At 27.0% G+C, this 115,343-nt stretch carries 133 protein-coding genes (2 of these 133 running past the window's edge); 62 read left to right on the top strand and 71 right to left on the bottom strand.

Translation table 11 applies throughout. From position 1 onward, the window contains the following. Positions 1 to 22, bottom strand: partial view of a ferredoxin-thioredoxin reductase catalytic domain-containing protein gene (locus ATR_RS03945; protein WP_115428182.1) — the 5' end (the start) only. It extends 710 nt beyond the left edge of the window; the window shows 22 of its 732 coding nt (coding positions 1–22); the start codon lies at positions 20 to 22; the stop codon falls past the left edge of the window. An 82-nt stretch (positions 23 to 104) separates the two neighbouring features. Then, entirely contained in the window at positions 105 to 470 is a 366-nt protein-coding gene (locus ATR_RS03940; protein ID WP_115428181.1) for a hypothetical protein, read from the bottom strand. 96 nt (positions 471 to 566) lie between these two features. On the opposite strand from ATR_RS03940, the gene ATR_RS03935 reads away from it, so the two are divergent. Beyond that, complete coding sequence (locus ATR_RS03935) at positions 567 to 2,930, top strand: ATP-binding protein (RefSeq protein ID WP_115428180.1); 2,364 nt, start codon at positions 567 to 569, stop codon at positions 2,928 to 2,930. Between the two features lie 13 nt (positions 2,931 to 2,943). Here the strand turns inward: ATR_RS03935 and ATR_RS03930 are convergent, their stop codons facing one another. The 3 genes from ATR_RS03930 to ATR_RS03920 are packed head-to-tail and all read right to left on the bottom strand — an operon-like array spanning position 2,944 to position 5,771. Further along, positions 2,944 to 3,546 (bottom strand): C40 family peptidase, encoded by a 603-nt coding sequence (locus ATR_RS03930; RefSeq protein ID WP_115428179.1) that lies wholly within the window; start codon positions 3,544 to 3,546, stop codon positions 2,944 to 2,946. A 12-nt stretch (positions 3,547 to 3,558) separates the two neighbouring features. After that, positions 3,559 to 4,614: a CNNM domain-containing protein gene (locus ATR_RS03925; RefSeq protein WP_115428178.1), complete on the bottom strand. Its 1,056-nt coding sequence runs from the start codon at positions 4,612 to 4,614 to the stop codon at positions 3,559 to 3,561. Continuing rightward, complete coding sequence (locus ATR_RS03920) at positions 4,611 to 5,771, bottom strand: hypothetical protein (RefSeq protein ID WP_228254250.1); 1,161 nt, start codon at positions 5,769 to 5,771, stop codon at positions 4,611 to 4,613. Before ATR_RS03920 ends, ATR_RS03925 begins: the two co-directional genes overlap by 4 nt. A 64-nt stretch (positions 5,772 to 5,835) precedes the next feature. On the opposite strand from ATR_RS03920, the gene ATR_RS03915 reads away from it, so the two are divergent. The 4 genes from ATR_RS03915 (at position 5,836) to ATR_RS03900 (ending at position 9,032) form a co-directional block, all read left to right on the top strand. Further along, positions 5,836 to 6,159, top strand: a complete 324-nt coding sequence (locus tag ATR_RS03915; protein WP_115428176.1) for a DUF6172 family protein — start codon at positions 5,836 to 5,838, stop codon at positions 6,157 to 6,159. A 75-nt stretch (positions 6,160 to 6,234) separates the two neighbouring features. Beyond that, positions 6,235 to 7,497: a serine hydroxymethyltransferase gene (locus ATR_RS03910; RefSeq protein ID WP_115428175.1), complete on the top strand. Its 1,263-nt coding sequence runs from the start codon at positions 6,235 to 6,237 to the stop codon at positions 7,495 to 7,497. 19 nt (positions 7,498 to 7,516) lie between these two features. After that, positions 7,517 to 8,353, top strand: coding sequence for a bifunctional helix-turn-helix domain-containing protein/methylated-DNA--[protein]-cysteine S-methyltransferase (locus ATR_RS03905; protein ID WP_115428174.1), 837 nt, complete (start codon positions 7,517 to 7,519; stop codon positions 8,351 to 8,353). Next, positions 8,346 to 9,032 (top strand): endonuclease III domain-containing protein, encoded by a 687-nt coding sequence (locus tag ATR_RS03900; RefSeq protein ID WP_115428173.1) that lies wholly within the window; start codon positions 8,346 to 8,348, stop codon positions 9,030 to 9,032. Before ATR_RS03905 ends, ATR_RS03900 begins: the two co-directional genes overlap by 8 nt. A 19-nt stretch (positions 9,033 to 9,051) precedes the next feature. Here ATR_RS03900 and ATR_RS03895 read toward each other — a convergent pair whose 3' ends face one another. Further along, complete coding sequence (locus ATR_RS03895) at positions 9,052 to 9,801, bottom strand: competence/damage-inducible protein A (protein ID WP_115428172.1); 750 nt, start codon at positions 9,799 to 9,801, stop codon at positions 9,052 to 9,054. Position 9,802: 1 nt separating this feature from the next. Next, positions 9,803 to 10,372: an adenylate kinase gene (locus ATR_RS03890; RefSeq protein ID WP_115428171.1), complete on the bottom strand. Its 570-nt coding sequence runs from the start codon at positions 10,370 to 10,372 to the stop codon at positions 9,803 to 9,805. A 131-nt stretch (positions 10,373 to 10,503) separates the two neighbouring features. On the opposite strand from ATR_RS03890, the gene ATR_RS03885 reads away from it, so the two are divergent. Next, positions 10,504 to 11,145: an adenylate kinase gene (locus ATR_RS03885; protein ID WP_115428170.1), complete on the top strand. Its 642-nt coding sequence runs from the start codon at positions 10,504 to 10,506 to the stop codon at positions 11,143 to 11,145. 29 nt (positions 11,146 to 11,174) lie between these two features. On the opposite strand, the gene ATR_RS03880 is transcribed toward ATR_RS03885, so the two are convergent. From ATR_RS03880 to ruvA, 33 genes are all read right to left on the bottom strand, one after another. Next, complete coding sequence (locus ATR_RS03880; protein WP_115428169.1) at positions 11,175 to 12,923, bottom strand: YgiQ family radical SAM protein; 1,749 nt, start codon at positions 12,921 to 12,923, stop codon at positions 11,175 to 11,177. 106 nt (positions 12,924 to 13,029) lie between these two features. Then, positions 13,030 to 14,778 carry an aspartate--tRNA ligase gene (aspS, locus tag ATR_RS03875; protein WP_115428168.1) on the bottom strand — a complete coding sequence of 583 codons (1,749 nt, stop codon included), beginning with the start codon at positions 14,776 to 14,778 and terminating at the stop codon, positions 13,030 to 13,032. A 44-nt stretch (positions 14,779 to 14,822) separates the two neighbouring features. Then, positions 14,823 to 15,998: a hypothetical protein gene (locus ATR_RS03870; protein ID WP_115428167.1), complete on the bottom strand. Its 1,176-nt coding sequence runs from the start codon at positions 15,996 to 15,998 to the stop codon at positions 14,823 to 14,825. Next, positions 15,995 to 16,666: a uracil-DNA glycosylase gene (locus ATR_RS03865; RefSeq protein WP_115428166.1), complete on the bottom strand. Its 672-nt coding sequence runs from the start codon at positions 16,664 to 16,666 to the stop codon at positions 15,995 to 15,997. Before ATR_RS03865 ends, ATR_RS03870 begins: the two co-directional genes overlap by 4 nt. Before the next feature lie 79 nt (positions 16,667 to 16,745). Further along, the gene (gene infA, locus ATR_RS03860; protein ID WP_115428165.1) at positions 16,746 to 16,964 is read right to left on the bottom strand and encodes a translation initiation factor IF-1; all 219 of its coding nucleotides are present in this window, start codon (positions 16,962 to 16,964) and stop codon (positions 16,746 to 16,748) included. A gap of 11 nt (positions 16,965 to 16,975) precedes the next feature. Next, complete coding sequence (gene map / locus ATR_RS03855; protein ID WP_115428164.1) at positions 16,976 to 17,740, bottom strand: type I methionyl aminopeptidase; 765 nt, start codon at positions 17,738 to 17,740, stop codon at positions 16,976 to 16,978. Between the two features lie 2 nt (positions 17,741 to 17,742). Then, positions 17,743 to 19,005, bottom strand: a complete 1,263-nt coding sequence (gene secY / locus ATR_RS03850) for a preprotein translocase subunit SecY (protein ID WP_115428163.1) — start codon at positions 19,003 to 19,005, stop codon at positions 17,743 to 17,745. Positions 19,006 to 19,007: 2 nt separating this feature from the next. Further along, positions 19,008 to 19,406, bottom strand: coding sequence for a 50S ribosomal protein L15 (rplO, locus tag ATR_RS03845; RefSeq protein WP_115428162.1), 399 nt, complete (start codon positions 19,404 to 19,406; stop codon positions 19,008 to 19,010). A 4-nt stretch (positions 19,407 to 19,410) separates the two neighbouring features. Then, positions 19,411 to 19,851, bottom strand: coding sequence for a 30S ribosomal protein S5 (gene rpsE, locus ATR_RS03840; RefSeq protein ID WP_081757166.1), 441 nt, complete (start codon positions 19,849 to 19,851; stop codon positions 19,411 to 19,413). Positions 19,852 to 19,860: 9 nt separating this feature from the next. Next, positions 19,861 to 20,220 (bottom strand): 50S ribosomal protein L18, encoded by a 360-nt coding sequence (gene rplR / locus ATR_RS03835; protein ID WP_115428161.1) that lies wholly within the window; start codon positions 20,218 to 20,220, stop codon positions 19,861 to 19,863. Between the two features lie 9 nt (positions 20,221 to 20,229). After that, complete coding sequence (gene rplF / locus ATR_RS03830) at positions 20,230 to 20,766, bottom strand: 50S ribosomal protein L6 (RefSeq protein WP_115428160.1); 537 nt, start codon at positions 20,764 to 20,766, stop codon at positions 20,230 to 20,232. 9 nt (positions 20,767 to 20,775) lie between these two features. Continuing rightward, positions 20,776 to 21,174: a 30S ribosomal protein S8 gene (gene rpsH, locus ATR_RS03825; protein ID WP_115428159.1), complete on the bottom strand. Its 399-nt coding sequence runs from the start codon at positions 21,172 to 21,174 to the stop codon at positions 20,776 to 20,778. A 12-nt stretch (positions 21,175 to 21,186) separates the two neighbouring features. Next, the gene (locus tag ATR_RS03820; RefSeq protein ID WP_024776091.1) at positions 21,187 to 21,372 is read right to left on the bottom strand and encodes a type Z 30S ribosomal protein S14; all 186 of its coding nucleotides are present in this window, start codon (positions 21,370 to 21,372) and stop codon (positions 21,187 to 21,189) included. After that, positions 21,372 to 21,920 (bottom strand): 50S ribosomal protein L5, encoded by a 549-nt coding sequence (gene rplE, locus ATR_RS03815; RefSeq protein ID WP_115428158.1) that lies wholly within the window; start codon positions 21,918 to 21,920, stop codon positions 21,372 to 21,374. Before rplE ends, ATR_RS03820 begins: the two co-directional genes overlap by 1 nt. Before the next feature lie 3 nt (positions 21,921 to 21,923). Further along, positions 21,924 to 22,160, bottom strand: a complete 237-nt coding sequence (gene rplX, locus ATR_RS03810; protein ID WP_115428157.1) for a 50S ribosomal protein L24 — start codon at positions 22,158 to 22,160, stop codon at positions 21,924 to 21,926. Between the two features lies 1 nt (position 22,161). After that, positions 22,162 to 22,530, bottom strand: coding sequence for a 50S ribosomal protein L14 (gene rplN, locus ATR_RS03805; protein ID WP_024776088.1), 369 nt, complete (start codon positions 22,528 to 22,530; stop codon positions 22,162 to 22,164). Next, positions 22,530 to 22,781, bottom strand: a complete 252-nt coding sequence (gene rpsQ / locus ATR_RS03800; protein WP_066154623.1) for a 30S ribosomal protein S17 — start codon at positions 22,779 to 22,781, stop codon at positions 22,530 to 22,532. Before rpsQ ends, rplN begins: the two co-directional genes overlap by 1 nt. 10 nt (positions 22,782 to 22,791) lie before the next feature. Further along, positions 22,792 to 22,983: a 50S ribosomal protein L29 gene (gene rpmC, locus ATR_RS03795; protein WP_115428156.1), complete on the bottom strand. Its 192-nt coding sequence runs from the start codon at positions 22,981 to 22,983 to the stop codon at positions 22,792 to 22,794. Beyond that, on the bottom strand, positions 22,970 to 23,395 hold the full coding sequence (gene rplP, locus ATR_RS03790; RefSeq protein ID WP_066154618.1) for a 50S ribosomal protein L16: 426 nt from the start codon (positions 23,393 to 23,395) through the stop codon (positions 22,970 to 22,972). Before rplP ends, rpmC begins: the two co-directional genes overlap by 14 nt. A gap of 2 nt (positions 23,396 to 23,397) precedes the next feature. Next, positions 23,398 to 24,102: a 30S ribosomal protein S3 gene (gene rpsC / locus ATR_RS03785; RefSeq protein ID WP_115428155.1), complete on the bottom strand. Its 705-nt coding sequence runs from the start codon at positions 24,100 to 24,102 to the stop codon at positions 23,398 to 23,400. Then, positions 24,102 to 24,434 (bottom strand): 50S ribosomal protein L22, encoded by a 333-nt coding sequence (gene rplV, locus ATR_RS03780; protein WP_115428154.1) that lies wholly within the window; start codon positions 24,432 to 24,434, stop codon positions 24,102 to 24,104. The genes rpsC and rplV overlap by 1 nt, the downstream gene beginning before the upstream one ends. Before the next feature lie 2 nt (positions 24,435 to 24,436). Further along, entirely contained in the window at positions 24,437 to 24,712 is a 276-nt protein-coding gene (rpsS, locus tag ATR_RS03775) for a 30S ribosomal protein S19 (RefSeq protein ID WP_115428153.1), read from the bottom strand. Between the two features lie 9 nt (positions 24,713 to 24,721). Next, positions 24,722 to 25,549, bottom strand: coding sequence for a 50S ribosomal protein L2 (gene rplB / locus ATR_RS03770; RefSeq protein ID WP_115428152.1), 828 nt, complete (start codon positions 25,547 to 25,549; stop codon positions 24,722 to 24,724). 10 nt (positions 25,550 to 25,559) lie between these two features. Then, positions 25,560 to 25,841, bottom strand: coding sequence for a 50S ribosomal protein L23 (locus ATR_RS03765; protein ID WP_066154604.1), 282 nt, complete (start codon positions 25,839 to 25,841; stop codon positions 25,560 to 25,562). Between the two features lies 1 nt (position 25,842). Then, a complete protein-coding gene (gene rplD, locus ATR_RS03760) occupies positions 25,843 to 26,454 on the bottom strand; it encodes a 50S ribosomal protein L4 (protein ID WP_115428151.1) in 612 nt (203 codons plus the stop codon). Further along, on the bottom strand, positions 26,451 to 27,026 hold the full coding sequence (gene rplC / locus ATR_RS03755) for a 50S ribosomal protein L3 (RefSeq protein WP_115428150.1): 576 nt from the start codon (positions 27,024 to 27,026) through the stop codon (positions 26,451 to 26,453). The genes rplD and rplC overlap by 4 nt, the downstream gene beginning before the upstream one ends. 19 nt (positions 27,027 to 27,045) lie before the next feature. Then, positions 27,046 to 27,360, bottom strand: coding sequence for a 30S ribosomal protein S10 (gene rpsJ, locus ATR_RS03750; protein ID WP_066154595.1), 315 nt, complete (start codon positions 27,358 to 27,360; stop codon positions 27,046 to 27,048). 190 nt (positions 27,361 to 27,550) lie between these two features. Beyond that, positions 27,551 to 28,774 (bottom strand): zinc ribbon domain-containing protein, encoded by a 1,224-nt coding sequence (locus ATR_RS03745; protein ID WP_115428149.1) that lies wholly within the window; start codon positions 28,772 to 28,774, stop codon positions 27,551 to 27,553. A gap of 31 nt (positions 28,775 to 28,805) precedes the next feature. Further along, positions 28,806 to 29,294, bottom strand: coding sequence for an HIT family protein (locus tag ATR_RS03740; RefSeq protein ID WP_115428148.1), 489 nt, complete (start codon positions 29,292 to 29,294; stop codon positions 28,806 to 28,808). 8 nt (positions 29,295 to 29,302) lie between these two features. Then, the gene (locus tag ATR_RS03735; RefSeq protein ID WP_115428147.1) at positions 29,303 to 30,739 is read right to left on the bottom strand and encodes a Mur ligase family protein; all 1,437 of its coding nucleotides are present in this window, start codon (positions 30,737 to 30,739) and stop codon (positions 29,303 to 29,305) included. Then, on the bottom strand, positions 30,726 to 31,445 hold the full coding sequence (locus ATR_RS03730) for an alpha/beta fold hydrolase (protein ID WP_115428146.1): 720 nt from the start codon (positions 31,443 to 31,445) through the stop codon (positions 30,726 to 30,728). Before ATR_RS03730 ends, ATR_RS03735 begins: the two co-directional genes overlap by 14 nt. A gap of 2 nt (positions 31,446 to 31,447) precedes the next feature. Then, positions 31,448 to 32,488 (bottom strand): D-alanine--D-alanine ligase, encoded by a 1,041-nt coding sequence (locus ATR_RS03725; protein ID WP_115428145.1) that lies wholly within the window; start codon positions 32,486 to 32,488, stop codon positions 31,448 to 31,450. A 15-nt stretch (positions 32,489 to 32,503) separates the two neighbouring features. Next, positions 32,504 to 33,061: a Holliday junction branch migration protein RuvA gene (gene ruvA / locus ATR_RS03720; RefSeq protein WP_115428144.1), complete on the bottom strand. Its 558-nt coding sequence runs from the start codon at positions 33,059 to 33,061 to the stop codon at positions 32,504 to 32,506. Between the two features lie 129 nt (positions 33,062 to 33,190). Here ruvA and ATR_RS03715 point away from each other — a divergent pair, with 129 nt between their 5' ends. Continuing rightward, positions 33,191 to 35,362, top strand: a complete 2,172-nt coding sequence (locus tag ATR_RS03715; RefSeq protein ID WP_115428143.1) for a methyl-accepting chemotaxis protein — start codon at positions 33,191 to 33,193, stop codon at positions 35,360 to 35,362. 17 nt (positions 35,363 to 35,379) lie between these two features. On the opposite strand, the gene ATR_RS03710 is transcribed toward ATR_RS03715, so the two are convergent. Genes ATR_RS03710 through ATR_RS03690 form a run of 5 tightly spaced genes read right to left on the bottom strand, consistent with a single transcriptional unit; the run spans position 35,380 to position 38,801 of the window. Beyond that, positions 35,380 to 35,730 carry a hypothetical protein gene (locus ATR_RS03710; protein ID WP_115428142.1) on the bottom strand — a complete coding sequence of 117 codons (351 nt, stop codon included), beginning with the start codon at positions 35,728 to 35,730 and terminating at the stop codon, positions 35,380 to 35,382. Positions 35,731 to 35,785: 55 nt separating this feature from the next. Then, a complete protein-coding gene (gene truD, locus ATR_RS03705; protein WP_115428141.1) occupies positions 35,786 to 36,850 on the bottom strand; it encodes a tRNA pseudouridine(13) synthase TruD in 1,065 nt (354 codons plus the stop codon). A 5-nt stretch (positions 36,851 to 36,855) separates the two neighbouring features. Then, a complete protein-coding gene (locus tag ATR_RS03700) occupies positions 36,856 to 37,698 on the bottom strand; it encodes a thiamine-phosphate kinase (protein ID WP_115428140.1) in 843 nt (280 codons plus the stop codon). Positions 37,699 to 37,746: 48 nt separating this feature from the next. Further along, positions 37,747 to 38,394: an endonuclease III gene (gene nth / locus ATR_RS03695; protein ID WP_115428139.1), complete on the bottom strand. Its 648-nt coding sequence runs from the start codon at positions 38,392 to 38,394 to the stop codon at positions 37,747 to 37,749. Beyond that, positions 38,391 to 38,801 (bottom strand): hypothetical protein, encoded by a 411-nt coding sequence (locus tag ATR_RS03690; protein WP_115428138.1) that lies wholly within the window; start codon positions 38,799 to 38,801, stop codon positions 38,391 to 38,393. Before ATR_RS03690 ends, nth begins: the two co-directional genes overlap by 4 nt. 348 nt (positions 38,802 to 39,149) lie before the next feature. Between ATR_RS03690 and ATR_RS03685 the strand changes: the two genes are divergently transcribed. The 29 genes from ATR_RS03685 to ATR_RS03550 all read left to right on the top strand — a co-directional run bounded on the left by ATR_RS03685 (position 39,150) and on the right by ATR_RS03550 (position 63,814). Then, on the top strand, positions 39,150 to 39,443 hold the full coding sequence (locus ATR_RS03685) for a TrbC/VirB2 family protein (protein ID WP_115428137.1): 294 nt from the start codon (positions 39,150 to 39,152) through the stop codon (positions 39,441 to 39,443). 14 nt (positions 39,444 to 39,457) lie between these two features. After that, positions 39,458 to 42,220: a VirB4 family type IV secretion/conjugal transfer ATPase gene (locus tag ATR_RS03680; RefSeq protein ID WP_115428136.1), complete on the top strand. Its 2,763-nt coding sequence runs from the start codon at positions 39,458 to 39,460 to the stop codon at positions 42,218 to 42,220. A gap of 9 nt (positions 42,221 to 42,229) precedes the next feature. Then, complete coding sequence (locus ATR_RS03675) at positions 42,230 to 42,697, top strand: cag pathogenicity island Cag12 family protein (RefSeq protein ID WP_115428135.1); 468 nt, start codon at positions 42,230 to 42,232, stop codon at positions 42,695 to 42,697. Positions 42,698 to 42,723: 26 nt separating this feature from the next. Beyond that, positions 42,724 to 42,918: a hypothetical protein gene (locus ATR_RS03670; RefSeq protein WP_115428134.1), complete on the top strand. Its 195-nt coding sequence runs from the start codon at positions 42,724 to 42,726 to the stop codon at positions 42,916 to 42,918. Between the two features lie 2 nt (positions 42,919 to 42,920). Then, positions 42,921 to 43,637: a type IV secretion system protein gene (locus tag ATR_RS03665; protein WP_115428133.1), complete on the top strand. Its 717-nt coding sequence runs from the start codon at positions 42,921 to 42,923 to the stop codon at positions 43,635 to 43,637. A 99-nt stretch (positions 43,638 to 43,736) separates the two neighbouring features. Continuing rightward, positions 43,737 to 44,018 carry a hypothetical protein gene (locus ATR_RS03660; protein WP_115428132.1) on the top strand — a complete coding sequence of 94 codons (282 nt, stop codon included), beginning with the start codon at positions 43,737 to 43,739 and terminating at the stop codon, positions 44,016 to 44,018. A gap of 56 nt (positions 44,019 to 44,074) precedes the next feature. Then, positions 44,075 to 45,007 carry a type IV secretion system protein gene (locus ATR_RS03655; protein WP_115428131.1) on the top strand — a complete coding sequence of 311 codons (933 nt, stop codon included), beginning with the start codon at positions 44,075 to 44,077 and terminating at the stop codon, positions 45,005 to 45,007. A gap of 138 nt (positions 45,008 to 45,145) precedes the next feature. Beyond that, positions 45,146 to 45,340 (top strand): hypothetical protein, encoded by a 195-nt coding sequence (locus tag ATR_RS03650; protein ID WP_115428130.1) that lies wholly within the window; start codon positions 45,146 to 45,148, stop codon positions 45,338 to 45,340. Beyond that, positions 45,337 to 46,023 (top strand): virB8 family protein, encoded by a 687-nt coding sequence (locus tag ATR_RS03645; protein ID WP_115428129.1) that lies wholly within the window; start codon positions 45,337 to 45,339, stop codon positions 46,021 to 46,023. The genes ATR_RS03650 and ATR_RS03645 overlap by 4 nt, the downstream gene beginning before the upstream one ends. Further along, positions 46,020 to 46,907 carry a P-type conjugative transfer protein VirB9 gene (virB9, locus tag ATR_RS03640; RefSeq protein WP_115428128.1) on the top strand — a complete coding sequence of 296 codons (888 nt, stop codon included), beginning with the start codon at positions 46,020 to 46,022 and terminating at the stop codon, positions 46,905 to 46,907. Before ATR_RS03645 ends, virB9 begins: the two co-directional genes overlap by 4 nt. Continuing rightward, the gene (gene virB10, locus ATR_RS03635) at positions 46,897 to 48,135 is read left to right on the top strand and encodes a type IV secretion system protein VirB10 (RefSeq protein ID WP_115428127.1); all 1,239 of its coding nucleotides are present in this window, start codon (positions 46,897 to 46,899) and stop codon (positions 48,133 to 48,135) included. Before virB9 ends, virB10 begins: the two co-directional genes overlap by 11 nt. A 3-nt stretch (positions 48,136 to 48,138) precedes the next feature. Further along, a complete protein-coding gene (virB11, locus tag ATR_RS03630) occupies positions 48,139 to 49,161 on the top strand; it encodes a P-type DNA transfer ATPase VirB11 (RefSeq protein WP_115428126.1) in 1,023 nt (340 codons plus the stop codon). After that, on the top strand, positions 49,145 to 50,983 hold the full coding sequence (locus ATR_RS03625; protein ID WP_371273116.1) for a type IV secretory system conjugative DNA transfer family protein: 1,839 nt from the start codon (positions 49,145 to 49,147) through the stop codon (positions 50,981 to 50,983). Before virB11 ends, ATR_RS03625 begins: the two co-directional genes overlap by 17 nt. 130 nt (positions 50,984 to 51,113) lie before the next feature. Beyond that, a complete protein-coding gene (locus ATR_RS03620; protein WP_228254248.1) occupies positions 51,114 to 51,791 on the top strand; it encodes a TrbM/KikA/MpfK family conjugal transfer protein in 678 nt (225 codons plus the stop codon). 334 nt (positions 51,792 to 52,125) lie between these two features. Next, positions 52,126 to 52,872, top strand: a complete 747-nt coding sequence (locus ATR_RS03615; RefSeq protein ID WP_115428125.1) for a hypothetical protein — start codon at positions 52,126 to 52,128, stop codon at positions 52,870 to 52,872. Positions 52,873 to 53,003: 131 nt separating this feature from the next. After that, complete coding sequence (locus ATR_RS03610; RefSeq protein WP_115428124.1) at positions 53,004 to 54,056, top strand: toprim domain-containing protein; 1,053 nt, start codon at positions 53,004 to 53,006, stop codon at positions 54,054 to 54,056. Between the two features lie 186 nt (positions 54,057 to 54,242). After that, positions 54,243 to 54,764: a hypothetical protein gene (locus tag ATR_RS03605; protein ID WP_115428123.1), complete on the top strand. Its 522-nt coding sequence runs from the start codon at positions 54,243 to 54,245 to the stop codon at positions 54,762 to 54,764. Beyond that, positions 54,761 to 55,252, top strand: coding sequence for a lytic transglycosylase domain-containing protein (locus ATR_RS03600; protein ID WP_115428122.1), 492 nt, complete (start codon positions 54,761 to 54,763; stop codon positions 55,250 to 55,252). Before ATR_RS03605 ends, ATR_RS03600 begins: the two co-directional genes overlap by 4 nt. Positions 55,253 to 55,260: 8 nt before the next feature. Continuing rightward, on the top strand, positions 55,261 to 55,518 hold the full coding sequence (locus ATR_RS03595; protein ID WP_115428121.1) for a hypothetical protein: 258 nt from the start codon (positions 55,261 to 55,263) through the stop codon (positions 55,516 to 55,518). 21 nt (positions 55,519 to 55,539) lie between these two features. Continuing rightward, entirely contained in the window at positions 55,540 to 55,710 is a 171-nt protein-coding gene (locus tag ATR_RS09850) for a hypothetical protein (RefSeq protein ID WP_164966904.1), read from the top strand. 12 nt (positions 55,711 to 55,722) lie between these two features. Further along, positions 55,723 to 55,977: a hypothetical protein gene (locus ATR_RS03590; RefSeq protein ID WP_115428120.1), complete on the top strand. Its 255-nt coding sequence runs from the start codon at positions 55,723 to 55,725 to the stop codon at positions 55,975 to 55,977. A 9-nt stretch (positions 55,978 to 55,986) separates the two neighbouring features. Then, positions 55,987 to 57,228: an AAA family ATPase gene (locus ATR_RS03585; protein ID WP_115428119.1), complete on the top strand. Its 1,242-nt coding sequence runs from the start codon at positions 55,987 to 55,989 to the stop codon at positions 57,226 to 57,228. Between the two features lie 12 nt (positions 57,229 to 57,240). Beyond that, positions 57,241 to 57,474 (top strand): hypothetical protein, encoded by a 234-nt coding sequence (locus tag ATR_RS03580; RefSeq protein ID WP_115428118.1) that lies wholly within the window; start codon positions 57,241 to 57,243, stop codon positions 57,472 to 57,474. Continuing rightward, the gene (locus ATR_RS03575) at positions 57,471 to 58,313 is read left to right on the top strand and encodes a regulator of G-protein signaling domain-containing protein (protein ID WP_115428117.1); all 843 of its coding nucleotides are present in this window, start codon (positions 57,471 to 57,473) and stop codon (positions 58,311 to 58,313) included. The genes ATR_RS03580 and ATR_RS03575 overlap by 4 nt, the downstream gene beginning before the upstream one ends. A gap of 15 nt (positions 58,314 to 58,328) precedes the next feature. Continuing rightward, complete coding sequence (locus tag ATR_RS03570) at positions 58,329 to 60,491, top strand: DNA topoisomerase 3 (RefSeq protein ID WP_115428116.1); 2,163 nt, start codon at positions 58,329 to 58,331, stop codon at positions 60,489 to 60,491. 174 nt (positions 60,492 to 60,665) lie between these two features. Further along, a complete protein-coding gene (locus ATR_RS03565; RefSeq protein ID WP_115428115.1) occupies positions 60,666 to 61,307 on the top strand; it encodes a hypothetical protein in 642 nt (213 codons plus the stop codon). A gap of 81 nt (positions 61,308 to 61,388) precedes the next feature. Then, the gene (gene fic, locus ATR_RS03560; RefSeq protein ID WP_115428114.1) at positions 61,389 to 61,943 is read left to right on the top strand and encodes a protein adenylyltransferase Fic; all 555 of its coding nucleotides are present in this window, start codon (positions 61,389 to 61,391) and stop codon (positions 61,941 to 61,943) included. 49 nt (positions 61,944 to 61,992) lie between these two features. Then, on the top strand, positions 61,993 to 62,259 hold the full coding sequence (locus ATR_RS03555; RefSeq protein WP_115428113.1) for a hypothetical protein: 267 nt from the start codon (positions 61,993 to 61,995) through the stop codon (positions 62,257 to 62,259). Between the two features lies 1 nt (position 62,260). Then, a complete protein-coding gene (locus ATR_RS03550; protein ID WP_128997254.1) occupies positions 62,261 to 63,814 on the top strand; it encodes a hypothetical protein in 1,554 nt (517 codons plus the stop codon). 6 nt (positions 63,815 to 63,820) lie between these two features. On the opposite strand, the gene mobP1 is transcribed toward ATR_RS03550, so the two are convergent. Both mobP1 and ATR_RS03540 read right to left on the bottom strand, forming a co-directional pair. Beyond that, positions 63,821 to 65,050, bottom strand: coding sequence for a MobP1 family relaxase (gene mobP1 / locus ATR_RS03545; protein ID WP_115428111.1), 1,230 nt, complete (start codon positions 65,048 to 65,050; stop codon positions 63,821 to 63,823). Between the two features lie 3 nt (positions 65,051 to 65,053). Continuing rightward, positions 65,054 to 65,611 (bottom strand): hypothetical protein, encoded by a 558-nt coding sequence (locus ATR_RS03540; RefSeq protein WP_115428110.1) that lies wholly within the window; start codon positions 65,609 to 65,611, stop codon positions 65,054 to 65,056. A 269-nt stretch (positions 65,612 to 65,880) separates the two neighbouring features. On the opposite strand from ATR_RS03540, the gene ATR_RS03535 reads away from it, so the two are divergent. Next, positions 65,881 to 66,150, top strand: a complete 270-nt coding sequence (locus tag ATR_RS03535) for a hypothetical protein (RefSeq protein ID WP_115428109.1) — start codon at positions 65,881 to 65,883, stop codon at positions 66,148 to 66,150. A gap of 15 nt (positions 66,151 to 66,165) precedes the next feature. Here ATR_RS03535 and ATR_RS03530 read toward each other — a convergent pair whose 3' ends face one another. From ATR_RS03530 to ATR_RS03525, 3 genes are all read right to left on the bottom strand, one after another. Then, entirely contained in the window at positions 66,166 to 66,351 is a 186-nt protein-coding gene (locus ATR_RS03530; protein ID WP_115428108.1) for a hypothetical protein, read from the bottom strand. A 61-nt stretch (positions 66,352 to 66,412) separates the two neighbouring features. Further along, positions 66,413 to 66,556: a hypothetical protein gene (locus tag ATR_RS09845; protein WP_164966905.1), complete on the bottom strand. Its 144-nt coding sequence runs from the start codon at positions 66,554 to 66,556 to the stop codon at positions 66,413 to 66,415. A gap of 121 nt (positions 66,557 to 66,677) precedes the next feature. Then, entirely contained in the window at positions 66,678 to 67,295 is a 618-nt protein-coding gene (locus tag ATR_RS03525; protein ID WP_128997255.1) for a hypothetical protein, read from the bottom strand. Between the two features lie 597 nt (positions 67,296 to 67,892). Between ATR_RS03525 and ATR_RS03520 the strand changes: the two genes are divergently transcribed. After that, a complete protein-coding gene (locus ATR_RS03520) occupies positions 67,893 to 69,116 on the top strand; it encodes a cation-translocating P-type ATPase (protein WP_115428106.1) in 1,224 nt (407 codons plus the stop codon). Between the two features lie 294 nt (positions 69,117 to 69,410). Here ATR_RS03520 and ATR_RS03515 read toward each other — a convergent pair whose 3' ends face one another. Next, a complete protein-coding gene (locus ATR_RS03515) occupies positions 69,411 to 70,802 on the bottom strand; it encodes a methyl-accepting chemotaxis protein (protein WP_115428105.1) in 1,392 nt (463 codons plus the stop codon). Between the two features lie 200 nt (positions 70,803 to 71,002). Between ATR_RS03515 and ATR_RS03510 the strand changes: the two genes are divergently transcribed. Continuing rightward, positions 71,003 to 72,094, top strand: a complete 1,092-nt coding sequence (locus ATR_RS03510) for a DNA cytosine methyltransferase (RefSeq protein WP_115428104.1) — start codon at positions 71,003 to 71,005, stop codon at positions 72,092 to 72,094. A 5-nt stretch (positions 72,095 to 72,099) separates the two neighbouring features. On the opposite strand, the gene ATR_RS03505 is transcribed toward ATR_RS03510, so the two are convergent. From ATR_RS03505 to ATR_RS03460, 10 genes are all read right to left on the bottom strand, one after another. Further along, complete coding sequence (locus ATR_RS03505; protein WP_066155495.1) at positions 72,100 to 72,492, bottom strand: hypothetical protein; 393 nt, start codon at positions 72,490 to 72,492, stop codon at positions 72,100 to 72,102. 10 nt (positions 72,493 to 72,502) lie between these two features. Beyond that, positions 72,503 to 73,630, bottom strand: coding sequence for a phospholipase D-like domain-containing protein (locus ATR_RS03500; protein ID WP_115428103.1), 1,128 nt, complete (start codon positions 73,628 to 73,630; stop codon positions 72,503 to 72,505). Between the two features lie 10 nt (positions 73,631 to 73,640). Further along, the gene (locus tag ATR_RS09900; protein ID WP_228254258.1) at positions 73,641 to 76,052 is read right to left on the bottom strand and encodes a P-loop NTPase fold protein; all 2,412 of its coding nucleotides are present in this window, start codon (positions 76,050 to 76,052) and stop codon (positions 73,641 to 73,643) included. 13 nt (positions 76,053 to 76,065) lie between these two features. Further along, entirely contained in the window at positions 76,066 to 77,184 is a 1,119-nt protein-coding gene (locus ATR_RS03490; protein WP_115428101.1) for a DUF4917 family protein, read from the bottom strand. A 185-nt stretch (positions 77,185 to 77,369) separates the two neighbouring features. Continuing rightward, positions 77,370 to 77,867 carry a hypothetical protein gene (locus tag ATR_RS03485; RefSeq protein ID WP_115428100.1) on the bottom strand — a complete coding sequence of 166 codons (498 nt, stop codon included), beginning with the start codon at positions 77,865 to 77,867 and terminating at the stop codon, positions 77,370 to 77,372. Between the two features lie 41 nt (positions 77,868 to 77,908). Further along, positions 77,909 to 78,565, bottom strand: coding sequence for a hypothetical protein (locus ATR_RS03480; protein WP_115428099.1), 657 nt, complete (start codon positions 78,563 to 78,565; stop codon positions 77,909 to 77,911). Between the two features lie 28 nt (positions 78,566 to 78,593). Continuing rightward, positions 78,594 to 80,615, bottom strand: coding sequence for a hypothetical protein (locus ATR_RS03475; RefSeq protein WP_170126879.1), 2,022 nt, complete (start codon positions 80,613 to 80,615; stop codon positions 78,594 to 78,596). A gap of 23 nt (positions 80,616 to 80,638) precedes the next feature. After that, positions 80,639 to 81,145: a restriction endonuclease gene (locus ATR_RS03470; RefSeq protein WP_115428097.1), complete on the bottom strand. Its 507-nt coding sequence runs from the start codon at positions 81,143 to 81,145 to the stop codon at positions 80,639 to 80,641. A 62-nt stretch (positions 81,146 to 81,207) separates the two neighbouring features. Continuing rightward, the gene (locus ATR_RS03465) at positions 81,208 to 84,300 is read right to left on the bottom strand and encodes an NB-ARC domain-containing protein (RefSeq protein WP_115428096.1); all 3,093 of its coding nucleotides are present in this window, start codon (positions 84,298 to 84,300) and stop codon (positions 81,208 to 81,210) included. Positions 84,301 to 84,329: 29 nt separating this feature from the next. Beyond that, positions 84,330 to 84,692, bottom strand: a complete 363-nt coding sequence (locus tag ATR_RS03460) for a helix-turn-helix domain-containing protein (protein WP_115428095.1) — start codon at positions 84,690 to 84,692, stop codon at positions 84,330 to 84,332. Between the two features lie 234 nt (positions 84,693 to 84,926). Here ATR_RS03460 and ATR_RS03455 point away from each other — a divergent pair, with 234 nt between their 5' ends. From ATR_RS03455 to ATR_RS03435, 5 genes are all read left to right on the top strand, one after another. Further along, positions 84,927 to 85,115 (top strand): excisionase family DNA-binding protein, encoded by a 189-nt coding sequence (locus ATR_RS03455; protein WP_066155522.1) that lies wholly within the window; start codon positions 84,927 to 84,929, stop codon positions 85,113 to 85,115. Positions 85,116 to 85,117: 2 nt separating this feature from the next. Then, positions 85,118 to 85,519, top strand: a complete 402-nt coding sequence (locus ATR_RS03450; protein ID WP_115428094.1) for a hypothetical protein — start codon at positions 85,118 to 85,120, stop codon at positions 85,517 to 85,519. 247 nt (positions 85,520 to 85,766) lie between these two features. Continuing rightward, on the top strand, positions 85,767 to 86,066 hold the full coding sequence (locus ATR_RS03445) for a hypothetical protein (RefSeq protein WP_115428093.1): 300 nt from the start codon (positions 85,767 to 85,769) through the stop codon (positions 86,064 to 86,066). 3 nt (positions 86,067 to 86,069) lie between these two features. Further along, positions 86,070 to 87,116 carry a site-specific integrase gene (locus ATR_RS03440; protein ID WP_115428092.1) on the top strand — a complete coding sequence of 349 codons (1,047 nt, stop codon included), beginning with the start codon at positions 86,070 to 86,072 and terminating at the stop codon, positions 87,114 to 87,116. A 103-nt stretch (positions 87,117 to 87,219) separates the two neighbouring features. Beyond that, a complete protein-coding gene (locus tag ATR_RS03435) occupies positions 87,220 to 89,223 on the top strand; it encodes a TonB-dependent receptor (RefSeq protein WP_115428091.1) in 2,004 nt (667 codons plus the stop codon). Positions 89,224 to 89,260: 37 nt separating this feature from the next. On the opposite strand, the gene ATR_RS03430 is transcribed toward ATR_RS03435, so the two are convergent. Then, on the bottom strand, positions 89,261 to 90,169 hold the full coding sequence (locus tag ATR_RS03430) for a chemotaxis protein CheV (RefSeq protein ID WP_115428090.1): 909 nt from the start codon (positions 90,167 to 90,169) through the stop codon (positions 89,261 to 89,263). Positions 90,170 to 90,213: 44 nt separating this feature from the next. Then, entirely contained in the window at positions 90,214 to 90,882 is a 669-nt protein-coding gene (locus ATR_RS03425; protein WP_115428089.1) for a tRNA threonylcarbamoyladenosine dehydratase, read from the bottom strand. Between the two features lie 61 nt (positions 90,883 to 90,943). On the opposite strand from ATR_RS03425, the gene greA reads away from it, so the two are divergent. From greA to uvrB, 3 genes are read left to right on the top strand one after another with little or no spacing between them, the layout of a single operon-like run. Then, positions 90,944 to 91,429 carry a transcription elongation factor GreA gene (gene greA, locus ATR_RS03420; protein ID WP_115428088.1) on the top strand — a complete coding sequence of 162 codons (486 nt, stop codon included), beginning with the start codon at positions 90,944 to 90,946 and terminating at the stop codon, positions 91,427 to 91,429. 2 nt (positions 91,430 to 91,431) lie between these two features. Continuing rightward, the gene (locus ATR_RS03415; protein WP_115428087.1) at positions 91,432 to 92,130 is read left to right on the top strand and encodes a UDP-2,3-diacylglucosamine diphosphatase; all 699 of its coding nucleotides are present in this window, start codon (positions 91,432 to 91,434) and stop codon (positions 92,128 to 92,130) included. A 12-nt stretch (positions 92,131 to 92,142) separates the two neighbouring features. Beyond that, the gene (gene uvrB, locus ATR_RS03410; RefSeq protein ID WP_115428086.1) at positions 92,143 to 94,116 is read left to right on the top strand and encodes an excinuclease ABC subunit UvrB; all 1,974 of its coding nucleotides are present in this window, start codon (positions 92,143 to 92,145) and stop codon (positions 94,114 to 94,116) included. A 45-nt stretch (positions 94,117 to 94,161) separates the two neighbouring features. Here the strand turns inward: uvrB and argH are convergent, their stop codons facing one another. Beyond that, entirely contained in the window at positions 94,162 to 95,550 is a 1,389-nt protein-coding gene (gene argH, locus ATR_RS03405) for an argininosuccinate lyase (RefSeq protein ID WP_115428085.1), read from the bottom strand. A gap of 75 nt (positions 95,551 to 95,625) precedes the next feature. Between argH and ATR_RS03400 the strand changes: the two genes are divergently transcribed. Continuing rightward, positions 95,626 to 96,876 (top strand): GGDEF domain-containing protein, encoded by a 1,251-nt coding sequence (locus ATR_RS03400; RefSeq protein WP_115428084.1) that lies wholly within the window; start codon positions 95,626 to 95,628, stop codon positions 96,874 to 96,876. A 28-nt stretch (positions 96,877 to 96,904) separates the two neighbouring features. Here ATR_RS03400 and ATR_RS03395 read toward each other — a convergent pair whose 3' ends face one another. After that, positions 96,905 to 97,531 carry a CBS domain-containing protein gene (locus ATR_RS03395; RefSeq protein ID WP_115428083.1) on the bottom strand — a complete coding sequence of 209 codons (627 nt, stop codon included), beginning with the start codon at positions 97,529 to 97,531 and terminating at the stop codon, positions 96,905 to 96,907. Between the two features lie 55 nt (positions 97,532 to 97,586). Beyond that, positions 97,587 to 98,516: a NifU family protein gene (locus ATR_RS03390; RefSeq protein WP_115428082.1), complete on the bottom strand. Its 930-nt coding sequence runs from the start codon at positions 98,514 to 98,516 to the stop codon at positions 97,587 to 97,589. Positions 98,517 to 98,755: 239 nt separating this feature from the next. Here ATR_RS03390 and sufB point away from each other — a divergent pair, with 239 nt between their 5' ends. The 8 genes from sufB (at position 98,756) to ATR_RS03350 (ending at position 106,674) form a co-directional block, all read left to right on the top strand. After that, entirely contained in the window at positions 98,756 to 100,192 is a 1,437-nt protein-coding gene (sufB, locus tag ATR_RS03385) for a Fe-S cluster assembly protein SufB (RefSeq protein WP_115428081.1), read from the top strand. Positions 100,193 to 100,194: 2 nt separating this feature from the next. Continuing rightward, positions 100,195 to 100,965 (top strand): Fe-S cluster assembly ATPase SufC, encoded by a 771-nt coding sequence (sufC, locus tag ATR_RS03380; RefSeq protein ID WP_115428080.1) that lies wholly within the window; start codon positions 100,195 to 100,197, stop codon positions 100,963 to 100,965. Continuing rightward, complete coding sequence (locus tag ATR_RS03375; RefSeq protein WP_115428079.1) at positions 100,952 to 101,980, top strand: SufD family Fe-S cluster assembly protein; 1,029 nt, start codon at positions 100,952 to 100,954, stop codon at positions 101,978 to 101,980. The genes sufC and ATR_RS03375 overlap by 14 nt, the downstream gene beginning before the upstream one ends. A gap of 1 nt (position 101,981) precedes the next feature. Next, positions 101,982 to 103,169, top strand: a complete 1,188-nt coding sequence (locus ATR_RS03370) for an aminotransferase class V-fold PLP-dependent enzyme (RefSeq protein ID WP_115428078.1) — start codon at positions 101,982 to 101,984, stop codon at positions 103,167 to 103,169. A 1-nt stretch (position 103,170) separates the two neighbouring features. Further along, the gene (locus ATR_RS03365; protein WP_115428077.1) at positions 103,171 to 103,578 is read left to right on the top strand and encodes a SufE family protein; all 408 of its coding nucleotides are present in this window, start codon (positions 103,171 to 103,173) and stop codon (positions 103,576 to 103,578) included. Positions 103,579 to 103,587: 9 nt separating this feature from the next. Then, positions 103,588 to 103,938, top strand: a complete 351-nt coding sequence (locus tag ATR_RS03360; RefSeq protein ID WP_115428076.1) for a metal-sulfur cluster assembly factor — start codon at positions 103,588 to 103,590, stop codon at positions 103,936 to 103,938. A 291-nt stretch (positions 103,939 to 104,229) separates the two neighbouring features. Beyond that, positions 104,230 to 105,681, top strand: a complete 1,452-nt coding sequence (locus tag ATR_RS03355; protein ID WP_115428075.1) for an acetyl-CoA carboxylase biotin carboxylase subunit — start codon at positions 104,230 to 104,232, stop codon at positions 105,679 to 105,681. 69 nt (positions 105,682 to 105,750) lie between these two features. Continuing rightward, a complete protein-coding gene (locus tag ATR_RS03350; RefSeq protein WP_115428074.1) occupies positions 105,751 to 106,674 on the top strand; it encodes an AEC family transporter in 924 nt (307 codons plus the stop codon). Here ATR_RS03350 and ATR_RS03345 read toward each other — a convergent pair. Beyond that, positions 106,671 to 107,546, bottom strand: a complete 876-nt coding sequence (locus ATR_RS03345; protein WP_115428073.1) for a DMT family transporter — start codon at positions 107,544 to 107,546, stop codon at positions 106,671 to 106,673. The two genes, ATR_RS03350 and ATR_RS03345, sit on opposite strands and share 4 nt — an antisense overlap. A gap of 272 nt (positions 107,547 to 107,818) precedes the next feature. Between ATR_RS03345 and ATR_RS03340 the strand changes: the two genes are divergently transcribed. Further along, positions 107,819 to 108,367, top strand: a complete 549-nt coding sequence (locus ATR_RS03340; protein WP_115428072.1) for a YceI family protein — start codon at positions 107,819 to 107,821, stop codon at positions 108,365 to 108,367. A gap of 28 nt (positions 108,368 to 108,395) precedes the next feature. On the opposite strand, the gene ATR_RS03335 is transcribed toward ATR_RS03340, so the two are convergent. The 3 genes from ATR_RS03335 to ATR_RS03325 are packed head-to-tail and all read right to left on the bottom strand — an operon-like array spanning position 108,396 to position 112,063. Beyond that, positions 108,396 to 108,947: a rhomboid family intramembrane serine protease gene (locus ATR_RS03335; RefSeq protein WP_115428071.1), complete on the bottom strand. Its 552-nt coding sequence runs from the start codon at positions 108,945 to 108,947 to the stop codon at positions 108,396 to 108,398. 1 nt (position 108,948) lies between these two features. Continuing rightward, positions 108,949 to 111,366 carry an endopeptidase La gene (lon, locus tag ATR_RS03330; protein ID WP_115428070.1) on the bottom strand — a complete coding sequence of 806 codons (2,418 nt, stop codon included), beginning with the start codon at positions 111,364 to 111,366 and terminating at the stop codon, positions 108,949 to 108,951. A 43-nt stretch (positions 111,367 to 111,409) separates the two neighbouring features. Next, the gene (locus ATR_RS03325; protein ID WP_115428069.1) at positions 111,410 to 112,063 is read right to left on the bottom strand and encodes an outer membrane protein assembly factor BamD; all 654 of its coding nucleotides are present in this window, start codon (positions 112,061 to 112,063) and stop codon (positions 111,410 to 111,412) included. A 144-nt stretch (positions 112,064 to 112,207) separates the two neighbouring features. On the opposite strand from ATR_RS03325, the gene ATR_RS03320 reads away from it, so the two are divergent. Genes ATR_RS03320 through ATR_RS03305 form a run of 4 tightly spaced genes read left to right on the top strand, consistent with a single transcriptional unit; the run spans position 112,208 to position 113,903 of the window. After that, positions 112,208 to 112,972 (top strand): pyrroline-5-carboxylate reductase, encoded by a 765-nt coding sequence (locus ATR_RS03320; RefSeq protein WP_115428068.1) that lies wholly within the window; start codon positions 112,208 to 112,210, stop codon positions 112,970 to 112,972. After that, positions 112,959 to 113,252 carry a hypothetical protein gene (locus ATR_RS03315; protein ID WP_115428067.1) on the top strand — a complete coding sequence of 98 codons (294 nt, stop codon included), beginning with the start codon at positions 112,959 to 112,961 and terminating at the stop codon, positions 113,250 to 113,252. The genes ATR_RS03320 and ATR_RS03315 overlap by 14 nt, the downstream gene beginning before the upstream one ends. Next, positions 113,242 to 113,583 carry a hypothetical protein gene (locus ATR_RS03310; RefSeq protein WP_128997261.1) on the top strand — a complete coding sequence of 114 codons (342 nt, stop codon included), beginning with the start codon at positions 113,242 to 113,244 and terminating at the stop codon, positions 113,581 to 113,583. Before ATR_RS03315 ends, ATR_RS03310 begins: the two co-directional genes overlap by 11 nt. After that, on the top strand, positions 113,580 to 113,903 hold the full coding sequence (locus ATR_RS03305) for a hypothetical protein (RefSeq protein ID WP_115428065.1): 324 nt from the start codon (positions 113,580 to 113,582) through the stop codon (positions 113,901 to 113,903). The genes ATR_RS03310 and ATR_RS03305 overlap by 4 nt, the downstream gene beginning before the upstream one ends. On the opposite strand, the gene ATR_RS03300 is transcribed toward ATR_RS03305, so the two are convergent. Beyond that, complete coding sequence (locus ATR_RS03300) at positions 113,893 to 114,492, bottom strand: non-canonical purine NTP pyrophosphatase (protein ID WP_115428064.1); 600 nt, start codon at positions 114,490 to 114,492, stop codon at positions 113,893 to 113,895. The genes ATR_RS03305 and ATR_RS03300 overlap by 11 nt on opposite strands. Positions 114,493 to 114,561: 69 nt before the next feature. On the opposite strand from ATR_RS03300, the gene ATR_RS03295 reads away from it, so the two are divergent. After that, positions 114,562 to 115,343 carry the 5' portion of an MFS transporter gene (locus ATR_RS03295; protein WP_115428063.1) on the top strand. The gene runs 541 nt beyond the window's last position, so only the first 782 of its 1,323 coding nucleotides appear in the window; its start codon is at positions 114,562 to 114,564; its stop codon lies beyond the right edge, outside the window.

Below are 115,343 nucleotides of genomic sequence, written 5' to 3'. Positions count from 1 at the left end.
TTATATCAATTTTTTTAATCATTTATAAGCCTTTTAAAATAAGGGGAAATTATAATAAGTTTTGAAGTAGATTTGGCTTAAAAAATATTTTTTAAGCCAAAATTTTAAGATTCTGTATCTGCTTTTTGTAGAGTCATCATTTGAGCTTTTACCCTCATCATATCCTCTGTTGGGTATTGATTCTCAGAATTTCCTCTTTCAACTCTAACAAAGAAATCTTGAGAGCTATTGTTAAATCCAAAATTTGTATTTGAAAGCATAACTTCATATTTACTACTTGAAGTTACATCATTTTGTGCTTTTTGCACATTTTGATTCTCTTTTGCCTTATCAATGCCTTGTTTTTGGATCTCTTTTAACTCTTTTTGCTCACTTGTTTTTGTTGAATCAGAAGTAGATTTTACCTGTTGCATCTCTACTGCTTTGTTATCTCTAAACTGATCAATTTTTGGGATATTGCCAAGTTCCATAAATACTCCTTTTCTTAAATTTAGCTAATTATACTATAATTTTTTAAAAAATCATTTTATTTTGTTATAATATTTGAAATTTATTTGGGGACATTTATGAATAGTACTTTTGATTACGAAAAATTAAAACTTTTTTATATTGGAAAAGAGAAAATTGATGGCCAAATAACACCATTAGTTTATCAGAATAAAGACTTATTAACTCATGCTGCAATTATTGGAATGACAGGAAGTGGTAAAACAGGACTTGGAATTACACTTTTAGAAGAAGCTGCTATTGATGAAATACCTTCAATTATCATTGATCCCAAAGGTGATATGACAAACCTCCTTTTAAACTTTCCAGATTTAAACCCCACTGATTTTGAACCCTGGCTTGATGACAGCGAAGTTTCAAATAGTGGGTTAACTAAAGAAGAGTTAGCAATCAAAGTTGCAAAAAATTATAAAGAGGGAATACAAAGAGATTTTCAAGATTTAAGTAGAATAAAAAAGTTAAAAGATAGTGCTGATTTTACAATATACACACCAGGAAGCAGTGCAGGAATTCAAGTATCAATCCTATCCTCTTTTAAAGCTCCTACCATAGAAATTTTGGAAGATATGGAGCTATTTTCTAATATTATAAACTCTACTGTTCACTCAATTTTATCTTTAATAGATGATAAAAGTGATGAAACATCAAAAGAGTCAATTCTTTTGGCATCAATTTTTACAAATTATTTCAAAGAACAAAAAGATTTAAGCTTAGAAGAGCTAATAACTCTTATAGTAACTCCACCTTTTTCAAAAATTGGAGTTTTTGATTTGGAGACTTTTTTTGCACAAAGTGATAGATTAAAATTTGCATTAAAAATAAATACAATTATTGCAAGCCCATCTTTTAGTACATGGTTGGAAGGTGAAAGTTTAGATATTTCAAAAATGTTATATAGTCAAAGTGGAAAAGCAAAAGTTAATATCTTCTCAATTGCTCATTTAAATGATTCTCAAAGAATGTTTTTTGTAACAATCTTACTAAATCAAATATTAGCTTGGATGAGAAGACAAGAGGGAACAACATCTTTAAAAGCTCTACTTTATATGGATGAGATTTTTGGATATTTTCCACCTCAAGCAAATCCACCTTCAAAACAACCAATGCTAACTCTCTTAAAACAAGCAAGAAGTTTTGGAATAGGAATTATACTTTCAACTCAAAATCCTGTGGATATTGATTACAAAGGTTTATCAAATATTGGAACTTGGTTTATTGGTCGTCTTCAAACAAAACAAGATATTGAAAAGGTAATAGATGGACTTAGTAGTGCTAGTGAAGATGGATTAAATAAACAAGATTTATCTTTAGCTTTAGGGTCTCTTCCTAAAAGAAATTTTATTATGAAAAATATAAATGAAGAGAGTATCAAAACTTTTGAAACAAGATGGGCATTATCGTATCTAAAAGGACCTTTAAGTAAAGATGCTATAAAAAAACTTATGGAAAATAAGAAAAATAAAAATTATGTAAAAATAGAAGAAGATAAAACATCTATAAATGAACCATTTATTGATGTTTCAAAAGGTAAATCAAAACCAATTCTTGTAAGTAATATAAAAGAAAAATATAGTTATAGCTCTCAAAACAATGCTTACTATATGCAAGGTTATCTACTTTTTTCTTGTAGTATTCACTATTTATATACCTTAAAAAATGTAGATTTAAAAGAAAATATAAATTTTAAAATATATTTAGATGAAAAAGCTACAGATATAAATTTTGATGAAAGAGAAGATGTTTTAATTGATAGCTTTGAGGATAAAGAGAAAACAAACTCTTTTTATTATGAACTACCTAGTTTTATTCAAAATGAAAAAGAGCTAAAACTTTTAGAAAGAAATTTTGCCGATTATGTATATAGAAATTTTAAATTAACTCTATTTAAAAATGATATTTTAAAACTCTCATCAAAACAACATGAAAGTTTAAATGATTTTAAAATAAGAATTCAAGATAGATTAAACGAAAAAATAGATTTAGAAATAGAAAAGCTAAAACAAAAATTTGAGAAAGAGAACAATATCTTGGAGCAAAAAATATCAAAACTTTTTGATAGATTAGAAAAAGAGCAACAAGATGCTACAAGTGCAACAACAAATAGTATCATCTCTATTGGAACATCAATTTTAGGAGCTTTTTTTGGGAAATCTAGTAAAACAGCAATTATTTCAAAGGTTGCAACAAGCTCAAAAGGTGTAAGTAGAGCTTTAAAAGAGAGAAGTGATATAAAAAGTGTTGAAAGTGAAATAGATACTCTTAAATCTTTACAAGATAGCTTAGAAGATAAATTAAAAATAGAGATAGAAAAGATAAATGATGAGTTTGATATTTCAAAATATACAATAGATGAATTTTTTATAAAACCTAAAAGAACAGATATTTACGATATAAAAATAGATCTTCTTTGGCAAGAGCAATAAAGTATTAAAAAATCTAAAACTTAAAATCTATTTCAAATTTTTTTTCTAGTTTTGGATTTTTTATAATACTATTTATAGAAATTTCATCTTTTTCATAAAAGTTTGATAAATATGTATATAAATTCTCATCAAAAAGTTTAAAATATATAAAGTTTATAAGCTCAGTAGAGTAGAGTTTCTCGTTGCTTAAATAGAAATCGTAATCAAATTTAGTACTTAATTTTTGTAAATCATTTATAATATCTGATAACTTTTTAATATCTATTTTATCTTTATGTCTATAAACTGCTATTTTAGTTGAGAAATTTACAAAATCATTGAAATCTGATATTTGTAAATCATCACTATTTTCATCAAGCTCTATATGTACTACTTTAAAACCATATTTTGTATCAATAATTAAACCGATATTTGAATAATCAGAAGAGTCAAAAGTTGCTACAAAATCGCTTATTTCATTGCTTTCTCTTTTTACAATAATATCTCCACTTTTAAGCTCTATCTCTTTTTTTATATTTTCAATAGATAAATCTTCTTTACTTTTACTAATAAACTTTTTTGCTTCAAATGAGGCAAAAACAAGTAAAAAAAGTATTGCTACAACTCTAAATATCATAATTTAAAATTCTTATATACTATATAATAAAGATTTACTAAATCTTTTTTTACTTTCATCTTTTGCAAACTCTTGCATATCTGTAACTTCATCCATTTCATCTACTATTTCAACTCCTAGAAGTGTCTCTAAAGCATCTTCAAGAGTTACAACTCCACTTGTTTGTCCATAACTATCTTGTACAATAAAAAGATGCGATTTCCTTCTTAAAAAGGAGTCAATCAAAACTGAAACAGATAGAGTTTCTGAAACTTTATGTACTGGAATTATAATATCTTCAAGTTTTTTATTTTTATTTTTCTTTATTCTCTCTGCTAAAATAGTTTGATTAAATACAATTCCAACTATATTATCAATAGTTGTATCGTAAACTGGAATTCTTGAATGAATATAGGTTTTATCATTTGCAACTGCCTCTTTTATGCTAGTCTTTTTTTCAAGTGCAAAAACTACACTTCTAGGTGTCATAATATCCTCTGTTTTTATACTTTTTAGCTTAAACAAATTTTCAATCAAATCGCTCTCTTTTGCTTGAATAGTTCCCTCTTTTTCACTTAAGTTCACTAGAGCAATAATCTCATCTTTTGAAAAACTTGTTTCAATTAAAGCTCCTTTTTTGATATAGTTTGTAATTTTTGAGCCAAGCCAAATAAATGGATATGTTATTTTTTTCAGAAAAGATATTATATATGCTGTTGGGATTAAAAATCTCTTCCAATAGAGTGCTGCATAAGTTTTTGGATATATCTCTGTTATATATAAAACTAATAGAGTAAGAATAAATGCTACTAAACTTTGCCACTGTTCACCAAATACAATAGCAGCTTGTGCACCAACTCCTGCTGCTCCCATTGTATGAGCAAAAGTATTTAGTGTTAAAATTGCAGATATTGATTCATCAATATCATCTTTCATCTCTTTTACTAAATCTATACTTTTTTGCTCATATATGTTTTTATCCATACTCTCTATATATGTATGAGTTGAAGATAATACAGTAGCTTCTAAAATAGAGCAAAGTGTTGAAAAAAATAGTGCCAAAAATAGATATATAAAAAGAAGTGTCATTTTTTAAACTCAATTATTGAGATATTTTTTAAAATATGGTTTATATCTTTTGCATTTAAAATATGTCTCTCCTCTAAAATTTTTGAAAAGAATCTTACTTCTGCATTTGTAAAACCATCTGGTTCTTTCTCTTTTATAGAAGGGGTTAATCCCTCTTCAATTCTTATTCTATATAGCTTTTTATTTTTTAATTTTGCATAATATACTATATCAATCTGAGTTTGTGTAACCTTTTCTAATGTTACAAAAACCCTATTATTTTCAAGTTCCATATCAAAGTCTTTATAGAATACTTTGAAACACTCTAGGTTCAAGTAACCAATATATAGTTTTGTATAAATATCAAAATATAAATTCATCTTAGAGTTTGAAAAAAAACTTAAATCTACTTTGAATTTTGGGTTCTTTCTAGAACCATTTAAAATCCACTCCAAAGTTGGAAAATATGCAAATTTTTTATATTTTAGACTAAAGGCTTCTAAATATTTCTTATCTTCTGGAGCTTTTAAAGTTTGTAAATCATTTTTAACTTTTTTAGCAAAAATGATTTTTTCTATTAGCTCATCATCATCTAAATCCTTTGTTACCCAAATCGTAGCATAAGATGGAAAGTTATTTAAACCAATAGAACCAGTTGTTACAACAATTAAAGCATTTATCTCTAAATATGGAAATATCATCTTTAAAAGTGCATATTTCTTTGCTAATCTTTTATTTAGACTTGCAGTTTTTTTTGAAGTACTCATCTCAACAAAATAGAGCTTATCCTCTGTAAAAAACATAGCATCAAATTCACTTATATCTTTATATGCTGATTTAAAAACTATTTGTGAAGTTCTATCTATTAAAAGCCCACTTTTAATAAACTTATTCTCCATATCTTGGTATGGACCTTTTAGTACAAAGCCTTTTATTTTCTCATTATTTAAAGCATAATCCATCAAAAGTTCATATATGATATTTTCATAAATCTCCCCTTTAAAACTACTATGAGCCGTAATATAAGAGATGTCATCTTTTGAAATATTATTTTTAAATAAAGATTTCAGAGTCTTACTGTCGTAAGAGTAGTGAAAAAGGTTATCTTTTAACTCACCTATTTCTAAATTTTTTATCTTATTTGTAATTTTAAACTGCAAATCTTCTCTTTTTATCATAATATCAATGATTATATCAAATATTTCTTGATATAATCCAATTTTATAAATGAAGGATTTTAAGATGAAAAAAGTATTTAATATAGATATACAAAATAAAACAAGAGAGAGGCAAATTGATAGTATAAAAAATGATATACGAAAATATATCAAACGAGAGAAAGGTAAAAAGTTACCAGATGGTTTTAACTCTTGGTTTTTTAATTGCAAATTTGGTAAAACTCAAGAAGATGCAAAAGAGATATTTTTTGCTGATATTATAAAAAGTGTTGATTTGGCTCAAAGTGAAAATTATGCTAGTTTTTATTTAGAAATTGTTGCAACTGCCATACTTAAAGAGAAGAAATCTCTAAATGATGATGAAAGTTTAGATAAGTCGGAAAATTAAGAAATAGCAATTTTTGGATTGTTTTATACTCTTAAATTAGGTTAGTATTTTAAAAAATTAAAACTGGAGCAAAAAATGAGTTATATAGAGAATGATAGATTAGAGATAGCGGATAAAGAGGTATTTGAAATAGTTGAAGCAGAATTAGCTAGACAGACAAACCATTTAGAGATGATTGCAAGTGAGAATTTCACATCTCCAGCAGTAATGGAAGCTATGGGTTCAGTATTTACAAATAAGTATGCAGAAGGTTATCCATATAAAAGATATTATGGTGGTTGTGAACAAGCTGATAAAGTAGAACAACTAGCAATTGATAGAGTTTGTAAAATCTTTGATTGTAAATTTGCAAATGTACAACCACATAGTGGAAGCCAAGCAAATGGTGCAGTATATGCAGCACTACTAAAAGCAGGAGATAAAATTTTAGGTATGGATTTATCTCATGGAGGACATTTAACTCATGGTTCAAAACCTAGTTTTTCAGGTCAAAACTACTCAGCATTTTACTATGGTGTTGAACTTGATGGAAGAATAAATTATGATAAAGTAGAAGAGATAGCAAAAACTGTTATGCCAAAAATCATTGTTTGTGGAGCTAGTGCTTATGCAAGAGAGATTGATTTTAAAAGATTTAAAGATATAGCAAACAAAGTTGGTGCTATTCTATTTGCTGATATTGCACATATTGCTGGTTTAGTTGCTGCTGGTGAACATATGAGCCCTTTCCCTTATGCAGATGTTGTTACAACAACTACTCATAAAACTCTAAGAGGTCCTAGAGGTGGAGTTATTATGACAAATGATGAAGATATTGCTAAAAAAATAAATAGTGCAATATTCCCAGGACTTCAAGGTGGTCCTCTTATGCATGTAATTGCTGCAAAAGCTGTTGCCTTTAAAGAGATACTAGATCCAAAATGGAAAGATTATGCTGTTCAAGTTAAAGCAAATGCAAAAGTATTAGGTGAAGTTCTTGTAAGTAGAGGTTATGAACTTGTAAGTGGTGGAACTGATAATCATCTTGTTTTAGTATCATTCTTAAATAAACCTTTCTCAGGTAAAGATGCAGATGCTGCATTAGGTAATGCTGGAATTACTGTAAATAAAAATACTGTTCCTGGAGAAACTAGAAGCCCTTTTGTAACAAGTGGTATTAGAATTGGAAGCCCTGCATTAACAGCACGTGGAATGAAAGAAGAGGAGTTTAAATATATCGCAAATAAAATTTGTGATGTTTTAGATAACATAGAAGATACAAATTTACATGCTAAAATTAACAAAGATCTTGAAAAATTAGCTAATAACTTTGTTATCTATTCTAAATCAACTTATTAAATAGTAAAAGGAAGTAGGATTGAGCTTAGTTGATACTACTTATAAACAGATAGAAAAAGCTATAAAATATATAGATGAGAACTTTAAATCTCATCCTAGTATTGATGAAATAGCAAAATATAGTGGTATGAGTAAATACCACTTTATAAGAGTATTCAAAGAGTATGTAGGTCTTACTCCAAAACAGTTTTTACATAGTATTACTCTAAATTATGCCAAAGAACATATAAAAGAGTCTAAATCTATTCTTGATAGTAGTTTGGATATTGGATTATCTAGTACAAGTAGGCTTCATGAACTTTTTGTAAATTTAATAGGAGTTACTCCTAAAGAGTGGAAAGAGAAAGGAAGAGATGTAAAGATAACCTATGGCTTTGGGAAAACTCCTTTTGGTAATGCTCTTATTGGATTTACTTCAAAAGGAGTTTGCTATTTAGGTTTTTACGACAATAATAAAGAAGATGTTTTTCAAAGATTTAATGAGCTATGGGAAAATGCAAATTTAGTTTTTAATCAAAAACTTGCATATGAATATTTGGAAAATATCTTTATAAAAAACAGAAAATACCCACTTTTTGTAAAAGGCACTAATCTTCAAATAAATGTTTGGAAAGCACTTATAAATATCCCAAATGGAGAGATTACAACATATAGTGATATTGCAAATATTCTAGATAAACCAAAATCAGTAAGAGCTATTGCAAATGCAATAGGTAAAAATCATATAGGCTACTTAATTCCTTGTCATAGAGTAATCTCAAAAAGTGGAGCCATAAGTGGTTATAGATGGGGAATTGAAAGAAAAGAGAGCTTACTTGCATTTGAAGCTTTAAAAAAGGATAAAGAGGATGAATAATTTATTTAAGATTTACAATAAGCTTTATGATGTTTATGGTCCACAAGGTTGGTGGCCATTTATGGAAGTTCCTAACTACTATCACAAACTTGACTACTCATATCCAAAAAATGAAAATCAAATTTTTGAAGTATGTTTAGCTTCAATTTTAACTCAAAACAGAAGCTTCAAACAAGTTGTTCAAAGCTTAACAAATTTAAAAGAATCCAATTTTTTGGATTATAAAAAGATAAAAAAAATGCCTTTGGATAAGTTAAAAGAGCTTATAAAACCATCAGGTTATAGCAACCAAAAATCACAATATGTGCTTAATTTTATAGATTTTTTTGAAAAATTAAATGGAAGAGTTCCAAGTCGTGAAGAGCTTTTAAATATAAAAGGAGTTGGTGAGGAGACAGCAGATAGTATGCTTTTATATGGTTTTAAACAACCACATTTTAAAGTAGATGCTTACACAAAAAGACTATTAGTAAACTATAAAATAGTAGATGAAAAAGCAAAATATATAGATATCAAAAAACTTTTTGAAAAAGAGATAAAAAAAAAGATAAAAGAAGAAGATGAGCTAATATTAGTTTATCAAGAGTTTCATGCTTTGATTGTTTGTCACTCAAAACTCTACTACTCAAAACAGCCTTATGGGAATGGGTGCTTTTTGGATGAAATTCTAAATAACTAAAAAAGTAAATTCTAATCTCTCAAAGATCTTCTAGTATATACTCTTTTTTAAACTCTATACAATAATCAATAAATAGTTCAAAATATTTACTTACTGCTTCTTTATCGTATCCAGCTAGACTTATGACTACTCTTCTTTCTTCTCCTATAATTTTTGGCAAAGATGAAAAATCTATCTCTTTTGGAATTTTCTGCATAATTGGTATTAAGTTATTTTCGCTAGTTTTTATAGTTACTGTTTTTCTATATTTTTGATTACTATTTTTAGGATATAATTTATCCAAAGCTTCAAGTACCATGCTTTGACTCATAGAAGGAAATCCTGGAGTAAAAAAGAATCTATCTTCTAGATAAAAACCAGCTACATTATTTACAACATTTTTAAGAAGCTTTGCATCTTTTGGTAGATTTGCCATATTTACCCTAAAAGGATAAGCATCCTCTTTAAACTCTTCTATTATTCTTTTTTTCGCTTCTTTATGCTCTTCTAAAATAGTGTTTGTAAAAACTTTTGCAGCTATCTCTCTAGTAAAATCATCTGGTGTTGCTCCAATTCCACCAAAACAAAACATTACAGAGTTTTTATCAGCTTTTATAATATTAAAAATATTTTCTATAAGATTTACATCATCAGCTATAATAAAAGAGCCTTTATGTTCCCACCCTCTTTTTATTAGCTCACTATTTAAAAAAGCAAAATGCTTATCAACTCTTCTTCCATTTAAAAGCTCTGTTCCAATAATAACACTATAAAAGTTTATTTCATTCATCTTAAATTTTTGACTTAATAAAACTATCTATATCTTCTACAATTTTTTCAATAGTTCTCTCACCATCTATTTTTTTCAAAAGCTTTTTCTCTTCATAAAAATCTTGAATAGCTTTTAAAGGTTCTAAATATACGTTCATTCGATTATTAAAAACCTCTATTTTATCATCATCTCCCCTATTTCTTCCAAGCACCCTATCTTTCGCAGTATTTTGGCTTACTACAACTTCTATACAAGCTTTAAGTTCTAGTTCATCTTCTATTTTTAAATACTCATCCAAAGCATTTAGTTGCTCTAAGCTTCGTGGATAACCATCTATTATAATATTGTTTGTTGGAGCATTTTTTATAGCATTTATTATTGTTTTGATAGCTATGTTTATAGGTACTATTAAACCATTATTTATATAATTTTCTATCTCTTTTCCAGTTTCACTTTTAGTAGCAACTTCTGCTCTTAACATATCTCCTGTACTATAGTGAGTTATGTTTTCATATTTTTTTGCTATTAATTCAGCATTTGTAGTTTTGCCACTTCCAGGAGCACCAATTATTAAAAATAGTTTTTTCAATTCATTTTCCTCTTAAGATTTAATCTTTTATTGTATCAAAAACAATTTAAAAGCATAATGTAAGTTAAAAAACTTATCAACTATTAAAAGCTTTTTTACTACAATATAGCCAAAATTTTTAAGGATAAAATATGAACTTAATGCTATTTGGAGCACCTGGTGCTGGAAAAGGAACTCAAGCAAAGTTTCTAATTGAAAAATATAATATTCCACAAATCTCAACTGGAGATATGTTTAGAGCTGCAATTGCTGACAAAACAGATATGGGTATGGAAGCAAAAAAATTTATGGATGAAGGAAAATTAGTTCCAGATGAGATAACTATTGGTATTATCAAAGATAGATTAGCAGAAGCTGACTGTAAAAATGGATTTATTCTTGATGGTTTTCCAAGAACATTGGCTCAAGCTGAAGCTTTAAATGGTCTATTAAAAGATTTAAATATCTCTTTAGATAAAGTTATCTCTTTAAATGTTCCTGATGAATTGATAGTTGGAAGAATTACAGGAAGAAGAGTTTGTTCAAAATGTGGAGCATCTTTCCATGTAGAGTTTAATCCATCTAAAAAAGAGGATATTTGTGATTACTGTGAGAGTGATTTAATGATTAGAAAAGATGATAATGCTCAAACTGTAAAAAGCAGACTTGAAGCTTACCATACACAAACAACACCTTTAATAAATTATTACAAAGAAAAAGGCATTTTTATTGAACTTGATGGTACAAAAGATGTATCACTTGTAACACAAGATATGTTTAAAGCTCTATCTTAAATAGTTAAAAGAAGATATAAAATCTTCTTTTAACCCTGCATCCCAAAACTAGTTTTTGATTTACAAAAACTCTTTTTTGCTACAACAATCTCTTTTTGTCTCTCTTTTTTTAAAGTATCTTTTTCAACAAAAATTTTCTTTTTTGTAAATGGGTCTAGCTCTGTATAGTACATAACAGCAGAATAAGTTCCTGGTGTTGGAGTAAAAACTTGAGCTTGTTCTGGATTAATTTTAAGCTCATGAGTTGTAAACTGTTTAAGTTCGTGCATATGACTCTCTTTGCAACCTGGATGTGCAGCAATTAGATAATATGTTAAAAACTGTTTTTTCCCTGTCTCTTTATTTAACTCATCAAACATTCGTTTAAAATCAATCAAAGTTTGTTTTCCAGGTTTTCCCATATGATGTAGTACTTCATCGCTTGTGTGTTCAGGAGCTATTTTCATTTGACCAGAAATATGATGGTCAATTATCTCTTTTAAATACTCTTTACCATGTTTTTTATCAGCAGCTATAAAGTCATATCTAATTCCTGAAGCTATAAAAGCTTTTTTGATTTTTGGAATAGCTCTAATATCTCTTAAAAGCTCTATATTTCTACTATGATTTACCTTCATAGTTCTACAAAGTCTATGTGCATCTACACATCTTTTATTATCTATACAAGTTCCTAAATTCTCCTTTTTGACACACTCATAGCCATACATATTTGCAGTTGGTCCTCCTACATCAGATATTATCCCTTTAAAATCTTTTATAGTTGTAAAATGCTTTGCTTCATCTAAAATATTTTTCTCACTTCTTGTTCTTATGGTTCTGCCTTGATGAGCAGCAATTGCACAAAAATTGCACTCTCCCCAACATCCATGATGTGTCATAATAGAGAATTTTATTGTTTCAAGGCACTTTACTTTTCCATCTTTTGCATTATAGGGATGAACATCTCTTTGATATGGGAAAGATGCAATTTTATCCATTTCATCCTCTTTTAAATACCTACTTGGTGGATTTTGGATTAAATATCTTCCATCAACTTCTTGACAAAGTCCTTTAGAATAAACTGGGTCATTATTATCATAAAAAGTTCTAAATAAATCTATATATTTCTCTTTATTATCTAAACACTCTTTATGTGATGGAATTTGCAAATAGTCTTTTACTGGCTCTTTGGAAATATAACAAAGCCCTGCAATTGTTCTTACATCTTTTCCCTCTTTTAAATAATTTCCTAAATCTATTATTGCTTGTTCACCCATTCCATAAATCATATAATCAGCTTTTGAATCAAATAAGATTGGTTTTCTTAAAGAGTTTGACCAATAATCATAATGACTTAATCGTCTTAAACTAGCTTCAATTCCACCTAAAACTATTGGTACTGTGTTTTTAAAATATCTTCTAATGAGATTTGTATAAACCAAAGTTGCTCTATCTGGTCTTTTATTATTTTTTCCACCAGGAGTATAATCATCATCATTTCTAAACTTTTTTGTAGCAGTATAGTTTGAAACCATAGAGTCAATACTTCCACCACTAACTCCCCAAAATAGTTTTGGCTCACCTAATCTTTTTATATCTACATCACTTGTAATATCTGGTTGCCCAATAATTCCAACACGAAATCCAATATCTTCTAAAATTCTTCCAACAACAGCAATTCCCATAAAAGGAGAATCAATATAAGCATCACCTGTTATTAAAACAACATCAAGTTCATCCCAAGCTCTTTGTTTCATCTCTTCTTTTGTTGTAGGTAAAAATTTGTTTTGTTTATTCATATATATTCTTTTTTATATTATTAATTTAGTTGTTGGCTTAAGTTTTAGTATTTTTGAGGGTATTTTTAAAAATTAGTTATGAGCAAGTAGCTAAAAAGCTACCTTTTTATTGCTCAATTTTTCTTACTCTTATATGTAACTCTTTTAACTGTGCTTCATCAACCTCAGAAGGAGCTTGAGTTAATAAACATTGAGCTTTTTGAGTTTTAGGGAATGCTATTACATCTCTTATAGAATCAGTTCCAGCAAGTAGCATAATCATTCTATCAAGTCCTAAAGCAAACCCACCATGAGATGGTGCTCCATATTGTAAAGCATCAAGCAAGAATCCAAACTTCTCTTTTGCCTCTTCTTGAGAGATTCCCATAAGTTCAAATACTTTACTTTGAATCTCTTCTTTGTGAATTCTTATACTTCCACCACCAAGTTCTGTTCCATTTAAAACAATATCATAAGCTATTGATTCAATCTCTTCTAAGTCCTCTTTATTTAAATCTTTTGGCATTGTAAATGGATGATGAAGAGCTTTTGTTTTTCCATCTTCAACTTCAAACATAGGGAAATCTACAACCCATAAGAACTCATATTTATCAGCTGGAACTATATTCATCTCATTTGCCAAAAATAATCTAAATCTTCCCATATAATCCCATACAGTTTTTTTATCCCCTGCTCCAAAGAATACAACATCTCCAACTTCAAGATTTGTAACTTTTACAATCTCTTCTAAATCAGCTTCAGTAAAGAATTTTGTAAGTGGTCCTTTAAGCCCATCTTCTTTCATTTGGAAGTATCCAAGACCTTTTGCTCCAAATTTTCTTACATAATCTTCAAAACCTTTCATCTGTCTTTTTGAGAAGATATTATCTCCATTTGGACATCTTAAAGCTTTTATTCTATTGTTTTTCTTATCTTTTGCAATATCAGTAAAAATTTCATTTGAAGATTTCTCAAATATATCAATAACATCAATTAAAGGCATATGAAATCTTAAATCAGGTTTATCTGAACCATAGCTTTCCATAGCTTCACTATATTTCATTCTTTTAAAAGTTTTTGGAATATCTTTTCCACATTTTGTAAATACATCATAGATTAATTTTTCAGCAACAGCAATTACATCTTCTTGAGTACAAAAACTCATCTCAACATCTATTTGAGTAAATTCTGGTTGTCTATCTGCTCTTAAATCTTCATCTCTAAAACATTTTGCAATTTGGAAATATCTATCAAATCCAGCTACCATTAAAAGTTGTTTAAATAGTTGAGGAGATTGAGGTAGTGCATAGAACTCTCCTGCATGAACTCTTGAAGGAACTAAATAATCTCTTGCACCTTCTGGAGTTGATTTTGTTAAAATTGGAGTTTCAACATCTAAAAATCCCAACTCATCAAGACTGTTTCTAGCTTGAATAGTTGCTTTACTTCTTAGTTGGAAAATGTCAAATGATTTTTTACTTCTTAGCTCTAAAAATCTATTTCTTAATTTTATCTCATCATTTACTTTCTCATCATTTATATCAAAAGGCATAGCTTTTGATCTATTTTCAATAACAAGATTTTCTAAAATAATCTCTATTTTCCCAGTTTCTAAGTTTGGATTTTCTAAACCTTCCCCTCTAGCTCTTACAGTTCCTGTTGCTATTAAAACAAACTCATCTCTTACAGTCTCAGCAACCCCTAAAGCCTCTTTACAATCTTGTGGATCTGCAACAAGCTGAACTAAACCACTTTTATCTCTTAAATCAATAAAAATAATCCCACCGTGATCTCTTCTACTATTTACCCATCCAGCAACTGTAACTTTTTGCCCTATTAAATTTTCTCTTACACTTGTATTATAATGTGTTCTCAAAATTAAACTCCATTTTCTAAATAAACCGCGATTTTATCCAAATCTTACTTAATCTCTACAAAGCCATAATCTGTGCTTTTAAAAAGTCTAGGATTATAAACAACTTGATTTTCTACAATTTTTGTTGGCATAAAGCTATTATTTCCATTTATTAAGTAACTAATTCCAACTAAAGTTGAGTAATCTACCCACTCAAAATTTATATTTCCACCAAAATTTATAATCTCATCTCTTAACTTTGGATTTAGCTTATCTATTGAATTAGCCAAAACCAACCTCTCTCTATCTTTATCTTGAGTTAAAGTCATTAAAATAGGGTCAAAATTTATTTGAGTTGAAAATATAAATTTTGGATAAATATCATTAGCTCTTAATTGAGACATAATAAGTGAGCTTTTTACAATATCTACGTTAAGAAATAGTGAACTATTTCTTAATCTTGAATCAGATACCAAAGATTTGAAATTTGTCTCATTTTTTCTTACCTCTTTTCTTGCAGTTGTATAGCTGATTGTATTTTCATAGCTATTTCTTAACTTATTTCCCAAATATGTATCTTGATAAAATAGTACATTTGGACCATCTGAGTAATAACTTAATTTTTTAAGTTGATCTTCATAAGAGATAGAACCAAAAATTAAACTATTATTTGTAGCTAAACTATCTTTTTTTTCAATCAAAGGAAGATATACCATAATATCATCTAGTGCCAAACTATTTATATTATTTATTGCATTTGGTGTAAATAGTGCAATAACTTTTGTAATACCTGCTTCTTTAACCTTTTCAAAAGCCTTATTTATGCTATCCATACTCTCATTTTGACTATCAATTACAACTAAATTATAGTTTGCCTCTATAAAAGACAAATACCCAGCAGTTGTGTTTATTGAGTTTCTAGCATACTTTGAAACTAAAGATGATGGATATACAAAGGCAACTTTTAAATTTGCCTTTGTACTATCAAACTTTATCTCCATTTCATTAGATAGTAAAGCTTCACTATCTTCATCGGAAGTAATTTCATTTTTAGAACCACTATTGTTTATAATCTCTTCTTGAATTACACTATCATTTGAGATAAACTCTTCTACCACTGTTTTTTTATCTTCATCAACTTTTTTAGCTGGTACATTTTGGGGCATCTTTAGTTTTACAACTTTTTGTGTACATCCAGCAAGTAAAAATGCCATAAAAATCAAAGCAACTAACTTTTTCAACTTAAACTCTCCTCATATAAATTTTTTATTTTTAACATATCAAGATAAGTATCTTTTTTTAAAGAAGGATTTTTTAATAGATGAAGTGGAGTATATATTGATACCAAATTCGTAGAGTTAAAATTTAAAACTTTTCCTCTATCTTTTGAAAAACTACCACTATTTTTTAGTAAATAGTCATAAACTCTCTCTCCTACAGCGACAATAATTTTTGGCTTTACAATCTCTATTTGTTTTAATAAATAACAGTTGCAACTATCAAAATTTTGAATCTTTGCCTCTTGCTTTCCTCTACACTTCACTAAATTTGTAGTATAAACTTCCTCTTTCTTTATCTTTAAACTACCCTCAATCATTTTTGCCAACATTTCACCAGCATTTCCAACAAAGAAAGCACCCAATTCATCTTCACTTTTTGATGGCTCATCACAAATAAACATAAGTTTTGAATTGATATCTCCATATCCAAAAAGTGTATGTTTTCTTGTTTTTGATAAATCACACAAATAGCAGTTTTCAACAGATTTTTTAAGCTCTTCTAAACTATTTGGTAATGAGAAATCACAACTACTATAAAAATTTATATTTAATTCACTATGATATTTAATTCCAAAAAGTTTTTGATTGTATAGGTATTTTAAAACTTGATTCTTAACTTTATTTGTCATACTAGATTTTACAAAAAATATGCTTTAGTATCAATTTTAAAGAAGGTTTATTAAATAGAGAAAGTTCTCTATTTAATAACTATTTTTTTCTATGAACAATTCTTCCCTTATCAAGTGAATAAGGTGTTATCTCAACTGTTACAGTATCATTTGGTAATATTCTAATATAATGCATCCTCATCTTACCTGAGATATGACATAAAACTATATGTCCATTATCCAACTGTACTCTAAACATTGCATTTGGTAAAGCTTCAACAACTTTTCCATCTACAATAATCACATCATCTTTTGCCACATTCGTTCCTTTTAATCTTCTTGTCTACTTAAAATAACTGCTCGTCCATTAACAACAGCAACTGTATGCTCATAGTGACTACCTCTTAACCCATCAGCTGAGACAACATCCCAACCATTTTTAAGAATAATAGGCTCCCTATCTTTTTGACAAATCATGGGTTCAATACAAAACACCATTCCATTTTTAATTTTTGGTCCAGATTTTGTACTTCCATACTCTAAGTAGTTTGGAATTTCAGGCTCTTCATGTGGTTTTCTTCCAATTCCATGTCCACAAAATCTAACTAATGGTTGATAACCTCTTTTAGTAATAAAATCTTCAATAGCCTTTGACAACTCTTTAAATCTCATACCATCTTTAATTATATCAATAGCATAGTACAAAGCATCTTTTGAACAAGCTATAAGCTCTTCATCTTTTTTAGAAATCTTTCCAATTGGCATAGTAATAGCACTATCACCATACCAACCATCAACTTCAGTTCCAATATCAATTCCTAAAATATCACCCTCTTTTAAAACTACATCACTAGGAATTCCATGTATTATAACCTCATTTAATGAAGTACAAATAGCATTTGGAAATCCATATAATCCTTTAAAAGATGGTCTAGCTCCTAGGTTATTTATAAATTTTTCACCCATGGCATCAACTTCTTTCAAAGTCATTCCAGCTTTTACGTTTTCACTTAGATATTTTAGTGTTTTTGCAACTACTTGATTTGCAACATAAAGTTTCTCAATCTCTTCGGGTTTTCTAAGTGCAATAGACATTTTTATAGTCCAACCGCACTTAGGGTTTGATATTTATTAGAGTATTGTTGAGCCTCTATTTTTCTCATAGTATCAATTGCAACTTGAACAACAATTAAAACTGAAACCCCTCCAAAATAAAAAGGAACCCCCATAGCTTTTACAATTAGCCAAGGAATAGTTGAGATAAGTCCCATATAAATAGCACCCCAGAAAGTCAATCTTCCTGCAACTGTATTTAAAAATTCAGCCGTACTAGCCCCTGGTCTAACTCCTGGAATAAATCCACCTTGTCTCTTTAAATTCTCACTAATATCTTTTGCATTAAATGTAATAGATGCATAAAAGAATGCAAAGAAAACTACAAATAAAAACATAAATAGATTAAATGTATATGAACTAGGATTTAAATAATCTGCTATCATTACTAGATATTTATTTTGACTTCCTTGTAAAATCGTACTAGGAAACATCAAAATAGCACTTGCAAAAATAGCTGGAATTACTCCACTTAAATTCACTTTTATAGGAATATAGTTCATAACTCTTTTGCTTTGGTTTTGCATAATTACTTTTCTTGAGTATGAAACAGGAACTCTTCTTTCACCTAACTCAACATAAATAATAGCTCCAACTGTTGCAAAAATTACAAGTAAAATACCAATAACTGTTAAAAAATGCATCTGTCCATTATTTACTAAATCAATAGTTCCACCAATAGCACTAGGAATTGCTGAAACAATACCTGCAAAGATAATTAAAGAGATACCATTTCCAATTCCTCTTTGAGTAATTTGCTCTCCAATCCACATTAAAAGCATTGTTCCAGTAAGCATTGAAATTGCCGAAACTGCAATAAATGTATTCATATCAATTGAAATTGCTCCTTGACCACTTTGTCCAGTAAGTGAATTTAAACCAATAGAAACCCCAATAGATTGAATAAGAGTAATAACAATAGTTGTGTATCTGATGATTTGCATATATTTTTGCATCCCATCTCTCTCTTTTTTCATTTTACCTAAAGTTGGGAAAGTTGCAGCAAGAAGCTCCATAATAATAGAAGCTGTAATGTAAGGCATAATTCCTAGTGAGATAATACTTAGTCTTTCAACCGCATTTCCACTAAACATATTAACAAGACCTAATGCATTATTTGCATTTGAGTCAAAAAACTCTTTAACTACATCAATATTAACTCCAGGTACTGGCACATATGCCAGTAGCCTGTATAGAAAAATAAAGCCTAATGTAATAAGAATCTTATTTATTAGATCTTTACTCATAATTATTTTCCAGTAGTTGTAACGTTTTCGTCTTTAATCTTAGCACTTAAATTTTTAGCTGTTGCACCAATAAGTTTTACTTTTACAACAGTTTTTGATAATTTATATACAGATCTAATTGTTTCAACTGTGATTTCTGGTAATTCAGCAATAGCAGTTACTTTTTCAACATTAATTGTATATGGTTTAACTACTCTTGATACAAATCCAACTTTTGGAAGTCTTCTTATAAGTGGCTGTTGTCCACCTTCGAAACCTCTTTTTGCATTGTATCCAGATCTAGCTTTTTGACCTTTATTACCTTTTCCAGCAGTTTTACCGTTACCGCTACCTTGACCTCTACCTTTTCTTTTAGCATCTTTTGTGCTTCCACAAGCTGGTTTTAAATTTTCTAATATCATCTTCTTATCCTTTTATTCTTGCAAGAGCTTCAACTGTAGCTTGTACAAGGTTATTTGGATTGTTTGAACCTAAAGATTTTGCAATAATATCTTTTAAACCAGCAAGCTCAAGAACAGGTCTTGCAGCTCCTCCAGCTATTAATCCAGTTCCTTCTGAAGCTGGTCTTAATAAAATTTTACTTGCATTATATTTATGTTCAATATCATGTGCAATTGTAGTTCCTTTAATAGAAACTGTAACTAAGCTTTTAAATGCATCATCTAAAGCTTTTTTAATAGCATCTGGAACCTCTTTTGCTTTTCCTGTTCCAAAACCTACTGTACCGTTTTTATCTCCAACAACAACTAAAGCTGTAAATCTGAATCTTCTTCCACCTTTTACAACTTTTGTTACTCTTCCGATTTTAACGATCGCTTCTTGAAAATCTTCTCTATTTACTGCCATCATTAATCCTTATAATTTAATACCATTTTCTCTTAATGCGTCAGCAAATGCTGCAACAACACCATGATAAAGATACCCGTTTCTATCATAAACAACTGTTTCAATTCCAGCTGCTTTTAACTTAGAAGCAAACTCAGCTGCAACTTTAACAGCACTCTCTTTATTTCCACTTAAACCCATAGTTTGTGAGCTAATTGCTGCTAAAGTTCTACCTTCAACATCGTTGATAGCTTGTGCACTAATGTATTTGTTTGATTTAAAAATAGATACTCTTGGTTTTTCAGCTGTACCAAAAATATTAGCTCTAACTCTTTTTTTTCTTTTAATTCTTAAAGCAACTTTTTTTGCTAAATCTTTTATTCTACTCATAGTTACACCTTACTTCTTAGCAGTTTTTCCGGCTTTTCTAATGATTTTCTCATCAGTATATTTAACACCTTTACCTTTATATGGTTCTGGTTTTCTATAGCCTCTAATAATTGCAGCAGCTTGTCCAACTTGTTGTTTATCTGCACCTTTAACTGTAATAATGTTTTTCTCAACAGAAATATCTAAACCTTTTTGGATTTCAAAATTAATTGGATGAGAATAACCTAAAATTAACTCTAAAACATTACCTTTTACAGCTGCTTTATATCCAACTCCATTGATCTCTAAAGTTTTTGTGAAACCTTCATGTAGTCCATTTACTGCATTTGCAGTTAATGCTCTATAAGTTCCCCAGAAAGCTGCAGATTCTTTTGTATCTCCATTTTTTGTTAATACAACTTGACCATCTGCCACTTCTATTCCAACTCTTCCATGAGTCTCTACTGTAGAAACATTGTTTCCTTTTTTAACATTAATTACTGTTCCATTTACTGTTACTTCAATTCCAGCAGGAATTGTGATAGGTTTTTTTCCAATTCTAGACATTACTCACTCCTACCATACAGTACAAAGTACTTCACCACCAACTTTTGAAGCATATGCTTCATCATTAGCAATGATACCCTTATTTGTTGAAAGGATAATAGTACCGTAACCGTTTTTAAAGTTTTTAATTTCAGAAGCTGGTTTATAAACTCTTCTTCCTGGTTTTGAAACTCTTACAATCTCATTAATTGCTGATTTCTCTTTATCATCATATTTCAATTCAACTTGAATTGTCTTTTTATTATTTTGTCCATCAATAACTTTGAATCCAGCAATATACTCTTTTTGTAAAAGTACATTCATTACTCCAACAACTGTGTTTGAGTGCAATAATGTTGCAACTTCTAATCTTCTCATTGCAGCATTTCTAATTCTAGTTAAAGCATCTGCGATTAAATCATTCATCATAGCTTTTTTCTCCTACCAACTAGCTTTTCTAACACCAGGTAATAAACCTTCGTTAGCCATTTTTCTTAAACAAACTCTACATAGACCAAAATCTTTATATACTGAGTGAGGTCTTCCACAAACAGAACATCTAGTGTATGCACGTACTGCAAACTTAGGTGTTCTTTGTTGTTTAGCGATCATAGATTTCTTTGCCATTACGCTCTTCCTTTTGTAAATGGAATTCCAATTAACTCTAATAATCTAAATGCTTCTGCATCATTTGATGCAGTTGTAGCTATAGAGATATTCATTCCATGTGTTTTAATGATGTTATCATAAACTACTTCTGGGAACATCAATTGTTCATCAAGTCCAAAGTTAAAGTTTCCTCTTCCATCAAATCCATTTTTATTTACACCTCTGAAGTCTTTTACTCTTGGTAGTGCAATAGTGCAAAGTTTATCTAAGAAGTTATACATTTGCTCACCTCTTAAAGTTACTTTAATACCAACAGGCATTCCTTCTCTTACTTTAAATCCAGCAACAGATTTTTTCGCAATAACTTTAACTGCTCTTTGACCAGCGATTAAAGAGATTGTATCTTGCATATTTTGGATTAGCTTAGTATCTTTCATAGCTTCACCAGCACCAACAGAGATAACAACTTTCTCTACTTTTGCTGTTAAAGTTTTGTTTTTTGAGAACTCTGCTTCAAGAACTGGTTTAATCTCAGCTTTATATTTTTCTAATAATCTTGATGCCATCTTTTACCCTTCCACTTTTGCCACATTTGATATATCAATTGGCATCTCTTTGTTTATAAATCCACCATCTGGATTTTTTTCTTGGTCTGGTTTTACTGTTTTTTTAGCAACTTTGCAATCTTTTACGATTACTTGATTTTTCTTTGGTAATACTTGTAAAACTTCACCAGTTTTACCTTTATCATCACCAGCAATGATTTTAACTGTATCACCTTTTTTAATTTTTAATTTAATAGCCATATTATAATACCTCCGGTGCAAGTGAAACGATTTTCATAAATCCTGAATATCTAACCTCTCTTGCTACTGGTCCAAAAATTCTTGTTCCAACAGGCTCTCTTTTAGCATCTAAAATAACAGCTGCATTGTCATCAAATCTAATTAATGAACCATTCTCTCTTTGAACCTCTTTATGAGTTCTTACAATTACTGCTTTAACAACTTGACCTTTTTTAATTTTTCCAGTTGGAAGAGCTTTTTTAACGCTAGCAACAATAACATCACCAACAGTTGCATATCTTCTTTTAGAACCACCTAAAACTTTGATACACATAATCTCTTTAGCACCTGTGTTATCTGCTACATTTAATCTTGTAAAACTTTGAATCATTATTTAACTCCTGTAGCAAGGATAGTTTTTAATCTAAAAGATTTAGTTTTAGATAGTGGTCTACACTCAATAGCGATAACACTATCACCAACATTTAACTCATTTTTTTCATCATGAATTAAATATTTTTTAAATCTTTTTACAGTTTTATGATACTTTGGGTGTAAAACTGATCTTGTAACTAAAACAGAAGCTGTTTTGTCACCTGATCTTTTTACTACTACACCTTGAATCTCTCTTTTATGTGTCATACTTAGATCCTTAGTTAGCATTTAGAGCTGTAATAGCAGTCTGAATTCTAGCAATATCTTTTTTTGCTGTTCTTAATTCAGATGTATTTGTTAGCTGCATAGTTTTTAGCTTAGCTTTTAATTCAAAAAGAAGCACCTTTTTCTCTTTTAATAATGCTTGAAGTTCGCTCAAGCTTTTATCTTTAATATCAGTATAGTTCATTTTCGCTATCTCTTGTTACAAATTTAGTTTTAAATGGTAGTTTGTGCATTGCTAAAGCCAAAGCTTCTCTTGCTAAACTTTCATCTACTCCAGCCATTTCAAAACAAACTCTTCCTGGCTTAATGTTCATTACCCATTTATCAACACTTCCTTTACCTTTACCCATTCTTGTTTCAAGTGGTTTAGCAGTTAGTGGTTTATCAGGGAATACCATAATCCAAACTTTCGCTTGTCTTTTTACTTTTCTTGTCATGGCTACCCTAGATGCTTCAATTTGTCTTGAATCTACTCTTCCATGCTCAACAGCTTTAATTCCAAAATCTCCGTATGCTAAAGAGTTACCTCTATGAGCTTCACCTCGATTTCTTCCTTTCATCATTTTTCTAAATTTTGTTCTTTTAGGCATTAACATAATTATTTACCTCTTTTCTTTGCTGGTCTTCTTTTTGGTTTTGACTCAGAAGTTTCAGATTTCTCAGTTGGAATTCCTTTTGCAAGAACTTCACCTTTGAATATCCAAACTTTAATACCAATACAACCATAAGCTGTATGAGCTTCAGCAAAACCATAATCAATTCTAGCTCTTAAAGTATGTAAAGGAACTCTTCCTTCTAAATACCACTCAGTTCTAGCCATTTCAGCTCCACCAAGTCTTCCAGAAACAGATACTTTAATACCTTTTGCTCCACCTTTTAGTGCATTTTGCATAACTCTTTTCATAGCTCTTCGAAATGCAACTCTTCTTTCTAGTTGTTGTGCAACATTTTCAGCTGAAAGTAGTGCAGAAGTTTGAGGTTTTCTCTCTTCTTTAATATTTACAGCTATCTCTTTCCCTACAAGTTTAGATAAAGAGTCTTTTAGTTTTTCAACATCTGCACCTTTTTTACCAATGATAATTCCAGGTCTTGCAGCTACTACTGTAACTCTTACTTTTTTTGCAGTTCTTTCTATAACAGTTTGAGCAATTCCAGCATAATATAACTCTTTTTTAACAAATTTTCTTATTTTGTCATCTTCAGCTACATTTGAAGGCATTGTTTCAAATTTTGGAAACCATCTAGACTCCCAGTTTCTATTGATACCTAATCTTAAACCTATTGGATTAACTTTTTGACCCATTACTTGTCTCCTTTTGTTGCAGCAGCTACTTCAATCATAATATGTGCAGTTGGTTTATGCTTTGGTGAAGCTGAACCTCTTGCTCTTGGAGTAAATCTTTTAAGAACTGGTCCTTTATCTACTCTTGCACTTGTAATAACTGCATTTGCTGAGTCCAATCCTGAGTTTGCAACAGCAGAAGCTATTACTTTAGAGATAATTCCAGCAGCTTTGTTTGGAGTAAATTGTAAAGATGCAATTGCATACTCTGCATTCATCCCTTGAACTTCTCTAGCAATTAATCTTGCTTTAATAGGAGAAACTCTAATAAATTTTAATATCGCTCTTGCCATTATTATGCCTTTCTTTGAACAGAACCTTTATGGCCCTTGAATGTTCTAGTTGGTGCAAACTCACCTAATTTATATCCAACATGGTTCTCTGTAACATTTACAGGAACAAAGTTTCTACCATTATGTACATTAAATGTTATTCCAATCATATCTGGAAGAATTGTAGATCTTCTTGACCATGTTTTAATTGGTTTTCTATCTTTTGAACTATTAGCAGCTACAACTTTTTTCATTAAGTGTGCATCTACAAAAGGTCCTTTTTTTATTGATCTTGCCATCTTAAACCCTTACTTCTTTTTTCTTGAAATGATTAGCTTATCACTAGCTTTTTTCTTTCTAGTTTTATAACCTTTAGTTGGCATACCCCATGGAGTAACAGGATGTCTTCCAGAATTTGTTTTACCTTCCCCTCCACCGTGTGGGTGATCTATAGGGTTCATAGCAGATCCTCTTGTTTGAGGTCTAATTCCTAAGTGTCTTGTTCTACCAGCTTTACCAATTACCATATTTATATAATCCCCGTTTCCAACTACACCTATAGTAGCCATACAAACTCCAAGGATTTTTCTCATCTCACCAGATGGTAATCTTAAGATAACATATTTATCTTCTCTTCCCATAATTTGTGCATAACCACCAGCACTTCTAGCAATTTGAGCACCTTTACCTGGTTTTAATTCAATATTGTGAACCATTGTTCCAACAGGAATACTTACAAGTTGCATAGCATTTCCTGGTAAAATATCAAGTCCAGATATAGCAGATTCAACTTTATCTCCAACTTTTAAACCAGATGGTTGAATAATATATCTTTTATCTCCATCAGCATATGAAACTAAACTAATTCTACAGTTTCTATATGGGTCATACTCAACAGTTGCAATAGTACCAACAACATTAAATTTATCTCTTTTAAAATCGATAATTCTATATAGTTTTTTTGCACCTGCTTCTTTGTGTCTTGAAGTAATTCTTCCATTATTATTTCTACCAGCATTTGCTTTTACTCTTACAAGTAAAGATCTAACTGTTGGTTTTGAAGTAATATCAGAGCTATCAATAACTGACATAAATCTTCTAGCAGGAGTTATAGGTCTAAATTTTTTAATTGACATTTCTTACTCCTTATGCTGAAAGGTTCGCAATTGCTGCGCCTTCTGGTAGTGTTACATAGAATTTTTTGAAATCAACTCTTTTTCCAAGTTTACCTCTAAATCTTTTAACTTTTCCATCTTGTCTTAAAGAGTTAATTTTTGTAGGAACTACTCCAAAATACTCTTTGAAAACCTCTTTTAAACCTGTTTTAGTCATTCTAGGACTAGTTTGAACAACGATTACACCATTTTCTTGAAGCTCAATTGTTTTTTCTGTATATAAAATTGATTTAATATCTGTAATATCTGCCATCTTAAGCCTCTTTTGTTAATGCTTCTAGTACTGATTTTTCAATTAGTACAGAGTGATATACAGCAATTAAGTATGCATTTACTTCTTGCTTTTCAATCATATAACAGTTTTTAATATTTCTAAACGCTAAATAAGTTTTTTCATCAATTGTATCAACAACAATTAATGTATCTCTTTTGTTTAGTTTACTTAAAACTGCAACCGCATCTTTAGTTTTACCTGATTCTAATTTAATTGAATCAACTGCAAAAAGTGAACCATTTTGAGCTTGTGCATTTAAAGCATATTTAAGTGCAAGAGCTTTTTGTTTTTTATTTACTTTTTGCTCGTAGTTTCTTTTAGTAGGACCAAAAGTAACTCCACCGCCAACAAATAAAGGTGATCTTTTAGATCCCCATCTTGCAGCTCCACTACCTTTTTGTGCTTTTGGTTTTTTACCACCACCACTTACTTGTGCTCTAGTTTTTGCACTAGCAGTATTTGCTCTTAAAGATGATAAATACGATTTTACATATAAGTATAAATTGTGTTTATTTATCTCTTCATAATTTGCAGGTAAAACTAATTCACCACTATTTTCAAATTTTGTATTTAATACTATTGCTTTACTCATTTAGCAACCTTTACTTTTCCTAATGAACCATTTGGACCAGATACTGAACCTTTAAGAACTAAAACTCCAGCTTCCGCATCAAATGATAAAACTTCATTTTTTACAGATACATTTGTATTTCCGTATTGTCCTGGCATTTTTTTACCTGGTTGAACTCTTCCTGGGAACTCACAGTTACCAATTGAACCTGTTCTCTTACCCATTCTATGTCCGTGAGAACTTCTTCCACCAGCAAAATTCCATCTTTTTACAACTCCAGAGAAACCTCTACCTTTTGTTTTAAAAGTTGTTTTAACGATTTTTGCTTCACCTAAACCAGCAACATCTAAATCTCCAGCTTCACTATTTGCTACAGTAATTGTTGCAAATCTGTTAAACTCTTTAGATAGGTTATATTTTTTTTGTTGTCCCTCAATAGCTTTGTTGAATTTTTTACCGCTACTATAAGAAACTAGTGCTACACCATCAGTTACTTGACATACTTTTGTATCAATAACTTTTAAAAGTGTAACCGCTGTACTAGGAACAGATACTGTTCTACTCATACCGATTTTTTGAACTATAAATTCCATCTTGTATTACCCTTTCTACTTATTCTTGACCCATTGATCTTACTTCAACATCAACCTCAGGAGCTAAGTCTAGTTTCATTAAAGAATCAACAGTATCAGCTGTTGCTGAAATAATGTCTATAATTCTTGAATGAACTCTAATCTCAAATTGCTCTCTTGAATCTTTGTTTACGTGAGGACCTTTGATAACTGTATATCTTCTGATTTTTGTAGGAAGAGGAATAGGACCTCTCAAATCAGCACCAGTTCTTTTAACAGCTTCAACTATTGAAGCAACACTTCTGTCTAAAACTCTATGATCATAAGCTTTAAGCTTTAATCTGATTTTTTCCATATATTTTTCCTTTAAAGAACTCGTTAGACACCAAAAAATGGCTCTAACCACATCAAGTGGACGCGGATTATAACTTAAGTTTGGTTAAATGTCAATAACTATGGGGCTTCTGAAAATAAATTCATTAATTTATTTCCTTTTAAAAAGGAACAAAAGAGTATTATTTGATACTTAGTAAGCTTGTATTAAGCTACACTTCTAATAGCTCTCCACAATTTTTGCAATAATCAAGCCCATAGATTGTGTAATTATTACAATTTTTACACTCAATATTTAGCCTATTTCTACACATTGGACAAAAGTTCATATTTAAATAAGAGACTTTACTTCCACACTCAATACAAGAGCTTATATTGTAAAATTTAATTCTAGTAATCTTATTTTTTTTATTACTCTCTAATTTTGATTTAAAATATTTTTGTAGTTTTATTATAGTAACTGTAAATATCAATATAAAAAGAATTATTAAAATATAATAAACTACAAAAGGTATCTCCAATCTATAAAAAAACTCTATTAACTCTTCAATAAATATTTTTGGTAAAAATTTATATATTATTGAGAATATTTGATAAATTGTTGGTATTAAAGATACTATTAAGAGATTTTTAAAAATAACATATAGTATATATTTTTCATTTTTTATATATCTTTTCATTAGATAAAAGAATCCAATTAAAAGAGGAAGTAAAAAAGCCAATTGAATAAAATCTACTTTATAGTAATAACTACTAAATGCTTCATTCTTATCATTAATGTACCCATCTTTTATTGAGTTTACATAAGAGACTAAGTCTTTTACACTATTTGATTCTGAAAAACTTAAATTTAATTTATTAATTTCATCTTTTATATCTGCATATTGAGCATTTAAAGTATCATATTTCTCTTTTATATTTATACTTGAAATATCATTTTCAAGTATAGAGTTATCACTATTTTGACTTGCAATTTTTTCAAATAAAACTGTATTATAGTTATCTCTTATATAATTCAAATCATCTTCAATCTTATTAATCTTTACATTTAACTCTTTTTTAGTTTGATTTAAAGCTTTAATATTATGATTTGTTTTTACACTATCAATTTTTTCTAAAAGAGTTTTACATCTATTATCTAACTCATCATTTTTTGAACTAATTGTTTTATAATATCCATCGTGCATATCAAAGTTATAGACATATTTTTGTGCTGAGAAATCATTGTAGTTTGAATTCATAGCACTACTACAAGATTGTGTATATTTCTGATATGGGCTATCTATAAAATTTGTTTGAAAGCTTAATCCTTCTTGGATTATCATATAAACAATAATATCTAAAACTATAATCAGGAATATTGTAGTTTTAGCCAATTTCTCTTTTGTAGAGTAGATAAAATTATTTTTATAAAACTCTTTTAGTATATTTTTCATTCTGTTCCTTATTGTTTATATTAAATTGCTATTAAAAAAAGTATTTATTAGAACTCTTTTTTAATCTTTTATATATCTCTTGAAAATCAGCTGAATATACTCTTGTTTGAGCAATTGTTGTAATAAAATTTGTATCTCCAATCCATCTTGGAACTAAGTGGTAGTGAACATGTTGCTCAATTCCAGCACCAGCTGCTTTTCCCAAGTTCATACCAATATTTACACCTTCACAAGGCATAATATCTTTTAGAAGTTTAACAGCCTCTCTTACTCTTTTTGAAACTCTTTGCCATATTATTTCATCTAAATCTTCAATATTTGAAGTGTGAAAATTAGGAACAACCATAATATGACCTGGGCTATATGGAAATTTATTCATTACAACATAGCAAAATTGATCGCTAAAGAGTACTTGATACTTCTCTTCATCCATATTTTTTAAAATATGGCAAAAAACACACTCTTTTATCTTCTCATCACTTACATATGAGTATCGCCACGGTGCATATAAGTGTTCCATTTTTTGTCCTATATAAAGTTTGGTGCATCATTTGCAAACAGTATTAAATCTCCACTCTTTGTAGTTCTTGCTAAAGTTGTTTCAAGCATTGTCTTATCTTTCAATACAAAAACTTTTTCTTCATTTATATTTGCTTTTAAAATATTTGCGTTTAAAGTTCCAGTTATTATTACAAAATCAAAAACCTTGTTTATCTGTTTTGCTAAAATAATATTTGCACTATCAGTAGATTCTACAAGACCTGGAGTTATTATTACTTTTCTTCCAATATATGTTGAAGAGATATTTATAGCTTCCAGCATACCTTCAAGATTTCCATTAAAGGAGTCGTCTATTATAATTTTTCCATTTGCCTCTATTTTTTGAAGCCTATGCTCTACTTGTGGCAAAGTTGCCATTGCTTCATTTATCTCCAAAACACTCATTCCTAAATGAGTAGCAACCAACACAACTGATGCTAAATTTATAGCATTAAAACTTCCTAAAATTGGAGCATAAAAATGCTCTACTTTTCCATTTAATTCCATATCAAACCAAAGCCCAGCAAGATTACTCTTTACTATATGAAGATTATTTGGGAACTCCTCTATTTTTTCACTTAAAACTGTATTTGCACTGCTATGAACAAATGCTTTTTGTAATCGTGGAGATAATAAAAGCTCCTTTTTTGTATTTTTGATATTTTCTAAAGTTTTAAAATATTCAATATGTTGTTCCCCAACACTTCCAATAACAGCAATCTGTGGTTCCAAAAAGTTTGCTATTGTTTTAATATCACCTTTTACTCTTGCTCCAGCTTCTGCTATATATATTTGTGTATCTTTTGGTAAATCTCTATTTACATCAAGAACAAGCCCAACTATTGTATTTACACTTCGTGGAGTTTTATATGTTTTAAAATTATTCTTTAATACATGATATAAAAAGTTTTTTATAGATGTTTTTCCATAAGATGCTGTAATCGCGACAATCTTTAAATCTTTGTTTTCTAATAATTTTCTTTTTGCTCTACTTTTTAAGATTAAGAAAAATATTTTCTCTATAATGTTTGAAATAATTAATGCAATAAAAATAGTCAAAAATAGAGTTACTCTTGCACAAAAATCATCATTTAAACATAGAGAAATTTGAACAAAAAGAGTTATTAATAAAATAGTCAAAAACCTTTTTACTCTACTTGTAAGTACCAAACTTCTATCAAGTCTTCTATTCCATAAAATAAAACTTACAAAATATAAAACAAAAAAGTATATATCAAAATATGGGCTAGGAATTAGAAAAAATAGAACTATAGGAGAGATAAAAAATGTTAAATGCCATTGCCATTTATGATGCTTAAATATTACTCTAGCTAATTTATAATTGTACCACTGTAAGTTAGTAATTAAATACCAACCCAAACTTATTACTAAAACAATTTTAGTAACTATACTAAGATATTCCATTTTCTACTCTTTCACAGATATTTTTTGAGTGCTTTAAGAAAAAATAGTGGTCACCATTATATGAGGTAAAAGTTGATTTTTTTATCAAATTTGCTATCTTTTCTCCAGATTTCAAAGATGTTGCACTATCCTCTTTTCCCCAAAAAACAAAAGCACTATTTTGAAAATTTGAAAAGTAAGAAGAGAAATCTTCATCTACAACATTTTTAAAAGTAGCATACATATTTTCACTCATCTTATCAACATCTTTGCTTCTAAAAATTTTTGTAAAGTTTTTTAAGCCTAATTTATTTAAAAGTTTTGCAAAAAATATTTTGAATTTTACATTTGTCGATTTTTCTTCTAAAATTCCAGCACTACTTAATAAAACTAAGTTTTTCGGATTTAATAATGTAGCTACTTTTCCACCAAAAGAGTGACCAAAAACTATCTCACAATTTGAGTTTATAGAGTTTAAAAACTCTTTTATGATTTTTGAATATTCTTTTGTAGTTAGTATATAATTATTTGAGCTTTTCCCAAATCCTGGCATATCAAGATAAATATGTCTATACTCTTTTAAATGGGAAGAAAATGCACTTTTCATAATATCTTTATTTGAACCCCAACCGTGTAGAAATAAAATATCTTCTGTTTTTGTAGGATTTATCAATTCATAAGATAAATCAAATTTTTTACCATCAAATGCAAGATTTTTAATAGCCAAATTTATTTTCCTTTTGCAACTTGGATTTTATTTACATACTCATAATTTATAGCTATCTCTTTTCTTTTTGGAAGAGTTAAAGCAACTTTTTTAAATAGTTCTTCAAAATCTGTAAACAAATAGTTTGCCATAGAGCCTGGAATTGAGTTTATTTCATTTAAGTAAACCTTCTCATCTACTACAAAAAAATCACATCTTATTATTGAACCTTCAAATAAAGTATTATAAAGTCTTTTAAAACTCTCTTTTATCTCTTGGTTTAATTTATCTCCTAAATCAACCTCTTTTGCTTTTGAAGTTCTTGAAAAATCTAAATATTTTTTGTCAAAATCTAAGAATTCAGCCTTTTGTGGCTCTTCAATAATTGAAAAAATAAACTCACCATTTACTTTTGTTCCAGCTAAATTGTACTCTTTAACTCCACTAATAAATGGCTCAATTATAATTGCATCATCAAATTCAAATGCAACATCTAAAGAGTAATCAAGCTCCTCTTTACTTTTCACAATAGCAACTCCTATAGAGCTTCCCAATTTTACAGGTTTTACAATAACTGGAAACATATCAACTTTTATATCATCATTTTTTGTATAATATTTGTAATCTAATACATTTACATCTACACTTTTTGCGTAACCTTTTGTAATAAACTTATTTGAACTAACTACACAAGCCTCAGTCCTTGGAGCTATAAAAGGGATATTATAAAAATCCAAAATAGATGATAATATACCATCTTCTCCATCTCCACCATGAGAGAGATTTAAAACTACATCAAAATCTATACTTTGTTCTTTTTTAAATAAGCCACTTATCTTATAAAAGCCACCCTTTTTAAAATAAGCTCTATCAAATTTTCTATACTCACCACTACTAAAAAGTTTTGAATTTATCTTCTGTGTAGGTATCTCATAAATATCTCTTTTTCCATCAATATAAAGATATATCAACTCATCTTTTAAAATATCTTTCATAGCAATTGAACTTACAATTGAAATCTCATGTTCAAAACTCAAACCACCAAAAAGTATCGCTATTTTCATACTATTTCCTTTTATCTATTTTTGTAATTTTCTAAGTGCTTCACGAACTAATTCAGAAGTAGTTGAACTCGTACAAGATTTTAAAGTTGTTGTTACAATATCTTTTTTAAATCCTAAACTCTCTAAAGCCAAAGCAGCTTCAATATTTATATTTGTAGCCTCATCACTACTTGCTCCATCTACAATAAATCCACTAAGTTCAACTAAAATTCTGCTTGCACCTTTAGGTCCAATTCCTGGAACTCTTTTTAACATATTTACATCATTTGAACTAACAATTTGTGCAAATGAACTAGGTGTAAAAGTTGAACAAATAGCAAGTGCAACTTTTGGTCCAACTCCATTTATTTTTATAACTGTATCAAATAGCTTTTTCTCATTATTGTCTAAAAAACCATAAAGGTTGTGTGCATCTTCTCTTATTATTTCCGTTATAAGAAGAGTTGTTTCATCAGAAATAATTTTTGAACTACAATTTAAAGATATGAAAACTTCATATACCACACCATTTACATTCAACCAAAGTACAGTTGGTTCCTTTTTTATAACTTTTCCAATTAATCCTACTATCAATCTATCTCTCTTTATATTTTATTATATTCATAATAATCATTGCTTAATTTAAGAAACTACTCTCTTATTTAATATTTTTTAAATGTTTTAAAGTATATAATAAATTCACTTAAAAATGAGGGATGCAATATGTTTGATTTTATTACAAAAAAGATTAGCAACAAGATTATCTTTGCACTGTTTTTACTAATGCTTATTAGTAGTTCAATTATAGTCTACTCAACAACAACAAAAGTAACAAAAGACTCTATAGCAAATGCAAAAGATAGTTTAGAGATGTTAAATGCTTCTATCTTTCAGACACTAAGAAATACTATGAATACAGGGGATCCCTCTCTAATTCAAAAAGCAGAAGATGAAGCAAGAGAAATTAGAGGTGTAAAAAACCTAACAGTTGCAAAAAGTAAAGCTCTAATGGAGCTATATGGGGTTACAACTCCATATACTACAAATCCTGAGATTTTAGAAAGTTTTAAGACAAAAGAAAACCAAATAATTCAGACAAATGATAAAAACGGTCACAATATTAGAATGATAAAACCTATGATTGCTACATCTGAATGTATGGCCTGTCATGCAAATCAAGAGATTGGAGATGTAATTGGAGTTATGGATCTTACTTTTTCTCTTTCAGAAACTGATGCAAAAATAAACTCTTTATTAAAAGAGATCTCTTTAACATCTACTATTTTAGGTTTGATTACTATTATTTTAATTTTCTTTATTGTAAGAAAAGCTACAAACCCAATAGAGAGTTTAAAAGAAGGATTTTCAAATCTACTTCACTCAAAAGATACAAATATAACTTTAAATGTAAAATCAGATGATGAGATAGGTGAAGTGGCTACCTTATTTAACTCATATATGCATAAAGTAAGAGATGGTTTAAAACAAGATGAAATTGTTATAGATGAAGCAAATGATGTAATAGAAAAAACAGCAAATGGTTTCTTTGTATATAGAGTACATAATACTGCATCAAACCATCATGTAGAAGATTTAAAAAATAAACTAAATTTAATGATAGAAAAGACAAAAGAGACTTTAGATAAGATAAATGAAGCTTTAAGAAATTATGCTGAATCGAAATATGATTATGTTTTAGAAGATGAAAATATTTTTGGTGATATGGGTTCTCTTGCAAGTGGTATAAAGTTAGTTGGAAATAATACTTCTGAACTTTTAGCAATTGTTATGAATACTGGTAACTCACTAAAAGATAGTACACAAGAACTATCTTTATCTTCAAATAGGTTATCAATCTCATCAAATGAACAAGCAACAAGTTTGGAAGAGACAGCTGCTGCGCTTGAAGAGATTACAGCTACTATAAAGGCAAATACTCAAGCAACTAATTCTATGTCAAACTTAGCTCAAGAGTTAAATAATTCTGCAAAAAAAGGGCAAGAACTAGCTAATCTTACAGCGAAATCTATGGATGAGATTAATAAAGAGGTAAGCTCTATAAATGAAGCTATTGAAGTAATCGACCAAATTGCTTTCCAAACAAATATTCTTTCACTAAATGCAGCAGTAGAAGCAGCAACAGCAGGAGAAGCTGGAAAAGGTTTTGCAGTTGTTGCACAGGAAGTAAGAAATCTTGCAAGTAGAAGTGCAGAGGCTGCAAGGGAGATAAAAGATATAGTAGAAAAAGCAACTTCAAAAGCAAATCATGGAAAAAATATAGCAAATAATATGATAGATGGTTATAATGAGTTAAGTAGTAATATTTCAAATACTATTACAACAATAAAAACAGTAACAACAGCTTCAAAAGAACAAGAAATGGGAATAGTTCAAATAAATGATGCAGTTAATCAATTAGATGACTCTACACAAAAGAATGCAAAAGTATCTGAAGAAATTCTAGATATGGCAAATAAAATTGCTTCTATGTCTAGCTCTTTAGTAACTGCTGCCTCAAGAGCTTCTTTTATAAAAGAGAGTTTAGATAAAGTTTGTGACGTTGATCTTGTTTTTGATACAGCACTTTTAAAAGTAAACCTTCTAAAAAACAAAGATAGTGTTTACTCAAGACTAGGAGATAATGAAGACTTCAAATTAGAAAATCTTGATTTAGTTCAAAAGTGGTTAGAAAATATTAATACAAAAAATAGTGAAGATAAAATTGAAACTATTAAAACTTTAGATGTAGAGTTTAAAAACTCACTTGAGAACCTAATCTCTTCAAATCATCAAAGAAATGGAAATGATAGCTTAAAATCAGCTGCCAATAAAGTAGAAAATAGTACAAATAGTATTTTTAAAGCTCTTGATAGTGTAAAATGTAAAAAGGCTTAAAACCCTTTTTACAACTTTTATTGCATACTTTTTATTAAAGCTTCTAACTCTTCTTCATTTAAACTATCCTCTGTAGGATTTATTGTTTTTGCACTTGGAGCTAAATTATATTGTGATTTATCAATATCATTCTTATCACAAACAAAATTCACAACTCTCTCTATTTTTTGTCTATGTAAATCTTGCCTTTGTAAGAAACCATAGATATTTGAAAGAGTATCTTCTAGCCTCTGCTTTTTATGTCTTGGCATATCAATATCACTTATTAAATCTTCTATATCCTGACTACTATCAAAAATTCCCTGAGCATCATTTTCAGTCTCTTTTATAACCTCACAAAGTTCCGTTATCAGCTCTTCGTATCTCATTTTAATTCCTTGTGTTTATATTAAACTTGATACTAACCAAAAATTGCTTAATTTTTTAGTGCAATATTTCAGCTATAAGCTCTGTTGCGTATGAACCTTTTGGAAGATAAAAATTTAACTCCATATGGTTTTTATCCTCTTTATAGTTACTCTCTAAATTTTCAGGAAAAATAAAAGCAAATCTTCTAGCACCATCTTCAGCCATTTCTACATCAAACTCTTTTTCAATACTTTGTGCAAAACCTTCAGATTTTTTTACTCTTTTTCCGCATAAAAGCCCTGTTGGAACTCTATCTTTTTCAAAGAATTTTTGACTTTCAACTTCTAAATCATCTATTATGAAAATTTTTCCAAAGGGATAATGGCTTAATAAATCTCCAGTTATTATTTTAAAAGGATGAGGCTCTTTTTTTGCTCTTTTTACTTCTTCAAGAGAAAGATTTAGTTTTTCAAAAATCTCTTTTGGTTCAAAAGCTTCTATTAGTTTTGATATTTCAATTCTTTTCGATAACCACAAATTAAATAGATAACTTTGGTAAGCATTTATAAACATCTGTTTTAAATTTCTATTTCTCTCTTTTAATTCACCTTTTACAATTTTTTCGCCTTTTTTATAATTTTCACCATCTATACCAAATCTTTGAAACCCAAAATAATTTGGCATTCCAAAAGTAGCAATTTTTCCTAATGCCTCTTCTATTTTTTGTTTTTCAACAAGCCCAACTCTTTTTAATCTAATAAAAAAATTATTTCCTTTTAAATGCCCTATTTTTATCTTATTATTGTGATATGTTGTTTCAAGAATTTTTATATTTTCATGTGCAAAGTTTTTCAAAGCATCTTCATATTTTCTATGTATTGAAAGATGTTGAACAGTCATTGCATTTTTATCTTTTAATCCTGCATATCCAAACTCTCTTGAGCTACATTTTAAGTAGTTTGCCAAAATCTCTATTGCATCCCAAGTTGCTAAGTCTTTTTTTCTAAGCTTTAAAACTAAATGCTCTCCCTCGCCACTAAACTCATAAAGTGGCACTTCATTTACCACAAAATCATCTTTGCTTTGTTTAAATACCACATCAATTTTTGAGTGGTTTAGAAATCTTTGTAGTTGCACGATTATCCTTAATTTTTAAAATGGTGGTTTGGAAAACTACTTTTGTAGCTTCCTTTTACTGCTTTTGCAATAATATTTAATTTTACTCCATACTTTTTTGCAATATTATCAACTTTTTTTAGATTTTTAGAGTTTACAGAGAATAAAATCTCATACTCTTCTCCTGAAGTTCCAACTTCCTCTTTTATCTCTTTAAAAAAAATAAACCCTTTATTTGAAGCCTTTGAAAGTTTCTCCAAATCCAAAAAAAGTCCATCACTTATATCCATACTAGCATTTATATATTTTGCCGCTTCATAGAAAAAATCTGCTCTTAAAGTTGGCTTTATAAATTTAGATGTTTTCTTAATCTTTTTTCCATTTAAAAGTGCTTTTAAATCTTTTTTACTCTCTCCCAATTTTCCAGTATAACAAATATAATCATCTATTTGTACACTATTTCTATATTTTGGCTCTTTTGTTTTTGAGATAATTGTTATACTAATATCGAGTTTAGAGTTTTCAATAGTATCTCCACCAATAATCTCAAAATCAAAATCATCTGCTGCTTTTTTAAATCCACATGCAAGAGCTTTTAAATCTTCATTTGTATATGTATTTGGAATTGCTATTGAAATTAATGCATATTTTGGTTTTGCATTCATAGCTATTGCATCTGAAATATTTACAAGCATTGATTTATAAGCAATTTGTTTTAAAGATATAATACCTTTATCTATCCACTCTTTTTTAAAGTGTACATTTTCAAAAAAAGCATCCATAGAGTAAACATAACCATCGATAAAAGCTCCATCGTCACCATTATATTTACTATTTGATATTTGGTTTATAAAAAAATCTTCTTTATTCATAAAGCGAAGTGTAGCAAAGTTTTGCAAAATATATTTAGATTTTAAAATTTAACTAGGTTTAAAACTGCTTTTAGTTTTACAAACTTGTGGGAAATAGCACTTATCACACTCTGGTTTTACAGCTTTACAAATATATCTTCCAAATAAAACCATAGCTTGATGAAAAATATGCAAATCATCGCCTTTTAGCTTTTTCACAAGTTCAGCTTCTGTTTTTTCCACATTTTTCTCATAACTAAGTCCTAGTCTATGAGATACTCTAAAGACATGAGTATCAACAGCCATAAGATTCTCTTGTTTGTACTCAATCATAAAAACATTTGCCGTTTTATTTCCAACACCCGCTAGTTTTATTAACTCTTTTTGGTCATGTGGAATATCTCCACCATAATTTTCAACAACGCTTTTTGCCATTTTTATAATATTTTGTGCTTTGTTGTTAAAAAAAGAGCAAGAGTTTATAAGTTTTTTTACATCATCAAGATTTGCAAGGCTTAGCTCAAAAACATTTGGATATTTTGCAAAAAGTGCTGGAGTTATTATATTTACTCTTTTATCTGTACATTGAGCTGATAAAATAATGGCTATTAGTAATTCATAGTCATTTTTATAGTCAAGCTCTGTAACAGCATCGCTATAATGCTCTAAAAATGCCTCTTTTATAACTTTTATATCATCTTTTGTTGCTTTTTTCACTTTTTAAAGCACTCCTCTTTTAAGCTATCAAAGTTTACAAAAATATATTCATCTCTTATTTTATGAATTTCAACATCTTTTATACTACATAAAAATTCACTATCTTCTTTTAAAACTGTATATATAAATTTATATACAAACTTATCTTTACTACTCACAACTTTATTGTTTAAAAGCTCATAATCTAAGCTTTTTATTTTAGTTTTATGTTCTTGTTCATATTTTTCTATAAACATATTTGGAAGATAGTTATCTTTTTTATTTTCATAATATAAAAAACCAATTGTTGCCATAAAAATAGTTAAAAGAAGTATATAAAACTCTCTTTTTTCAAATCTCTCATTTATTTTATAAATAACAACAGTTGCAATAACAAGCAAGATAGAAACTATTATAATAATTTGCATTTTAAACCTTTTTGATAATTAAATTCGATTATATCAAAGCTTTGCAAAATTTATAAATAATTAATAAAAAATTAATTGTAGATAAAAAAATATCTATATTAAATAAAATAGATACTACTCAAAATAGCACCCTTACAAGCTTTTAGAGATTTATTTAATATATAAAAACTCAAATTTAATATATCAATTATGCACAAAATAAACACACTAAGTTTAATTTGATTTAGTTCTATATTCTCTATGTTTAGTGATTTAGAATTAAACAAAGTTAAATAGAACTTGAAAATATAATCCATCTTTAGTGGATCAATTTTTTCAAGTTCTAAAATCACAAAAAAGGAAAATAAGATGTTAGGAAAGAAAAAAATCAATTTAGTGTTGATGTTAATGTTGTTGGTGTTACCAAACTTAGTTTTTGCAAGTGCAATTAATACAGATGGTGCATTTAATGTTATGGAAGCTATAAAATTAGCTTTGTTCGCTGTTGCTGGTATTACTATAACAATTTTAATTGCTTATGTAGCTTTTAAAGTTATGCACCAAGGGCGACCAATTGATGAAATGACAAAAATTATTGTTGGAGCTGGTTTATTAGCTTCTGCTTCTGCAATTGGTGGAGCTTTTGCTTCTTTTGTAAGCTAAAAAAGGTTTGAACTATGGCAAAACAAGTTGAAATCCTTTTTAAAGGTATGACTAGACCAGCAATGCTTTTTGGTGTTCCGATTTTGCCTTTAATTTCAGTTTTAGCTCTTATATCTTTTGTTTCAGTTTGGACAAATATTATGTATATATTGGTAGCTATACCAATAGTTTTAATAATGCGATTTATAGTTACCTTTGATGATTTTATGTATAGCATATTATTTCAAAGTTTTAAACTAAAAACACCATCTTTAAATAAAAAATATTACGGAGTTAAAACATTTTCAAGTATGGAGTATAGAAAAATGAGCAACAAAGTTGATTATCCTATACTTTCAATTTTGGGATTAAATTCTAATCCCTCTTTTGAAAAGTATATACCATATTCATCATTATTAGATGATTCTCTTGTATTAACAAAAGAATATCAATTAATTAGCAGTTGGGAAATAAAAGGAATTGCTTTCGAAGTAGAGAGTGAAGAGAATCAAGATTCTATAAACAAGATGTTAGCAAATATTTTTTCTGCTTTTTCGAGTGAGCCTGTATCTTTTTATTTTCATAGTGCTAGGCACGATGTAGATACACATTTAAAAGCTAACTATGAGAATAAATATTTACAAGAAATCAATGATTTATATTTTAAATCTTTTACAGCTGGAAGTAGTAAGGCTACAAATTTGTATCTTACAATGATTTATAATCCTTTTTTGAATAGTACAGATAAAAGCAAATTTTTAAGTTTGAGCTCAAATAAATTTCAAAATGAACTTTTAAATTTTATGACTAAGTTTAAAGATTATTCAAATAGGCTTGAAGCTAATTTATCAAGATTCAATGCAAGAAAATTAGGTGTGTATCAAGAATATGGGAAAAAGTATTCTACACAATTAGAATTTTATAACTATCTAATAGGTGGAAAATTCTTAAAAACAAGGGCTTTAAATGCTCCTTTAAATGAGTATTTAATTGGTGGATTGAAAAATATACAATTTGCTGGTGATTTAGTGCAACTAAACTATACAACAAGTGATAAAAAATTTGCACAAATAATTGAAATAAAAGATTATTGTTCAACAACATTTTCAGGTATCTTAGATACTTTAATGTATTTAGATGTGAACTATACAATTACTCAATCATTTACACCGTTACAAAGAAGCAAAGCAAAAGAGAAGTTAAAAAAACAAAAGAAACATTTTCAAGCTAGTGAAGATGATTCAATTACACAAGCTGAACAGTTTGATATTGCTTTAGATAGATTAACAAATGGTGATTTAGCTTTTGGTGATTATCATTTTTCAATTACAGTATTTGGAAATGATTTAACAGAGGTTAAAAGCAATACAAATAAAGTGATAACAAATTTACAAGATGTTGGTTTACAGGTTAGTTTAGCTGATTTGGCTCTACCATCTACATATTTTGCACAATTTCCAACAAATTATGCTTTAAGACCTAGAGTGAGCTTAATAAATAATGAAAATTTTGCTAGTTTAATAGCTCTTCATAATTTCCCAAAAGGAAGAGAGAATAATAATTGCTGGGGTGAAGCTGTAACGGTACTAAAAACACCATCTAAACAGCCTTATTACTTCAACATTCACGCTGAAAAAAGTAAAAATGATTTTGGTGATTTTACTCTTGGAAACTTTTTGGTAATTGGTCAATCAGGTGGTGGAAAAACAGCCTTTTTGCAATTTTTAAATAATCAACTTTTAAAATTTGCTGATAAAAGTACATTTCCAACAAATATCCCTGAAAATCTTAAAAAAATGACTTTAGTTTATCTTGATAAAGATTATGGAGCAATGGCAAACATTTTAAGTGCTGGTGGAAGATATATCACTCTTCAAAATGGAGTTCCAACAGGATTTAATCCTTTTGCAATTGAAAGCAATGATAATAATAAAAGAAGTTTACAAATATTAATGAAAATACTTGTAACAGCAAATGGTGAAACTTTAAAAACAAGTGAAGAAAAAGAGCTAACAAATGCTATTAATTTTATTATGGATTATATTCCCAAAGAGGATAGAAAGTATGGGATTTCATTACTTTTGGAAAATCTAACAGATGATAATAGCGATGATAACTCTTTAAAACAAAGATTTTCATTATGGAAAAAAGGTGCAAAATACGGGTGGGTTTTTGACAATGAAAATGATTTGCTTGATTTTCCTGATGATATTAATTTCTATGGAATAGATGGAACAGAGTTTTTAAATGACCCTGATATATCAGCTCCTTTAAGTTTCTATATTTTAATGAGAGTTACTTCATTAATTGATGGTAGAAGATTTGGACTTGGAATTGATGAGTTTTGGCAATGGCTTGATAATCAGCTTATTCAAGATGAAGTTTTTAATAAATTAAAAACGATTAGAAAAGAGAACGGATTTATTGGTATGGCTTCACAAAGTGTTGAAGATGTACTTAAATTAAAAATTGCTAGAGCAATTGTTGAACAAACATCAACACATATATTTTTCCCAAATGAAAAAGCAAATGAAGATGATTATGTAAAAGGTTTAAGTTGTACTTTTGAAGAGTATCAAATAATAAAAGGATTTAATCCAGCAAGATACCCTTTTTTAGTTAAAAGAAGCAAGGAAGTTGCGATTGTTAATTTAGATTTATCAACTCTTGGCAAAGAGAATATCTCAATAATATCAACAGGAGCAGTACATACTGACAAGGTAAGCGAAATATTTTCAAAAGAGATTCCTCTTGAAAAGAAAGTAAATGAGCTTAGAAATTATTATAAAAACATATAAGGATAGAAAATGACAAAAAATACAGCAATTAGAATGTTATCAGCTTTAGCTTTTAATTTAGGAGTTTTAACAACTATTGGTTTTATGATGTCGGGTTGTTCTGATAAGATACCTGATGCCGAGCCTGTAAAGTGGCATAAAGATAGTGCATTAACTATAAATCAAGAGTTTTTGCTTACAAAAGAGTTTAAAGTACCAAAAGACCCTCATTTAAAAAATCAAAATTGGACTTTTCAAGCAACAGCTGAAAAAGTTGGAAAATATTTATTTAAAAATGAAGATTTAGTAAAAATCTTTTTAGTTGCTCACAATTCAAATGAGATAATAATTATTGGAAGAGGTGATTTAATTAAAGAGTATCAAAAATACTTTTTAGATAATCAAGTAACAGCAAACATAACTTTACAAGAAGTAAATCCTGTTCAAAAAGATTTTTCAAAAGTAAACATTATGTTTTTTAACAACTTAAATAAATAAAATTTTACCAATGTAAAAAAATGGAAATGAAAAAAGATACAACTAAAGAGGAATTAAAACCATATAGAGTTGTTTTTAATGGCGATTGGAATAATTATGAAGAGTTTGATAATTTAGAAAAAGCAGAGAATTTTGCAAGTAGATATACTGGTGCAAAAATAAAACCTAATTTCAAACCAAAAGAAAAAAAACATTCAAAAAATCAAGATATGGAGAAATAAATATGAAAAAATATCTACTTAGTGCCGTTTTAAGCACTCAATTATTATTCAGTTCAGGAATACCAACAGTTGATGTTCTTGCTATTGCTCAAACTTTAGCTCAAAACATCAAAGAGATAGCAGAGTGGAAAGAAACAGCCGAAAGATGGAGTGATACAGCTTCGCACTACTCTAGCCAATTAACAGCTTATGAAAATGAGCTTATGAGTAAAACGGGGATTCGTGATAGTGTTGGATTTGTAAAAGATTTAAACAGATTACAACAATATGCGAAAGTATATGGTGATGATTATTTGGATTTAGCTAAAGCTATGGCAAACCCTAGTTCAAATATTGGGAATTTATCAAGAAGTTTATTTCAAAAATATAATATTTTTGATAGATGTGAAAATCAAATTTACAAAGATTGGCAAAAAGAAAACTGTAAATTGAATCTTCAAAGAGAAGTTACACAAATTGCAACAGTTCAAGAAACTAAAAAGATGGTGGATACATCAGCAGAAAATTTAGAAAAGTTATCTAAAAGAGTATCAAGCTCACAAGATATAAAAGATAGTCAAGACATAGCAAATGCAATTAATATGGAAATGGCTCAAATGCAAATTATCCAAATGAAAATTGATATGATGGAAAAAAACAATCAAGCTATGGCAAGAGCAGAACAGGAGCAACAAAAAAGAGAAATTTACTCTACTTTAGGAAAAGTTCCAAAATATTAATTAATATTAACTAATATTTATTAATATTTATTAATACACAATTAATACATAATTTTATGATATTATTCTTGTATATTAATTAACATAAGGAAAAACAAAATGAAAAAAATAGTTATTGGAACAGCTTTAGCACTAGCACTTTTATTAAGTGGTTGTAGTGAAAATGTAAATGATAAAGCAAAAGTTGAATTTAAAGAAACGATGTTATCAATAAAGCCTGAAAATTATTTCAAAGAATGGACTGAAACTAAAGCTATGTTTGAAAAAAAATATGGTCAAGATGTAAATGTATGGTTTGAAGAACTAAAAGAAACAAATGAATGGAAAGCTTTAGCAAATAAAGCTAAACAAAAAACAGTTGGGAAAATCCCAACTTATTAAAAACTATATTAGGAGTTTAAAATGAGAAAAAACAAATTTAAAAATAAGTTGAAAGTATGGGATTCTTTGAATCCATAGGAAATTGGATAGATTCTTTTTTTGATTTTTTAGTTGCTTCTTCAAATACAGAGGTGGTCGAAATATTGACCTCTCTTATAGGTATTACAATCACTTTACAAATTATGTTTAAAGCTTATCAATCTTTCGCTGGTAAATCAAATGAGCCTTTAAGGGAACTTATTTGGGATATTACTATAAAAATGTTGGTTGTTGGTGTTGCTTTAAACCTAAATGGCTATTTAGATACCATCAAAATTGGTATGGAAAATCTACACAATATAATGTCGGGAAATACAAATTTATATTCAGCCCTAGATGAAAAATTCAATGAAACTGTAAAGTTAATTACTGTTATTTCTGAAAAATATTCTTTTTGGGATAGTGGCTCATCTGTCGCGGGAACAGTCTTAGCAATAATTTTGGTTTTCTTAGGCTTCTTATTGGGGATTATTCCATCATTTTTAATCGTTGTAATTACAGGAACAACATTAAAAATATTAATGCTATTAGCTCCTTTAGTTATATATAGTTGGGTATATCCTTGGTTTAGAAATGTATTCACTCAATGGCTACAAATATTTATAACTAATCTTTTAACGGTTTTTGTTGTTGGGCTTATGTTAAGTCAATTTTCACAAAAATATGGCGACCATATAGCAAAAGCTCAATCTAGTGTTACAGATGGGTACGATATTCTTGCTATTGGATTTCAAAGTTTGGTGATGGGATTATTATTATTTGGTTTAATAAAAATCGCTGTTGAAATTGCCGATAAGATTGGAACTGTTAGTATAGAAAGATTGGTACAAAGTGGTGTGACTGGAAGTCAATCAGCACCATCACAATATAAACAAAGTGCTGGAAACATTAAACAAGCTGTTGAACAATTTAAAGATTATAGACAATCTAAAGTTGCAAAACCTACTTAAACGGATTTAGAAAAGATATATAAAGGTAGAGCTTTTAAGTTCTGCCTTTTTTTATGTCTGATTTTTTGTAAAAAACAATAATTAATATTTATTAATGTTAATAGATATTAATAAATATTTAAAAAAAGGGAAAACAAAATGAAATATATAGTTTTAGGATTTTTACTGCCTTTATTTTTTATTGGTTGCACAAACAATAAAAATGTTTCAGCTGCATCAAATGTAACAAATGAAGTGAGTAGTAAAAAAATATTTAGTGAAAATGATAATTGGTTACCAATTAACAAAAATACAGATTTTCAAAATGTAAAAAATGACAAGGTGGTAAAATGAAAACTAAGTATGTAACAGATGATAACTTTGATAAAAGCAATGCTTTAGATTTTGAAACATCAAGAAGTTATCTAATTAATAAAAGTAATAAAAGAGCTTGGCTCGTTGCTATTATATCATTATTCGTAACTGTTCTTTTGGTTATTGCGATTGTTGTAATGTTGCCTTTAAAAAGGGTTGATGTTGTTGCTGTTAAAGTGGATAAAAATGGATTTGTTGAAGTAGTTACAAATTTACAAGAACAAGTGATGAAAACAGATGAAGCAATAGATAAACACTTTATAGCTAGATATGTAAAAACTAGAGAACAATATTATTATAATACTCTAAACCAAGATTATGAAAGAACTCAAATGCTTTCAAGCAAATTAGTTTCAGATAGTTATATTAAATTTATGACTGCCGATAAAACAGGAAGATATGAAACTTTGAAAAATAAGTTTGAAATTGAAGCCGAAATTTTATCTATTGTGTTAAACGATAGTAATGGAACTAAGACAAGCACAATCAGAGTTCAAACTAAAGAAAAAGATTTAACTACTAGCAATACAAAAGAAAACATAAAAGTAATTACTTTAACTTATGATTACTTGCCTATGAAGCAAAATTCAAAGTCAAGACTTGAAAATCCTTTAGGATTTGTTATTAATTCATATAGAATAGATGAGGAAATAAAAGAATGAAAAAATTAATTTTAGCTACTTTGATTGGAGCTTCTTCTCTTTTGGGGATAGAAATTCCAAAACCTACAATTTTTGATAAAAGAGTTGTATATACTGATTTTAATAAAGATGATGTATTTCAAATATATGGTAAAAATGGATATACAACAGTTGTTCAATTTGCACCTGATGAAGTTATACTTGATATGGCAAGTGGATTTTCACAAGGTTGGGATTTTCAAGATAGAAGAAATTATATTTTTATTAAACCAAAATCTTATGAATCAACTTTTGCCGTTGATGAATTTGGTGAAACTGTTAATAAAAAATCTATAATTGAGCCAACTCCTGATGAGTGGAAAACAAATTTAATAGTTTTAACAAACAAGAGAGAATATATATTCAATCTTGATTTGAATGTTGAACAAAATAGTTTTTTCAAATTTACATTTAGTTATCCAGCAGATGAAAAAGCAAAAGAAGATATGCAACTAGCTTTAATGAAAAAAGAAGTTGAAAAGCAAGAGGTACAAACTGAATTAAACCGAACAGCTATTCCTAGAAATTGGGATTATTATATGAATATTAATCCTGAAAGTGAAAATATTTCGCCCTCGTTCGCATACGATGATGGACAATTTACATATTTAGGATTTGATAGTACAAAAGATATTCCATCTGTATTTTTATATGAAAATGAAAAAGAGAGTATTTTAAATAATCATATTAAAAAAGAGGGAAATTATGATGTTTTAGTTATTCAAAAAACAGCTAAACAGATTGTTTTAAGAAGTGGAAAAAGAATTGTTGGAATTTTAAATAAGAGCTTTGGAGTTAATACTCTTGAAGAGCCAAAAACAACAAATTCACCATTAATCAAAAGAGAGGTGATAAATGCAAAATAATCAGGAAAATAATCACAATGAAGAAAATCAATACCAACAGGAAAATCAAGTAAATCATAATTTTCAAAATCCAAATTTTGGCAATAACTCTTCAAATACTGATTTAGTTGGAAATAAAAATTCAACTGTTAAAAAAATCCAATTTTATGTTGGTATGATAATTGGAGCAATAATTATTCTTTTAATTATTGTTACTTTACTTAAAAATGTTTTAGGTGGAAAAGAGGAAAAAGATGTTAAAGAGGTTGAAGCAACAAATGTTAAAAGCTTTAAAAAAGTTGATTTACCTAAAGAAGAGCCACAACAAAACCCTTTTGCAACAAATCAAGAACAGCAAAATCCTTTTCAGGCAGAAGAAGAGGATATTTTTTCAGCAGTTTCAAAAGTTACTCCTCCAAAACCACAAATTATTAAGGGTACATCAGGAACGATGGTTAATAATCAAAATGGTGGTGGGAAAACAGGTACAAATAGTAAGAGTACAGTTTATGATTCACAAATTGATGATTTAGAAAAACAAAAAGCACATTTTTTACAAATGGAGCAAAATTTCAATAAACAACAAGGAAGTGGTGGAGCAGATTTTAGTGGTGATACTTATAGCCCAATGGTTGCTAAATTAAATGAATTTAATCCTGATTTACTTTTACCAAAAGGTAGTTATATTGGTTGTTCTCTTGATACAAGATTTGTTTCTGCAATTGCTGGAAGTACATCTTGTACAATTAGCCAAAATGTTTATTCTTCAAATGGAAATGTTTTATTGATTGAAAAAGGCTCTAAGCTTTTTGGAACTTATAAAGGCGACCAAGCAAACGATGGAACATCAAGATATTTTGTAGTATGGCAAGAGGTAAGAACTCCACAACATTTAAGAATTCCTCTTAATAGTGGTGCTAGTGATGAACTGGGTGGTGCTGGTTTAGAGGGTGAAATCGACCATAAATGGTTAATGAGATTTGGAAGTTCAATAATGCTATCAGCAGTTGATGATTTATTCAATGTTTTAGCTTCTGAACTTACTAGCAATAAATCAAATAATAATTCAGGTACTCAAATTGATTATACTGAAAATTCAAGGGATAATGCTTCAAACATCGCTTCAATTGCTCTTGAAAAATTCATAAATATCAAACCAACTGTTTATAAACAACACGGTGATTTAGTTGGTGTTTATGTAAATCGTGATGTTGATTTTTCACAAGTATATAAATTAACAAAGAAGTAAAAAATGAATAAAGATACAGAAAATAAATCAAGGTCTTTAGAAATAAAAACTAAACAATTATTTAGTAAATATTTAGAAGATGATAGTATAAATGAAATTTGTTTTAATGGTGATGGAAGTATTTGGACACAAAACAGTCAAGGAATATGGAGTGAAGATAAAAGAGAGATAAGCAATTCTGAAATGATGTCTTTTGGAACTCCACTTGCAAGTTTTAAAGAAGATGTTTTAAAAGCAAATAAACCGATATTAAGTGCTAGTTTAAATGATGGTGAGAGAGTTCAGGTTATTATCTCACCAGCAACAAAAAAAGGTAAAGTATCAGTAACTATAAGAAAACCATCAAAAGTAAGATATACCTTTGAAGATTTTAAAAAGCAAGGTTTAATTAAAGATTATAACTATGTTTATGACCCTAATTTTAGTGATGAACAATTGCTTGAAGCTTCTTTTAAAAAAGAGGATTGGGCTATTTTCTTACCACTAGCAGTTAAATATGGTTTAAATTTGGTAATTGCTGGAGCTACGGGAAGTGGAAAAACTACATTTATGAAATCTTTAATTGATTTTATACCACTAGAAGAGAGATTAATCACTATTGAAGATACAGAAGAGATAACTTTTCATAATCATAAGAACTTTGTTCAGCTCTTTTATCCAAGTGAAGCTAAAGAGGGCGACCCTGTTACAAGTGCGACTTTATTAAAAAGTTGTCTTAGAATGAAGCCTGATAGAATACTTCTAGCAGAGTTAAGAGGTGGCGAAACATACGATTATTTGAATGTTTTAAATAGTGGTCACGGTGGAAGTATTACATCAATTCACGCAAATAGTTCAAAAGGAGCTTTTACACGACTTGCTTTGATGATTTTACAAAATCCACAAGGACAAAAGTTACCTTATGAAATTATTGAGAAAAATCTAAAAGATGTTATTGATGTTGTAATTCATATCAAATGTAAAAATGGTGTAAGATATTTTAGCAAAGGTTATTATAGAGGTATTGAAAATGAAAAATCTGAATAAAAAAAGTATTTTGTTTTTTTTGTTTTCTGTTTTATTTTTCACTTACCTTTCAAGTGGTCTTTTAATCTTTTTTTTAAACGGTTATTTTAGTTTTAATCTTTTTAGCCAGATAGCCAATAATTATGATTTAACATTTACTTACAAGTCTATAACAAGAAATTATCCTAGAGTTTGGGAGTCAATTTTTTATTGTTTCTCTTTTTGGAGTATAGCAATTGGTCTTTTAATGTATTTTGGTAAAAATAAAAAAAGTCTACACGGTGAAGCTAGATTCTCAAATAAACAAGAAATTGAAAAGATGGGATTATTGCAAGATAAAGGTTTAGTTGTTGGCAAATTAGACAATGGAAAACTATTAAAATGGAAAAGTAGTGAGTTCTTAGCTTTAGGAGCTCCTACAAGAAGTGGTAAAGGGGTTGGTATTGTTATTCCAAATTTAATGGAATGGGAAGAAAGTTGTGTTGTTCTTGACATTAAACAAGAATGTTTCGATTTTTCAAGCAAATATCGTAGGGATATTTTAGGTCAAGAAGTTTATTTGTTTAATCCTTTTGACTTTAGAACTCATAGATATAATCCTTTGACATATATTGATTTAATGAATGAAACAACAAGGGATAATGATTTACTAGATTTTGTAAATTTGCTTTATCCAGCAGATGGTGATAGTACAACAGTATTTTTTAATCAATTGGCACAAAATCTTTTTATTGGACTTGCTTATCTTTATAGGGATTTAGCTTTAACCGAAAAAGGTCAAGAATTTTTGAAAGAAAATGAGCTTTCCCTTGAATGGTCAATGTGTGGTTTATTGAATTTAAGTGCTGGATTTAATCTAACAATTCAAAATGAAGAGGAAGAAGAAGAGGACACAAAAATTTCAGGTCTTGATGAAACTTTTGAATACTTAGAGCATTTAGAATTGGTTTCTAAAGGAACTAAAGAAAAATTAGAGAGTTATTTCTCAATAGATAGTCAAAATACAAAATCAGGGGTAATGAGTAGTTTCAATGCTCCTTTAATGATTTATAGAAATCAGCCAATTACAACAGCAACAGCAAAAAGTGATTTTGATTTAAGAGATTTAAGAAAAAAGAAAATGACTATTTTTATAGGTATTACTCCTGATAAATTAGCAATCGCAAGACCAATTTTAAATATCTTTTTTTCGCAGTTACTTAGTGTAAATACTAAAGAGTTACCCCAAAAGAATCCTGAATTAAAATATACTTGCCTTTTACTCTTAGATGAGTTTACAAGTATTGGAAATATGCCGATACTTAAAAAAGGTGTTTCATATATTGCTGGTTTCCATTTAAGAATTTTAATGATATTTCAAGCTTTATCACAACTTGAAGCACAAAAACCTGATGGTTATGGGAAAGATGGTGCAAATACATTACTTCAAAATATGGGTGTTAAGATTTATTATACACCTAATGAATTTGAAGAAGCCGAAAAAATATCTAAAAGATTGGGTGATACAACTTATAAAGCAGTTTCAAAATCATATAATCACGGAAAAATGCTTGAAGCTGGTAGCTCTTCGCATTCTGTTAGTGAACAAAGAAGAGCCTTAATGCTACCACAAGAATTGATGGAGTTACCACAAAGTAAAGCTCTATTAATGATGAATTATCAAAAGCCAATTTTATGTAATAAAGCCTTTTATTATAACGATGAATATTTTATTAGTAAATTTAGACAAGTTTCACCATATATGAGAAATATAAAAAATCCAACTCATAAAGATTGGGAAAAAATTCTCCAATTAAATGAAACTAATATTGATATTCCAGTTCAAACAATGAATGTAGCTTAAAAATACATAGACCAATTTTAATTGGTCCAGGTATTAAATCAAAAGAACTTGAAAAATATAATCCATCTTTAGTGGATCAATTTTTTCAAGTTCAAAATCACAATCTAAAATCACAAAAAGGAAAATTAAAATGTTTAAGAAAATTGCATTAACTCTTTTATTGAGTAGCTTTGTTTTTAGTTCAGAAAATTCAGATAATTCGAGTAGTCCATCTGATATGCTAACAGGTGATACAAAATTAGCCTGTGAAGCAATTTTGTGTTTAAGTTCAGGACAAAGACCTGATGAATGTAATGAGAGTATTCAAAAGTATTTTAGTATCAAAGCTAAAAAACCACAAGATACAATCAAAGCAAGACAAAATTTTTTAAATCTTTGTCCTGTTGATGGTGCTGATAAAAAAGATGAGAAATTCGCAGATTTAAGAGATAATGTTTTACCTATGACTGATGGTAGAGAATGTACAGCAGAAGCATTAAATCAAAGAATAGAAGTTGATAGTTATGAAAGTTTAGGTAAATATTATACAGCTTACAGAGTAAACCCAACTGTACCAAGTCAATGTAACTCTTTATATAATCACTCTTATACAGATATAAAAAGACCTATTTATAAATGTACAGGTGAATTTTACACTCAATTAGAATGGGATTTAAGTTCTAAATTACAGCAAATTTCATATTCAGAATATAGAAATTTACCATCAAATTTACAACATACTATTTATTATAGTGATAGTGATTCAGGTGGTTATACAGTATATTACAAAAAAGTTCCATTTTCAAAAACTTGTTGGTTTAAAAACTAATACCCAATAAGCCCTTTTGGGCTTATTAATAACTAAAGGTAAGGCTTTTATAAAGCTTTACCTTTTTTTATACCTAAAAATTGGTGCAATAAAACAATAGCCAAAATTTATAAAAATACATTAATAATAAAGTACTCGGTAAATATTGCTTAAATATCGTTGTTTACCAACAAACTCAAATTAAAAAAATTAAATAAATCTTTATTCAAATGGAGGTGTGATATGTGAAAATAATTTATTAAATAAATATAAAAAAGTGATTGGTGAAGCTTAAAAAGTTTTAGATTATAGAGTAACTCGATGATTAGTCGATGATAAACAAAAAAGGAAAATTATGGCATTTGTAGAATTAACAAAAGAGGAAAACCCAAAATTAGCAGTTCAAGTGAACAACAGCTTAAAATATCAAGATAAAGATGGAAATTTAAAAGATAGACAAAAACCAACAGCTTTACTTGATATAGTAAGAGAAGCTTCAAGTGTTGCTGGAATGGATAAAGGTGCAGTTATGTTATCTTTAAATACTGAAAATGGTTTTAAAAACTATTTTGTAAATAAAAACAAAAATGAAGATATTGTTTTAGCCCCTATGGATAAAGCTTTACAAAGTAACAAAGATGAGTATATTTACTTCAACAAAAAAGTAAATACAAATGAACCTGATAAATACTTTTATAGTATGAGTAAATCAGGAAATGCTGAAAAAATTGTTGATAGCATAAAAGTAAATACAACTGATAAATCTGCTTATTTAGGTGCAAGAGTTACATTATCAAACAAAGACTTACTGCAAGATATGATTAAATTTGAAAATGATTCAGGTGAAAAATCTGTTGCAACAATTGGTAAAGATACTCTAAAAATTGAAACAATGGCTGAACTTCAAGCTAGAAGAGAAACTTTAAAAAATCAAGAACAAAATAAATCAAAAGATATTCCTGTTGAAGTTCAAGATAAAAATGGAAATGTAGTTGAAAAAACTACAACTCCAAATGCTAAAGCTAAAAGTAGTGAAGATAAAAAAAAAGCCTTTAAACCACAAAGTAAATCAAAATCAAAAGAGCAAGATATAGAGAGATAATCTCTATATCATATAAAGGGCTTTAGAATGAAAAAATATAAAGAAAAAACAAATATACCCCCTAATCCCCAAAAACAAAGAACTTTTAAACCTAAGCAAAAAGCTAAAAGTTTAAATGGTTTTGGTAGATAATGGCTTTAGATGCAGATAAAGAACAAGTGATGAATGCAATTTCATCACTTGGTTTTGAAGTCTTTAGAAATGGAAGTTTTCATTGGAAGAGTTCAAATACTCCTGATATGAGAATATATAAAGATGGAAAAATTCGTTGTTGGACTTCATCACCATTTAAAGATAATAAAAGCAATCATGGGGATTTGATTGATTTTATAAAACTTGAATATCCTCGTATGAATTTTATTGAAGCAAGAGAAAAAGCTCACAAGCTGTTAAACTTAGAATTGCCCTCTATTAATTCATATAAAGGATATTGTTCAGAAACAATAAGAAAAGATGGTTTTATAAATAAAGAATACATAAAAGAATTTGAAAAGCAAAGGATAGAGAACTTTGATAGATATAAAGAGCTCTTAAATGAAACTCTACCTTCTTTAAAATTTAATAAACAGAAAGAAATTGCACAAAAATATCAAATTGGTTATGTAAAACAATCTGATAGATTAATTATGCCGATATTAGATGATTATGGAAATATCTTAACACTTTGGAAATATAATAAAAATCCAAAGCCCTTTATTGGTAATGATGGAAAAGAGATAAAACTATCAAAAGTTTTATTTTCTAAGGGTAGAAGTAGAACAACTTTTAATCTTGCAAATTTAAGAGAGTATGGAAAAGATAAATCTATTGAAGTGTATTTATGTGGTGGTGAAAAAGATGTTTTAAATATGGTTGGTAATGGTTACAGAGCTGTAACACTTGGAGCTGAAAATAATGATATTCCAAAAGAGCATTTAGAGCTATTTTCAGGCCTGAAAATCATAGTCGCTTATGACTATGACAAGGCTGGAAAAGAGGGAACTCTTAAAATGTTAGACCAATTAAAAGATGTTGCTCAAAGTGTGAAAACTTGGGATTGGGAAAATGAAGCTAAAAAATATAAATTAAAATTGTTTAATGGTTTTGATATGACTGATTTTTTAACACAAACTGTTAGTAAAAAAAAAGCCTTTAAGTTAAAAGATAAATCTATTAATAATCTTAAAGAGATGGAGAGATTATGAAATTTGAATATTTTGAGAAAAAGCTAAATGATACAAAAGAGATTTTAAAACATATTGGCAAAAGTCTAATTTTCCTATCTCCTATTACCTCCTTACAAATAATATATACAATTTAATTATGCTTAATTTTAGTCGAAATATAGCCCCTTAATTGGGGCTTTTTTAATTTATACACAAAGGTAAAAAATGAGTGATTTAGAAATATTCCAAATAGCTGGAGCAATAGCACTAGCATTAAAAGGAGAAAAAGAAGCTATCGCAGATGTTGAGCTTCTTTTAAAAAGACACCCTGAAATGTTTGAAAATGCTAAAGATGTTGTAAATACTATCAATAAAGTAGTAAGTGAGCCTGAAATTATTATGGATAATCCTAGTGTTTCAAAATATAAATCAAAAAATGAAATTTTATCAGCTAAAAAAATTGATGATAAAAAAATGGGTGATGTTGCAATTAGAAATGATAATGGAACAAATGTAATTTTTCATGCAAATAAGAAAAAAATATCAGAATTTAAAAGATTAGAAGCCAAACAACAGACGGTAGGTTCGCCCAATTCCTACACTCAAGCCCAAAGTCTTGACGGGCTGGTTCAAAAGAACAGTTCATCTGTTGTAAGTGAACCTATTATACCACAAAATAGTGAAAAAAAGACATTTAAACCAACTGGAAAATATAAAAGTTTTCAAGGTAAGGATATAGAAAAATGATAGATACTTTATTTATAGAGCAATGTAAAAATCATATCGTTCCAACAAAAATAGTAAAAATGATTGTACAAGAAGAGAGTTCAAAAAATCCGTATGCAGTAAATGTAAATAAAGACGGAAAAAGCTTTATATCTTTTATTCCAAAAACAAAAGATGAAGCTATAACAATAGCACAAAGCTATATAAATGCTGGATTTAGTGTTGATGTTGGGTATATGCAGCTTAATAGTGATAACTTTAAGCAGCTTAACACAACTTTAGAAAATGCTTTAGAGCCTTGCAAAAACATCTATCTTTCAAGCACTATTTTTTATAACTTTTATAAAGATACTAGTAAAAAGGATAGTTCAATAACTAGAGTTCAAAAAAGTCTTAGTGCATACAATACAGGCTCTTATGAATTAGGCTTTAAAAATGGCTATGTAGCTAAATATGATAAGTATTTTGAAGAAAAATATTACAAGCCTGTACTAATCAAAAACTTATAAGGTTATAGATGAGAGCAGAAAATAGAGATAAAGCTATAAAAAAACAGAAACAAGATTTTTTAGAGAGTTATTTTTCACTTAAAAATCAGTTTTTAGGAATAGAAAAATTAATTATTGATGATTTTCAAAGATATTCATTAAATGAGATTTTAGAGTTTAAAGCAACTTTGCAAGAGTTGTATTTCAAGATGAGATATTTTGTTAAACAATTAAGAAAATATCACAAGGTCTATATAGATATAGAAAAAAGAAACGGGTTTATATAAAAATAAAAAAGGAATAAGCAGATGGTAGATTTTGATTTAATAATTTATTTTAGTGAAAAGCACATAAATATAACAGTTGTAAAAGCTAAAGATTTTGAAGAAGCAAAGCTTATAGCATATAAAAAATTTAGTCATAGAACAATACAAAAAATAGAGCCTTACTTTAGAGGTCAATTTAGTTTAAACAAATAGGAGAATTTACAAATGAGTGAAAACCAATTAAATCTTCTTTGTACCATCATAGAAGAATACAAAATTTTGTACGAAAGAGTAAATAGTATTAAAGCAGATTTACCAAAAATGAAACTAAGTAATAATGCTTTAAGTTTACTTTTTAAAAATAGAGCTCTTAAAGAATTTATGCAAAGTATGAATATCAAAAAATATTATGATGTAGATTCTGAATTATTCAAATTATATTATAAAAATAAAGGTTTATTACAACAACAATTATATTAGGAGAAAAAAATGAGAACAGATTTAATAAGCCAAACAGAAGCTCTTGTATTATCAAGTATCTTATTTAATCCATCTTTGATAGAAGATATATCTATAAAGCTAAAACCTAATGATTTTTATTCTTTGCCCCATAAAGATATTTATGAAGCAATGTTAAATTTACATAGTGAAGATATGCCCATAGATGAAGATTATATTATCAAAAAGTTAAAAAAACCAATCAATGAATCTATACTTATAAAAATATTATCAGCAACACCTGTAACTGATATTTATAAATATGTAAAATGTATAAAAGATGATAGTTTAAAACGACAATTTCAAAATTTATCTTTAGAACTTAAAAAAAATAGTGAAAATGAAAACTTATCAAATGATGAGATATTTCAATTTTTAAAAGATAAACAAGATGAAATAAGAACTAATAATATTTTTACAATTAACAAGAATTGTATTCTTGATGTAGTTGAAAAAGAGCCTGAATTTTACCTAAAAAATTGGCTTCCTATTCCACTTGGAACTATAACTATTATATCAGCACAAGGTGGAACGGGAAAAACTTGGATTGTAGTACAAGTAGCTCTAAAATTTATTTTAGAAAATCCAAATAAAAAAGTATTTTTATGGCTTAGTGAAGATTTAGAAAGTATAGTAAAACATAGAATGAACTCTGTTTGTAGTGATATTCTTGATACAAAACTAGATGATAGATTTAAAAATATAACTACAACTGATACAGCTCCTCAACCTCTTTTAGAAAGAGATAAAGGTGTTTATAAAATGAGTTATAGGTTTGAGCAATTAAAAGCAGAATTAAAAGATTATGACTTAATTGTACTTGACCCACTTTTAGCTTTTTATGGAGCTGATGAAAATGACAACTCTCAAGCTAGATTATTTATGCAACCATTTATGAACTGGTGCAAAGAAACAAATAAATCTGTTGTATTTCTACATCATTCAAATAAACCAGCTGGAGATAATATATTAAGTAAAACTAGAGGTGCTGGAGCATTTGTTGATGCTTCAAGAGTTTGTTATGAAGTAAACAAAGTATATCAAAAAGATAAAAAATCTCTTGATTTAGATTTAAACTCTTTACATTTAAGAGATATAAAACTATCTAAAGATAACTATGGAGCTATAAAACATCTAAAACAGTTTAATGTAAAAAGACATATTACTCCTCAAGAGAGTTCTAAAAAATTTGTAGAGATTGTTTTTGATAACTCTGCTCTTGAAATATTATAAAAGGATATAAAAATGCAAAAAGTTGAATTAGAAAATAAAATATATTTTATAGGTAAAGACGGTTCAGTTTATTCAGAAATGCAAAATGTTATAGAATTTATTGATGAAGATAATATTAAGAGATACCTTTATCAATTAAAAGATGTTCGTATAGGGGGTCAAAAAAATAAAAAAGAAGCTCAAACAAGTGGAGATTTATTTTTTGAATGGCTAGAAGCTAAATTAACATTGGCAAGTAAAAAATGAAACTTAGAACACATACAGTACCACTTCCAACAGATTATGTTAGTCAATTAAGAAATCAAGGTAAAAGAAAAAAATCTAGGTGCTTTATAGAATATTTCTATGATATTGAAGTTGGAGAGCATAACAGTTATAGCTTTTATTCAAAATCTTGGGAAGTTGGAAAAGGTACAGCTTATCGCTGGGTAGAAGAGTTTAATGAAGCTTTAGAAATATTTGATGCAGCTAGAGAATTAAAAAGGAAAGTTCACTATCAAAAAGCAATAAAAAAAGATGGTGGAGAGTTATGTCCCAAATCTGATGGAACAAATGGAACGAATGCAATGGAACGATTGGAACACCATCAAGAGCCTATAGTATCGACTATACAGAAAAGTAGTGGAACGATTGGAACGAATGCAATGGAACGAAGCTTTAATATTATTAATAATAATAAAGAAGATAGCTTTTTAGATAAGGAGTTCTATCAATTTATATCTGAAATAAAAATGTCAATTAAAAATGTAGGAAATATTGATGACATTTATAAATCATATTTAAAAGTAAAAGATTTACTAGATTTAGGAACTCTTAGCAAAATTTATAGAGAGTACTCAAATGAAACTAGAAGTGAAAGAAAAGTTGGATTAGCAAAATTCTTAGATGATTTGATTTATTTGTCATATTGTAATCCATATATAGAACTTGATAATGATGGCTCTATTTTAACTGGTGTTTGGAATAAGGAAAAAGAGATATTTATCACAAAAGATAAAAATTATGGTTTATCTAGTAGTAGATATAGTGAATTTAACAATGAAAACAAAATTAAAGTAATTAATTATGTTTCACAAGAAAAGTAAAAAGGAATTAAAAAAATGAGATTATTTATAGCAGAAAAGCCTGAACTTGCAAAAGCAATAACAACAGGTTTGAGTGGAACAGTACAAAGAGAAGATGGATATTTTAAAGTTGGTGATAATCTAGTAACTTGGGCTTATGGTCATATATTAGGTCTTGCAGAGCCTGAAGATTATGATGATAAATATAAAAGCTGGAAAGTAGAAGATTTACCTTTTAATATTGATATAAACAGCTTTAAATATATACCAAAAGATAGCAGTAAAAAGCAACTTAATTTAATAATTGATTTAATAAGTAGTAAAGATATAAAAACTATTGTAAATGCTGGTGATAATGATGAAGAGGGTCAAGTACTTATAGATGAGATATTAATTTATGCAAATAATAATAAACCTGTACAAAGAGTTTTAATCTCTGATTTAACAGAAAAAGGTGTTAAAAAAGCTTTACAAGAGATAAAATCAAATGATGATTTTAAAGGTTTAAGTGATAGTGGATTTGCAAGAAGTCAAGCTGATTGGCTTGTTGGCTTAAATCTAACTCGTGCATATACTACATTAGCACAAGCACAAGGTTATCAAGGTGTTTTAAGTGTTGGAAGAGTCCAAACTCCGATTTTAGGTTTAGTTGTTGCAAGAGATAAAGAAAATGAATCACACCAAAGCAGTTTTTACTATACAGTTAAAGGAAATTTTAACTCAAACAATATAAATTTTATTGCAAATTTAAAAGTTGATGAAAGAATTACAAATGAAGATGAAGCAAATAATATATTAAATATCTGCAAAGGCAAAGATGGAGTTATTTTAAAGGCTATTAATGAGCCGAAGAGAACAAATCCACCATTACCATACAATTTACTTGATTTACAAGCTGAATGCTCTAAAAAGTACTCTTATAAGCCTGATAAAACTTTAGAGATAACTCAAAGTTTAAGAGAGAAGCATAAACTAATAACTTATAACCGTTCAGATTGTAGCTATTTACCTGAAAATCTATTTAGTGAAGCTCCAGCAACTTTGGAAAGTATAAAAGCTAATTTATTAGATTTTGAAGATTTTATAGATCAAGCTAATAGCTCTATAAAATCTCTTGCTTGGAATGATGAAAATGTAACAGCTCATCACGGTATTATCCCAACAGCTCAAAAAGTAAATATTAAAGATTTATCAAAAGATGAATTAAATGTTTATACTTTAATTGCTAGAAAATTTGTAGCACAATTTTATGAACCAAAAGAGTATATTCACACTCAAATTGAAGTAGATATAAACAATAATATTTTTACAACTAGCTCAAAGAGAACAACAAAACAAGGGTTTGAAGTATTATTTAAAGGTGAAATTGAAGATGATGAAAGTGAAGAGTTAGGAAATAATTCTAATTTATTAGAAAATATTACTACAAATGCTAAAGCAAATTGTAATAATATAAATATCTCAAAAGAAAAAACTAAACCAAAACCATATTACACTATGGCAACACTTTTAAAAGATTTAACAAGTGTTGCAAAGTATATAAAAGACCCTGAAATCAAAAAACTTTTAGTTGAAAAAGATAAAGATAAAAAAGGTGAAAATGGTGGAATTGGTACACCAGCTACAAGGTCAAATCATTTAAAAACTCTATTTGATAGAGGTTATATTATTGAAGATGGAAAAAGTATTAAATCAACAGAAACAGGAAAAAAAATAATAGAACTCTCGCCTGATAGTTTACAAAGTCCTGATATGACTGCTCTATGGTTTGAACAGCAAAAAGATATTCAAAGTGGAACATTATCAAGAGAAGAGTTTTTAGCTAATGTTGAAAATTATATAAAAGAAGAGATTGAAAGAATAAAAGCAAATAATAAATTTGAAACTCTTGCTGGTGGTATAAAATGTCCTAATTGTGATATTGGAAATTTAAGAAAAATCAAAAATAAAGATGGTAAATTTTTTTGGGGTTGCAGCAACTATCAAGGTGGTTGTAAAACATCTTTTCCTGATGATAAAGGTAAACCATTAATATTAAAACCAAGTGGTCACAAATGCCCTGATTGTAAAGATGGAGATTTAATAAAAAGAAAAACTGTAAAAGATAAAAAAACATCTTATTGGTGGGGTTGCTCAAACTATTCAAAAGGTTGTAAATATACAACTTTTGATGATAAGGGTAAACCTAAGAAGAAATGATTAGAAGCTCAAAGATAGTACCAAGATTTTATCCTGGTACTGTCTTTTTTTTGGCTCAAAATTTAATTACAAATATTAATTAATATTTATTAATACTTATAAGCATTTATTAATATTATAAATTATATTATTCGCAATTAACATTAATTAATACTAAAATAAAAAGGAAAAATTATGATACTTATTACAACTGCAAATTTTAGAAGTGGTGGCAAAAGTTCAATTGCTAGATTATTAGCTGAAAAGCTAAATACAACTATTTTAAACTTTGATAAAAAAAGAGATAGTGAAGCTTATAATGTAGTTTCAACAATAAATATCCCTGAAAATAAATCTATCGAAAGAAAAGAGGATTGTTTAATTTTAAGAGATAAAACAACAGAGCAAACAATAAAAACAAAATCAAATTATTTGATTTGTGATTTAGGTGGATATTTTGATGAAAGATTAGTTGATTTAAAAAGTGATTTTTATATTATCCCCTCTTTTGATGATTATGAAAGTATAAGTGAAAGTATGAGAACAGCTCACTATATATTAAAAAACAATATAAAAGCTAAGATTATATTTGTTCTAAATGGTGCTTTTATTGTAGATAAAACAACAAAAGATGAAAAAATAAAAGAGTTTCAGGAGCATATAGAAGTAAATGGATTTAATAGATTCCCTACCCTATTTCTACCAAAAACAGCTTTAATGAGAAAACTGGTAGATGAAAATACTAAAAAAGATGATTTAAAGGGTAAGTTTGAACAAAATATTAAATATAAAAATGTTGATAAATTTGTTGATGAGTTAATTGAGCTCATAATATGATACTATATAGTATTTATTAATGCTAATAAATACTAACTAACATTATGGTACAATTTACTTAAATTATAATGGGAATAATATATGAGAGATATAGACAAAAAAAGTTTAGAAAAAGCATACAAATTATTTGAAAGTTCTGATATAGATAATATTGAAGTTGGAACTTTCAAAGGATTACAACAAATACATAAATATCTTTTTGATGGACTATATGATTTTGCTGGAGAAATAAGAGAACTAAATATATCAAAAGGTGGATTTAGATTTGCAAATAGTTTATATCTAAAAGAGATATTACCAAAGATAGAACAAATGCCACAAACTAATTTTAAAGAGATTATTGAAAAATATGTTGAAATGAATATTGCTCACCCATTTTTAGAAGGAAATGGTAGAACTATGAGAATATGGCTAGATATGATACTCAAAAAAGAACTTCAAAAAGTTGTTAATTGGCAAAATGTTCCTAAAGAACTATATCTTCAAGCAATGGAAAGAAGCCCTATAAATGATTTAGAAATAAGAACATTATTAGGTGAAAATTTAACTCCTAAAATTGATGATAGAGAAGTTATTTTTAAAGGAATTGAACAATCTTACTACTATGAGGGATATGAAATATTGAGAGATAATTAATATTTTAAAGTATTAATTAATATTTAATAACACTATAAAGGATTATAAAATGGCAAAAAGAAAAATTGAACCAGTAAAAATAGATGACTTAAATGTTACTATTGAAACAAGAGAACTAACAGAAAATAAATCATCTGGAGAAAAAGGAAGACCTACAAAGTTCACAAAAAAGCTAAATACACCTGTAAATGTTTATCTATCAGAGGGGCAATTAAAAGCTATTGATGATAAGTTAAAAGAGATTGGTTTTAGTGTAAGGCAAGATTATTTTAGAAAGCTCCTAAGAGCTGATATACCAAATTTTGATGAGTTGTGATATGAATATCACGGAAGATAGTTATTTAAAATCTTATAATCAATTATGTGATTTTTTTAATGATGGCAATATACATAATTTAACAAATATGAATTTTAAAGAAGTTTTAAATTATACTCAATTTAAAGAGTTTATCAATGAATATTATAATAGTGAGAAATCAATTGATAATGTACTAATCAAATATAATATTGATGAAAGATTTAAAAGATGGGCTAATAAAATGTTACCAAATTTTGAAAGTAATTTAATTTGTGAACATTGTAATTCAAAGATGGTTTACTCGGAAAAAAGCAAAACAGCATATAAACAAAATTTTAGCAGAAGCTATAGTATTTGTCCTAATTGTAACCACAAAATTATAGTAGGTAGGTCAAATTTATGTGATTGTAATATTTGTAAAGAAGTTAGAGAAAAAGAATTTGAGAGTACAAATAATTTAAAATTAAATAAATTAAAGCATATAATTGAGGAATCTGAAGAATACCAATTTACTCTTCAAGATTTTAAGTTTATGTCATTAGAAAATAAAACTTATTTACTAACTTTTCTAATGTATTTATATAATGAAACAGATTATGTTTTAGGTCATTCATTTACACAAATAAATTTACTAAAAGGAATTAAGTTTGCTCCAACAATGAATTTTGGTTTTGCTATAATCAGTGAATTATTAGATTCAAATTTGATTAAGTTTGAAATAAATCAAAATAATCTTGATTGTATAGAATTTAAAGATGAGAATTCTAATAATTTTACTTTTACTCCGTATAAAAATGATTATTTGTTAAATATAAAATCGCATGAATTATTTAGCTTCACAAATATTGTTAAAGAATGTGAAACAATAGCTATAATATCCATGGAAGAAAAACAAGAAATATTAGAAAATGCACTAACTTTATGGAAAAAAATAGGATTAGAAGAACTTAAAGAATATACTTATCATTTATTTGAAAAATATAATTTTAATAAAGATTATATTGGTGATGCAATTATAGAAAAATTGGAATTAATACTTGAAGATTTTTCAGTATCCCAAGGTTATGCAATTTTATATTCTTCAATTAGTGGTGCAGCTTCATATAAACAAACTGGAATTAGTAGCAAACATGCAGTAAATTCTATCAATACTTATATATCTAATCATATTGCAAAAAGAAAGTCTGGAGAATGGGAATCAAAAGGTTATAAAAGAAATTTTGATTTACCTCAAACAGCAATAAGTTTAGTATTTTTTAACTATATACTTAAAATAGGGAATAAAGGTTTTGAAGAAGTTCCAAAAATAGAAAATATACCAAATAATTTTATTGATTTTATTGATGATGAAAAATATAACAATATTTCTAAATTTAAAAATGAAAAGATAAGCTTGAATGAAGATATACTTACTGATTTAAGAATATTATTAAATCAATTTTCATTTATGGATATAATAAAATCTCTCAATAAAGATTTCAATATTAGCGATAGTACAATAGATTTTTATGGAGATGATGATATTCTTAATAAACTAAAAAAATATATTATAAATGGAAAATTATCTTCATGATGAAACTTATCTATCTCTATCATCTTTTTTAATAGGTTTCCCAAACCTATTAGGTTTTTTACCAGTTGAAACATTTAAGCCCTGTTTTGCTTCCCTTTCTTTTTTCATTCTAATAAATTCAGCATTTTTCTTATCCAAATCACTAACAAATGTTTCAGATGTATATTTAACTTTTCTATCACTTGTTTTAGAAGCCATTTTTAAATCTTTTTCAGCTCTTCCTAAAATAGAACAATCCCAAACATTTTTTAAAGCTGTTTTTGTATGAACACTATATTTTTTAGTTTTTTTATCAAACCTTTTTACTTTTACTTCAACTGGAGATTTATCTGTAATTTTAAATCTTGCATATTCCCCTACTTTTATATCACTCTCTTTTATAACTCTTTCTAAATCTTCACCCCATATATCAATAATTTCACCTTTAGTAGATTTATATTTTACATAAAAACTATCTTTTGCAGTTTCATCAAATTTATATTTAGCTTTTCCAAATTCTACAACTTCGTAGTGATGATTTTTAATCTTATCTTCACCAGCTCCAGTTAAATTTTTATCCTGTACTGTATTAATATTTTTATCTTTATCATATTTTTCATATCTTCTAGTTGCATAAGCTTCTATTCCTAAATCTCTTAAATTTTTTGCATAGTCTTGTCTTAGTTTATGTAAATCTGCTATCTTTACATCAATTCTTTTACCGTTTATATCTTGTATTTTTAAATCACAATGTATGTGTGGATTATCTGTGTCGCCATGAAAAGAAAAACAAGCTGGATTATCAGGATATTTTTCTTTTACACTTTTTATAACTGCTTCCATTAGTTTATCTTTTGGAGTTGTATGATGTTCTTTCATAGAAAAAATAAAATTTAAAACTTCTCTTCGTTCTCTTTTGTTTGTATTTTCATATTCAGGAATTGCACCATCAATATTATATAATTCTATATACTCTTTTATCTCATCTTTGCCTTCATAAATGTTCCCTTCATCATCATATAAAGGTAGTTCATAATCTCTTGTAATATACTCGATGTGTCTTTTAAAACTATCAAGATTTTTAGAGTTACCTGAGATTTTTATAACTGCTTCTTTACCTCTTGGATTATTTTCATTTTTATTTGTACTATAGTTTTTTTTCTTATAATTATAAGAACTTTTTGAAGCATTTTCTATTTTTGTATATACTCTTTTTGCTATAAGCTCATCATCAAAAAGTTTTAATCTTCTAGCCAAAACCTAATCTCTTTTACTAGCAAGTTTTAAAGTATTTTTTATTTCATTTGTTATTTCATGAATCTTTATATTTACTTCATTTATATTATTTATAAAATTATCATAATCAATATTTTCTAAATCTTTTTTTAAATTTATTTTCTTTAAAATCTGATTTATATTAACTCCAATTTTCTTAATTTGAGTATTCAAATTATTTAATTTTTCTAATTCAATAGGTAAGAAATATTTATTTTTATATATAGTATTTATTAATCTATATTTTATTTCACTTGTTAAACTTTTATTACCAGTTTTTTCCATTTGTTTTTCTAAAAATATTTTTTCATTTTCATTTATTCTAAATCTAATTTGTGTTTCTAAATTATTATCTATATTTTTATAATCTTCAATAAATTCTTTATTATAATTTAGTTCTTTGATGTCTTGTAATTTTTCATTTAAAATAGAAATTACAATTTTTGTTAATGGTATTTTAGTTCTTAAATTTATTTCTTTTAATACTGAAAATAGCTCATCACCTATTTTTAATTCAATCAAATTTAATTTATCTTTACTCATATTTATCCTAATTTTTTATATTTAAAAAATATTTTTCGTTAGAAAAATCTAAAATCGAAGATTTTAACCAAGAACTTCGTAGAACAGGTCGGAAATATATAATATAAAAAGCCCTGCTTTTTGTGTTATAGTTTCCTTTCCTGTAATTCATATAATTAAGTAATAATACAATTTACAAACTTTAGAATAATTAAAAAGATAAATTTGCTTTAAGATAATATATTTTATAATTCATTTATATATTTTTTAACAATAAAAAAAGGAAACTTATGAAACTTAAAAAAAGTGATGAAATAATCAAAATAGAGGAAGCTTTAAAGAAAGCAAAACTAAAACAAAAAGAGAATATAAAAAAAATAAATTTGGAATTTACAGAAACAATTTTAAATAAATTAAAAGAAGATGACAATTTCAAAAATGATTTAAAAAATTTATTAAGTAAATATAGTTTAAATAATTCTATTGATTTATTAAATAAAAACTATGGAGCTTTTGAGATTAAACAAAAAGAAGAAGAGCCAAAAAAAGAAGAGAATTAATAATTTAATTTTCTTCTAACTATACTTATATATTTTAATTTTTAGACCGTCTTTTATAAAATCTAATTTTATATCAATAATATTTATTTCTATTCCAAAAATTCTTTTATACTCTTCATCTAAAAAATTATAAAATTCATCTTTAGATAATTTCAATAAAAAGAACGGACAAATATTTTTAACTTGAAAAACTTTTTGCATTTTTACCTCTACATATTATTATTTTTAAGAGTAGATAAAATCTTACCTACTCTTTTTATAATTAGTTTTTAATCAATTTATGACTATAATTTGACCCTAAGAAATTAAAAAATTGTTCAGCTGTTATTGCCCCTACTTTAATTGCTTCGTTTTTAATTTCTTGAAACTCTTTAAAGCTTTCAAATAAATATTTTCCAAACTTCATTTTATATCCTTTACATAAAATAAAAAAGTTAATGCCAAAAAGGCAAAACAAAAACCTAAATAACTATTTTTTTAAATTTATTTTTACACTTCATCACCTCCTAAATAGTTTGTAGTTAGTATTAGTAATACCAACTACAATAAGCTTTTTCAGTTTCAATATTTTCAACTTTATAAGCCCAAGAAAAAGAAGATGTTTTTATTGATTTTCCATTTAATTTATATTTTGTTTCTTTATCATTTATAAATTCATTTGGTAAAGGTTTTATATAAGCTGACATATTGCAACCAGTACTTTCATTAATTATTTTAGAAGATATTTTTTTAACAACAATAAAACAATTTGATGGCTTTGCTACAACTTGATAATAATCTACATTTGTTTGTTCATATCCCCAAGAGTCTTTAAAAATATCTCCAACTTTTACTTCTAAAGCTTCTTTTTCATTTTTTGCTTTTTTATCTTTTTTATAATTCTCATCAGCTTGTTTATTTGCAAATCTTTTTCCATAATCATCACTTAAAAATTCAACTCTTCTATCTTCACTCTGAAAGTAAAATCCAAATATTTGTTTCTCTTGTGAATATTTAGCTTTAGGAGTAGCTTTATATAGTCTTGCAACAGGTTTATTATCAATATTAGTAGTTAATTCTAGTCTTAGATTAAAATTGCTTTTATATAGCTCTACTAATTGATTAAGATTAAACTCTATTGTCATTTTTTCCATTTGTGCATTCATTTGTAAATCCTTTGGTTTTAATTTTAAAAAGCCTTTCATTTTTGAAGATTTTGAGGGATTTTCTTTCTTCTTTTTTTTGATTTTTAAGAAGATTAAAAAACTCAAGCTCTTTTTCTTTAAAAATGTTTTTTCACTTTCGTTAGTTCATCGGGCTTTTTCTTAAGTGTGAAAAATTTATTTTTTCTTGGTTGAAACTTAAAAAATTAAAAAAAGGGAGGGATAACGGAATAAGTGCAGCGAATGAGTATATGCTCACTTTGATTTTTTCAGTGTAAAGTAAGAAAATAATAAATCACACTTAAACTTAGAAAAAGCTAGAGAACTAATAAAGTAGTAGTTTGAAAAAATTTAAAGAAAAGAGAATAATTAAGTTTTTCTTCTGTTGCGAAGCAAAAAATCAAAAATACTAAGTTTTAATATTTAAATATTTTTATGACATATAAAAACTATTGATAAATAAATACATTTTTAATCTTATTATGCAAGTATAGAAAGATTATTTAATAAAAACCATTTTTCATTACATTTTGTTATATTTTTTAACTAATTTAATTCTTTATGATAGACTTATAATTAAATTTAACAAAAAGAGAAAAAATGAATACAGATACAATATATAATTATGATAAATTAAAGTTTAAATTATTAAAGTATTCAAAATACAAAATTATTTATGAAGAAGCTAATAATATTAAATTTCTAAATATTAAGAAAAAAATTGAAAATTACAAAAAAGAGCCCAATCAAGATAAAAAATTCATAACAGCATTTATAATATCTGATAACAAGGTTATAATGCAATGCGATGAAAGAATAGATAGATTCAATTTAAAAAATTTTGACCAATACATAAATAAAAAAGACAATATAAAAATAATTATTTATTTATTTGATACAACAATTGAAAATAATGAATATACAAGTTTTTTAAATATATGTGAAAATATTAAACTAAAAATAAGTTTAAAACAATATATTTCTATTTTCTCAAAAACAAACTTACCTTTAAGTGGATTTCTTAGTATTTGTTTTACTTTTTTCACTATATTTGCCCTATCAGAATACGGAATACCTATTAATAAAGTAACAGATTTTCATATACTAGTAATATTACAAATATTCTCAATTTTATTCTTATCTATGATTTTTTCATTCTTTAGTATATTAATGTTTTTTTTATTAGTTCCTCTTTTACTATATTTTGGTGTAGGAATTAATAATTTATTTATTTTAGCAGCACTTCAACTAATAACATTTTATATAATTAATTGGTATTTGAAAAAGAAACATCCTAATTTATTAAGTAAAATACCTACATTTATAATTAAACCTACTCTATTAATAACAGCTTTTATTAGTTTATTTCTTTCTACAATATTTTTAATAATTATGGCACAAAGTATTCTTTCTAGTTTTTTCCCATATGCTATATTTTATAATAAATCTGGATATGAACTAGTAATAAGTGAGTATATAACTAGATTTTCAGGTTACCCTAAAATACTTATTAAAAATCAGAAAGAATACTACGTACCAGTAGTAGATTCAAGTTATTATTACTTATATGATATAGAAGAATCAAAAAATAAATATCTATCTGATTTAAAAAAGCAAGAAATGAAATCTAAATTAGATTCAATTTGTAAAAATGATTCTACAAAAAAAGATTTTCAAAAAAATTACATACTTAACAATCACTACATTAAACCTCAATTTCTTACTGAAAAAATGAGTATAAATGATAATGATGTTATACTTAAGCCTTTACAAAAAAATTTGCTAATTAAACTAGATGATATAAACGCATTATGTAAAGAATAATAAAAATTTATTTAATGAATTAATATCTTTAGAAAAAGTAACTAAAGATGACTTAAAAATATTAAAGGAAGCTTTATTAGACTTAAACAAAGAACGATATATCTCTCAACTAAAAATAGTAAAACCTTTTGAAAAATATATTGATATTTCTAATAAAGCACCTGAATATATTATCTCAAAAATAAATGTTTATTAAAAATAAGGTTATTCTAATCAAATAGAAACTTATTTTATCATTATGTATTTATATCACCAATAGAATTTGATGATAAAATACTACGGCTAAAATGTACTTTAAATATTTTCTTTACCTTCAAACTCTTTTTGATTTGCTGTATTTACTATTGTATTTGCAATATTCGAAGTTTTTATTGCTATATTATTTGCTTGAGATGAAACTTCAGCGTTTAATCTTACTTGTTGTTCTAAAATATTTATTGCACTATTTATTTGAACAATTCCAACTTGTTGCTCTTTTGAGATATTTGCTACACTACTTATTAATTTAATTGTTTTATCAATATTTGTATTTAAAACTGTATAACCTTCTATCATTTCATTTGCAATAGTTTTTCCATCATTTGCTTTTATATTTGCTGATTCAACAAGTTTTTTTATCTCATAAGCAGCTTGAGTACTTCTATTTGCAAGATTTCGCACTTCTTGTGCAACAACAGCAAAACCACGCCCAGCTTCTCCAGCTGTTGCAGCTTCAACTGCTGCATTTAAACTCAAAATATTTGTTTGAAAAGCTATTTGATCAATAAGAGTTATTGATTCATTAATTGCACTTACTTTCTCATTTATTTCATCCATTGCAGTTGTTGTTTTCTCTGCAAGATTTAATCCATCTTTTGAATATCCAATAATTACATTTGATAAGTTAGACATTTGAATAGTTTGAGTTGAAGTTTTATCAACATTTTGAGTTATATCACTTAATACTATTGATGTATTTTTCAAACTATTTGCTGCTTCATTTGATGATAAATTTAATTTATCAACATTTATTAATAAATTTTGAGATGAATTTTGAAGAGCAATACCATTTATTTTATTTTCAACTAACATTTGAGTAATAGCATCTTTTAATTTATTAATAGCTTCAACTAAATGTTGAAATTCTCCACTATTTGAAATTCTTTTTAATTCTAATTTTTCTCTATAATCATAATTTGTATATTGTTCTAAAATAAAATTGATATTTAAAAAATGTTCTCTTGTTTCAACTATCATTTCATTCACACTTTTTTTAAACTCTTCTAGAGAATTATTTGAGCTAATAGAAGTGATTGTTTGAGAATAAATTCCATTTTTTAGCTGATTCATCACTATTTTAGCTTCTTCAATTAAAATTGATTCTTCTTTCTCTTTTTGTAAAAGCTCTTTTTCTCTTTTATCAATAACATCTTTTATTTCAGAATATTCACTTGCCATTGAAGTATTTATATTAAAACTAACATTTTTATTATCCATATTTTTTAAAAAATTAACTAACTCTTTTGATAATAGTTTTCCATTTTTTCTCTCATCTAATTCATGCACAATTAAAGCTAAAGTAATTGTAATTTGAACTATTTGTGAAATAGTTGAAGTTGTAAATAAAATAGCATTTAATGGAAGTAATATTATTCCCAAATAATGTACTATGGTCATCCTAAAATATAATGATTTTAAATTAAACATTGTTTTCCTTAATAATTTTAAACTTGGAGTATACTAAAATAGGACAATTTTTATCTTGATTGCAATCAAAATATTTTAATAATTAAATATCTATTTGATCTGTCAACTCCTATAAATAAAAACATATAAACTATTTTAATTCAGCAAAATCGCAGCTTGGGAATAGTAAAATTCACAAAAAATATAAAAAGGTATCATAATTGGATTTTAAAATATTTTCTACATTTACAGGTGCTGGTGGTTTAGACATAGGATTTCACGGAGATTTTGATTTTCTAGGAAAATATTTTACTAAATTACCATTTACTACAGAATATGCTTTAGAATACAATAAAGATGCAATTAATTCATTAGATAAAAATAAAAAATATTTTAAAAATACAAAATTACTGCATAAAGATATTACTGAAAATATAGAAAAAGAAGTTTTAAAATATAAACCTAAAATATATGATGTTTTTTTAGGTGGTTTTCCTTGTGTTACATTCTCTGTTGTGGGAAAGCAAGAAGGATTAAAAAATGATAAAGATGGACAACTTTATGAAAGTTTTGCAAAGTATGTAGAACGACTTCAACCAAAAGTTTTTATTGCTGAAAATGTAAAAGGAATATTATCAGCAAATAAAGGTGAAGCAGTAAAAATAATTAAAAAAAGATTTGAATTAGATGGTTATAAGTTAAAAATTTTCTTAGTAAACTTTGCAGATTTTGGTGTTCCACAATTAAGAGAAAGAGTACTTTTTATTGGTATTAGAAATGATATAAAAACAGAATTTATTCCTCCAGAATTTACACATAAAAATAATCATATTACTTCAAAAGAAGCTTTTAAAAATTTACCTAAAAATTGTATTCATACTCAACACTTAAAAGTAAGTGATAAAGTAGTAGAAAGATTAAAACATATTCCTCAAGGAAAAAACTTTAAAGCTGTAGAAAATACTCCTTATGCAATAAAAGGTCTAATGTCAAATATTTATAGAAGATTACATGAAGATGAACCTGCATATACTGTTATTGCATCAGGTGGTGGTGGAACTTGGGGATATCACTTCAAAGAACATAGACCATTAACAAATAGAGAAAGAGCTAGATTACAAAGTTTTCCAGATGATTATAATTTTCAAGGAAGTACAACGGAAGTAAGAAGACAAATAGGAAATGCAGTTCCTCCTGTTGGAATTTATCATTTTGCAGAGAGAATTGCATTTTTATTAAAAGGCGAAACTCCTCAATACAATCCAAATAATTGCATTAAAGAGTATGATGTAGAGTTAAGAAAGTTTATTTAACTCTTCTATAATTTAGTAAGTTTTATTTTTGTAGAACTTATCCATTCAATTTTAATTTTATCACCAACTTTAGCCTCTATATGATTCATCCAAGGAGCTAAAAGTCTTAAATTTCCTGAACCAGACAAATTTTTTGCATATTCAGATCCTGCTGTAGAAGAACCTTGAGCTTTTAATTTTCCATTAATTAAAAAATTATCAGAAGTAATAACATCATATTCTGTATTAGCTCCTGTTCTATTGCTATTATAAATATTAAATTCTCTGGCTTTATCAGCAGGAATAGGTAAATACACTTCATTTATAATTCTTTCTCTAGAATCGGTATGTCTATATTCACCCCACATAATATAAGTTTCTTTTAATGTAACTATGTAACTATTACCTATTTCAGGCATATTTTATCCTTTATATAAATTGTTCTTTAAATTCTTCAAATTTTCCACTAGATGCAAAATCAATTTTATATTTTGTATCATTCAATTTGAACACAATGGCGGAATCAATACCTATCATATCAAGGTATTTTCTATCAACTAAAGTTCCAACTGGTACTTTTAATACATCTCTTAAAACCCATTTACCTAAAGCTTTATTAGGATTTGACATAAGTCCTTTTTGTCCAGCTTGACACATTTTTGCATTTAATACATTACCATTTGGTAATTCTAATTCAAATTTATCATCATTGTTATTAGGAAAAAATCCTTCAAACTTTTTATGTATCCAAGCAGGAACAGGAATATATAGTTCATCTTGATTTCTATCTCGTCCACCTGCATTCCATTGATTTATACCACTTGCAATTGCTGGTTCTAAATCTTGTGAACTTGGAGCATATAAAGGCAAATATATAAAAGGATACGTACTAACTTCTTTTAATATAGATGTTTCAGATTTATTTAAATTTGCTAATAATTCAAATGGATTTTCTAAAATATCTACTTTTATATCTTCTAAGCTATCTTTACAAATAAATCTTTTATATAAAGTACTTTTTGATAGATTAAAAGAATACTCATTCATCCCATCTTCAAATTGAATAGTATTTTTACTTCTAACAATCTTTTTAATACTATCAATTTGAACTTTATCCATAGGAAATTCATATATAGATATTAGATTATCACTTCTAGTTAGACAATGGTATATTAAACTATCAACTCCATATCCTTCTAAACAGATATCTAATCTTTTATTTCTAGCTTGAGAAATAAAATCTATAATTTCCTTATCTGATTTACTTGTATATTCATCTCTAATTGCATTAAACTCAGCAACTTTTTGAAATGTTTTTCCATTGCCATGAAGAAAAGTTTTTAATCCAAAGCCAATATTTTCTTTTTTTGCATCAATAGAAATATCAGATCTAGATAAATTTTCTGCTTCAAATCCTAAGCAAAATATATTTTCAGCAGCACGATAGTATAAATAAGGTGCTAAACTATCTGAAAATAGTCTTGATAAAGAGCCTGTTAGTTTTAAATATTCTATATATTTAGTTTGTAATTTATTATTTTCAATATTATAAAACAAAATTATCCTTTTAAAATGGAGATACCATTTCTGCATAATTTATTAATTTTTTTAAATCATCTTTTTCTATCTCTTGTTCATTATCTTCTAAATCTTTTATAATGATTTTTTCTTTATCTACAGAACAAAGTTGTATTAAATGATTCAATACTTCTTCTTTTCTTATATATATAACTAATTCAATTAATATTTTATAATTATAGTTTTTTAATTTAGTATGACTAAAAATGAATGACTTAAACAATAAATATCTATGTATCATCATATTTATCTTTCTAGGAGTGTCTATATTCTCTTTTATTAATAATTTATTTATATATACTATTTCATCTTTACTAAGGATTTCAATATTTCCATTGTCTGTATTTCCATTGTCTGTATTTCCATTGTCTGTATTTCCATTGTCTGTATTTCCATTGTCTGTATTTCCATTGTCTGTATTTCCATTGTCTGTATTTCCATTGTCTGCATTTCCATTGTCTGCATTTCCATTGTCTGTATTTCCATTCTCTGTATTTCCATTCTCTGTATTTCCATTGTCTGTATTTTCTTCTTCTGTATTTAAATTACTTATAATATTAAGACTTTCTGAATATGATTTAACTAACTCTTCAATATCATCATCTAATAATTGATTTAATTTAACACCTACTAAGAAAAATTTTTCTATATATTCTTTTGAACATATTTCATTATTTTCTTTGAAATATTTATATTTGATAGATTTTAATAAGATTCTTTCATCTATTGCAACAATAATTGTTATCTTTGAATTTATTTCATAATCTTCTAAAACTAATCTTAAACTATCCATAATATCAATTATCATCTCTTCATTACATCTATCTAAATCATCTATAAATAGTATTAATTTTTCATCTTTTTCAATATATGTATTAATAAGAAATTTTAATTCTCTTTCTATTTCATTTTGAAAGCCTAAATAATCTGAATAATCTTTTGTTTTAAAATAATTATTTATTAATATCCTTACAGTATTTTTACTTTTCATAAAAAAAGTATATGATTTAAGCAAGAATATTAACCCCGGAACACTCAATATTCCAAATACCCAAACTAAAAAATCAATTTTAAAAACTAAACTTGAATATACAGCTAATCCAATAAAAACTATACTAATTAAACCAAAATATAAGTTATTAACACCTATTCTTTTACTATTTAATAAAAATATTTTCCATAGTTTAGATAAACTTATAGAATTAATTATTGAATGTATAAATTTATCTATCCAACATTTTCTATTAAATATTTTTTTTAATTTTAATTCCCATGCTAATATTTTTTTCGAAGTTTCTGTTTTTTTATGCTTAAGAAAATTATCTAATATATTTTTATATAAAAAAGCCCATGCACTATTCTGTTCCTGATATTTCCATGGTTGAAATTTACAGAAATAGATTTGTTTATTATCTTCTTTTTGTTGTCTAATATTGTATTTTAAATAATTGTAAAAAAAAGTTTTACCTCTACCCCATTTACCAAATATTCCAATTATTGTACTAGTATGGCTTGCTTTATAATTTAAAACATAATTTGCAAATATTCTTGTAATACTTTCAATATTTAATTTAGGTTTATGATTATCAAATATATTATTATAGTTATTTATACCAATGTTATTATAATTTATTGTGTGTTTAGAGCTTACCCCAAAAAGATTTTCCATTTTATGAATATTAGATTCTTCAAGAAAAGCAACATTATCTATATTAGTATTTTTTAATATTTCAATATCTTTTCTTTCAATTGCTTTACTAATAAATTCTGCCATAATCTTTAATTTATCAATATTTCCAAAAAACTCATTCCAAACTTTTTTATCAAGATTTGAAATATTTCTTAAACCTTCCCCTTCTTCTCTAGAATCTAAAGCTCTAAAATTTTCTAATTTCATAATTACACTATTTTCATTACGAAGAGAGGTAGTTATTTTTATTCCAATTAACTCATTATACTTTCTCAATTTAGAACTAAGTTCTTTTATTTCATAACTATTTTTAGATGGAATATTTGGATAATTATTATGATAAAAATCTAATACTAAAATAAGTTCAAATATATTCCAATTTGGATTTCTTTTATTATTTAAATATTCTTCACCATCATTAAATTTAACAATTATACTATCAATAAATTCTTCTGCTTTTAATTCATCCTTTGAATGAATTAATTCAATTGTATAATCTATACCATACATACTAGAATATACATAAACTGAATATTCATTTCCATATTTATCACTGAAACCATCATCATTTTCAACTACACTATCTCTATTTTTTTCAGCTTGATAATTTGGAACAGGAACTTTTACCTTTTTTATTATTTTTTTATTATATAAAATTTCTAAATATCCACCATCAATAGCAACTGTTCCAAAGTTTCCTTCTTTCATCATAGTTCTCACGATTTTATCTCCAAACATTTACAGTTGTAAAATCGTAAAAAAATAAATTTTTATCAGTATCTTTTAACTTTGAAATAATATGATTACAACTATATATTTTATTCTTATTACGTATTCCAATATAAATATTTTTATATCTACCTTTGACAATAGCATCTACTATATGTTCATCTTTATCAAGAATTGTTCCAAATATAACTAAACTTCTGTTTTTAAAATATTCTTGATTCAGTATATATCTCAAATTTCTACCATCTGAAAAATTAGGACATTTAAACTTTTGTAATCCTAAATTTAAATATAAATTATTTTTAATTTTCATTAACTTTTTTTTAGCATCTCCTTCAGATACAAAAATTGGATAATTATCTATCTGTATATTAAATTTAGTTTGTTCAAGTAATGTAGCTTTTTGGTTTTCATCGTAATAATTTTTAATAACATCTATTCCATCAAAAAACAAATGTAATGCTCCATGTAAATAAAAAATAGTTTGTCTAAAATAAATAAATCTATTAATATGGTTATAAATCAATTTATTTCTTCCTCTAAAACCATCATCTACAATTAATCTATTATTTTGTAATTTATTATTATCCAAATATTCTAAAATAACCCAATTCAACAATAAATCATAATTCAATGTAAATATTCCATTAAATTCTTTTATAAAATCTATACATTTTATATATTCAGCTTTTTTTATATCATAAAAAAATTCTGGGTGTAATTTAGTTATAGCCATTACTAAATATTCTTTTAAAGAATTAATATCTTGTTTTATATTATTTAAAATTTCATTACTTTGATTTTCTTTTGGATAATTTTTTAAAACTAATAATGCATTTTCTAAATATTTAATTATGATTTCAAAATCATAACTTTGTAATTCTTCAAAGTGTTTCATTATAGGAGAATTATGACTTATTACATTTTTCTTAGCATAATCGAATAAATTTTTAAATGAAAATTTATTTTTATCGTATGCTACACTAAATCCATTTCCTAATAGTAAATATCTTAAACTATTTTCAGTTCTTTTAAGAACTTCATCATAAGTACCAATAAATTCATAATTTTTATTCGATTCCATTCTTAATGAACTCAATTCTTCCTCTATCAAATCTGCTTTTATCCTATGATAATAATATTCTTACATAATTATCATTCTAAAATATTTATAAACTTACATTTATTTACATTTTACAATATAAATTACTAGAATATAATTTTTAGATTATTTTTTATTCTTAAATTTTTAATTTGTAACAAAATAGAACTTATTATCAATTTTGATATATAATAAATCTATATAGGCTCACATTGAAAATTATGTTTAATAGTTAAATTTTCTTGAATTACTCTTTGTAAATTCTTTACAATTTCATTTTTTATAAAATCATTTATATTTTTTAATTCTCTTTTATGACAAACTTGACTAAATCTTTTTATTGGGTCATTATAAAAAATATTTTTATTTAGATCATTAAGACTAATCTTATCAAATGTATATATTGTTTGAGGTGGTAAAATATAATATCCTTTATAATTTTTATGTGAATTAATAAGTATTGTATTATCCAATTTAGCACAAGCAATAATATAATTATCATACTGAAATAAGATATAAGTTTCTTGATCATCTATTTTAATTTTATTTGATTTAAAGCAATAAATTCCTTGAAAACCATCTACAACTCGTGAAGGAACTTCATTTAAAAAGAAATCTGATTGTACTAACTCTGATTTTTTTCCTTTAAATTCATTTATTTTATCCATAGGAAGTATTCTAATTATTATTGGCATATCTCTACCTTCTTATTTTATATATTAAATTTCAATTAATTTTAAACCAATTTTATAGCCATACCTTGCATATATACATTAGTTGTTATTTTTGTATCAGTATTAATATTTCCAGTAACTCTTGATGATGAGTTAGTACTAATACTTCCAGTAACAGTTGAAGTTGCATAGGCTGTTGAACTATGAGTTATATTTATTACTCCATCAGCTCCCAAATAAAAAGCAGATTTGATTAAATTATATTTTGCAATATCATAATTCTCTCCAGATACTTCAATCATTTTAATAGTTTGATAATCTATATTTTCAGGTACAAAATTTAATACAGCCAAATCTTTAGTATATATTCCTATCATTTGGTTTTCTAAATAATTATCATAAGCTGCTCTACTATTCTTATTTCTTAGAAAAATTACACCATATACAAATAATACTATAAATATTATGATTGAGATAATGCTTGGTAGAACAATAGAAAAAATTGCTCCTACAATTATACTTCCAATAAAAATAGCTCCAAACTCTGGTAACGATAAACAAATTCTACAATTCCCAGCTTTTTTAAAAGCATAAAATGTATTATTCATTAAAACATTATTTTTAATAGATTCAGTGTCTATCTTTTTTAAGTTATATTTATTTGCCACATTTGTTGTTGCAACAGTTTCATTTAAATTCGTATTTTCAAGATTATTCATTTTTTTCCTTTGTGTTTTTTAATAAACTTTATTTATTTTTTACTTCATTTAATGCTTTTAATTCATCTTTATATGGAAATAATGGTTCATATAATTTTTGATAAGCAAGTCCAATAGCTCCTCTAAAATGTATAATTTCAATTTCATGTGTACCAATATCAAATACTTGTTCATTTGATATATCTGGATATGCTTCGATGTATACTATTCTTTTTATACCTAGCTGATATGCTTTTTTTGCACAAAGAAAACAAGGTGAAGCAGTGGTAAAAAGTTGTCCTCCTAAGATTTCAGAATTTCCAAACTTAGAAGCTTGTAAAAAGGCATTTTCTTCAGCATGTAATGACCTTGTGTAAACTTGATTTTTATCACCATCAATTTTATTTTGAATTGTTTTAAAACAAAAAGAATCATTTAATCCTTTCTCATTTGATGATTTATATTGATTATATTTTTGTTCTTTTGGTTTCTCTATAGAAAATATATATTTAAATTTATTATGTTCTCTAAATTTTGTTTTTTCATATTTACTATAAATATTTGAAATAGAATTATCTAATAGTTCACTATGGCTTCTTAATAAGCAAGGTGTTTGTCCTTCAGGTACATCATTCCAACCTATTGATTTAACTGAACCATGTTTATTTAAAATTACCGCCCCAACTTGCCTTGAAATACATCCTGAGTTTAATTTTGCGGTTAATGCCAATTGCATTATAATTTCATCATTACTTGGAGTTACTAATCCAGGATGTACTATTAAACTCAAATATTTAAATATCTGTCTATATAGAGTGTCTTTTTTATCATTGTTATTATCTATATAAATATCACTTCTTTGTACACATTCCGTAACATTAAGTGATTTAAAATCTTTAACTGAATCTAAAGAACCTTTTTGTTTGTCATTTTCATCTTTATTCTCTTCTCTATTATGAATATTTTCTATTTCTTTATCGTTATATCCTAAATCTTTTAACCTTTGTTTCATAATTTCATCTTTTGAGTGTATAGAAAAAGTATAATAAGCCGAATATCTTTCCTTAAAAAACACTATTTCAAATGGATTCTTTAAAGAATCTATCACAATATAACAACTTGATTTATTTTTTTTTGTTTCTTGCCGATAAGCTTTTATCAAATAATTACAATAAGTTGGTAATTGGTATATATCAATATGTTCTCTAACTAAATCCCCAATTAACTGTAAATTTTTTATAGTAAGTTCTTTTGAACCTCTCTTTTCCTTTATCAATTTATCATATTTTTCATATAATTCAATAAACTTTCCACTATGTTTTTTAGAGTATTTATCTAAAAAATCATGAAAAATTTCTCTTTTTAAATTAATTTTAAATTCTATATTTTCTTGTGTTAAACTTTCTTTTTTTAATTCTTTAAACTTAGAAAACTCTAATTTATAATTAATAAATTTTATTTCTTTTTTAATTCCTAATATAGAGATAATTTCATTTTTTAACTCTTCTTCTGTCTCATTTGCTAATTTCTCTTTATATTTTTTTTTAATATTTTTTATATTCTTTTTAATTTCATCTTTATTTTCTAGTTTTACATTCTTTATGAAATTAAAAAAATCTTTAAATATTTCATTTTTTTTATTTAATAAATCCAAAATCTTAATAATTTCTTTTAATTCAATGAATTCTTTTTCTAACTCTTTTTTATATTCTTGTTCCTTTTTGTAAATATCTATTTCATCATCTTTTATATCTAGAAGTTTATAAAAAGCTCTAATTTTTTCAATAATAATTTTATTATCAAATAAAAATAGCATCATTAATATCGTAGATGGCTTTATAATTTTAAATTTTTTATGATTCTCTTTAAAATTTATACTTGCAAATTTTTTTATTATACTTGCTTTTCTATTTTGAATATTAGTAAGTTTGCAATCTGGACTATCATAATCGGTATAACCTTGTTTTAATATTTGTGCAACTGTTGAACAACCACTACCTGTTTTACCAGTTAAACCTATTACTACAAAATTTTGCCTATTTTCATAAATTTTTTCTATCTTATTTTTCATATTCTCCCCTCTATGTATTTTATTTAACATTCATATAATTTATATCTACAATTATTGTAGTTAATTTTAAAAAGTTCATAAGCTTGAAAAGATATTGCTTCTTGTTTTGCAACTGCATATATACAAGTTACATTATTTCTATCTAACTTATTATTATCTATATAAAAATTACAATTACCATAAAACTCTTTTACCATATTATGAGTGATAGAATCTTTCTTTTTCCAATATTTACATTGGATAAGAAAAACCTTATCATTCTTTTTAGCAATTAAATCTATCCCTCCATCAAGAAATCCTAGATTTAAACCCCTATATTCAACTTCATATCCATTATCTTCGTATTTTTTACCAACATATTTTTCAAAATCATCACCAAACTTTTTAATATTTGATTTTTGTTCAGCTGTAAACTCTTGAGGTAGCTTCTTTTTTAATCCATTTATTTCATTTTCATATTTTGTAAATTTATTTTTAACAAATATAAAAATCAAACAACCTATTCCACCTAAAATTAAAATTTCATACATTTTTTAAATACACCTAATTAAATAATTTAAATTTTTTCTTCTTATATATAAATTTATTAATATTACAATTCATACTTTTTTATTATTTCTGTATAATCAAATTTTTCAGGCAAAGGATAGTCATCTTCATTATATTGAATTCTTATATTTTTTTCTAAACAATTAAATCTATGAAATAAATATCTATAATAGTGATTAAAAGATAATTCTTGACCTTTTTTTAACCATATTTCAAAGTCATCATCTTTTATATTTTTTAAATACTCACTATATAAAAGTATAGCTTCTACATAATAATACTTTATATGATAAAGCTTTTCTATAGCTTTTTCATACATTTCTTTTGAAGTTTCTTTCTCGTCTTTTATAGCTAACATTAAAGTTTTCAAGCCATCTGTAAAAGGATTTGTAATAATTAATTTCTTTATATCTTTTAATGTAACTTCTGTTTTTTGAGCTTTCAATAAAGTATAGGTCATTTGTATTTTATCAATAAATTGTGTCGTGTAAAGAGATTGTATGTATTTTTTTAATACTTCAGTATCCAAATTATTAGTATTTAACATCAATTCGTACTTTGTAAAAGTTGAATTTTTAGCATTCAAATAATTATCAAAGTATTTTTTAGTTATTTCATATTCTCCTATTTCAAATGTTGAAGGAGACAAAATATTATTATTCAATGCAAATTTAACTTCATAGTACTGATGTCCTTCCATTCCATATATTGATAATAAATTAAAAATACCCCATTTCTCAATATTATTCATTATTTTTTTATTAATAATTTGTTCCAAAGGATATTGTTTTTGCATTTTAATATAGACTGTAGAAAAATTACCATAAAAATAATCTATAGAAAGCATTACACAATTTAAAAAATCTTTTTTTACTTTATCATCAATAGAATTTCTTAAAGTTTTTAATTTTTGAAATATCTTTTCATTAGGGGAACTTGACATACCAAAATATGCAGATAAATCATCTATAAAAGATATTGTATTTTCATTTATTTCTAAATATCTAATATAATCTAAACATTTTAAAAAATTATTTTTATTTTCATCAAAAATATATGATGAAATTGAATGTTTTATTTTTGGATTTTCTATTATACTTAATAAAAAAGCATTATATCCATAAGCTTTTTTATAATATTCAAGTTTTTCTTCATTATCTTTATTTTGAAATTTATAATCTGCAAATCTTCCAATTATTGATTGTAAATTTATTCTTTCATTTGCATTTATTATAAGTGATTTATCCTCCAAAGATTTTAAATCTCTATCACTAAAGTTTTCTATCTTTTTCTTTATACTGTTTTTATTTTTATTTTCTTTTTTATTATAAAATGCTTTAAAATGTTCTATATATATACCATCAGGAAATAAAGATAGTAATTCTAATGCCAATTTTTCTTTTTCACTCAATCTTAAATATGAGTAGTTTATTGAGTTGAAAAGTGATTTTGTTCTTTGTATATTTAAATCAGATTCTTTGTCAAAAATATTTTCTAAATCTTTTGAAGTTAAATCAAAAAAATTTTTCTCAAGTTCATTTTTTAAAGTTTGAAGATTTTTATTTTTAGGTAGATTTGAAGTAACTAGTTTTATAGCCAAAGGATTATTATTTAAAATATTTTCTAGAATTTCCGTTCTTAAAAATTTATTATCACAATTTTTTATTTCATAGCACTTTAAAAACAATTCCTCTGCTTCATCCGTTGTCAACTCTCTTAATTCATAAACAAATTCAAAATCTTCATTTAATTTTTCTCTTGAAGTAATCACAATAGTTGAAAAATTACTTATGTATTTTATAAATTCTTTTATTTTATCTGTATTTTCTAAATGTAAGATAGTTTCTACATTATCAAGAATAATTAATCTATCTGAATCTATTTGATTAATCTGTTCTTTTAATTGAGTTCCAAAATTAAGAGCATTTGTCATATCAAATGACATAGATATCTTATATTCAAAATCTTCATAATCTTTTATAAATTCACATTGAACAAACTTTATTCCATCTTTAAATTTACCTCTATCAGAAAATTCAGTTACTACTTTTGAAATTAATGTTGTTTTCCCTATACCACCTGAACCTTTTATAGTTAATATCTTATTTTCATTTTTTAAATTTGATATTTTTTTTACTAAATTTTCTATATCAGTAGTTCTACCTATAAATTGATTAAAATTTTTTGTATCAATCAAATCTGGTAATTCTGTAGATAACTTATAAAATTTATAATTACCTTTTACTAGTTTTAACTCTTTATAAATTTTACTTGATATAATTTTTTTTATTTGTGAATCGTTGTCGGCAATTTGTATTTCAAATGAGCTATCTTCTATATTTTTATCTAAAACTAAAATTACTTTATCACTTTCAATAAATCCAGATAACTCAGACAATGTAATAGATTTTTGTATAAAATATTCATCTTCTATAATTATCTTATCACTATTTGTTTTTGTAAAAATAAAACATAAATCAAACTCATAATGCTCTAATAAGAAATCTTCATTTAAAATCTTGTGATGTAATTCAATATCAAACTTATTAAATTGATTTTTTATAATTCCTAAATTAAATTTTATTGAAGTATTTAATGGTTTTACAGTATAAATACAGATTTTTTTAATTTGATTAATTGGTGTTTGTTGTTCTAATACTTCTGTTTCTAAAGTTTTTGTTAATTCATTTTTTGTAGATGGGTTTAAATGATTAATCATTTGTTCTAAAAAATGGTTTTCTAAATCTCTAAAATCTTTTACCTTCTGTGGATATTTACCTTCTTTTTTTAAAAAATTCTCTAAGCTAAGTATTTTAAATAAGTCATCAACGTGTACATTATTTCTATCAAATTCAAAAAAGTAAATAAGCATTCCTCCTATTCTTGAACCTAAACTTTTATATGCCTCTTCAAATTCTTCTAATGTAAATTGTCCTAATTTTGATTTAATCATAAATATTACAAAATCACTTGTTAAAAGATGTTCTTCATTTATTCTAGTTTGAAATCTATCTATTCCTATTGAGTGGTCAATATCCTCCCATACAACAGGTTTAATGTTGTTTTTATAAAGTAATAATTGTAAATCTTTTCTCTCTTGATTTAATTCACTACTTGATGCTATAAATATTCTCATTCTTTAATTTTCCCCTATTAAATTAATTTTTATTTATCTAATTCTTCCTCTATCAAATCAGCTTTGATTCTATGATAATAATATTCTTGTTTTTTAGGAGATAGCTTTTTAAAATTTTCAATTAATTGAATATCATCTTCATTTAAAGTAGATAATTTTTCATTAATTATAAAATTTTTAACTCCAACATAATTACCATTTCCTATAACCTTATGCCCTGTTTTTTGAATGTTTATATCATGAAGATATTTCTCATATTTTGCTGGTAAATTTCCCCTATTTTTCCAAGCATCTATTGCAGATTGCGTAACACCCAAAGCATCTGCTAATTCTTTATGTGTTTTTACATTAAAAAAATTCTTTAATTCTTCTATTGCATTTTTTATGTCCAACCTTAATCCTTACATATATTTTGATAAATTTATAAAATTGCATACTTTTATATTGACTTACTTACATTTAGTATGTATAATGTCACTACAAAATGTATGTAAAATATATAAACTTACATTTATTTACATTTTAAATTAAAGAATACCAAAATAAGGATTAATAATCATATTTTTAGTTTCTTAAATAATTTGTAAGTTTATTCAAAAAATGTGAATTAAAAAGGAAAAAAACTTATGTATGAAGACCTATTAACAAAAGAAGAATTAGCTGTAAGACTTAATATCTCAGCTTATGATGTCGATAAATTAAGAAAAACTAAAAATATGCCTTTTATAAAAATTGGGCGAACATATAGATATGAATTAGAAAAAGTAAAAACTTTTCTAAAAACACTATCTTCTACATCTTCAAAGAGTGAGTAAAAATGAAACTTTTAGAGAAAATGCTTCAAGATTTGAATATTGAACAAAGTCTTATAAATCAAATAATTATCAGATATTCAACAAGCAATCTTATTAAAGCATTTATTGAAGAGCTAAAAAGACTAAAAGAAAATGATAATCCAATGAATCTAACACTACACTTTTTCATTTTAGCTGACAAAATGAAACCAATATCTTGCGATAAAAAAACATTATCAAAACTTACAGGTCTTAGTGAAAGAATGATTGATGAAAAAAGAAGAGCTGGAAATATTCCATATATACAATTAAGTGGAACTAATGATGAAAAAGGTGGAAGAAAATCTATAGTTTTTGACCCTTTTGAAGTTATGCAATATTTGAATAGAAATAAAAAAAACATAGAAATACCCTCCTCCAATTAGGAGTTAATTCTAATTTTAAAACTCCGACTATGTGGAAGTGATAGGAGTATAAAACAAGATTCACCATTTAAGCATAAACAGTAACTTGAAAGAACTAAAATTAAGGCAAAAATCTTAGATTTGGTGTAGGAGTTGCACTTAAACCAAAATAAATACAGTTTATATTGTATTTATTTCTATAAAGCTCATATATTGTGGGTTTTTAGAGATAAAGGAATTAATAAAAGAATTTGAAGAGGAGATAAAAATGAATAATACAGTTGATTTTAGTGTTTTATCACTACTACCACAAATAGCAGAAAGTTTAGAACAATTAAAAAAAGAGAATGAAGAGTTAAAAAAGCATTTTAATCCAAAATATGATTTGACTACAAGAGCTGGAATAAGAAATTACCTTGAGATAACAGATAGCACAATTTCTTTATATCTTAAAAATGGAACATTTAGAGAGGGTTATCATTTTTTCAAGGAACTAAAGGGAAGTCAAAGTAAAATCACATTTGTAAGTGGTGCTATTGAAGAGTTCAAAAAATCAAAAGAGAGGTGATTTATGAGACTTTACAATAGAAATGGTATTTTATATATTGATATAAATGGAAAGAGAACATCTAGTAAATTACAAGATACTCCAACTAATAGGAAACTACTAGAAAATCAATATAAAAATACAGAGTTCTATAAAAAATTTAATGTTAAAACAAAAGGAAAAACAGTTTTAGAATTTTGTAGGGAAGTTTTAGAAGAGAAAGAGAAAAAACTTCAACCTACAACTATAAGAAGTTATTACAGCTTATTTCAAAGTAGAATTGTACCTTTTTTTGATAAAAAATATCCACATGAAATTACTCCAGCAAAAATAAAAGATTGGTACTCTACTTTTAAAGATAGAACAACTTTAAACACTTGTGTAACTGGGATATTAATACCAGCTTTTGAAAATGCAATTATAGATGGATATATACAAGCAACTCCTTTTATAGTTAAATTTCCAACTTTAAAAAGTGATTATGAAATGAAACCCTTTACTTTGCAAGAGATAGATTTAATCTTAACTTATAAAGAAAATCCTTATAAACACTTCTTAGGAGTTGCATTTTTTACAGGTGCAAGAACTGGTGAAATATTAGCTTTAGAATGGAAAGATATAGACTTTGAAAATAAAACTATAACTATAAATAAAACTAGAACTTTAGGTATCACAAAAAACCCAAAAACGAAGAGTTCTTTCCGTGTAATAGATATGCTTCCACAATGTGAATTTTTTTTAAGAGAACAAAGAAAAATTACTGGTCTTAGCCAAAATGTTTTTTTAAGAGCTAGTGGAAAAATCTTTTCTCATTCAGGAGATTTGGCAAAAGGGTGGCATAAACTTTTAAAAAGTCTAAACTTAGAAAAAAGAAGCATATATCAAACTAGACATACTTTTGCTAGTAATATGCTAAGCAATAAAGAAGATCCTCTTTGGGTTTCTCAAATGTTAGGACATAAAAATCTAAATATTACACTAGAAAAATATACAAAATATTTAAAAGTAGAAAAAAAAGGAAGAAAAACTACTTTTTTAGATGATGAATATTTTAGCTTCGCACAAAATTAGCACATTTTTTACAAGAGTAATTGATATATAGAGAACTAAAATTAATAAAAAATTAACACATCCTTGTAATACTTTTGAAATTCAAAAAAAGGGAAAGTAAATTATGAAAGTAAAAAATATTACAATATTATCTTTTGTTGTTTCTACACTTTTAAGTGCAAATGAATCAACAACTTTACAAGAGATAAGTATTGTTGAAAGAGCAAATTCAACATTAGTAAAGGATATTTCAAAAGATGAACTAAAAAGTGCAGATTTAGCAGAAGCTTTAATGAAAAACTCTCCTAGTATCTCTATTGTAAGACGAAATGGAATTGCAAATGATATTATTTTAAGAGGGCAAAAAAAAGACAATATCAATATCTTAATTGATAACTCAAAAATTTATGGAGCTTGTCCAAATAGAATGGACCCACCTACTTCACATATTCTTACTAACAATATTAAAAGTGTAAAAATAATTGAAGGTCCATATGATGTAGAGAACTTTGGAACTCTAAGTGGACTTGTAAAAGTTGAAACAAAAGAGCCTCAAGATGGTTTTCATGGAGAATTAAATCTAAATGCAGGTAGTTTTGATTATAAAAAAGGTAGTGCCACAATAGAGGGTGGAAACAAGTTTGTAAAAGCTCTAATCTCCGCTTCAGTTGAAAAAGGAGACCAATATAAAGATGGAAATGGTAATAACTTCTTAGAACAACAGAAAAAAAGAGGAGTTCCACATGCCCAACAACTTAAAAGTGGAAGTGGCGATGCTTTTGAGAAAAAGAGTGTTATGTCAAAACTTCAATTTAATATTACAGATAATCAAGATTTAAAACTTTCTTATACTGCAAATAGAAGTGATAGCATTTTATATCCAGCTGGTCCTATGGATGCTGATTATGATGATAGTGATATTTATACAATTGGATATACAATTAGAGAGTTAGGGAGTTTTTCAAAAGAGTTAAACCTTGATTACTACTACTCAAAAGTAGATCATCCTATGAGTGGAAAACTAAGAAATGGTAATGGAACATCATATATGACAAATCATATGAAAAGTTCAATTTGGGGGGCAACAGTTAAAAACTCTTTAGAAATAGAAGATAGCCTACTTACTTTAGGTATTGATACAAGTGTAAGAAATTGGAATGGTAAAATGCACTCTACAAATATAAATACAGGAGTAGTTAAACCAAATCAGACTATGAATAGAATGTATGATACTGATACAAAAAATAAAGCACTATTTGCAAAAGTTGAAAAATCTATTGGAAACTTAGATTTAGAAACAGGTGTTAGATATGACTACACAGATATAGAGACTCAAAGACCAAATGTAGATGATAAAAAATATGTAGCATTTAGTGGATATATGTTTGGCGCTTATAATTTTGATGAACAAAGTAAAATCTTTTTAGGATTTGGTAAATCTTCAAGAGTTCCAGATGCGAGAGAATTATATCAACTAGGTTCAAATGGTGTAGTAAATGCCACTTCAAACCCAAATTTAGACCAAACAAAAAACTATGAAGTAGATTTAGGATTTGAAAAAACTATTGGAAATTTTTATATAAAACCAAAAATTTTCTACTCAGTTTTAAAAGATTATATCTATAATAGTAGAGTTATTGGAACTAATCAAACACAATTCCAAAATATAGATGCAAAAATTTATGGATTTGATATAAGTGGTCACTACTATTTCACAGATAATTTCGCATTTGACTATGGAATAGCTTATCAAAGAGGTAAAAAAGATGGAAGTTTTGCTGATAAAGATTTAGCTGAAATTCCTCCTTTAAAAGCAAATCTAGGTTTAAGTTATGAATATGAAAAATCTAAATTTAAAGCAGAAGTTGTAGCTGTTGATAGATGGAGCAAATTCGATGATAGTGCAAAAGAGCAAGAGATTGCTGGATATGCTGTTACAAATTTAAAATATACTCAAGAGTTATTTAAAAATTTTGAACTAACTTTAGGTGTTGATAATCTATTTGATAAAGTTTATAACTCTGCAAATACTTACCAAGATGTTAGATATGTTGAAGTTGGTGGTGAACAAATTTTATTTAATGATCCAGGAAGATATGGATATGTAAACTTAAGATATAGTTTCTAAAAAAAGTAAAAGCTAGAGTTTTTCTAGCTTTTAAAAGTTATCTAATAAGAAGTTGATTTGTAATTTGGAATAGAGCATTAATATCTGTTTTCCCTACAAAACCATCTATTCCTATTTGAGTCATCTTTCCTCTTACTGCATCAGTTGTCATTGAAGAGTTTACAACAACTGGGATATGCTCATATTTATTATTGCTTTTTATAAAAGATGCAACCTGATAACCATCTGTTCCTGGCATCTCAATATCTGTTATAACTAAACCAATTTTTGAAGGGTCAAGCTCTTCAATTCTATCAAGTAATTCTCCACCGTTTGGATAAATTTCATATTCAACATCTATTTGAGTAAAAAATTTATGTAATACCTCTCTAGCAACTGCTGAATCTTCCGCTGCTAAGATTTTTTTAGAAGAGTGGATTTTCCCTTCTACATACTTTTTAATATCTCTTCCCCCATCATCTGTCCACTTAATATCTCTTAAAAGTTGTTCTGCATTAAATACAGTACAAAGCTCATCTTTATTGTTTACTTTTACATAAGTTGTATATGTAATCTTACTATTTGTCTCTTCTGTATGTCTTAATTCTTGAGTTGTTTTTTCCACAATATCAAGCATATCTTTTACTAAAAATCCAATTTTTTTGTGATTAAACTCACAAAATATAATAAGCTTATACTCTTTTACCTCAAGTGGTTTTAATCCCAACCATGCATCAAGATTTATTAAAGTAACTGGCTCACCTCTTATTGTAGCAATCCCTGCAATAATGTTTGTATCCTTTGGAGTATCATTGATAGCAACTTCTTCTGTTATTATAAAAGCCTTAACTTTTGCTATGTTTATTGCATAAATATTATTATGACCAGTGTAAAATACTGCTAACTGCTGAACATTCCGTAAATGTCCTTGTGTCATTTGTTCAACACTACCACCAATACCGCTCATGAAAATCCTTTTTTTAAGTGTAAAGTTAATTATTATATATCTTTTTAACTTTGACTATCTTTAACTAAATTTAATTTCTTTACTATTTTTTGGGCAACAATTGAAGCCATAGTTAAACCAAAACTTGCAGTTACTCCTTCAAAACTACCTTTATCTATACAAAGTGGAACTTCAGTAGAAAAAATGATTTTAAATTTCTTTTTAAAACCTTGTTTTTTTAACTCATCTCTTACTTTTTTTACAAACTTATCATTGTAAGCATCCCAAATAGAAGCATATTTTATTTGGCATGGGTCTATCTTTTTTGCTCCTCCACCAGAGCTAATTACTTTTGTAAAATGTTTTTTTATTAGATGAACTTTTGGTGTCACATCGTCTATTGCATCTAAAATATAATCATATTTTGAGAAATCAAAACTATCTATCCACTCTGGAGTTATTTTTTCACAAATAGCTGTCACTTTTGGATATTTTTCTTTCATAACTTCTACTTTATATCTTCCTATATTATTGTGGCTATGTAGCTGTCTATTTTGATTTGATACATCATATCTATCAAAATCAACTACTGTTATATCTGTTATTCCTGTATTATAAAGAGCATCTAGTGCGAAACTTCCCACACCACCTACTCCAAAAAGTATTATTTTTGTATCTTGAAACTTTGAAAAAGCCTCTTCACCAAAAAGTATCTTAGTTCTACTATATTGCATTTTTACATCTTCTTTACAAATTTTTGGCTATTATAACACAAAAATATTTATGGGAGTTATGATGGACAAAGAACCAATGACACTTGCTGGATACAACAAAGTAACAAATAATTTAGAATTTTTAAAAAGTACAGAGAGACCTGAAACAGTAGTTGCTCTTGATGAAGCAAGACAATTAGGAGATTTAAAAGAGAATGCTGAGTATCATAGTGCAAAAGAGAAACTAAAATTAATTGATGTACAAATAGCTGAATTAAGCAATACTATTTCAAAAGCGGTGATTGTTGATCCTTCTATTTTACCACATGACCGTGTGAGTTTTGGCTCAACTATAAATTTAGTAGATGTTGATAGTGATGATGAGTTTACATACACAATTGTAGGTGGAGTTGAATCAAATGTAGAAAAAGGGCTAATCTCTTTTAACTCTCCTTTAGCAAAACAACTTATGGGAAAAGTTGAAGGAGATGAGTTTGTTGCAAATCTTCCAGGTGGAACTAAAACTTTTGAAGTTTTAAAAATATATTACAAAGAGTTAGAGTTATAAGTTTGAGTATTATTTTAAAAGATGAGGCTATTTTTATAGCTGATTCTCACTACAACAAGAAAAATCAAGAGTTTAAAATTATCTTAGAAAAAATCAAAAATGGTGAAATCTTTTGTAAACAAATTTTTTTAATGGGTGATAACTTTGATTTTTTAGCCTATGAAATAAATTATTTTAAAAAAATGAATAGTGAAAGTATAGAACTTTTAAATACTCTTTCAAATAGTTTTGAGATTTTTTATTTAGAAGGAAACCACGACTATAATCTTTCTAAAATCTTTCCAAATATAAAAGTTATAAAAAGAGAAAATCAACCTTTGCTATTAGAATATAGTGGTAAAAAATTAGCTCTATCACATGGTGACAATTTCATAAATTGGCACTATAATTTATATTGTAAAATTATACGAAATAGTTATTTTCTTTATTTTCTAAATCTTTTGGATATAAATTTTTTTATAAGTAAAAAAATAGAAAAAGCTTTAGAAAATAAAAATATTTGTCATAATTTAACCTATTTTGAAGAGCTTGTGAATAAAAGAGTTAAAAACTATAGTGAAGATATTATCATAGAGGGGCATTATCATCAAGCAAAATCTTATAAAATAGGAGAAAAAGAGTATATAAATATTCCATCTTTATGTTGTCAAAAAAGTTATACAATTTTTAAAGATGAAAAATTTACAAATATTTTTTTATAAAGGATTAAAAAATTGGCAAAATTTGAAGTAGTAAGCGATTATAGTCCAAGTGGAGATCAGCCAAAAGCTATAAAAGCTCTAGTAGAAAGTATTGAAGCAAAAAATCAATATAGCACACTTTTAGGAGTTACTGGAAGTGGAAAAACTTATACTATTGCAAAAGTAATAGAGAAAGTGCAAAAACCAACTTTAATAATGACTCATAATAAAACTTTAGCAGCTCAACTATATAGCGAATTTAAGCAATTTTTTCCAAATAATCATGTGGAGTATTTTATCTCATACTATGACTATTATCAACCTGAAGCTTATATTCCAAGAAGTGATCTATTTATTGAAAAAGATAGCTCTATAAATGAAGAACTGGAAAGACTAAGACTAAGTACAACAGCCTCTCTTTTGTCTTTTGATGATGTAATAGTTATTGCATCTGTATCTGCAAACTATGGTTTGGGAAATCCTAGTGAGTATAAAGCGATGGTACAAAGAGTAGAAGTAGGTTTTTCATACTCTCAAAGAGAGTTCTTATTAAAACTAATAGAGATGGGTTATAAAAGAAATGATAAATTCTTTGATAGAGCTGATTTTAGAGTAAATGGCGATGTAATTGATATATTTCCAGCATATTATGAAGATGAGTTTATTAGAGTTGAGTTTTTTGGAGATGAAGTTGAAACTATATCAAAACACGAGTATTTAACAAATGAGAGAGTAAAAGACTTAAAAGAGATAATTATCTATTCAGTTAATCCTTTTGTTGTAACACAAGATAATCTAGCACGAGCAGTTAAAGAGATAGAAGAAGAGCTCGAAAATAGATTAAATTACTATCAAAAAGAGCAAAAGCTAGTAGAGTATCAAAGACTTAAACAAAGAGTAGAGTTTGATTTAGAGATGATTGAAGCAACTGGAATGTGCAAAGGAATTGAGAATTATGCAAGACATTTAACAGGTTTAAAACCTGGGGAAACACCTTATTCTCTTTTGGATTATTTTGCTCAAATGGACAAAGATTTTTTACTAGTTGTTGATGAATCACATGTATCTCTAAGCCAATTTAGAGGAATGCATGTAGCTGATAGAAGTAGAAAAGAGGTTTTAGTTGAGTATGGGTTTAGACTTCCAAGTGCATTAGATAATAGACCTTTAAAATTTGATGAGTTTATAAAAAAAGCCCCAAACTATATATTTGTAAGTGCAACTCCAAATGAGCTAGAATTAGAATTGAGTCCAGTTGTAGCAGAGCAAATAATACGACCAACTGGTCTTTTAGACCCAATTATTGAAATAATGGATAGTGAATTTCAAGTAGAAAAACTACATGATGAGATAAAAAAAGTAGTTACAAAAAACCAAAGGGTACTAGTTACTGTTTTAACAAAAAAAATGGCAGAAGAGTTAGCTAGTTATTATGCTGATTTAGGAATAAAAGTAAAATATATGCATAGCGAAATAGATGCTATAGAGAGAAATCAAATAATAAGAGAGCTAAGACTAGGAACTTTTGATGTCTTAATTGGAATAAATTTACTAAGAGAAGGTTTAGATATTCCAGAAACTTCACTTGTTGCAATTTTAGATGCAGATAAAGAGGGATTTTTAAGAAGTCGTACTTCACTTATTCAAACTATTGGAAGAGCTGCTAGAAATGAAGAAGGAAGAGTTATCTTATTTGCAAAAAAGATAACAGCCTCTATGCAATTTGCAATAGATGAGACAAATAGAAGAAGAGAGCTTCAAGAAGCACATAATAAAGAGTTTAATATAACTCCAAAATCAACAACAAGAAAACTAGAAGATAGCCTAAAACTTGAAGAGTATGACACAGTTGCTCTAAAAAAACAGCGACTTGAAAAAATGCCAGCATCTGAGCGAAAAAAAATCTTAATTGAACTAAATAAACAGATGAAAAAAGCTGCAAGTGATTTGAACTTTGAAGAAGCTATAAGACTAAGAGATGAGATAGCAAAGATTAAAGAGATATAAATATACAAAAAGTGTAGATATAACTACACTCTTTAAAGATTTCACTTAAGCTTTTAACCACTCTTTAAAATACTCTATTTGAGCTAAAGTCTGTTTTGTAGATGTTCCACCAAATGAGTCTCTACTATTCATAGAGTTTTCAAGATTTAAATAAGAAACTATCTCTTCATCTATATTTTCAAGCTCTTTTGCACCACTTCTAATCTCAGCAATATTTAATTCACTAATATCTTTGTTTAGACTATTTGCTTTTTGTACAAGCTCTTTTGTAATATAGTAAGCAGTACGAAAAGGCATATTTTGTTTTGCAACTAAATAATCAGCTAAATCTGTTGCAGTTAAATGCCCTATTTTACAAGCATTTGCCATATTATCCTTATTTACAACCATAGTTTTTATAACTTCATTTAAAATATTTAATGAAATCTCAATAGTAGAAACTGAATCAAAAACTCCATCTTTATCTTCTTGAGTATCTTTATTATAAGCTAGAGGAAGTGATTTCATAATAGTTAAAAGTGAGATTAAATTTCCATAGACACGACCTGTTTTCCCACGTAATAATTCAGGAACATCTGGATTTTTCTTTTGTGGCATAATAGAGCTTGTTGTCGCATATTCATCACTCATTTGTATAAATCTAAATTCATAAGAGCACCATAAAATAAGCTCCTCTGAAATACGACTAATATGCATCATTGTTGTAGAGATATTAAAAAGTAACTCTAAAGCAAAATCTCTATTTGAAACACTATCCATAGCATTTTGTGTTGGGGCATAAAATCCTAAAAGTTCTGCTGTTTTAAATCTATCAATATTGTGTGGAGTTCCTGCCATTGCAGCACTTCCTAAAGGAGAGTAGTTATTTCTTTCAAAAGAAGAGCAAAATCTTTCAAAATCTCTTTTAAACATATTTGCATATGCCATCATATGAAACCCAAAGTTAATTGGTTGTGCATGTTGAAGATGTGTCATTCCTGGCATTATAGTTGTTGTATGTTTTGAAGCAAGTTCTACAAATGTAGAGATTAGCTCTTTAATTTGCTCTTGAATAGATTTTGTTTTTTCTTGTACATAAAGTGTAAAATCTGTACAAACTTGATCATTTCTACTTCTTGCAGTGTGAACTCTTTTACCAGCTTCTCCAATAATTTGAGTGAGTCTATTTTCAACTGCCATATGAATATCTTCATACTCTAAAGAGAATTTAAACTCTCCACTTTCAATCTCTTTTAAAACTTGTAGAAGTCCATTTTCTATACTTTTTTGTTCATCATTTGAAATAATATTTTGTAATGCCAACATTTTAGAGTGTGCTATTGAACCTTTTATATCTTGAGAATATAGCTCTTTATCAAACATAATTGAGGCATTAAACTCATCTAATAACTTTGCATTTGTATTTTTTAAAATCTGATTGTTTCTATTTGGCATAAATTAATCCTTTATATATTAAGTTCTTATTATACCATAAGTGATATAATACTTTAAAAAATTTAAGGCACTTTTATGAATGAAAATCTAAAAGAGATCACCAAAAATACTTTAGAAAAATTAAGAGAAAAGAAACTTCCAACAACTCCTGAGAACTACTTTTTAGAATTTAAAGAGCAAGCAAAGATTTATAATAAAGAGTATAGTGATATAAAAATATTAAATGATGCTTTAATAAACCTTACAAATGATGAAAAAAAAGTTCTAAGTAATGAATCAATTTTTAGGATAATATCTATCTTAACAAAAAGAGCAAATAATGACCAACTAAGAAGTTTAATTGGTACATTTAGTGAACTTTTAACTCCTTCAGTAAACTTTGAGTTGAAAGAAGAAATTGAAGATTTTATTATTGGATGCCTTCAAAATCCAATAAAAATAACTTCTAAAGAATCTATCTCAAAAATAAAAAACTTTGCAAAAAATAGAATAGAAGCAGATAGAAGAGTTTTAAAAGAGAAAACAAATGATATTATAAAACTTACCTCTTTGATGAGTAGATACTATGATAAAACACTAAATGATAGTAATAACTCAAATGAAGATATTAAAAAAATCAAAAAGGATTTAGAGTCTTTAGAAATCTCTGATTTTTCTAAAAGAGAGCTAACTGCTGTTCAAAAAAAATTAATAGATACTATTTATAAACTTGAGGACTCTTTACTTGAGAATAATAGAATTTTAGCTTCAAATATTGATAGGTTTAAACAACTAAATAGACAAATAGAAGAGCTTGAAAGAGAGTTACAAGTTACAAAAGAGGAGTATTTATATGACTTTTTAACTTCTGTTTTAAATAGAAGAGCATATGAAGTTGAAGCAAAAAAGACTGAAAAACAGTTTTTTATATTTGAAACAAATTTTGCTATTGTATTTTTTGATATTGACCACTTTAAAAAGATAAATGATAATTATGGTCATGCTTGTGGTGATGAAATTTTAAAATCTTTTGCAAAGATATTAAAAGATTTAACTAGAAAAGAGGATGTTGTAGCACGTTATGGTGGAGAAGAGTTTGTTGCATTAATAAATTTTAGAGATAAAATAGAGGTAAATAGATATATAAAAAGAGTGAAAAATGCCTTTTTAAATAGTACTTTTATATATAAAGAGCATAAAATAAATATAACTTTCTCTGCTGGTGTTACTTTTAGAAATAATTATAACTCCATAATAGATGCCCAAGCAAAAGCTGATGAGTTACTTTATGAAGCAAAGGCAAAGGGTAGAGACAAGGTTATTTTTGATGATGGAACAGTTTTATAAATAAACTTTATAAATCAATAATCTAAATTTACGACCAAAGCTGAAGCTTAGGAAAATTTGCAACTGCCTTTAATATATCGGTTTTTGAAACTATTCCTAGTAAAGTATCATGCTCATCAACTATAGGAATTGCATCTAGTCTTAAATCTAACATTACTTTTACTACTTGTCTTACATCAGCTTCAGGGTCTGCTGTTAAAACCTCAGGAAGATAGATATCATCTATTTTTCTTTTTAATATATCAGTAACATCATCTTTATGATTCATAATAAGAGATAAAATAAGTTTTTTATTTACAATTCCAACTATTTTTTTACCAAAAATAGTTATTGGAATTTGTGAAACTTTCTTTTCAATTATAAAGTAATACAAATCCTCTAAAGTAGCACTAGTAGTCGCATGAAAAACCTCTTTTGTCATAATATCTTTTACTTTATAAACAGGCTCAAGGTTATCAAGATTTGCAACTTTTTTATATGAATTTATATGTTTTACCGTTTCACTATTGCCTTTTAACTCTTGTGAAAAATCTTTTATCTCTTCATCAGTAACATCTAATTTTGTAGCAGATGATGGCAATATACTTTTTAATTCGTGATTATTTTCGCTTCTACTTTTAAAATCAATCGTTCCATTATTATAAATTGCAAACATAAAAGCCTCTTAAAAACTATTTTATTTATTGTAGCAAATTTAAAGATTTTTAATCTTAAATAGGAAGAACTCTTATATTTTCATTTACCTTACTTTGTAAAATCGACTCAATCGCATACAAAGTTCCCATGCTTCCTGCACTACAACCGCTACAAGCACCTAAATATCTTATATACAAATCGTGGTGTGGAGGTGATTCTACAATATCAAGTATCTCCATATTACCACCATCCATAATAAGCATAGGTCTTACATCATCATCTAAAACATCTTCAATTAACTCAATTTTTTGTGATTTTGTCATATCTTCAAAGCTACTATTTAAATAGCTAGGTTCTTGTTGTCTTTGTTCATCTATCTCTTTTCTAGTCTGTTCTAAAATATCACTCAAATATAGCTCTTTCTCTTCTAAACCACCCTCTTTTTGACAAGATTTACAAAAAATTCCAGCTTTTGTGATATTTCCTATATCTTCTATAGTTGCTAAATCAAAGTTTTTTATAGCATCTTTTATAGTTCCTAAACTAACTCTAGCACATTCACAAACTACGTAATCATCATTAAAGTCTTTCATATCTCTAGTTTCAAGTTTCAAAGCTACCTTTTTTAAAATAACAAAATTCAAAAAGCCATTATGTAACTCTTCAATACCTAAAGCAGGAGTTTGTGGTTCATCTCTTAGAGCAAACTCAACATCTGTTTTAAACAAATTTGCCACTTTTTCAATACTTTTTCCAATACATAACTCAATCATCATATCATCTAAAGCAACTATCAATCCTGTTGCAAAAGATTTAAACTTTGCACTAAAAACTGTTTTATCTTTTGTAATTGCAAAATAAACTCTTAAGGCATCACTTCCATTTGACTCAAAGTCAGCAACAATAAGCCTACAACCAAGTTGTTTTGCCTCTTCTTTTGTAATCTCACCAAAATGTTTTGGATTATCTATTCTTTCTTCTATTTTTTTAGAGTAGTGTTTCATTTTTTTCCATTTTTTTCCATTTTTTTATAAATTATTTATTAAATCTGTATTTTATTAGAAATAGGATAAAATTTATCTTAATTTCTAAGTACTATATTATTGGCATTTCAAAGAATATTTGTTAAAAATCTTTTACTTTATTTGGATTTATGCCTTTACATTATATACTTATTTTGATATTATTCCAATTAGGATAAAAACTGTCCTATTTAAAATCAAATAAATTTTATGGAGAAGTCATGAGTGACAATCAAGAATTACATGACATTATTAATAGTGATTACAAACTAGGTTTTGAAACTTTAGTTCAAAGCGAAACCTTTGCAAAAGGTTTAAATGAAGATGTTATAAGAGCTATTAGTGCAAAAAAAGAAGAGCCCGAGTTTTTACTAGATTTTAGGCTAAAAGCTTATGAAAAGTGGCTAAAAATGGAAGAGCCAACTTGGACAAATCTTAAATATCCAAAAATTGACTATCAAGATTATGCATACTATTCAGCTCCAAAAAAACCTTTAGGGTCTTTAGATGAAGTTGATCCTGAAATTTTAAAAACTTATGAGAAGCTAGGAATTCCACTTGAAGAGCAAAAAATGCTTGCAGGTGTTGCAGTTGATGCTGTATTCGACTCAGTTTCTATTAAAACAACATATCAAGAAGAGCTTGAAAAATTAGGAATTATATTTTGCTCTATTAGTGAAGCTGCTCATAGATTCCCTGATCTTGTAAAAACATATTTAGCAAGTGTTGTTCCTGTAACTGATAACTACTTTGCTGCATTAAATAGTGCTGTATTTACAGATGGAAGTTTTGTATATATTCCAAAAAATACAAGATGTCCAATGGAACTTTCTACTTATTTTAGAATAAATGCTTTAAACACTGGTCAATTTGAAAGAACATTAATTATCTGTGATGAAGGTTCTTATGTATCTTATAACGAAGGTTGTTCAGCTCCTAGTCGTGATGATAGACAACTTCACGCAGCAGTTGTTGAATTAGTTGCACTTGAAAATGGTCATATAAAATATTCAACTATTCAAAACTGGTACCCAGGAGATGATACTGGAAAAGGTGGAATCTTAAACTTTGTTACAAAAAGAGCTTTATGTAAAGGAGATAATTCAAAAGTATCTTGGACACAAGTTGAAACTGGTTCAAGTATCACATGGAAATATCCTTCATGTATTCTTCAAGGAGATAATAGTGTAGGAGAGTTTTACTCTGTTGCAGTTACAAGTAGAGCTCAACAAGCTGATACTGGAACAAAAATGGTACATCTTGGAAAAAATACAAAATCAACAATTATCTCTAAAGGTATTTCAGCTATGAAAGGTATAAATGCCTATAGAGGACTTGTAAGAGTTGGAAAGAATGCATCAAATGCAAGAAATATTTCAGAATGTGATTCACTTCTAATAGGTCATAAGTGTCAAGCTCACACTTATCCATATCATGAGATTAGAAATAGTAGTGCAAATATAGAACATGAAGCAACAACATCTAAAATATCAGATGAACAACTATTTTATTTAAATCAAAGAGGAATAGATGAAGAAGATGCAATTGCTATGATTGTAAATGGTTTTTGTAAAGAGGTTTTAAAAGAGTTACCAATGGAGTTTGCTGCTGAAGCAAAAGAGTTATTAAATATTTCATTAGAAGGAAGTGTGGGTTAATTATGAGTAAAGAAGTTTTATTAAAAATTGAAGATTTAAAAGTAAGTATAAATAATAATCAGATTTTAAAAGGATTAAATTTAGAGATTAAAGAGGGTGAAATTCATGCTTTAATGGGTGTAAATGGTGCTGGAAAATCAACTTTAGTAAAAACCCTAGCTGCTCACTATGATTGCACTGTAAATGGTGGAAGAGTAACTTTTAAGAAAAAAGATTTACTAGAAATGGATGTAGCAACTAGAGCAAATGAGGGAATTTTTATGAGTTTCCAAAGCCCTGTTGAAGTTGCTGGAGTAAATAATAGCTATTTTCTAAGAACTGCTATGAACGCAAAAAGAGCTTACGAAGGAAAAGAAGAGCTAGATGCTATGCAGTTTCTAAAACTAGTAAAAGAGGAAACAAACAGATTTGAGATAGATAGAAAACTACTTCAAAGAGATTTAAATGATGGATTTAGTGGTGGAGAGAAAAAAAGAAATGAGCTTATTCAACTTTTAATGCTAAATCCAGATTTAATAATGCTAGATGAGATTGATAGTGGACTTGATGTTGATGCTATAAAAACAGTTGCAAATGTAATAAACTCTATGCTTGATGGTAAAAAATCACTTCTTATGATTACTCACTATGATAGACTTTTAGAGTTAATAAAGCCTGATTTTGTGCATATTTTAAGTGATGGAAAAATAGCTAAAACTGGAGATTATAGTCTTGCTTTAGAGCTAGATGAGAAAGGTTTTGAAGCTTTAGGAATAAACAATGCAAATAGCTAATTTAAATATAAATCTTCCACAAAAGAAGGAAGAAGAGTTTTTAAAAATAGATTTTGCTCCACTTTTTAATTATGAGTTTAAAGAACAAAAAGAGTTTGATTTAGCACTAAATTTAAAAGAACAAGATGACACAAAAAACTATAAATCAAAACTTTTTTCTATAAGAAATAACATTAGTAAAAAACAAAAAGTGTTGGAAATAGAAGAGAACACTAATGAAGTATTAGTTTTAAAAAATCTTTTAATTGAAGATGAGACGCTATTTTCAAATAATCTTTTAATAAAAGTAAAAGATGGAGTAAAGGCAACTGTTGTTGAAGTTTTTGCAAACTCTTCAAAAAACTCTTGTTTTTTAGCAAATAGAACAGTAATTTTAGGTGAAAATAGCTCTTTAGAGTATGTGAAAATTCAAGATATTAGCTTTGAGAACTCTTTAATCTTTTCTCTAAATGTAGAACAAAAAGATAACTCAAATTTAGAAATCTCAAACTTTGAGTTTGGAGATGGATTTATTGTAAATAGTTTTGAAAATGAGATAAATAATAAAAATATAAACTATGAATTAAATGGATTAAATAAACTAAGAGAAAAAGCAAATTGCTCAACTTTGATTAAAACTATTCACAACAACGAAAGTTCAAAAAGTAATATAAACTATAAAAATTCACTTCTTGGATCTTCAAGAGCAGTTGTAAAAATAAACTCTATTGTTACTGAAAAAGGACTTTATTCAAAAGCATTTCAAAACTGTAATACAATTCTTTTAAGTGATGATGCAGTTATTTTTGCTCAACCATTTTTAGAAATTTTCATAGATGAGCTTGAAGCTAGTCATGGAGCAACAACTGGAACTTTAAATAAAGATGAGTTGTACTATTTACAAACAAGAGGAATTAGTGAAGAGAGTGCCTATTTAATACTTCTTGAGGCTTTTGAAAACTCTATAAAAGATAATCTAAAAGATGAAAAACTAAAAGAGTTTATAGAAAACTATAAAAAAGAGAGCTTTTTTTAAGATGTATAAAAAAGATTTTCCATTTTTTGCAAACTCAAAAACAGTATATCTTGACAATGGAGCAACGACTCAAAAACCACAAAGTGTAATTAATGCTACAATTGATTATTATACAAAATATTGCTCAAATACTCATAGAAGTGGTTTTGGAGATGCTGCAATTGCAACAACAGAGTTTGAAAAAAGTAGAGAAGTTTTACAAAAATTTATAAATGCAAATAAAAAAGAGGAGATAGTTTTTACAAGTGGAGTTACACAAAGTATCAATTTTATAGCCTCTTCTTTTGGGAAAAGATTTAAAAATATAATCATCTCTAGCCTTGAACATCATGCAAATATCGTACCTTGGCAGATGCAAAATAGAACTTTAGGAAATGGTCTTTTAGTTGTGAATTGTAGTGATAATTTAGATTTTGATTTTACTCACTTCGAAAAGCTTTTAAAAGAAAATCCTAACTCTTTTGTAAGTATTGCACATGTTACTAATGCTTTTGGGAAAATTCATGATATTAAAAGAATAGTCTCTTTAGCACACTCTTATTCATGCCCAATAATGATTGATGGTGCACAAAGCTTAAGTGGTTTTAAAATAGATGTACAAGATATTGATTGTGATTTTTTTGCTATTTCAGGACATAAAACCTTTGGACCAACAGGAGTTGGAGCAATCTATATAAAAGAGAAGTTTCACGATATGGTTGACCCATATATAACTGGTGGTGCAGCTATAAATTTAGTTGATTTAGAACAAGGAACAACTTTTTTAAATAGCCCTTATAAATTTGAAGCAGGAACTCAAAATATAGCAGGAGTTATTGCTTTTAAAGAGTCTTTAAAATATATTGAAAATATTGGCTATAAAACAATACAAAAAAGAAAAGATGAATTAATGCAATATCTTGATAGTGAGTTAAAAAAACTACCAGATATAATTTTTTATAACGACTTAAAAGATTGTAGTGGGACTAGAAGCTTTAATTTCAAAGATATTATGCATGATGATATCTCTATTTTACTTGATAAAATGGGAATTGCTATAAGAGTTGGTCACCATTGTGCACAACCAATTATGAATAAACTTAAAATTAAAGGAACTATTAGAGTAAGTCTTGCTTTTTATAATGATTTTAGTGATATAGATAAGCTAATTTCTAGTTTAAAAAGAGCAATAAGTATGCTAAAGGATTAAAATGAGTATTAAAAAAAGAGTTGAAAATATAAAAGAAGATTTAGAATTTTTTGATGAAGAACTTGCAAAATATGAATATATTATTGATTTAGGAAAAAAGCTTCCTCCTTTTGATGAAGCAAATCAAATCCCAGAAAACCTAGTGCATGGCTGTACTTCTCAAGTTTGGCTAATACATGAAAAAAAAGGTGATAAACTATTTTTCTATGGAACAAGTGATGCTATTATTGTAAAAGGTTTGGTTTATATTATTTTAGATATTTTCTCAGATTCAACTATAGATGAGTTAAAAGAGATTGATATGGATATTATAAAAGAGCTTAATTTAAGCGAGGTTATTACTCCAAATAGACAAAGTGGAGTTATTGGAATGATTAAAAAAATAAAAGAGTATGCCCTAAAAAGCTAAGGAAATAAAATGAGTAGTATTTTTAATAAAGATGAAATAAAAGAGAAAATTATAGAGAATTTAAAAAAGGTTTATGACCCTGAAATACCTGTAGATATTTATAATTTAGGACTTATATATAGTATTGAACTTGAAGAGAGAGAAAATTATCTCTTTTGTGAAATAGATATGACACTTACAAGCCCAGCTTGTCCAGTTGCTGATAGCTTGCTTGAACAAGTAAGATATGTAGCTATGGCAGTTGATGAAGTAGATGAGGCAAAAGTTAATTTAGTATTTGAACCTGTATGGGAACCATATATGATGAGTGAAGATGCAAAAGAGATTATGGGAGCTAGTGGAGCTGCTATTTCTTGGTAAAAACTAAAAAAATATATTCCCAAGCTATAAGTTTGGGAATATAAATAAATCAAAATAATTAATTACTCTTAAAATACCTTAAAAAGATAATATTTAAATAAATCTAACTCTTATAAATAGTGTAATCATAGCAATTCTAAAGAGATAAGAAATTTGATATTTATTAAAAATATAGCTTCTAATCAAAACTATAAATTAGCAATATACAACAATTTATTTAACAATAATTAAGAAGAATAAAAGAGAAAAATATCCTAAAATTTGAGTAATTATTTTTTAAAAGGTGAGTATATGAAAAAGATTAATAAAGTACTTATTGCAAACAGAGGAGAGATAGCGCTACGAATTATAAGAGCTTGTAAAGAGCTTGAGATTAAAAGTGTTGCTGTATTTTCAGAAGTTGATATTGAGGGATTATGGGTACGAAAAGCGGATGAGTGCTACCCAATTATGGGAGATGTTGTTCAAGCATATTTGGACTATGAAAAAATCATCTCTATTGCAAAAAAATCTGATTGTGATGCAATTCATCCTGGTTATGGATTTTTAAGTGAAAATGCTGATTTTGCAAGAGCATGTGAAGAGAATGGAATTATATTTATTGGTCCAAAACCAGAACATATAGAACTTTTTGGTGATAAAATGGCAAGTAAAGTTGCTATGAAAAAAGTTGGAGTTCCAGTTTTAGAAGGTACTGATGAACCAATTACTGATATTGAAGAAGGTGCAAGAATTGCAAAAGAGATAGGTTTCCCTGTAATCATCAAAGCTGCATTTGGTGGTGGAGGAAGAGGAATGAGAATAGTAAGAGAAGAGAAAGACTTCAAAGAACTATTTGAAAGTGCCTCAAATGAAGCAAAAAAATATTTTGGAAGAGGTGAAGCATTTATTGAAAAATATGTTGAAAATCCAAGACATATTGAAATTCAAATTATCGCAGATAAATATGGAAATGTTTTACATTTAGGTGAAAGAGATTGTTCTATTCAAAGAAGACACCAAAAAGTTATTGAAATTGCTCCATCTCCACTACTAAACAATGAAGCAAGAAAAGAGCTATATAGAATTGCAACAAAAGCTATGTTCAAATTAGGATATGAAAGTGTTGGAACAGTTGAGTTTTTACTAGATCCAGATGACAATATCTATTTTATAGAGATGAATACAAGAGTTCAAGTTGAGCATCCTGTAACTGAGACTATTACAGGAATTGATATTATTCAAAGAATGATTCAAATTGCTGAGGGAAGTAGAATGATCTTCTTACAAGAAGAGATTAACTTTAGAGGTTACTCAATAGAGTTTAGAATAAATGCAGAAAACCCACTAAAAGGATTTATGCCGTCTGTTGGAACTGTTGATAAATACCTTACACCAGGAGGTCCTGGAGTAAGACTTGATACTGCTCTTTATACAGGATATAAAGTTCCACCAAACTATGATTCAATGGTTGGAAAACTAATTGTTTGGGCAATAGATTGGGAAGGTTGTGTAAAAAAAGCGAAGAGAGCTTTAGATGAGTTTTATATTGAAGGTTTCCCTACAAACATCCCTCTTCATAGAGAAATTGTAAGAGACCAAGATTTTAAAGATGGAAACTTTACAACAAACTATCTTGACAAAAAAATGGATATTTTTACTCTACAATCAAAAGATAATATTGAAGAAGAAGAAGTAAAAATTGAAAACCTTAAAAAATTAATATCTACAATTAATTCAAAAAATATCTCAACAAGACACTAAATTTTAAGAGCTTTTTGCTCTTAAAATAGCTATACTTTCCCTTTTATTTTAATATTTAAAAGGCTTTTTGTGTCAATATTTTTTACTCTTTTAGCAAAAATCATACCTCTTTATTTTAGTGTTTTTTTAGGTTTTATAAGTACTTATTTACTTAAATGTGATAAAGAGACGATTGCAAAGATTTTATTATATATTTTAGCCCCTTTAATTGTTTTCAATGCAACAATTAGCGTAAAACTTGACTTACAAGTACTGTTTTTGCCTATATCATTTTTTATTTTTAGTACAATCTTAGCCTTTGTTCTTCTTTTCTTATTTAAAAAGATATATAGTGATAACACTGCAAATTTACTAGCTTTTAGTACATCTACTGGAAATACTGGGAATATTGGAATTCCTTTAGCTATTTTGTTTTTAGAACCAAAACTTGTAGATATCTTTATTTTTTCAATTTTAGCTTCTATTTTATATCAAAACTCTATTGGTTACTATATAACTGCAAAAGGAAATTTCAGTGCAAAAGAGAGTATAAAAAAGGTTTTGAAACTCCCTGTTATTTATGCTTTTATTTTAGGAATTATTTTAAACTTAAATGGTATAAAAATCCCTGATATGCTATTTTCATATAGTGAGTTTCTAAAAGGAGCTTATGCAATTTTAGGGATGATGTTAATTGGAATGGGAATGGAAAAGTTTCGTAGTTCAAACTCTTTTGATATAAAGTTTATCTCTTTTACTTTAATTATAAAATTCATCCTTTGGCCTCTTGCTACACTTATTTTTATCTATTTTGACAAAAATTTTATTCATTTTTTAAATAATGATTTTTATATGATTATGTTTTTATTTAGTATTGTTCCACTTGCTGGAAACACTGTAACAGTTGCAACTATTTTAAATGTAAAACCTGAAAAAATGTCTATGGCAGTTTTTGTTTCTACTATAGTTTCTCTATTTTATATCCCTCTAGTTTTATATCTTTATATGAATTAATTTTTTCTCTTTTTATATAAAGCTATAAAAATTCCAAATAAGATTATAAAAGTAGAAGAAATAAGTTCAAAAGTAAGAGCTTCATTTAAAAATATAACACTTAAAAAAATAGCAATAACAGGAACCAAAAGCTGTACGATACTTGCAGTTATTAGCTCAATTTTACCCATAATAAAATACCATAAACTAGCTCCAAATGCAGTTGTAATAGCTCCTGAAATAATAGCCAAAGTTGTAGTATATAAATCTATTTTAAAGCTATTTGGGAAAAATATTAGATAAAAAATAGCACAAATAAAAGTGATAATAAAGGCTTTAAAAAAACTATCTGTTGAGTTTAAAAGAGCATTCTTTGATTTTTTACCAAGAAAACTATATATAGCCCACGAAATACCAGATAGAATCATCAAAAAAGTATGAAAATATGAGATAGTAAAATCATCTTTTGGATATAGAAGATAGAATAAACCAGAAAAAGCTATAAAAATTCCCACAATTTTACTAAAATTTAATTTTTCACCTAAAAATAGTGCAAAAATTATCATACTTAGCTGAACAACTGCAAATAAAATTAAAGTTCCAATTCCAGCAGCCATATTTAAATATGAATATGTAAAAAATATTGCATAAGAGAAGAACATTAAACCACCTAAATAGTTTGTTCTTAGACCTATTTTTAGATTTTTATTTTTATAAAAGAATATAATAAAAAGCATAAGCATAGCAGCCAAAATTCGTAAAAAAGTAAATGAAAAAGCATCTATGTTTTCTGTAGCTATAGCCATTCTTGTCAAAACAGAGTTTAAAGCAAAGAAAACTAAAACAATAAAAATCAAAGAAAAAAGCTTTAAATTAGAATGGATAAATTTCATAAATTACCTTTGTTAAAACTCTAATTGTAGCTAATATATTCTAATACAAGAAGTGCTTTTAGATATCAATAAAATACTATCAACACTAAAAATAGCACTAAGTTTATTTCACTCCTTTTTATTTATATACTAAATTTTTAGTTTTTTATACAATATAAATTAGATAAAAAGAGCTTTATTATAAAGATTAAAATTATCTTATTTTAATAATCATTCGATAAAATTAATTTAATCTTATAAAGATTATTATATTTATGAATAAAGGAGAGTTTATGAAAAAGAAAATTTTGTTGTCAGTCCTAGCTTTTGGTTTAGCTTCGAGCTTAAATGCTTATGAGTTAAATGGAGATTTAGGTGTAAAGTGGACTGGGTTTAAACTTGCTTCAAAAGTTGGTGTTTCTGGAACATTTAATACTATAAATTTAGATATTAAAAAATCAGAAAGCTTAACAGAGTTTTTAAAGAGTGCTAAAGTAAAAATTGATACAAAATCTTTTGAATCAAATGATGCTGGAAGAAATAATAGCATTGTCTCAACACTATTCTCTCTAGCAAGTTCAAAAACTATAGAGGGGACAATCTTAAGTGTAGATGAAACAAAAAAGAGTTTAGTTTTAAATTTAGTTATGAATGAAACTACAAAACCTATCACAATGAGTTATGAGATAAATGATGGTAAAGTTGTAGCAAAAGGTGTAATTGATATCTTAGATTTCAATATGAAAAGCTCATATGAAGCATTTTCAAAAGTATGTTCTGCATTACACGAAAATGTATCTTATTCAGATGTAAATATTGAGTTTACACTACCTTTTAAATAAAAAATATAGCCTTTAAATAGGCTATATTTTATCTTATTTTAAGTGCCTTAAATATGATAGCATATATAAATCCTACAATTAATCCTATAAAATGAGCATACCAAGCAATTGGAAGACCTATTAAAAGAGGTGCTACAGAGATTAATAAAATCCAAGTAATAATTGCTTTTCTCTCTTCTTTTACAAAATAAGCATAAAATCCTAAAATTGCACAAATAGCTCCACTAGCACCAACTAAATTTACTTGAATATCAACATAAAATATATATAAAAAGGACAATAAAGAGGTTAAAATTCCAGTAATAAGATATAAAGCAACAAATCTTTTAGAACCTATAAATCTCTCTAGCATATTTCCAAATTGCCATAAAACAAACATATTCATCCCAAGATGAGCTATTCCACCATGTGAAAACATAGAACTAAGTGGTTGCCAATAAAACCCACCAATTAAGAAATAAAGATTTAAGCCCATAAAAATAGAGCCACTTTTGATATTTATCTGAAAAATATAGGCTAAAACAGTTACAAATATTAAAATATTTGTAGCTGTAAAATCCTTTTTAGAGAACTTTAACATCTTAGATTAAAGCCTCTTTTAGTACATCTTCAATTTTTTCTACAAATTTAATCTCTAAAGAGTTTTTTACCTCTTGAGGAATCTCTTCTAAATCTCTCTCATAATTCTTTTTAGGGATTAAAACTTTTTTAATTTTTGCTTTATATGCAGCAATTAATTTCTCTTTTAAACCACCAATTGGAAGAACTTTTCCACTTAAAGTAAGCTCACCAGTCATTGCAATATCAGATTTTATTTTTCTATTACTTAAAACTGAAGCTAAAGCTAAAGCCATAGTTATTCCAGCACTAGGTCCATCTTTTGGAGTTGCACCTTCTGGAATATGTAAGTGAATATCATATCTTTTATAAATCTCACTACAATCTACTAACTCTTTTTCATCTTTCTCTTTAAAAGTTTTTGGTATATCTTTTTCATCTATTTTTAGAATTTTGTTATCTATTAGGTATTTTACAACTGAATAAGAGATAGTTGAACTCTCTTTCATTACATCACCTAAATTTCCAGTTACTTTTAAGTCACCTTTTCCTTTTAGTTTAATAGCTTCAATCTTTAAAATATCTCCACCAACTGCTGTCCAAGCCAGTCCATTTGAAACACCTACAACATCTATTTTATCAGCTGGTTCTATCTCAAAAATTGGATTATCTAAATACTCTTTTAAATCTTTTATTCCTATTGTTACTTTTGTTATAGTCTCATTTTCTAGTATCTTTTTTACAACTTTTCTAAATAGTTTTGAAAATACTCTTCTTAAGTTTCTAACCCCTGCTTCTCTTGTATATTTTGAAATTATTAGCTCAATAGTTGCTTTACTTATACTCACCTCATCTTTTTTAAGTCCATGTTTTTCTAGCTCTTGAGGGATTAAATAATCTTTTGCAATATGATATTTTTCATTTGGAGTATAAGAGTTCAACTCTATAAACTCCATTCTATCTTTAAGTGGAGCTGGAATTTTTCTAATATCATTTGCAGTTGATACAAAAATAACTTGTGATAAATCAACTGGAAAATTAAGATATAAATCTCTAAACTCATGATTTTGCTCAGGATCTAAGATTTCTAACATTACAGCAGATGGATCACCTCTGTGATTACTTCCTAGCTTATCAATCTCATCAAGAACAATAACTGGGTTCATTTTTTTTGCATCAATCAAACCTTTAATTAATCTTCCAGGCATTGCACCAACATAAGTTCTTCTATGCCCTCTTAATTCATTTACATCTTCCATTCCACCCAAAGCAACTCTTACTAGTGGTCTAGCAAGAGCTTTTGCTATAGAGTTTGCTAGTGAAGTTTTACCAACACCAGGAGGTCCTACAAAACAAAGAACGGTACCTTTTGATTTTAAATCTTCAATATTTCTTTGTTCTAACAACTGTTTTACTGCAAAATACTCTGCTATTCTCTCTTTTGCTTTTTCTAAAGAGTAATGATCTTTATTTAACTGTTTTTCAACACTAGAAACTGAAAATTTAACATTTGCAAACTCTCCAAAAGGAATATCTAAAACCATCTCCACATAAGTTTGAAGAAGTGAAGCATCTGGCGAATCTGGATTCATTCTACTTAATTTTTCAACTTGCCTTTTAGTCTCTTTATATGCCTCTTGACCCATAAAGCATTTTTTAGCTTTTAATCTCTTTTTAAAAAGTTTTATCTCTTCTTCTTTTTGATTATCCGCTCCTAACTCTTTTTGAATAGCTTTTATTTGTTCTTTTAAAAAGTAATCCTTATGGCTTTTTTCTATTTTTGAATTTACTTTTTGAGTTATCTCTTTTTGTATTTTATATGACTCTATCTCATTTTTTACAATTTCAATAATTCCTATAACTCTTTGTTCCAAATTTGTATTTGAAAAAATCTTGTAGGCTTCATCTTTTTTGATTTTTAAAACAGAAGATACCAAATCAGCAACTCTACTTGGCATATCATTCTCTTCAATTGCTTTTATTAAATCAGCTGGAAATTTATTATTTAGTCTTGATAATTTTTTAATATTATCAATCAAAATATTTATTAATGATTTCAGTTCAATATCATTTTTTGTCTCTTCAGCAAGAATATCAACTGTAGCAAATATATTAGAACTAGGAACAAAATCTATAATTTTTGCTTTTGAAACACCTTGAAAAAGAACTTTTACTTTACCATCTGGTAGAGTAATTTTTCGCATAACATTTCCAACAACTCCAACATCATAGAAACTATCTTTATCTCGACTGCCCTCTTTTCCTGATTTTGAAACTGCTATCATTACAAGCCTATTAAACTCTATTGCATTTTCAACTGCCTCAATATTCTCTTTATTTTCTAAAAACAAAGGTGTAATCATAAATGGATATAAAAAAATCTCATCTTCTATAACTAATGGTATTGTTTGTGGAAAATTACCATAATTTTCTAATTGCATATCTTACTAAAACTCCCTTATTTTATACATTTTTACTATAATTTTATTCAAAAATTGACCTATAAAATGGTACTTCTACAGGCTTTATCTCATTTGGATCTACCCAAGAATTTTTTGCTTTATCCATATAAAACTCTGCTGCTTTTGGTTTATCTTTTCTCTCATATAAAGATGCTATCTCTTTATCCATAGATGCTTTTGCCATAAACAATCTTGCATTCATAGTATCAACAAGTGGCATATATGGTGAGTTTGGATATTTATATTTAAAATCTATAATATGTGATAGTGTATCATCTATTAGTTGTTGATCTCTAAATTGTTGTTTAAACCCCATAAAATTTGCTTTAATTTTCATATATCTTGCATAATCAATATCTTTACTCAAACTAAATCTTTTTATATATTCATCTAAATAAAAATTTGCTAAAGTGTACTGTTCATCCGCCATATGTGCATTTACAAGTATAAGCATAGCTGTTGGAATATATGGTGAGTTTCTATGCTCACTTTCAAGCGATGTAAAAGTATCATCCGCTTCATCTAAATCATTCATTCCTATTTGTGTCATCATCTTATTGTACCAATAAAGTGCTGGTTTGTTATACTCTTGCTCACCTTTAGATGCACAAGCAGTAAATACAATAGCTGCTGTAAAAATCAGTAAAAGGTTTTTGATTTTTAGGTTTTTTAACATTTTTGTCTCCGTTATCTAGCATAAAAGCAATATATTATCTAAAAGATACTTTAAAAAAAGAGTTTACATTTTGTTTTATATTTTAACTCTATACTTATAACTTAAATTTGTTATAATCTTAAAAAAAAACAGTTAAGGCAAAATATGAAACTAACACTTATTGGAAATGGTATTATGGCTCAATCTTTAGCTATTGGTTTAGTAAAAGAGCATGAAGTTGAGATGATAGGAAGAGAATTAAATAAATTAAAATTAATTCAAGAGAAGATTCCTGAACTACAAATAAAAGAGTTAAGCGATAAAGAGGATATTAATGGGAAAAATATAATTTTTTGTGTAAAGCCCTATGCACTAGAAAGTGTCTCTATAAGATTAACAGGAACTGCAAATGTTTTAATATCTATCTTAGCAGGTACTAAACTTGACTATTTAAAAAAACAAATTAGTGCAAAACACTATACAAGAACTATGCCAAATATTGCTGCAAGTGTTCAAAATTCAATGACAACTGCAACAGGAGATATTGAAGCAAAAGATTTAACACTTGAAGCTTTTGGTGCTATTGGTGAAGCTATTTGGGTAAATAATGAAAATCAACTAGATATTGCAAGTGCAATAACAGGTTCAGGACCTGCATTTTTGGCTTTAGTTGCCGAATCAATTGCTGATGGTGCTGTTAAAGTTGGACTTGAAAGACATTTAGCTCAACATTTAGTTCAAGGTCTTTTTAGTGGAACTGCTTCTTTACTAAGACACTCTCACTCAGCTATTATAAAAGATAGTGTAATGAGTCCTGGAGGAACAACAGCTGCTGGATATGCAAAACTTGAAGAGGGAAGAGTAAGAGATGCTTTTATCAAAGCTATTGAAGGCTCATTTAATAAATCAAAGAATATTGCTGAAAAGTAGTATAACTCTTTTTGAGACAATGATTAGTCTCTTAATTCTCATGGTAGTTGTAGGTGGTTTTTTAAAAATTCCCTATGATAGCTATGAAGATGAAGAGCTTTTTAATCTTATAAATGAACTTGAAAATAATTTTGCTACAAAAGATTATAGATATTTTTTAAAACAAAAAGGGTTTTTAACTATCATAAAAGATAGTGATGATAAACAAAAAGAGATTATTAGTGTAGATAAATATATCTTCAAAAATGACAAAATAACTGTTTTTAAATATGAAAAATAGCTTTACTCTATTTGAACTAATTCTAACAGTAGTAATCTCAGTAACTATAATAATATACACCACTTTATTTGTAAAAGATTTAATGATTCTAAATAAAAACTCCCTCTATAAAGAGATAGCAAGGGTTGAATTAAACTCTACAAAAATATTTTTAGAACTTAACAAAAAAGAGTTAAATAAACTCTCTTTAAGTAATAAAACTCTCTATTTTGATAACACTATTTTACTAAAAAATGTAACTACTTTTAATATAAATATAAGTGGCGAAGTAGCAACAGTTAATATATCTTTAGAAAATAGTTTTAAACAGATTTGGAAAATTGCACTATGAAAAAATCTTATGTACTCTTTATGACTTTAGTTTTGATAGTTGTTTTTTCTATTTTAGCAAACTCTATTTTGGAGATAATCTCTATAAAAAATGAGAATTTTGTACAAAAAACCCTATATTTACAAGCTAAGAATCATATATTGTTTTTGGAAGATTATATTTTAAATAGTGATTTAAATGATACAAAAGAGATAAAAATAGATGATGAGATATTTGAAATTATTGCAAAAAGAGATAAAGAAGATAGCAAACTATTTTTTTTGAGTGTAAAAAATAGAGAGTTTGCTATAAGATTAACTAAACAAATTGTTATAGAATAACATCCAAAACTTTTTTTGCCAAATTTAATGCTCTACTTCTATGTGAAAACTCCTGCTTTACTTCAAAATCAAGCTCTCCCAAAGTTTTTGTAAATCCATTTGGAATAAAAAGAGGGTCATAACCAAAACCATTTTCTCCTAACTCCTTATTTATAGCGACTCCATACATAAAACCATGAACTGTGTAAATCAAATCATTATAAATTATCGTTATGCAAGCTGTATAAAATGCTGGAGTATTTTCTAAATTTAACTCATCTAGTTTTGATATTAATTTTTTATTATTATCTTTGTCACTTGCATTAACTCCTGCATATCTTGCACTAAAAACCCCTGGTTCATTTTGTAAGATAGGAAGAGAAATTCCACTATCATCAGAGATTACTATAAAATCTTTAACTCCTAATTGTTTTAATTTTTCATTTACAACACTTGCTTTTATTATTGCATTCTCTTTGAAAGTAAAACCTGTTTCATCTATATCAAATTTTCCTAAAATATCACTATATGCAACTACTTCTATATTTGGAAGAAGTTTTTTGAACTCCTCTATTTTCCCTTTGTTTGCACTAGCTAATACTATTTTCATAATTTACCTTTATATTATAGTTTTTTGTATATAATCAAAGCTCAAATTATAATATATTTAGGATTATGTATGATTAAATCAGTTTTACCTTTGAGTTTTATTATATCTTTACGATTCTTTGGACTTTTTATAGTTCTTCCTGTTATCTCAGTTTATGCCTTTAGCCTTGATGGTGCAAATGCTACACTTGTTGGAGTTGTTGTTGGTGGCTATGCTCTAACGCAAGTAATATTTCAAACTCCTTTTGGAATTATGAGTGACAAATTGGGAAGAAAAGGCACAATTATCACAGGACTTCTACTCTTTGCTATTGGTTCACTTATTTGTGCTTTGGCAACAGATATTTTTGCTCTTCTTTTAGGAAGACTTTTACAAGGAGCTGGAGCTATTGGAGCAGTTGTAACTGCTATGATTAGTGATGTTGTAAAAGAGGAACAAAGAGGAAAAGCTATGGCTATTATGGGTGGATTTATTGGTCTATCATTTGCTCTTGCTATGGGATTAGGACCAATAATTGGTGGATATTCTGGAGTTCCAACTCTTTTTTATATAACTATGGTTTTATCTTTAGTGGCTATTTTTGTATTAATTAAAAAAGTACCAAACCCACCAAAAATAACTCACACTTATAATGAAAAATTAAATCTAAGCGATGTTTTAGGAAATGTAAATATAAACAAAATGCATATTACAAACTTTCTACAAAAAGCTTTAATGACTTTTGCCTTTTTAGTTATTCCAATAATTCTTACAAAAACATATAATTGGGACATAAAAGATTTATGGCAAGTATATATTCCATCTATGATTTTAGGGCTTCTTGCCATGGGACCTGCTTCAATTTTTGCTGA

The organism is Aliarcobacter trophiarum LMG 25534 (assembly GCF_003355515.1).
GTDB lineage: Bacteria > Campylobacterota > Campylobacteria > Campylobacterales > Arcobacteraceae > Aliarcobacter > Aliarcobacter trophiarum.
The sequence above is the reverse complement of the archived record's forward strand: the minus strand, read 5'-3'. Positions and strand labels throughout refer to the sequence as shown.

What these genes read in the sequence shown, in the direction of transcription:
- ATR_RS03940 (WP_115428181.1), bottom strand. Translation starts at nt 470, where the DNA reads ATGGAACTTGGCAATATCCCAAAAATTGATCAGTTTAGAGATAACAAA.
- ATR_RS03935 (WP_115428180.1), top strand. Translation starts at nt 567, where the DNA reads ATGAATAGTACTTTTGATTACGAAAAATTAAAACTTTTTTATATTGGA.
- ATR_RS03930 (WP_115428179.1), bottom strand. Translation starts at nt 3,546, where the DNA reads ATGATATTTAGAGTTGTAGCAATACTTTTTTTACTTGTTTTTGCCTCA.
- ATR_RS03925 (WP_115428178.1), bottom strand. Translation starts at nt 4,614, where the DNA reads ATGACACTTCTTTTTATATATCTATTTTTGGCACTATTTTTTTCAACA.
- ATR_RS03920 (WP_228254250.1), bottom strand. Translation starts at nt 5,771, where the DNA reads ATGATAAAAAGAGAAGATTTGCAGTTTAAAATTACAAATAAGATAAAA.
- ATR_RS03915 (WP_115428176.1), top strand. Translation starts at nt 5,836, where the DNA reads ATGAAAAAAGTATTTAATATAGATATACAAAATAAAACAAGAGAGAGG.
- ATR_RS03910 (WP_115428175.1), top strand. Translation starts at nt 6,235, where the DNA reads ATGAGTTATATAGAGAATGATAGATTAGAGATAGCGGATAAAGAGGTA.
- ATR_RS03900 (WP_115428173.1), top strand. Translation starts at nt 8,346, where the DNA reads ATGAATAATTTATTTAAGATTTACAATAAGCTTTATGATGTTTATGGT.
- ATR_RS03895 (WP_115428172.1), bottom strand. Translation starts at nt 9,801, where the DNA reads ATGAATGAAATAAACTTTTATAGTGTTATTATTGGAACAGAGCTTTTA.
- ATR_RS03885 (WP_115428170.1), top strand. Translation starts at nt 10,504, where the DNA reads ATGAACTTAATGCTATTTGGAGCACCTGGTGCTGGAAAAGGAACTCAA.
- ATR_RS03880 (WP_115428169.1), bottom strand. Translation starts at nt 12,923, where the DNA reads ATGAATAAACAAAACAAATTTTTACCTACAACAAAAGAAGAGATGAAA.
- ATR_RS03865 (WP_115428166.1), bottom strand. Translation starts at nt 16,666, where the DNA reads ATGACAAATAAAGTTAAGAATCAAGTTTTAAAATACCTATACAATCAA.
- map (WP_115428164.1), bottom strand. Translation starts at nt 17,740, where the DNA reads ATGTCTATTGCACTTAGAAAACCCGAAGAGATTGAGAAACTTTATGTT.
- secY (WP_115428163.1), bottom strand. Translation starts at nt 19,005, where the DNA reads ATGAGTAAAGATCTAATAAATAAGATTCTTATTACATTAGGCTTTATT.
- rplO (WP_115428162.1), bottom strand. Translation starts at nt 19,406, where the DNA reads ATGATATTAGAAAATTTAAAACCAGCTTGTGGAAGCACAAAAGATGCT.
- rpsE (WP_081757166.1), bottom strand. Translation starts at nt 19,851, where the DNA reads ATGGCAGTAAATAGAGAAGATTTTCAAGAAGCGATCGTTAAAATCGGA.
- rplR (WP_115428161.1), bottom strand. Translation starts at nt 20,220, where the DNA reads ATGAGTAGAATAAAAGATTTAGCAAAAAAAGTTGCTTTAAGAATTAAA.
- rplF (WP_115428160.1), bottom strand. Translation starts at nt 20,766, where the DNA reads ATGTCTAGAATTGGAAAAAAACCTATCACAATTCCTGCTGGAATTGAA.
- rpsH (WP_115428159.1), bottom strand. Translation starts at nt 21,174, where the DNA reads ATGATGAATGATTTAATCGCAGATGCTTTAACTAGAATTAGAAATGCT.
- ATR_RS03820 (WP_024776091.1), bottom strand. Translation starts at nt 21,372, where the DNA reads ATGGCAAAGAAATCTATGATCGCTAAACAACAAAGAACACCTAAGTTT.
- rplE (WP_115428158.1), bottom strand. Translation starts at nt 21,920, where the DNA reads ATGGCATCAAGATTATTAGAAAAATATAAAGCTGAGATTAAACCAGTT.
- rplX (WP_115428157.1), bottom strand. Translation starts at nt 22,160, where the DNA reads ATGGCTATTAAATTAAAAATTAAAAAAGGTGATACAGTTAAAATCATT.
- rplN (WP_024776088.1), bottom strand. Translation starts at nt 22,530, where the DNA reads ATGATTCAAAGTTTTACAAGATTAAATGTAGCAGATAACACAGGTGCT.
- rpsQ (WP_066154623.1), bottom strand. Translation starts at nt 22,781, where the DNA reads ATGACACATAAAAGAGAGATTCAAGGTGTAGTAGTAAAAAGATCAGGT.
- rpmC (WP_115428156.1), bottom strand. Translation starts at nt 22,983, where the DNA reads ATGAACTATACTGATATTAAAGATAAAAGCTTGAGCGAACTTCAAGCA.
- rplP (WP_066154618.1), bottom strand. Translation starts at nt 23,395, where the DNA reads ATGTTAATGCCTAAAAGAACAAAATTTAGAAAAATGATGAAAGGAAGA.
- rpsC (WP_115428155.1), bottom strand. Translation starts at nt 24,102, where the DNA reads ATGGGTCAAAAAGTTAATCCAATAGGTTTAAGATTAGGTATCAATAGA.
- rplV (WP_115428154.1), bottom strand. Translation starts at nt 24,434, where the DNA reads ATGGCAAGAGCGATATTAAAATTTATTAGAGTTTCTCCTATTAAAGCA.
- rpsS (WP_115428153.1), bottom strand. Translation starts at nt 24,712, where the DNA reads ATGGCAAGATCAATAAAAAAAGGACCTTTTGTAGATGCACACTTAATG.
- rplB (WP_115428152.1), bottom strand. Translation starts at nt 25,549, where the DNA reads ATGTCAATTAAAAAATTTAGACCTATAACTCCTGCTAGAAGATTTATG.
- ATR_RS03765 (WP_066154604.1), bottom strand. Translation starts at nt 25,841, where the DNA reads ATGGCAGATATTACAGATATTAAATCAATTTTATATACAGAAAAAACA.
- rplD (WP_115428151.1), bottom strand. Translation starts at nt 26,454, where the DNA reads ATGAGTAAAGCAATAGTATTAAATACAAAATTTGAAAATAGTGGTGAA.
- rplC (WP_115428150.1), bottom strand. Translation starts at nt 27,026, where the DNA reads ATGGAATTTATAGTTCAAAAAATCGGTATGAGTAGAACAGTATCTGTT.
- rpsJ (WP_066154595.1), bottom strand. Translation starts at nt 27,360, where the DNA reads ATGGAAAAAATCAGATTAAAGCTTAAAGCTTATGATCATAGAGTTTTA.
- ATR_RS03745 (WP_115428149.1), bottom strand. Translation starts at nt 28,774, where the DNA reads ATGAAAAATATACTAAAAGAGTTTTATAAAAATAATTTTATCTACTCT.
- ATR_RS03740 (WP_115428148.1), bottom strand. Translation starts at nt 29,294, where the DNA reads ATGGAACACTTATATGCACCGTGGCGATACTCATATGTAAGTGATGAG.
- ATR_RS03735 (WP_115428147.1), bottom strand. Translation starts at nt 30,739, where the DNA reads ATGGAATATCTTAGTATAGTTACTAAAATTGTTTTAGTAATAAGTTTG.
- ATR_RS03725 (WP_115428145.1), bottom strand. Translation starts at nt 32,488, where the DNA reads ATGAAAATAGCGATACTTTTTGGTGGTTTGAGTTTTGAACATGAGATT.
- ATR_RS03715 (WP_115428143.1), top strand. Translation starts at nt 33,191, where the DNA reads ATGTTTGATTTTATTACAAAAAAGATTAGCAACAAGATTATCTTTGCA.
- ATR_RS03710 (WP_115428142.1), bottom strand. Translation starts at nt 35,730, where the DNA reads ATGAGATACGAAGAGCTGATAACGGAACTTTGTGAGGTTATAAAAGAG.
- ATR_RS03700 (WP_115428140.1), bottom strand. Translation starts at nt 37,698, where the DNA reads ATGAATAAAGAAGATTTTTTTATAAACCAAATATCAAATAGTAAATAT.
- ATR_RS03690 (WP_115428138.1), bottom strand. Translation starts at nt 38,801, where the DNA reads ATGCAAATTATTATAATAGTTTCTATCTTGCTTGTTATTGCAACTGTT.
- ATR_RS03685 (WP_115428137.1), top strand. Translation starts at nt 39,150, where the DNA reads ATGTTAGGAAAGAAAAAAATCAATTTAGTGTTGATGTTAATGTTGTTG.
- ATR_RS03680 (WP_115428136.1), top strand. Translation starts at nt 39,458, where the DNA reads ATGGCAAAACAAGTTGAAATCCTTTTTAAAGGTATGACTAGACCAGCA.
- ATR_RS03675 (WP_115428135.1), top strand. Translation starts at nt 42,230, where the DNA reads ATGACAAAAAATACAGCAATTAGAATGTTATCAGCTTTAGCTTTTAAT.
- ATR_RS03670 (WP_115428134.1), top strand. Translation starts at nt 42,724, where the DNA reads ATGAAAAAAGATACAACTAAAGAGGAATTAAAACCATATAGAGTTGTT.
- ATR_RS03665 (WP_115428133.1), top strand. Translation starts at nt 42,921, where the DNA reads ATGAAAAAATATCTACTTAGTGCCGTTTTAAGCACTCAATTATTATTC.
- ATR_RS03660 (WP_115428132.1), top strand. Translation starts at nt 43,737, where the DNA reads ATGAAAAAAATAGTTATTGGAACAGCTTTAGCACTAGCACTTTTATTA.
- ATR_RS03655 (WP_115428131.1), top strand. Translation starts at nt 44,075, where the DNA reads ATGGGATTCTTTGAATCCATAGGAAATTGGATAGATTCTTTTTTTGAT.
- ATR_RS03650 (WP_115428130.1), top strand. Translation starts at nt 45,146, where the DNA reads ATGAAATATATAGTTTTAGGATTTTTACTGCCTTTATTTTTTATTGGT.
- ATR_RS03645 (WP_115428129.1), top strand. Translation starts at nt 45,337, where the DNA reads ATGAAAACTAAGTATGTAACAGATGATAACTTTGATAAAAGCAATGCT.
- virB9 (WP_115428128.1), top strand. Translation starts at nt 46,020, where the DNA reads ATGAAAAAATTAATTTTAGCTACTTTGATTGGAGCTTCTTCTCTTTTG.
- virB10 (WP_115428127.1), top strand. Translation starts at nt 46,897, where the DNA reads ATGCAAAATAATCAGGAAAATAATCACAATGAAGAAAATCAATACCAA.
- virB11 (WP_115428126.1), top strand. Translation starts at nt 48,139, where the DNA reads ATGAATAAAGATACAGAAAATAAATCAAGGTCTTTAGAAATAAAAACT.
- ATR_RS03625 (WP_371273116.1), top strand. Translation starts at nt 49,145, where the DNA reads ATGAAAAATCTGAATAAAAAAAGTATTTTGTTTTTTTTGTTTTCTGTT.
- ATR_RS03620 (WP_228254248.1), top strand. Translation starts at nt 51,114, where the DNA reads ATGTTTAAGAAAATTGCATTAACTCTTTTATTGAGTAGCTTTGTTTTT.
- ATR_RS03615 (WP_115428125.1), top strand. Translation starts at nt 52,126, where the DNA reads ATGGCATTTGTAGAATTAACAAAAGAGGAAAACCCAAAATTAGCAGTT.
- ATR_RS03610 (WP_115428124.1), top strand. Translation starts at nt 53,004, where the DNA reads ATGGCTTTAGATGCAGATAAAGAACAAGTGATGAATGCAATTTCATCA.
- ATR_RS03605 (WP_115428123.1), top strand. Translation starts at nt 54,243, where the DNA reads ATGAGTGATTTAGAAATATTCCAAATAGCTGGAGCAATAGCACTAGCA.
- ATR_RS03600 (WP_115428122.1), top strand. Translation starts at nt 54,761, where the DNA reads ATGATAGATACTTTATTTATAGAGCAATGTAAAAATCATATCGTTCCA.
- ATR_RS03595 (WP_115428121.1), top strand. Translation starts at nt 55,261, where the DNA reads ATGAGAGCAGAAAATAGAGATAAAGCTATAAAAAAACAGAAACAAGAT.
- ATR_RS09850 (WP_164966904.1), top strand. Translation starts at nt 55,540, where the DNA reads ATGGTAGATTTTGATTTAATAATTTATTTTAGTGAAAAGCACATAAAT.
- ATR_RS03590 (WP_115428120.1), top strand. Translation starts at nt 55,723, where the DNA reads ATGAGTGAAAACCAATTAAATCTTCTTTGTACCATCATAGAAGAATAC.
- ATR_RS03585 (WP_115428119.1), top strand. Translation starts at nt 55,987, where the DNA reads ATGAGAACAGATTTAATAAGCCAAACAGAAGCTCTTGTATTATCAAGT.
- ATR_RS03580 (WP_115428118.1), top strand. Translation starts at nt 57,241, where the DNA reads ATGCAAAAAGTTGAATTAGAAAATAAAATATATTTTATAGGTAAAGAC.
- ATR_RS03575 (WP_115428117.1), top strand. Translation starts at nt 57,471, where the DNA reads ATGAAACTTAGAACACATACAGTACCACTTCCAACAGATTATGTTAGT.
- ATR_RS03570 (WP_115428116.1), top strand. Translation starts at nt 58,329, where the DNA reads ATGAGATTATTTATAGCAGAAAAGCCTGAACTTGCAAAAGCAATAACA.
- ATR_RS03565 (WP_115428115.1), top strand. Translation starts at nt 60,666, where the DNA reads ATGATACTTATTACAACTGCAAATTTTAGAAGTGGTGGCAAAAGTTCA.
- fic (WP_115428114.1), top strand. Translation starts at nt 61,389, where the DNA reads ATGAGAGATATAGACAAAAAAAGTTTAGAAAAAGCATACAAATTATTT.
- ATR_RS03555 (WP_115428113.1), top strand. Translation starts at nt 61,993, where the DNA reads ATGGCAAAAAGAAAAATTGAACCAGTAAAAATAGATGACTTAAATGTT.
- ATR_RS03550 (WP_128997254.1), top strand. Translation starts at nt 62,261, where the DNA reads ATGAATATCACGGAAGATAGTTATTTAAAATCTTATAATCAATTATGT.
- ATR_RS03540 (WP_115428110.1), bottom strand. Translation starts at nt 65,611, where the DNA reads ATGAGTAAAGATAAATTAAATTTGATTGAATTAAAAATAGGTGATGAG.
- ATR_RS03535 (WP_115428109.1), top strand. Translation starts at nt 65,881, where the DNA reads ATGAAACTTAAAAAAAGTGATGAAATAATCAAAATAGAGGAAGCTTTA.
- ATR_RS03530 (WP_115428108.1), bottom strand. Translation starts at nt 66,351, where the DNA reads ATGCAAAAAGTTTTTCAAGTTAAAAATATTTGTCCGTTCTTTTTATTG.
- ATR_RS09845 (WP_164966905.1), bottom strand. Translation starts at nt 66,556, where the DNA reads ATGAAGTTTGGAAAATATTTATTTGAAAGCTTTAAAGAGTTTCAAGAA.
- ATR_RS03525 (WP_128997255.1), bottom strand. Translation starts at nt 67,295, where the DNA reads ATGAATGCACAAATGGAAAAAATGACAATAGAGTTTAATCTTAATCAA.
- ATR_RS03520 (WP_115428106.1), top strand. Translation starts at nt 67,893, where the DNA reads ATGAATACAGATACAATATATAATTATGATAAATTAAAGTTTAAATTA.
- ATR_RS03515 (WP_115428105.1), bottom strand. Translation starts at nt 70,802, where the DNA reads ATGTTTAATTTAAAATCATTATATTTTAGGATGACCATAGTACATTAT.
- ATR_RS03505 (WP_066155495.1), bottom strand. Translation starts at nt 72,492, where the DNA reads ATGCCTGAAATAGGTAATAGTTACATAGTTACATTAAAAGAAACTTAT.
- ATR_RS09900 (WP_228254258.1), bottom strand. Translation starts at nt 76,052, where the DNA reads ATGATGAAAGAAGGAAACTTTGGAACAGTTGCTATTGATGGTGGATAT.
- ATR_RS03485 (WP_115428100.1), bottom strand. Translation starts at nt 77,867, where the DNA reads ATGCCAATAATAATTAGAATACTTCCTATGGATAAAATAAATGAATTT.
- ATR_RS03480 (WP_115428099.1), bottom strand. Translation starts at nt 78,565, where the DNA reads ATGAATAATCTTGAAAATACGAATTTAAATGAAACTGTTGCAACAACA.
- ATR_RS03475 (WP_170126879.1), bottom strand. Translation starts at nt 80,615, where the DNA reads ATGAAAAATAAGATAGAAAAAATTTATGAAAATAGGCAAAATTTTGTA.
- ATR_RS03470 (WP_115428097.1), bottom strand. Translation starts at nt 81,145, where the DNA reads ATGTATGAAATTTTAATTTTAGGTGGAATAGGTTGTTTGATTTTTATA.
- ATR_RS03465 (WP_115428096.1), bottom strand. Translation starts at nt 84,300, where the DNA reads ATGAGAATATTTATAGCATCAAGTAGTGAATTAAATCAAGAGAGAAAA.
- ATR_RS03455 (WP_066155522.1), top strand. Translation starts at nt 84,927, where the DNA reads ATGTATGAAGACCTATTAACAAAAGAAGAATTAGCTGTAAGACTTAAT.
- ATR_RS03450 (WP_115428094.1), top strand. Translation starts at nt 85,118, where the DNA reads ATGAAACTTTTAGAGAAAATGCTTCAAGATTTGAATATTGAACAAAGT.
- ATR_RS03445 (WP_115428093.1), top strand. Translation starts at nt 85,767, where the DNA reads ATGAATAATACAGTTGATTTTAGTGTTTTATCACTACTACCACAAATA.
- ATR_RS03440 (WP_115428092.1), top strand. Translation starts at nt 86,070, where the DNA reads ATGAGACTTTACAATAGAAATGGTATTTTATATATTGATATAAATGGA.
- ATR_RS03435 (WP_115428091.1), top strand. Translation starts at nt 87,220, where the DNA reads ATGAAAGTAAAAAATATTACAATATTATCTTTTGTTGTTTCTACACTT.
- ATR_RS03430 (WP_115428090.1), bottom strand. Translation starts at nt 90,169, where the DNA reads ATGAGCGGTATTGGTGGTAGTGTTGAACAAATGACACAAGGACATTTA.
- ATR_RS03425 (WP_115428089.1), bottom strand. Translation starts at nt 90,882, where the DNA reads ATGCAATATAGTAGAACTAAGATACTTTTTGGTGAAGAGGCTTTTTCA.
- greA (WP_115428088.1), top strand. Translation starts at nt 90,944, where the DNA reads ATGGACAAAGAACCAATGACACTTGCTGGATACAACAAAGTAACAAAT.
- argH (WP_115428085.1), bottom strand. Translation starts at nt 95,550, where the DNA reads ATGCCAAATAGAAACAATCAGATTTTAAAAAATACAAATGCAAAGTTA.
- ATR_RS03400 (WP_115428084.1), top strand. Translation starts at nt 95,626, where the DNA reads ATGAATGAAAATCTAAAAGAGATCACCAAAAATACTTTAGAAAAATTA.
- ATR_RS03395 (WP_115428083.1), bottom strand. Translation starts at nt 97,531, where the DNA reads ATGTTTGCAATTTATAATAATGGAACGATTGATTTTAAAAGTAGAAGC.
- ATR_RS03390 (WP_115428082.1), bottom strand. Translation starts at nt 98,516, where the DNA reads ATGAAACACTACTCTAAAAAAATAGAAGAAAGAATAGATAATCCAAAA.
- sufB (WP_115428081.1), top strand. Translation starts at nt 98,756, where the DNA reads ATGAGTGACAATCAAGAATTACATGACATTATTAATAGTGATTACAAA.
- sufC (WP_115428080.1), top strand. Translation starts at nt 100,195, where the DNA reads ATGAGTAAAGAAGTTTTATTAAAAATTGAAGATTTAAAAGTAAGTATA.
- ATR_RS03375 (WP_115428079.1), top strand. Translation starts at nt 100,952, where the DNA reads ATGCAAATAGCTAATTTAAATATAAATCTTCCACAAAAGAAGGAAGAA.
- ATR_RS03370 (WP_115428078.1), top strand. Translation starts at nt 101,982, where the DNA reads ATGTATAAAAAAGATTTTCCATTTTTTGCAAACTCAAAAACAGTATAT.
- ATR_RS03365 (WP_115428077.1), top strand. Translation starts at nt 103,171, where the DNA reads ATGAGTATTAAAAAAAGAGTTGAAAATATAAAAGAAGATTTAGAATTT.
- ATR_RS03360 (WP_115428076.1), top strand. Translation starts at nt 103,588, where the DNA reads ATGAGTAGTATTTTTAATAAAGATGAAATAAAAGAGAAAATTATAGAG.
- ATR_RS03355 (WP_115428075.1), top strand. Translation starts at nt 104,230, where the DNA reads ATGAAAAAGATTAATAAAGTACTTATTGCAAACAGAGGAGAGATAGCG.
- ATR_RS03345 (WP_115428073.1), bottom strand. Translation starts at nt 107,546, where the DNA reads ATGAAATTTATCCATTCTAATTTAAAGCTTTTTTCTTTGATTTTTATT.
- ATR_RS03340 (WP_115428072.1), top strand. Translation starts at nt 107,819, where the DNA reads ATGAAAAAGAAAATTTTGTTGTCAGTCCTAGCTTTTGGTTTAGCTTCG.
- ATR_RS03335 (WP_115428071.1), bottom strand. Translation starts at nt 108,947, where the DNA reads ATGTTAAAGTTCTCTAAAAAGGATTTTACAGCTACAAATATTTTAATA.
- lon (WP_115428070.1), bottom strand. Translation starts at nt 111,366, where the DNA reads ATGCAATTAGAAAATTATGGTAATTTTCCACAAACAATACCATTAGTT.
- ATR_RS03325 (WP_115428069.1), bottom strand. Translation starts at nt 112,063, where the DNA reads ATGTTAAAAAACCTAAAAATCAAAAACCTTTTACTGATTTTTACAGCA.
- ATR_RS03320 (WP_115428068.1), top strand. Translation starts at nt 112,208, where the DNA reads ATGAAACTAACACTTATTGGAAATGGTATTATGGCTCAATCTTTAGCT.
- ATR_RS03310 (WP_128997261.1), top strand. Translation starts at nt 113,242, where the DNA reads ATGAAAAATAGCTTTACTCTATTTGAACTAATTCTAACAGTAGTAATC.
- ATR_RS03305 (WP_115428065.1), top strand. Translation starts at nt 113,580, where the DNA reads ATGAAAAAATCTTATGTACTCTTTATGACTTTAGTTTTGATAGTTGTT.
- ATR_RS03300 (WP_115428064.1), bottom strand. Translation starts at nt 114,492, where the DNA reads ATGAAAATAGTATTAGCTAGTGCAAACAAAGGGAAAATAGAGGAGTTC.